The following is a 114,073-nucleotide window of genomic DNA, read 5'->3' on the forward strand; positions in this document are numbered from 1 at the left end:
TACACCGCATCGGGCCAGCTACCCGAGCGCTCCGAGGGGGTTATTTTTGCATGCCGATAGGGGGTCAAGTTTGCGTGCCGATTGACACCCAAACCAGCCCCATGCCGGTCTGGCACACCACGACGCCGCCATTTGAGGTGAGCGCCAGTCCGTCCGGCCCGGCGCGCCCGCCCGAGAACTGGATGAACAGCCCCGCCTTGTTCACCCGCCCCGAGGGCGACATCGGCAGCCGCCAGACCGCATTGGCCCGCGTCACGGCGAGGAACAGGACATGTTCGGCCAGATCCAGCACCAGCCCGTTAGGGCTGGGCACCTTGTCGATCAGGCAGGTCAGCGCACCGGTCTCGGGCACCCATTTCCAGACGCGCCCCGAAGGGTCCTGCAACCCGGTCTGTCCCTGATCGGTGAAATAGAGCGCCCCGTCACTCGCGAAATGCAGGTCGTTGCAGCCCTTGAAACTTTCTGTATCCGCATCGCCAAGTGCCTTGCGCACCGTCCCCGTCTCCGGGTCCAGCAGCATGATGCCGTTCTGGTAATCCGCCAGAAAGATCCGCCCGTCGCGATGAATCTTCAGCCCGTTCGGCTGGCCGTCATATTCCGCGATCTGGGTGATTTCGCCTGCCGGGTCGGCGCGAAAGACACGGCCAAAGGGGATATCGACGAAGTACAGGTTGCCCGCGCGGTCGAACGACGGCCCCTCAAGGAAACTGTCCGCAGGCGCGCCACGCCGGTTCTTCTCCGCCCAATAGGACGGCTGGCCGGTGCGCCGTAACGTCGCGGGCAATTCGGTGAAAACCTCGGCATCAATGACGATCGGTTCTGGGAAGGGATAGGTATGTGTCATCCGAACGTGAACTCCGGCAGGAACAGGGCGATGTCTGGCACGCCGATAAGAAGCAGCATGAAGGCGACGATGATGAAGAAGAAGGGCAGGGTGCCCATGATCACGTCCTCGACCTTTACCTCTTTTGAAGACGACGCCACGACAAACAGAATCACGCCAAGCGGCGGGGTCAGTTGGCCCAGTTCCACAAGGATCACCACAAAGACGCCGAACCAGATCGGATCGACGTCCATTGCCAACAGCGCCGGAAAGATCACCGGCACGATGATCGCGATCATGCCAAGGCCCTCCATGAAGCAGCCGAGGATGGCAAAGACCGCCATGATGATCAGCAGGAAGGTCAGGCGCGAGACATTGGCCTCTTCCAGCATGCCGACGAGGTCCTCACCGATGCCGGACAGCGCGGTCGCATAGGCGAAGATCATCGAGGTGAAGACGATGAACAGGATGTTGCCGCTCATCAAGGCGGTGCGGGACAGTGCGTTCCTGAGCAGTCTCAGGCTGAGCTTGCGATATAGGGCTGCTATCAGGATGGCGCCGACGGTGCCCACCGCCCCGGCTTCGGTCGGCGTGGCATAGCCGCCATAGATGCTGCCCAGAACGATGACGATCAGCATCAGGAAGGGCACGATGTCCAGAAGCGCGCGGCCGAGATCGCCGGCACTGGCCTTTGTCTCGGACTTCGGCGCCAGTTTGGGGTTGATCAACACCCGCGCCATGATGAAACCCATGTAGCACAGCGCCAGGACGATCCCCGGAACCAGACCGGCGGCAAACAGCCGCGCGATCGAGGTTTCGGTAAAGGTGGCGTAGATGATCATGGTGATCGAGGGCGGAATGAGGATGCCCAGCGTGCCGCCGGCGGCCAGCGACCCGGCAACGAGGCGCTTGTTATAGCCGCGCGACGAGAGTTCCGGCAGGGCAACGGTGGACATGGCGGCAGCGGTGGGGGCTGACCCGCCCGAGATCGCCGCAAAGATGCCACTGCCCGCGATATTGGTGTGCAACAGACCGCCTGGCAGCCGGCGCATGAAGGGCGCGACCCCGTTGTAAAGACGTGTCGACAGGCCCGAGCCGAGCAGGATCTCGGCCATGAGGACAAAAAGCGGAATTGCGGCGAGGGTAAAGCTGTTCGCGGCGCCCCAACTGACAAGGCCAAGCGCCTTCCAGCCGCCAAAGCCCTTGAGCAGCCAGATGTAGGTCAGACCGGCGCCCGCTACGGCGAATTGCACCCACATGCCACCCAGGATCAGGCCGATCAAAAGGCCGAAGGCAAGGATCGCTTCCATTTATTCTGTCCCGGATTTGCGAAAGGTCAGCAGCATTTGCTCGACCAGGAAAAACGCCAGCAGGGAAAATCCGAGTGGCAGCATGATTTGCGGTATCCACAAAGGTGTGCGCAGGACCGTCGGAGCGAATTTGCCACGCGAAAACGAGGACAGCGTCAGATCCTTGGTCTTCCACGCCAGGATCACGCAGATCACCAGCGCGATCAGCACGAAGGCACGGACCAGCCAACGGCGCGCGCCACCGGGCCAGCGTTGCAACAGGAAATGCACCTGAAACATCGCATGACCACGCAAAGCCAGCGCCGCACCGAAAAAGGTTATGAAGACCACGCCATAGCCGGTCAGTTCCTCGGCAAAACCAAGCGAATAGTTGAAGCCCCCGCGCAGCAGCGCCTCCAGGCAGACCAGAGAGACCAGCGCCACCAGAACCGTGGCGGTCAAAAGGCCGGTAAGGCGCGCCACCCCGTCAAAGAGGGGACCGGCCGAAACCGGCCCCGTTTTGCTGTCGAGCTGCATCTTATTTGCCGATTGCTTCGCGCACGGTGGCGAGGGCTTCGACGTACTCGGGTCCGTTTTCCGCGGCCCAGGTTTCCCAGAAGGGTGCCAGCTTTTCGCCCGCCATGGCCGCATCGCCCTCGGCCGCATCAACCAGCGTCATGCCGGCTTTTGACTGCGCCGCCTTCTGGACCTCTTCATCTTCGAGGAAGGCGGCCGTGGTCTTGGGGCCTTCCTCGGCCACGATTTCGCGCAGCTTGGCCTGCGTGTCCTCGGACAGCGCGTCAAAGGCGTCGGCATTGGCGATGATCATCGAGTTGCCGTAGTTCACCGCAAAGCGGTAGTTGTAGGGCAGGAATTCGTGCCAGTTCTTGGCCCCGCCCGCCGAAGCGGTCAGCACGCCCTCGATCACGCCGCGCTCCAGCGAGGTCGGCACTTCGGAGCCCGACAGGGTGATCGGTGCGCCGCCGAATTCCTCGATGAACTTGCCCTGTTCTGGCGAGGTCACGCGGATCTTGTGGCCTTGGAGGTCGGCAAGGCTGCCTATCTCGAACGTGGTAAAGATGGTTTGCTCGGGATAGCGATAGCTGCCCAGCAGCACGACGCCCTGCTCTGCAAAGGCCTCGACCAGTTTTGGTTCGATCGCGGCATAGGCCTTGGCCCATTCCTCGTCGTTCTCGATCAGCATCGGCAGGTTCAGCACCCGCGCCAGCGGAACCGAGCCCGAGAAAAAGAAGTCCGCCGCCATGTCGATGATGCCATCGCCCACGGCCTGGGTGATGTCAGCCGAGGCGATTTGCAGGGTTTTGCCCAGATGCAGGGTGATGGTCAGGTCGGTATCGGCAGCGACACGGTCCACGATGCGGTTCATCCCCTTGACCGCAGAGGTCGTCGAGACGGAAGAATAGGTGTAGGCCGTCCACTCGTCGGCATGGGCCAGTGTCGTGGACGCGGCGATCAGCGCCGCGGCGCCAAGGGTTTTGATGGTCATGATTTTCCTCCAGTGTTGATTGATATTGCCGGGTTTGTCCGCCCGGTTGTTGTTTACTTCCAAGGGGTTTCGGCCCAGATCTGTGCGGCGACGCCGTCCTGCTTTGCTGCCGTTTCGGCGAAATCGTCGCCCACCATGAAGGCGATCGGATTGCCTTGTTCGGCCATCATCGCCTGAAAGGCGGGGTTCGCGTTCACGGCCGTCAGAGCATCGCGCAACTGCTTGGTCGTGGCGTCGTCCATGCCCGCCGGGGCGACGATGCCGCGCAGCGATGACATCTGAACGTCAAAGCCCAGTTCCTTGGCCGTCGGCACGTCCGGGCGGAACGGCGAACGCTCGTTGGCCAGCACCGCAAGCACGCGCAACTCGTCGGGGAAGTTCGATGTCTGGCCAAGTGCCATGGTTCCGGCGGCCACATGTCCCCCCATGATCGCGGTGCGGGCGTTGGACGCGCCCTTGAACGGCACCAGCGTGAATTCCGCGCCCGAGGCGGCCGCCATCATGTTTGCGCCGAAATGGTCGTTGCCACCCAGGCTGGACAGCCCCAGGGTGATCGCACCCGGATCGGCCTTGGCGGCGTCCAGCAATTCGCCCAGCGTCTGGAACGGCGACGAGGCCGCGACCGTGATCGTATTCGGGTCCTCTACGAAATTCGCAAGATAGGTGAAACTGTCCGCATCGTAGTCGGCGGTGCGGTCCTTGGTCAGTGCCAGCGCGGCGGGCAGGTTGAAGGTGCCCAGCGTGTAACCATCCGGCGCAGCCCCCGCGACTTCGGTAAAGCCGATCTGGCCACCGGCGCCGGGCATGTTCTTGACAACCACTGACGCTCCTTCACCCAGTTCCTGCTCCAGAAACTGTGCCACGGTACGGGCCATCACGTCGGTGCCACCGCCGGCGGAATAGCCGACGATCACCTCGATGGGTTTTTCCGGGTATTCGGCTAGCGCGACAGTGGCCGACAGGGCCAACACAAGTGCGGTTAGGGTTTTCTTCATGACGGTATCCTCCCAAGGTCATGTGAAAAAATCTGTTCGTCGATGTCGTAGGACCGCGCGGCGCTGCGCCAGAAAAGGGCATGCTGTTCTTCGGCGGTCAGCGGTGCGGCAATGCGTTTGAAGGTGTTCCACAGCGCGCCATATCCGACCTGTCCCTTGTCCACGGGAAAGTTGCTTTCGAACATCGCGCGGGCGGGGCCGAAGAGGTCGATGCAGGTTTCGACCCAGGGCCGCCAATCCGCGGCCAGCGTGTCAGACTGCGGCGGCGCGGGCGCGTCAGCATAGCGCCAGCCAAAGACGCAAAGACCAAAGCCGCCGATCTTGACCCGCGTATTGGGCAGGGCAGCAACCGGGGCCAGCGCGTCGCGCCAGGCATTGAAATTGTCGGGGTCAAAGCGGTCATGCGGCCCGACACCCAGCGGCCCGCCACAATGATCGACGATGACGGTCAGCTCCGGCACGGCCTCGGCCAGCGCGCGAACCTCGTCCAGCTGCGTCTGGTAGGCCCAGACATCAAGGCTCAGGCCCTCTGCGGCCACCGCTTGCGCCCCGGCGCGGAACGCATCGCTCCGCAAAAGGCCGTCAGGCGGCGGGTTGGGATTGGACCTGACCGCCGCATCGGCGTGCCAGGCGGTGGTGTTGCGGATGCCCTTGACCCGGCCCTGCCCCGCCTCGGCCAGCGCCTCCAGCACCGGGCGCACGCCGTCGCCCAGTTGCAGGTCGGCCATGGCGATGATGCCGACCGGGAAACGGTCGTGGCCACGGGTCCAGTCCAGCACGATCTCGACCTCGCCCACCGGGCGCAGCGCCTCGGGACCATCCGTGCGATAGCCTGTCCGGCATTGCACATAAAGGCTGGCCCGCACATCATGGCCCGCCCCAACGTCTGCCATCAGCTCCTCTGCCCGATACCGTCCCTCTGCACGGTCCCATAGGTGATGATGGCAATCGAAAATGGGTTGCCCCGGCGCAAGAACATCTTCCTGCGTCAGGGCGAGCCAATCCTCGCGGATGCTATGGTGCGGGCTGGCGGTCACGATTTACTGCTGTCGATAAAACGCTTTTTCAGCGTCGGACCAATGATCACCGCGACGGTGAGCACGACGAGGATCAGGCTCGTGGTGTTCTGAAACAGGATCATCGGGTCGCCGCGGCCGATCCGCAGGGCAAGGCGCAGGTTTTCCTCGGCAAAACCACCCAGGATCAGGCCCAGCACCACCGGCGGCAGCGGGAACTTGAGCCGGTCCATCACCCAGCCGATCGCGCCGAAGCCCAGCATCAGGTAGACGTCGAACATCCGGCCATGGATCGAATAGACCCCGATCAGCATCAGCACGATGATCACCGACCCCAGCAGCGGGCGCGGCAGGTTCAGCAGGCGCGCAAAGGAGTTGGTCGCCAGCGAGCCGCCGAGCAGCACCAGCAGGATCGCGCCAAAGAGGAACTGCCACATGAAGCCGAAGACGATGTCGGGGTTGTCGCGGAACAGCATCGGCCCCGGTTGCAGACCATGCACCAAGAGGCCCCCCAGCATCACCGCCGCAACGGCGGTGCCGGGGATGCCCAACGTCAGCGCCGGGATCAGCGCCGAGGCGGTGTCGGCATTGTTGGCCACCTCGGCGGCAGCGACGCCCTCGGGTTCGCCCTCGCCCCAGGTTTCCGGGTGCTTGGAGGTGCGGCGCGCTTCGTTGTAAGACATGAAGGCCGCCATCGAGCCGCCCGCGCCGGGCAGGATGCCGATCCAGATGCCGATGAAGGAGCCGCGGATCCAGGTCTTCCAGTAGTTCATGCGCGGCAGCGCCTTCCAGATCGACTCGGTGCCGAGCTTGGAACTGTTGATGCCATCGGTCTTGAGCGGCGTTTCCAGCAGGTCGATCACCGGTGGCAGCGCGTAAAGGCCAACCAGCAGGATCACGATGTTGATGCCGTCCAGCATTTCCAACTGGCCAAAGGTAAACCGATCGTTGCCATAGATCGGGTCAGAGCCGATGACCGAAACGAAAACCCCGAAACAGGCCGAGATCAGACCCTTGATCGGGTTGCCGCCCAGCAGGAAGATGATCGAGGCAAGGCCGAAGACCGCGACCCAGAACACCTCGGACGGGCCGAAGAGCAGCGTCACCTTGGACAACGGCGGCGCCAGAAGCATCAGCGCAAAGGCCGAGGCGATGCCGCCGATGGCGGAGGAGACGACGGCGACCTGCAAGGCAAAGCCGCCCTCGCCCTTCTGCGCCATCGGGTAGCCGTCAAAGGTGGTGGCGACGGCGGCAGGCGTGCCGGGGATGCGCAGCAGCACAGCGGGGATCGCGCCACCGTACATTGCGCCGTTGTAGATGCCCGCCATCAGGCCAAGCGCGACCAGCGGCTCCAGTCCGAAGGTAAAGGGCACGAGGACGGAGATCGCCATGGTGGCCGAGAGGCCCGGCATGGCACCTACGACGATGCCTGCGATGACGCCGATTACGACAGCGGCAAAGTTCGTCCAGGCAAAGACATCCGGAAGGGCGTGAAGAAGATCAGCATACATGGTTCAGCGCCCCCAAAAACGGCCGGTGGGGAAGTCCTGAGACATCCCGAAATCGAAGATTGCCCAGATCGTGCCAACAACGATCACTGTCGCGATCAGCAGGCCGACGGGGCTGCGGTAGCCGAAAACCCACGCAACCAGCGGGATGGTCGCGGCGGTGCTGACGTAGAAGCCGATGTAGTCGGTGGCGAGAGCATAGGCGACGATCAGCATGAAAGCCCCGATGACCCGTTTGGGCGATTTGGTCATTTGCTGAGCCTCGTCGCCCATACTGGCCTTGCGCTGGTCGGCGAGCAACAGGACCACCGACAACACGATCAGCCCCACCAGCATGGCGGCTGGCAGCAGCGCGGAAATTGCGCGCAGGTCATAAGTCGGAATCAGGAAGCCGACGGCAACCACGATGATGCCAAGCGCGGTCAAGGTCTCGGGCCGGGTCAGGCGGGAATTGCGACTCTCGGGCATGGTTTTGCTCTCGATGTAAGGGATGATGGGCGTGAGGGGGGTGTCCCCTCACGCATGTGACCTCAGTTCCAGGGGGTGGTTTCCCATACGCTGTTGGCGAGGTCATAGAGATCCGAGGTCAGCTGCTTGAAATCTTCGCCGGTCACGACTTCGACCGGGTTGGCGGTTGCGGCCATCGCGTCCATGAACTCCTGATCGCTGGACATCTGGGTAAAGGCATCAATCAGTTTGGCCTGCACATCCTCGGGCAGTCCTGCCGGCGCGATAAAGCCGCGCATGGCACCGTTTACCAGATCGAGGCCCTGTTCCTGGAAGGTCGGCAGGTCCGGTGCAAAGGGCGAACGCTCCCTGGTCGCAACGCCCAGCACGTTCAGTTGGTCCTGGAACTCGGCCACTTCGGAAATGTTCAGGATGCCCATGGCCACGTGCCCGCCCAGCAATGCTGTCCGTGCAGGGGCGGACCCCTTGAACGGCACGATCGTGAACTCGGTTTCCGTGGTATTTTGCAGCTTGATCAGCGCGAAATGGTCGTCACCGCCCAGGCTCGACATGCCGACCGTGATCGCGCCGGGATTGGCCCTGGCCTCTTCCAGCAGCTTGTCGAGCGTATCGAGGCCGCTGCCCTTTGACGTCACGATGACGTTGGGGTCGTTCACCACATTGGCGAGGTAGGTGAAGCTGTCGCGGTCGTACTCCGCCTCGCGGTCGATGGTGCGGGCCATCATGCCCGGCAGGTTAAAGGTGCCCAGCGTGTAGCCGTCAGGCGCGGCATGGGCCGCTTCGGTCACGCCGATCTGGCCCGAGGCGCCGGGCATGTTCTTGACCACGAGGCTCGCACCTTCGCCCAGATATTTTTCGATAAAGGGGGCCGCCGTGCGCGCCATGACGTCGGTGCCGCCGCCTGCAGAATAGCCCACGATCACCTCGATGGGCTTTTCCGGGTATTCGGCCAGTGCAGCGCCTGCCGCGAGGCACATCGCGCTCGCTATGGCGGTTTTCTTGAAGATGTCGAGCATGTTACTCCTCCGTTTCATGCATGTGTTTCAGTCTGTTGGCAGTGCGCAGCCGCGTTCCTTGAGGGCGCGGTCGACCCAGCTGCGGTCATTCGTGCCGGCCTCGATTGCGGCCATCTGCTTGATTTCGGCGTCGGATTTCGCCTGTGTCGCCTTCAGGATCGTCTCGGCCTGGTCGATGGGTACGCAGAGAACACCGTCGCTGTCGCCGATGATGATGTCGCCGGGGTGGATCACCATGCCGTCGATGGCGATGGGCACATTGAGTTCGCCGGGTCCGTCCTTGTAAGGGCCGCGATGGGTGACACCCGCCGCCCATGTGGGCAGATTGGTTTCGCGGAAGTTGTCCAGATCGCGGATCGCGCCGTCGATGACAAACCCGACGACCCCCTTCTTGATCGCATAGGCCAACATCAGCTCGCCCATCAACGCGTTGTCCAGCGCGCCGCCTGCGTCCACGACAATGACGTCGCCGGGTACGGCGCGGTCGATGGCCGCATGCAGCATCAGGTTGTCACCTGGGCGGGCCTTTACCGTCAACGCCACGCCTGCCATGCCACCCGAGCTGTGCATCGGGCGCAGCCGCGATCCGGCGGCGGTCATGCGTGACATGCTGTCGGACACATTGGCCACCGGCAGCTTGGCAAATTCGGCGACGAGGTCCGCCGGTGCGGTGCGGTCGCGATTGAGAATACGGAATCCCGTGGTCATTGCTGCTTCTCCATATTGGCCGGCTCGGCCTGCGTGGCGGCCAGCAATTTTCGGTTGATGATACGTTCTGGGGCGACGGGTTGGCCGTCGAGGACCTGGAAAATGCCGCGCACCGCATCGACGCCTACGCGCGCACCTGCTTCGCGGGTGACGCCGCCGATGTGCGGAGTCAGCACGATTTCGGGCAGTGCAAAGAAGGGATGGTCCGCCGCGGGGGGTTCGACCGCGAATGTATCAAGGCCGGCCCCGGCCAGATGTCCGGACCGGATCGCTGCCACCAGCGCGGGTTCGTCGATCAGCCCGCCGCGTGCCGTGTTGATGACGTAGCCGTTGGCGGGCATACGCGCGAACGCGTCAGAGTTCAGGATACCGCGTGTCTGGTCCGTCAGCGGGCAATGCAGGGAAAGGATATTGGTCTGTGCCAACATGTCCTCGAAGCTGGCATAGCGGGTCACGCCCAGTTCGTCGAAAATGCTGTCCGGTGCATAGGGGTCAAAACCCGCAAGCGTCAGCCCCAGCCCCTTGGCGATGCGGCCTGTCGCCTGTGCAATCGCTCCCATGCCCATCAGACCAAGTGTCGACCCTGCAATCTCGCGCCCCGAGAACCCCGGCTTTTCCCAACGACCGGCCCGCAGCCCCGCATCCAGAGGCAGGACCCGCTTGACCGTCGCCAGCAGCAAGGCAATGGCGTGCTCGGCCACCGAGACTGCGTTTGCACCGGTGGCGACCAGAACCGGGATGCCACGTTCGGCCGCAGCCTGGATGTCGATGTTGTCGACACCGACTCCATGTTTCGAGATCACCTTGATCTGCGGCGCCGCATCCATCACGGCGGCGTCCAGGCGGCCCATGCGAGACACGATGCCCTCGGCGCCGGTCTGCTGTAGATAGTTTGAAATCACCGCACTGTCGGCATAGGCCGGTGTGTGCACCGTCCTATACCCGCGATCGGTCACCAGTCTGGCAGCGGCCGGATCGAGTTCGGGCCCCGTTACGAGGATTGTTTTGCTCATCGCGCGCGTCTCCATTGCGCTCCGAAGCGTCGGAGCACGTCTTTTCGTCTCGTTTCTGTCGATTGGCCCACAGCGGTCTCCCAACCGGACGGGGGCATCCTCCTTGGGTGGTGACACTATTACGAAGAATGTCTTCACAAAAGCGCGTAATTCTGGTTATTAGATTTAGCAAAACTGGATTTGATTATGGACACCCGTCAGCTTAAGACCCTTTTGGCCATTCATTCGCATGGCACTTTTGCGCAGGCTGCGGACGTTGTCGGCCTGACGCCTTCGGCGGTCAGCCAACAGGTTCATGCCCTGGAGGATGAACTTCAGGTGACCATCTTTGACCGCAGCACCCGTCCGCCACGCATCACGCCCGAGGGTCTTCAGGTTGTTGAAATGGCACGAGATATCTTGCGCCGTGAAGATGATACAAAGGCCAGCCTGCGCGGCGATCAGATCGCTGGAACGTTGATGCTGGGGTCAGTCCGGTCAAGTGCGCTGAACCTGCTTCCGCGGGCGCTGGTGCAAATGCGTCTGCGGTATCCGGATCTCAAACCGAACCTGCGGGTATCGCTCTCGTCCACACTAATTGCGGATGTGGCGGCGGGGAGGCTCGACGCGGCCATCGTCGCCGAACATGTCGGATTTCCGAACGCCCTGCGCTGGAGCCCCTTCCTGCGCGAACCGCTCTGGCTGATCGCACCTCCGGGGACGAAGTCCCACGATCCAATCCAGTTGCTGAACACCCGCCCCTATATCCGCTTTCGAAGCGCTGTCCCGCTGGCCAATCTGATCGACACTGAACTGTCCCGCCTGGGCGTCGTGACGCACGATGTCGCCGAGATCGACACTATTGGGTCCATCGTCACCGGGGTGCGGCAAGGCCTGGGGATCTCGGTGGTGCCGCATGTGGCGCTTCAGGAACCCGAGGATCTGGGCCTGACCCGCCTGCCCTTCGGCAACCCGCAGGTGGTCCGCCAGATCGGCATTGTCGAGCGCACCGCAACGCCGCGCGCAGAAATCATCGCGCTGCTGCATGCCGTCCTGGCGGACCTCTGCGGAGACTACGGTGTGGACCGTCGGCCCCGATCCTGACCACGCGTTCACGACGGTCTCGCAATGACAACAGGCAAAACGGTTTTTCTCAGGTCATGGCGGGCAGATTCGCGACCACACAATATCCGCCAGATGCAACACTGGCCGGATGAGGCAGTAATCAAACACGAATCGCATGGTCGATACGTGACTAGAATAAATCAAACGCCCAATAACTCCTCGATGAAATCCTCCTGCCGGTCGAGCGCAGCTACCCATTTCTTCGGCACGGCGGCTTCCCGTTCGAGCGTCTCCGGCTCTGGTTGCCCGTGCAGGGTGATATAGCGCTTGAGCCCTGCCCCGTTCTCTGCACTTTTGCGGCCCTCCGGTCCGTAAATTCCGATCTAGCGAAGCCAGCGACTGCGCGATCATCGCAACGCGGCCGCCATGCGTCGCCAGGCGAGGCAGATTTTACCGGGCGGTCCGGGTCAATTCCGGGCCGCAATAGATGCACCACATCGCGCAACTCCGCTTCCCGCTCCGGCCTTCCGGTCCAGAGAACCCGACACGAGCCACCGCAGCGCGCCGCGCGCGCCTATTCCGCAACACGGCGTGGGGGAGGTCAACTCGGCTTAACACAAGATGCAAGTGGTTCAGCACCGCGCTCGACAAAAACACAACATCTTCAGGGGTTGCAGCACGCACGGAGGTGACCCGGGCTGGCATTCGAGATAGAGTGTCGAGGTCGTTGGTGTGATCCGATCGGGCAGATGTCTCGCCTAACGCCACACTCACGCGGCGCTTTCTACCAGACTACGGCCATATAACCGCCCTGCCCTGTTGTTCTCCGCTGAGTCCAATAAGTTTGCCTTAATGGTCTTTTATATCGGGGCTGTCGTAGAACTATTAAATCATGGAGGTCATCGCCAGATGTCGACAGATCCCAAGAAACCTGCGTCTTCCGATAGCGCCGCGACCCCCTCGCCTGAGAGAATCGGGAATGGACGCCGGTGTCGCTGTAGCTGATATCCATTATCTACAGCGGCCCCGCCTGTGCCTAATGAAATTGGCCAGCAACCGCCGTCTCGCCAAGTGACAACACCAATCAAGACGATCTTCTTCAGGCCTTCAGCTGTTTGCAGACGCCCGGACAAACGCGCGCCGGTCGTTATGGATGATCGGCCAAATCCCACAAAACGTTTCGCGGTGCATCGATCGCGGCGCGGCCTGGTATCAGCTCGGCCACAACGCGCACGGAAGGCAGGAGACCTCGTTTGGGGGACGGTCAACGTTGTTGCAATCTCGTCGGCAGACCACGACGGCGCGACCCGAGCCAGACCACCGGAACGCAAGTGGTCCCGAGAGTGGCTATTGCGACGGAGTGGCGATAGCGTTCGGCCCCTAGGCTCGCTTGATCAGCTTCTGTTTGGGCGGGTCGGGCCTACGACGGGCGGCTGCGAGATTGCCGAACAAAGGTGGCGTCAGAGCTGTGATAAACGGTCGCAAGTCGTCTGATATCAATTGCGCCAGCAAGGTTCTGGCAAGCGCGATCACACGGCGCTGTCGGTCGCCGGCGCGGGGGTAAAGCTAGATATGAACCTGCACAACGCACCCGAGGTGGCGCGCCCCTCCTTCGCTTCAGATCTCACAGTGGACCTTCTTCCTCGGGGCATCCGGGTCAACGCTGTGAGCCCCTGCCCTTTCGCAAAGCTACGACCGCGCTGTCCCGCGAAATTGCCAATTGGCAATAATCCGTTTTCTTCAATAGATGCAGGTGGTTACCAATCTAGATCGGATTGGCTTCGGCAAACTTGCGAAAGAACGCCAGGAACGCTCTGTCGGGGTCCGCCGCCGGCTCCTTATCCTGCGCCCAGCTGCGCCACTCTCCTTCGACGTGATAGATGTCATAGCCCGGATGCCGCAGCTTGGCGGTTTCATAGGTCTGCGTCTTGAGCGCTGCGCCCTGCCGGTCAAGCCATGCGGGCCGGGGTTTTGGCGCGGCGGCCGGGGCCGGTTCGACCTCTTCGGTCCGCCCCTCGGCACGGGCGCGGCGGCCCGGCGAGGCGAATTGCAACGCTCGCTCGACCTTGCCCGTGGCCTCGCCATCCTTGCGCCACCAGCGCAGCTCCACATGGGTGACACTGCGCCCCGTCTTGATCGGCGCAACCTCGACCATATAGTCGGACAGCGCCGAGACCTCCTCCACCGCCGGATCAATCGCGCGCATCCGCAGGTTCGACCAGGAGGTCAACTTGCCCTTCGGCACCCCCAACACCCCGCGCAACGCGTCCAGGGTGAATTTCTCGGAGGAGCGCCAGCGCAGGTTCCCGCGTTTTTGCACCATCTCATAAAGTGTCAGCGCGTATTTGGAGCTGAGCGCAAACATGACCTCGCGCTGAAGCCGGGCAAAAATCGTCGAGTTAGAGATGATCTTGCGCAGGCGTGGCGGAATCTCATATTCCAGCAACCCGTCCGAGCGCGCCATCTCAAGGTTGCCGCCCAACAGCTGCACCCGCTCGATGGCGGGCTTGCCCTCCCAGACCGCCTCCACCTTCACGATGGCGGCCATCAGGCGTTCGATGCTTTCGCCGACCCGGTCGTTGGAATTATGCGACCCGCGCAGCTCCGACTTTGCGATCACATGCAACACCGGCTTGTCGATCGCCTCCCAGGCGTTCTCAAGAAGCTGGTTATAGATGCGCCGATCCGTCAGGGTCAGCGGCGTCACCTCGATCAGGTCGACAAGCTCGCCTGGTTTGACCAGCGATTCCCGGCTTGGCCGGGCGTCGACGGTGCGGTAAGGTTTGGTTGGCTTGGCCATGCTGCGCGATTCCGTACCTCTTTTTCTTACATTTGTATCGGCAGGAATGTAATTTGACAAGAAGCGGGTTCCAGGGACACCACCCGAAATGTAAGCCAATCGGCAGGTCGGCAAGACACAGCCGAATCACATGTGCCTGCAAATCAAGGGTTTTAGAGCCCCCCGATTCGCCGCCGAAGGCGACACCCGAAACGTAAGATTTAGCCCACCAATATGTAACGTGAACCCACCCGATCCGTAAGGCCAGCAATCCCGAAATGTAATCCAAACCATCCCGATATGTAGTCTGATACGGGGCAATCCGCATGATTTTCAGGGTGATCATGGCCCGGAACATAAGAATCCTAGAATCAAGAATAGGGTTGGTTTCTTCAATTTGGTGATTCTCGTTTGGCGCATTTGGCGGCGTCAGCCTTCCAAATCTTACCTTTGGGGCGCGCTGAAGGGGTTCAGCGACCTGATCTCCGAACTTGCGGGTTTGCCTCATGCACTTCCGGTGCTGGCGGTACATTGGGCCAAGGTTCGGTTTATTCGGCACAGAAGCGAAATATTCGCACTTGAGCAGAAGCGCCTGAAGGTGCATGTTCCTCGCAAAGAATAACAAAGAGCATCGCATATACCATGCAGGATTTTCCGGTCTCCCTCGAAGAAATAGACAACCTTGCCCGCCGCGCCGACACGGTGATCCGGCGCTTGCGTGAACGGGTCTTTGCCCCTGGCGCGCAAAAGGCCCTTTCGGTGCGGTTCAATGTCCGCACCGCGGCGGAGATGGCCGGGCGCACGGAAAAGGCGGTGCGTGACGCAGAAGGTGATGGCAGGCTGCCGACGCCGGAAAAAGACCCTAACACGGGCCGCAGAACCGGTTACAGCCTGGAGGAAGTGAACCGGATGCGGGAGGTGTTCGGCACCCTGCCCCGCCGCGCGGCGGAAGATCCGGCAACCGTCCTTGCGGTGCAGAACTTCAAGGGTGGCGTGGGCAAGTCAACCGTTGTGGTGCATCTGGCGCAATACCTCGCGCTGCGCGGTTACCGCGTCTGCGTGATTGATTGTGACAGTCAGGGGTCCACCACCTCGATCTTCGGGCTGAACCCGGATGTGGATGTTGATGAGGATGAAGACACGCTTTATCCCTTCTTCCGCCACGGCGGGCCAACCAGCCTGCATTACGCACTGCGCGCCACCTATTGGCCGGGCATCGCGATGATCCCCGCGAACCTTGGCCTTTATGATGCGGAATATGAATTTGCGGCCCGCATGGTGCGCGAGCAAAGCTTTGTCCTGGACCGGCTTCGCCACGGGATAGAGACGATTTCGGATCAGTTCGATGTGATCTTGCTGGACCCGCCGCCAGCGCTTGGGATGATCTCGCTTTCCGTGCTGCGGGCGGCCAATGCGCTGCTGATTCCGGCGCCACCCAACAACATTGATTTCGGCTCTACCGCGCATTTCCTCAAGATGATGGGCGCCACCCTGAACGAGCTGGCTGAACACGGCGGTGCGCGTGGCTATCATTTTGTTAAGATTCTTGCGACCAAGATGAACGATCAGAAAAGCGCGCATCAGGCGATCAAGCGGGTGATGGAGGCGGTGTTCCCCCATGACCTGATGCAATCGGTGCTGAAAGACAGCGCCGAGATCGACAATGCCACCGCCAATCTGATGACCGTCTACGAGATGACCGGTGCTGCGACCCGGACCGACACGCACAAGCGGTGCAGGGTCTATCTGGACGCGGTGGGCCGGGAGGTTGAAACCCTGATCCGCAAGACATGGCCCAGCCATCACGCGGCATTGAGGAAGGAAGGCATATTGTGAGCAAGCGGCATGATGCAGTTTTTGACGACGTATTGAAGGACCTGGGCGATGACACGCCGGCCCGCGACCGATCCGGTGCGCGGTTTCTCAAACGGTCGAACACGATGGCAGAGCAGGCCGGCGGCCAGCGCCAGGAAAAGGTGCTGCGCCTGGTGGACCCGGCCAGATGCGTGATGTGGGAAGGTCATAACCGGGCCTATGACCTGCTGACCGAGGACAATTGCCGCGATCTGATCGACGGTATTCTCAGCCAGGGACAGCAGGAATTCCCGGCAATTGTGCGCCGCCGTGCGGAAGGGCAGGGGGCAGAATACGAAGTGATCTGCGGCGCGCGTCGGCACTTCGCGGTGTGCTGGCTGCGGGCCAACAATTATCCCAAGTTCGAGTATCTGATCGAGGAACGGGATCTGACGGATGAGGAGGCCTTTCGTCTTGCCGATATCGAGAACCGGGACCGGGAGGATATTTCGGATCTGGAGCGCGCGCGCGATTATGCAAAGGCGGTAGAGGCCTATTATGGCGGCCGGCAGAATGTGATGGCGGAACGGTTGCAGGTGTCTGCGGGCTGGTTGTCGCGTTACCTGCAACTGGCCAAGCTGGACGACCGGATTGTCAGGGCCTTCCCCAGCATCCGCGAGGTCAAGGAACTGCATGCCCGCCAGCTGAAACCGCTGATGGCCACGGCAGAGCAAAGCGACGCGGTGCTGAAGGAAGCCGATGCGATTGCGGCTGAAGAGGCCAATGTGCCAACAGCAAAGGTGATGGCGCGTTTGCGGGCGGCCGCGCTTCCCAGGAAGGAACGCCAGGCCGCCGACGAGGTCTATCGGAAGCATCCGGAAGGGCAGGGGGTGCAGGTGCGCCGCAAGGGTCGGCGTATCCAGCTTGAGTTCGACAAGGATCTGAAGGGAGACAACCTGCGCGTGGCTCTGATGGCCTTCATGAAGGCGCATGAAGCCGGAAAATCCTGATTGCCAATTGGCAATATCCGCGTAAACGGTTTGTTTTCAGTAGCTTAATCTCACTCCAGCCCCACAGCATGTCAGGCGGTTCGGGCAATTGCCGAAGATGATCCTGCGGCGGCTTATCGGACATGACTGGGGGCTGAAAGGCGGGGCGGTTACCAGCTATATTCTGGTGAAAAGCGCCGCCGTCAAATGGACTTGTCGCATGAAACGCAGACCCGCAGATTTGCGAGGCGACCTGGATATTCTACCGCAACTGCCCGCCCGGGTCACTTGGGGCGGTTCGGAAAGCCCTGAAACTGTGGCGTATTTATCCGGGGCTGCGTTGGGCCATCTGGATATTGAGCCGTGAAGCGAGGAGACGCCCCCTGGGGTTGTCGGGCGCGGGGCAGGGGGCGGCGCCTACGACACGCGTCGCTGCCACAAGGCCATCATCGAGCACGACGCGGTTCCAATCATCCCGATCCGCAAGCACGGGCGACTATGGAAGGATGACTGCCCCGCGGCACGCGCCCGGAACGACACCTTGATGGCAATATTCTTTCCGGCTTCCATGTCATGGAACTCCTTCCTGATGTGCGGGCTACTTGTAAAATCCGTCCCGCAGCCTGATGCCATGCTCCAGCCAGGCTTTCATGGCGCAAAGCATCCCCGTCCATCCTTCGCAATTGCCGAAGCAGGAGGTCAGGCCGGCCTCGGTCTCGGGCCAGCCGAATTCGCTGATCCGCACCAGCGTGCGTCCATCTTCCAGCGGGCTGAACTCCATGGTGACAGTTGTCCAGGTGGCAGTTGCCTTGGCCGTCTCCCATTGCAGCACGATCTTTTTGTTGGTGACGACCTCCTGCACCAGGACGGGGAAGGCGCCGGGAAAGTCGTGGAAGTCCCAGGTCACCTCGGCGCCGGTTTCCAACCGGCCCCGCGCCCCGCCCGTGGTGAAGTAATTCGACAGGCGCTCAGGGGCGACCACCGCCTCGAACACGTCCTCGACCGGTTTGGCGATGCGCCCGGCCACGGTGAACTTCAACTCCATGGTGCGAATCCTCTTTGCTTTCCGTCATTAATGTTATAAAAATATAACATGTCAATGGAAGATAAATTTGACGCCTTGTTCAAGGCGCTTGGCCATCGGGTGCGACGTCAGATACTCGACCTGATCAAGGATGGTCCGAAGACCACCGGTGCCCTTTGCGAAACGCTGACAGATATCGACCGCTGCACGGTGATGCAGCACCTCTCCGTGTTGGAGAAAGCCGGGCTGGTGGTTGTCGAACGGCGCGGCCGGGAACGCTGGAACAACCTCGACGCCCTTCCGATCCACGACGTTCAGAAGCGCTGGATCGGCCCATACGCTGCGCATGCGGTCGGGATGCTTGAGGAGCTGGAGGCGCTGGCAAAAATCGACGCATCACCGCAGGAGACTGCCGAAAAGAGCAATGCCTGAAACAGGGTGGCGGCTCCGATCTGTCCGCAGAGCGGGCATGCGCCATTCCTCGTCCTCGTTTTTCCAGGGCCCTTGCCGACCCGACGCGCCGGGCAATCATTGCGCGTCTGGCGACAGGCGAGGCTTCGGTCGGGGAAATTGCCTGGCCCTTTGCCATGAGCCAGCCGACTGTTTCGCACCACATTAAAGTTCTTGAAGAATCCGGCCTCATCACGCGGCGCATAGACGGCACCCGTCGCCCATGCCGCCTTGCAGATGGCGCTCTTGAAGAAATCGAGGGATGGCTGTCGATGCTGCGTCGCGGACCGGAAGCCAACTTTGACCGCCTGGATGCGGTGCCGTAAAGCCCGGTCCGCGGCTTTCTACTGTCAATCCAGAGCTGACCCACATTGGTTCTGGGGCGGCATCACATATGAACTGAAAGCTGTTTGAGATCCGGTGTCCGTATTTCCACTGCCAAGATCGCCAATAACTTGACGATGCCATCATGTTTCACAGCAAACGTTCAACCAGGTCAAAATCGGCTGCGAAATGGTCTTTGATGATATCGACCGTCCTTTGGTCATCCAATGCCAATTTGCGCAACGCCGTGGAGGCGGGTGATTGGTTGAGTTTAGGCAAGTTCAACCCTTCGGGTTGGAAGTCGTATTCATCGCAAAGTGCTTTGAAGTCTTCATCAAGGTGCGTGAAGCGGATGACGTGATCGGGCATCTGAACCTTGCCATCAACTGAAATGTAGTCAGTCAGCGTAAAGCACTTTCTCATGAACGCTTCGAACTCGCCAATGTCCCATCGCGGAGGTGTTTTTTCCCAAATGCCGTCTTTTTCCACCATCCAGCGACGGGGAGAAAAGTAAAGTGAAATTGCTCTCTCTATCGGGTCGCGTATTGGCACAGCGACTTTGTAGTCATTGAATGTGGAGCCAAGCGCAGTCTTGTAGTCAGACAAAAGCGCATGCTTACGCTTTGTAAATTCACCTGAAAGGCCAAACCTGTCGACAGAATCCTGGTACTTGTGCGCCGTCATCCGGTCGTCAGAGAAAGGCAGCAACGCAGTGGTCACGGAATTTCCGCCGGTCTTCTGGACATGGATGTAGATCAGTTTCCTAGAGACAAATATCAATGCAAAACTCCTTTGAGTGTTCGTCGGGCCTGGGATCAGCGCCTGGTGGGGTCGCCTACAATTGCCTGATGTCCCGAACCTTTCGCGCCGCTGCCATTATTGTTTGTTTCTAGGCCCAAGCGTTATTTCCCCGTAGCTTCCAGCGATAGTTCGCAGTCCGTTTTATATGCTTCATATTTTTCTGACTGCCAAACCTGCGCCAAGGTCATGCCTGGGCTTAAGGTTGTTGGAATGTCGAGCAGAGGGTCATCCGTTTGGCGCGCCAACGCTGCCAATAACTTTTCGTTGGATGGTTGATAGTCACTCTTGGTTTTCGCCAGCTGCACGTCTGAAAGAAGCCGAAGCTTAACTGCCTCTTCTGGCGGCGTATTGCGTGCGATGATCCTGCGGGCGTGGTAGGCGTCCCCGGAATAACGCCTCCCCGCTTCAAGAATATAAGCGATCTGATGCCCGCTCAGCCTGACTTGTTGGGGGTCAATCTGGGGCAAGTCGGGTAAATCGGGCAGCTGTGCCGCGGTCAGGAAGCTGCCTAGCAAGTCGTCACGCGCTTCATCGAAAAAAACGATCTGGCAGGACCCGAAATGTTGCATCCAGACTTCATAGTCCCTGAACCAGTCTGGCGCGCGGTATCGGAGCGTCGTCGGGTCTTCTAACGTAGCCAGAAAGTCGGACATGCTGCCGCAAAAACTTCCGGTTTTGATCCATTGGCTATAAAGTGAAGTAATCCAGTGATCCTGCCTTCGAATGAACAAGACGACCGTCACTTCAACGTCTTGTGGCAGCATTTCCTTTAGGGTTTGCGCGTGAAAATGGCGAAAGTCTTCGGCGGACAGCACGACCGTTTCATTGTCGGGCTGCCAATTCGCCAACAACCGGTCCACTAGATTTTGCGGGTCAAGAACTGTCGGGTCAATCCTTGGAAAAGCACGTTTGAAATCATAGGTCCGTTCCTTGGACAGGCAGGCCGCAAGCAATTTGGCATTCCCCGCAATGCGTTTCACTTCGTCCAGAACAGGCACAAATATGCCTCGTGACCGGACGTAGTCTGCATCAAGTCGCAGGCGTTTTTGGATATATGTGGACCCTGTTTTGGCCGATCCAATATGAAGGACAATGCGCTTCATTCAGCCGTCAACTTTTTTGCCTACGGCATTGCGTACAAATTGCATTTTGTGCAGGTCCTCTTGAGCCATCGTCAGGTCCGCCATGGTGGGAAACGACACCCCGACCAAAATAGAATTGATCGAGGCGACTTTGTCAATCAACGCCCCGATCGCTTCAAGGTCATTAAGGTTTTGCATCACGGGTCGGATCGAAACGCCTGCGCGGGTGTGCACAACAAAGCAGGCTCCACTGAGGTAACCGCCAAAACACAGACGAAAATTGTAGTTGTTGGGGAGCGTAAAAATATCTGGCTGATGCTTCATCAACGCTTGCTGGAACGAAGGCTGATCCATCACTTTTCCGGGGTGGTCAGCGGATGTTAGGCGGTCTTTGTAGTCGGCAAGCCAACTGTCCATGACATCGCGCTGGCTGCCGTTCAGGAACACCACACCAGAATTGAGTTTCCAGCGCCTGCTCCATTCTTCCTTGACCGCGGCGTCCATACTGCCAACGCTCTGGCGGTATGGCGGCTGGCACGCGGCTATGTCAAAGGGCCCAAAATCAAATACTCTTGCCAGATCACCCAAGATGAAAGTGTCTGTGTCCAGAAATACTGTCTTCTCAAAAGGTGACGCAGCGATGGCCTCCAACTTTTGAAGTTTGGGATGGTCGCGCGGCACATCGGTCACAATCACTTCAGAGAATGGTGACCAGGAAGGCTCCGCCAATCTGTCCGCCAACACGCGTGAATTCGAGTGTAAGACAATTGGTTCTTCGCTGTGTTGCCTCAAACTGAATGCGGATATCATCGCCTCAGCGTGGTACAGCGGTGTCTCTATGTCTTCATCAAATGCACTGTAAATAAACACTCTTTTGCCTTGCTGACCGATATGATTTTGCACATGCTATGTTATAAGACCATGCGGGAAAGGACCACCAGAATCGGCACCTGAGCATTCACCATGAAGTGCCCAAATTTCCTGGACGGCATCGTCAAGTTGCAACGCATCTCACCTGGCGGTAGGTGTCCTTGTAACCAAGTCCAAGCAATCTGGCGCTGTTCAGGCGGGCCGAGCGTCACCTTATCCGCGCCGAGAGTGACCATGCCACTTTGAAAAGGCTGCACGGCTATCGGCAAGGCCTCTGATCCCTGCGATCTGCAAATGCGACATTACAAAGGTTGGAGGTGATCAGCACAGTCAACCAGGTGTCCTGGGCGAGATCGCCTTTGTTCACGGTTTTACCCGGCTGGCTGCGTGAGATTATGGACGCATTGTGATGCCTGTGGCCCACATGGGCTAATGAAACGTTCCCAATCACAGGTTTTCGAGAATGAGCACTTCGATACGTATGCGTTCCTGCGACGCGAGGGTGGCGCGGTTTTCGCATTTTGCCCGCAGGATCCTGATTGCGCTGCGCACCAGATGCCCGGGGTCCTGATGGATCACGGCGTCCAGTTCACCATTTTTCAGGGCCAGCTCCGTTGAGGGTGTGCGTTCGTGGGCTATCGTCACACGATCCCGGATGACACCGGCGCGGCGCCCTTTTTCCAGCGGGATGCGGGCCTCCACTCCCATGAAGTAGATGCCCAGGATGTCGCTGTGGGTTCGGATTGCATTGTGCAGGATGTTTTCCGTCCGGTCCGGATCCCCGTATGTTTCAAGGGTCGGAAGCACCTTCAGGTTCGGATATTCCGCATTGATGATCCCATCGAAGCCAAGCCTGCGTTCGAGGCTGTCGCGCGCCTGGGTGGTTTCGGTCAGGACAAGAACAGACCCTTCCTTGTTCCCGATGAAACGGGCCATCAAGCGGCCTGCGGTTGCCCCTGCTGCCCTGTTGTCAATGCCGACAAAGCCATGTTCGCCATCGTCCTGCTGGTCGGCGACGAGCGGTATCGTCTGGATGCCACGTTCTCTCATCCTCAGCAGGGCGTCGCGGATCTGCGGGGTTTCGGGCGCCATGATGGCGACGCCGTCGACATCTTCTGCGGACAGGTTCGAGAGATTGCGCGCAGCCTCATGCGGATCCTGATCATCAATTCGAATGACATCCGCCTCGATCATCTCAGCACGGCTGGCGCTGTCGAATTCCGCAATTCGGTCTATGATCTCCATCAGGAATTCATCGCCTGATCGGGGTAGGGCGAATACGAACCTGTATCCTCTCTGCCGCGCCAGCGTCGCGGCGACCTGGTTCCGTTGAAACCCGATTCTTTCAATGGCGTCATTGACAGTTTTGACGGTCTTTTCCCGTACGCCGGACCGGCCATTGAGCACCCTGTCCACGGTCGCCAGACTCACGCCTGCAGCGTTGGCCAGGTCCTTTATCGTTGGTCTCATTCTGTCAAAGCTCTGATTTCATAGGATAACCACCCCATCTTTGACAATTTTGGAGGAAATCACAAGCTAAATGAGGTGCGCACCTCAAATAGTTCTTGCCTTGAGGTGCGCACCTCATTTACGCTCGGGCGAGTTAAGTCGCGGCAGGAGGGCCGTGGCGATGAAACTGGGAGGATTTCGAAATGAAGACGAAACACCTGACGACAGCTGTCCTGTCGTCACTTATCGCAAGCTCTGCCGCGACTTCGGCCCTGGCCGAGGATCTGACGCTGTGTTGGGCTGCCTGGGACCCGGCCAATGCCCTGGTCGAACTGTCCAGGAATTTCGAGGCGGAATCAGGTCACACCATGAATTTTGAATTCGTGCCCTGGACCTCATTTGCGGACCGGATGCTCAACGAGCTGAATTCAGGGGGGCAATTGTGCGACCTGATGATCGGCGACAGCCAGTGGATCGGCGGCGGTGCCGAGAACGGTCATTACGTGAAGTTGAATGATTTCTTCGAGGCCAATGGCATCGACATGGCCGATTTCATTCCGGCAACTGTCACCGGCTATGCGGAATGGCCAAAGAACACGCCGAACTATTATGCCTTGCCGGCCTTTGGGGACGTCGTTGGCTGGACCTATCGCAAGGATTGGTTCGAACGCCCGGAACTGCAGGAGGCGTTCAAGGCCAAATATGGCCGCGCGCTTGGCGTGCCGACGTCACTGGAAGAGCTGAAGGAGATTGCGCAGTTCTTTCAGGGCCGGGACATTGACGGCACCACGGTTTACGGCGCCGCGATCTATACCGAGCGTGGCTCGGAAGGGATTACCATGGGGGTGACCAATGCGCTTTATAACTACGGGTTCATGTACGAGAATCCGGACAAGCCCTATGACCTGGAGGGCTATGTGAATTCCGATGGCGCCGTTGCAGCGCTGGAATTCTACAAGGATCTTTATGACACCGCGACGCCGCCGGGCTCGTCCAACTGGTACATGGGCGAGAATATCGATGCCTATAAATCAGGCCAGGTGGCGCTTCAGATGAATTTTGCCTTCATCTGGCCAGGTGTCGAAGCCGATCCGAACGTGGGCGGCGGAAAGTCGGGCTATTTCCCCAATCCGGCAGGGCCTGCGGGCCAGTTTGCGCAACTGGGCGGGCAGGGGATTTCTGTCGTGGCCTATTCGGACAAACAGGATGCGGCGCTGGAATATATCCAGTGGTTCGCGCAGCCCGAGATTCAGGCAAAGTGGTGGGAACTGGGCGGTTACTCGGCGCTGCGCGCTGTGGTCGAAGATCCGGGGTTCGCCGAGAGCCAGCCCTACGCGCAGACCTTTCTCGACAGCATGGCAATCGTGAAAGATTTCTGGGCGGAACCGGCCTATGCGGATCTGCTGCTGGCGATGCAGGAACGTGTCCACAATTACGTGGTGGCTGGTGACGGCACCGCGAAGGAAGCGCTTGACGGTCTGGTGCGTGACTGGACCGAAGTGTTCGAGGACGAAGGCAAAATATAGGGCTCCTCCCCGTCGGTTCCCTTTGGGGGGCTGACCGCCCCTGGCGGCCCGGCGGGCCGTCAGGATGCCTATGCCGAGGATATCTGGACGCCCGACTTATCCGCGCGTCAAAGGACAGGATCAATGACAGACACTTCCATCGACAAGCTCGCCCGAGCCACGCCCAAGACCGTGGCCCGCCGCATAAAGGGTCTGTCCGATCGCAGCATCGCATGGCTTTTCGTGGCTCCGACAATCTTTCTGCTGCTGGCCGTAAATATCTTTCCGCTGATCTGGACGATCAGGCTCAGCTTTACCGATTTCCGCGTGAACCGCCCGAACCGCGATGTCGAATGGGTCGGTCTGCGCAATTATGAACGGATCCTGACCGATCCGGACATCTGGGCCACGATGCAGGCAACGGCGCATTTTCTGTTCTGGACCATCGTGTTCCAGGTCCTGATCGGCTTTTTCCTGGCCTTCCTGATCAACAAGAAATTCAAGGGCAACGACCTCTGGACCACGATCATCGTCTTTCCGATGATGCTGTCGCCCGCGGTGGTCGGGAACTTCTGGACCTTCCTTTACCAACCGCAAATCGGATTGTTCAACTACGTAGTCGCGTTCTTCACCGGGGTCGACCCGGCGAGCTTTTCGATGATCGGCAGCGTGAATCTTGCGCCCTGGGCCATCGTTATCGCGGATACCTGGATGTGGTCCCCCTTTGTGATGCTGATCTGTCTGGCCGGGCTGCGGTCCATTCCTGACAGCATCTATGAGGCGGCCGAATGCGACCGGGCCAGCAAATGGCGGCAGTTCTGGACAATCACGGTGCCGATGGTGCTGCCCTTCCTGATGCTGGCCGTGCTGTTCCGCGGGATCGAGAATTTCAAGATGTTCGACCTGGTGGTGCAGCTGACCGGGGGCGGCCCGGGGAATACCACGACGCTCACGTCGATCGACCTGAAGCGGGAAGCCTTCGAAAGATGGCGCACGGGCTATTCCTCGGCCTATGCGGTGATCCTGTTCGTTACCGTCTTCGGCCTCGCCTCCATCTACGTCAAGGCATTGAACAAGGTGAAAGAACGATGAGCTATTCGATCACGGAACCTGGCAAGGGCATCAAGTGGATCGCCGGTATATTGGTCGTCTGCTATGCGCTGATTACCATCGCGCCGCTGCTGTGGATCATCGCGACGGGCTTCAAATCGGGACCGGATTCCATCGCATATCCGCCCAAGGTGGTATTCGAGCCGACGCTCGAAGGCTATGTGAACCTGTTCACGGACCGCACCCGCGCGACCAGCGACATGCTGGAGGCCGCAGGCCCGCCTGAAACCTGGTACGAGCAGATCGCGCGGGATCAGGGCACGGTCATCACCGGTGCGTCGCGCTACGGCGAGCGGTTCCTGAACTCCATCATCATCGGCTTCGGATCGACGGCGCTTTGCATGATCCTTGGCACTGCCGCCGCCTATGCGTTCAGCCGCTTCCGGGTGCCGCTCAAGGATGACCTTCTGTTCTTCATCTTGTCCACGCGGATGATGCCGCCAATTGCCGTGGCGATCCCGATCTTTCTGATGTTTCGGAACCTCGGCCTGAACGATACGCACCTCGGAATGATCCTGCTCTATACAGCCGTGAACCTGTCTCTGTCGGTCTGGCTTCTCAAGGGTTTCATCGACGAGATCCCCGTGGAATACGAGGAAGCGGCGCTGATCGACGGCTACACGCGGTTCCAGGCATTCTACAAGGTGGTGCTGCCGCAGGCGGCAACGGGGATCGCATCGACCGCAATATTCTGCCTGATCTTTGCGTGGAATGAATATGCCTTTGCGGTGCTGCTGACATCGGGCACGGCACAGACGGCACCACCGTTCATCCCGACCATCATCGGCACCTCCGGCAAGGACTGGCCCGCTGTTGCAGCGGGGGCGACGATATTCCTCGTCCCGGTCATGATTTTCACGATCCTGCTGCGCAAGCACCTGCTGCGCGGGATCACATTCGGAGCCGTTCGCAAATGAGCAATTCACCCTTCGACCCCGACGAGAGCCTGACCGAAGCCCAGATGGAGCGTGAGCACAAAGGCACCCCGAAGCCGGAAGTGACCGATACGCGCGGGCAACCGGACGAAGGGTATCGCGCGCATCCCGCCGCGCGGATATTCCTCCGCGGCCCCTGGGAAATGCTGGCGACGATCCTGATCGCGGCAGGGGTGGTGATGCTGATGCAGCCATTCTTCCTGGGGCTCTACACCTATTCGTTCATCGTCACGCTGACAGGCACGGTGATGTTCATCATCGTCAGCCATTTTCCGGAGTAGTCGCATGGCACAGATACGGATTGAGAACCTGCGCAAGGATTTCGGCAGCTTCAATGCGGTGAAGTCCTCGACCTTCACGATCGAGGACGGCGAGTTCTTCATGCTTCTCGGGCCTTCGGGTTGCGGCAAGACCACGACCCTTCGCATGATGGCAGGGTTGGAATTGCCCACTTCGGGGCGCATTTTCATCGACGGCGAAGAGGTGGGACAGAAACCGGCGAGCCAGCGGGACATCGCCTTTGTTTTCCAGATGTTCGCGCTCTACCCGCATATGAACGTGCGGGGCAACATCAGCTATCCGCTGAAAAGCCAGGGGATGCCGAGGGCAAGGATCAAGGCCAAGGTCGAGGAGGTTGCCGAAATCCTTGGCGTTACCGATATTCTGGACCGGCCCGTGGGCGGCCTGTCGGGCGGAGATCGTCAGCGGGTGGCCCTGGGACGGGCCATCGTGCGCGACCCCAAGGCGTTTCTCATGGATGAGCCGCTTGGCGCGCTGGATGCCGAATTTCGCGAACGCATGTCGGAGGAATTGCGCGCCTTGCACGACAGGATGAAGGCGACAACTGTCTATGTGACCCATGATCAGCTTGAGGCGATGCAAATGGGCGACAAGATCGTGGTCATGAACCATGGTGTGATTGAGCAGTTCGGGGTGCCGCAGGACATCTACGACTGGCCCGCGACCAGGTTCATGGCACAGTTCATCGGCTCGCCGCCGATGAATTTTCTCGATTTCGAAGGCGTGATCGGTGCCGGTGGCGATGAGGTCCGGTTGAACGATGTCGAGGTGAAGGTTCCCCCGAGCTTTGAGGGGGCCAAGGGGAAACTGACGCTGGGCGTTCGGCCCGAGCATGTGACCCTGGATGGTGACGCGCCGTACCGGGGCCGGGTGATGGCGACGGAATATCTCGGGACCACCCAGATCGTGACGCTGGACACGGCCAACGGGCCCCTCAAGGCCCGCGTCGCCAGCGCGGCGCGGGTGGACGTGGGGACAACCACAGGCCTGCGGTTCGACGCGCGGACCATCACGCTGTTCGACCAGCAGGAAGGTCGCGCACTGCGGTCGCAAGCCAATGCAGGAGTGCTGGACCATGGCTGAGGTCACCTTGACGGGAATTACCAAACGATTTGGCAATGATGTCGCGCTGAGTGATGTCACGATGACAGTGCCCGATGGCTCATTCGTGGTGCTGCTTGGCCCCACGGGCGCGGGAAAGACGACGACACTGCGGATGGTTTCCGGGCTTGATACGCCTGATCTCGGGACGGTCATGATCGGCGGGCGCGACATGGCCGGGCTGATGCCGGCCCAGCGTGACGTGGCGATGGTGTTTCAGCAATACTCGCTCTACCCGCATCTGACGGTCCGGCAGAATCTGGAATTCCCCCTGAAATCCCCGATCTTGAAGACATCGCAGAAAGAGATCGACCGCAAGGTCGGTGAGGTGGGCGAGATGCTGCAAATCTCCCACAAGCTGGACAACAAGGCGACCGCGCTTTCGGGCGGGGAAATGCAGCGGGTTTCCATCGGGCGTGCATTGGTACGCGATCCTGCGGTGTTCCTCATGGATGAACCGCTCAGCTCGCTGGATGCCAAGCTGCGTGCCGATCTGAGGGTTGAATTGAAGTCCATTCAGGCCGATTCCGGCGCAACGCTGCTTTATGTGACCCATGACCAGATCGAGGCGATGACGATGGCCACACATGTGGGTGTGCTGGACAAGGGGCGCCTGGTGCAGTTCGGCCCACCGCGCGAAATCTACGAACAGCCGGTCAGCATCTACGCGGCAAGCAGGTTGGGCCAGCCGCGGATCAACGTGCTGCCCGCAGAGGTATTCGGCGGGGCGCCGAAGGGGGCAAAGATGATCGGGCTGAGACCGGAACAGATCCGCCAGGGCGATGGCGAGGAAAGCCGCGTCGAGCGGGTCGAGCGACTGGGCGACCAGACACGACTGCACCTGCGTTTCAAATCGCACGATATCGTCACCGTGACCGATGCGCACACAGAGCTGAAACCGGGAGATCGGGTCAAGATTCGGCCCGAGAAACCTTTTTACTTTGACGCGTCCGGCGCTCGTCTGGCCTGAGGGAGGATACCATGGCTCAATTCATCAACGAAAAGGAAGCAACCGTCACCGAGGCGATCGACGGGCTTCTGCAGGCTTCTGGTGGCGAACTGGCCCGTCTCGACGGTTATCCGCACATCCGCGTGGTGGTGCGGGCGGATTGGGACAAATCAAAAGTGGCGCTGGTGTCCGGGGGCGGGTCGGGCCATGAGCCTGCCCATGCCGGGTTCGTTGGCAAGGGGATGCTGACGGCTGCGGTATGCGGGGATGTTTTTGCATCCCCCTCCGTGGATGCCGTGCTGGCGGGTATACTGGCGGTGACCGGCCCGGCCGGATGCCTGCTGATCGTCAAGAACTACACCGGCGACCGGCTGAACTTTGGCCTCGCGGCAGAACGGGCGCGGGCTTTCGGGCTCAAGGTCAACATGGTGATAGTCGATGACGACATTGCGCTGCCCGATCTTCCGCAGCCGCGGGGCGTTGCCGGTACGCTTTTCGTACACAAGATTGCGGGCGCCCTGGCCGAAAGCGGTGAACCGCTGGACAAGATCACCTCGGCAGCCGAGCGGGTCATTGCCGGAACCAGCACCATCGGCATGTCCCTGGACACATGTACCGTGCCCGGTTCACCCAAGGAAAACCGCATCGGCGCGGGAAAGGCAGAGTTGGGACTGGGTATTCACGGGGAGGCCGGGGTTCAGCAGATCGCGTATCAGAACGCGCGGCAGGCGGTTGCTGCCGTCACCGAAAAGCTGGCAAAGGTCATGAAATCCAAGCCCCATGTCGTCTTGTTGAACAACCTTGGCGGTGCCTCGGTGCTTGAAATGTCGATCCTGGCCAATGATCTGACGCAATCGGATATTGGCAAGAACCTCAAGCTGATCGTGGGGCCTGCATCGCTGATGACCTCGCTCGACATGCGGGGGTTTTCAGTCTCTGTTTATGCATATTCGGCAGAGGACCAGGCATTGCTTGCCGCGCCTTGCAGCCCGTCGGCGTGGCCCGGCTGCAAGGCGATCAAACCCGTTTCCGTGGTGGAATTGCCCGACGGTCTGCGCCCGATCCAGCCGATCCCGTCACAGCACAAGGACACGGCCGCCTTCCTGACCAAATGCTGTCAGGTTCTGATCGCGGCGGAGGCAGACCTGAACGCGCTCGACGCGAAGTCCGGGGACGGCGATACCGGTTCGACACTGGCAGGCGCGGCGCGGGCACTGATCGACGCGCTGGACCGGATGCCGCTGGCGGATCATACGCAGCTTTTCCGGGCCATCGGTCAGGAACTGAGCCAGACGATGGGCGGGTCCTCCGGCGTATTGCTGGCAATCTTCTTTACCGCTGCGGGGGACGCAGCTTCGAGCGGGCTTGGCATGATCGCGTCACTCAAGGAGGGCCTGGCCCGCATGCAGAAGATCGGGGGCGCACAGATCGGCGATCGCACCATGGTCGATGCGCTGAAGCCCGCGCTGGACGAGTTGGAAGCCAAGGGCCTTGCCGATGCTGCCGTCGCCGCGCGGAGCGGTGCGGCTCATACCGCGACAATCACGAAGGCAAAGGCGGGGCGGGCCTCCTACATCAGTGCCGAACAATTGGACGGTCACGTGGATCCGGGGGCAGAGGCGGTTGCGCGGCTTTTTGAACAGCTCGCGACCTGACATCGTGCTTTCCTTGCCTGGTTCCGGTCAGGACGTGACGGAGATTGAAGCCGAAGACGATCTGGGCGATTGACGCGGCTCTGTAATGGGCCAAGTCTGGGCGAAACCGATTGCAGGAGCTTTCAATGACCACGGACAGCACACCCCTTCCACTGCCGGATGGCGCTTTGGAGCGGATCACCAAAGCCGTCGATGCGGGGTTCGAGGCCCAGGTCGGGTTTCTGGCGGATTTCGTCGCAATCCCGAGCCTGAGGTTCGAGGAAGGTGCCGCCCAGGATTTCATGGCGCAGGCGCTGCGGCAACGGGGCTACAAGGTGGATGACTGGACGATCCGGCTGGAAGACCTTGAGCACCTGCCGGGGTTCGGGCCGATCCACGGTGATTTTTCACGCGCGCGCAGCGTTGTTGGCAGCCATCACAGTGCCCGGACAAAAGGGCGTTCGCTGATCCTGCAGGGGCATCTGGACGTGGTGCCGACCGGGCCGGTCGAGATGTGGAAGTATCACCCCTTCGACCCGGTGATCGAGAACGGCTGGATGAACGGCCGCGGGGCAGGAGACATGAAGGCCGGCACGGTCGCCGCCCTTTATGCGCTGGATGCGCTCAAGGCCGCCGGGTTCGAGCCTGCGGCGACCGTGCATTTCCAGTCGGTAATCGAGGAGGAAAGCACGGGACTTGGCGCGCTTTCGACCCTGCAGCGGGGCTACCGCGCCGATGTCGCGGTTCTGCCGGAGCCATCGAGCCTGACGATCAACCGCGCGCAGGTGGGGGCACTTTGGTTTCGGCTGCGGGTGCGGGGCAAGCCGGTGCATGTGTCGGTCGCGGGCGAAGGGTCGAACGCGATCATGGCGGGCTATGATATTCTTGCCGCTTTGCAAGAAATGGAGGCGGAGTGGAACGCGCGCGCGGCGCAGGACCCGGTCTATCATGACGTACCGCATCCGCTGAACTTCAATGCGGGCAAGATCGAGGGCGGGGACTGGGCATCGAGCGTGCCGGCCTGGTGCGACATCGACTGCCGGATGGGTGTGCTGCCGGGGCAGGATCTGGAGGCTGCCAAGGCCGAGATCGAGGCCCGTGTGTCGGGGGCGGCGCGCGACCATCCTTTCCTGTCCAACAACCCGCCCGAGGTGATCTGGAACGGTTTCCAGGCCGAAGGATACGTGCTGGGCCCTGACGCCGACCCGGCGCTGGCGGTGATGCGCGCGGCCCACGCGCAGGTCATGGGTGCGGGCGCGCAGATCGCCGAGCACAAGATGACGGCGCTGACGGATACGCGGTTTTATGGTCTCTACTATGACATTCCGGCCTTCTGCATCGGGCCTACAGCACAGAATATTCACGGCTTCGATGAACGGGTCGAACTGGAATCGATCCGCAAGCTGACGGTGGTACTGGCGCTGTTCATCGCGCAATGGTGCGGTTTGAACCCCTTAAGGGACTAGGTTGATCCGGGATCTGGTCGCGGAATCCACGGCTTCCGCCGAATAGAGCATCGGCACGTAATCCCCCGCAGCCCAGAGTGGCGCCAGATCGGCGTAGTGGGGGCTGTCCGGCAGGGCGGACTGGCCGGGCGTGTTGATCCAGACGCTGTTGTCCCATGCGCCCACGTCCACAACCATGCGGACCGAGGCGCCGATGGTCACCCGGTAGTCCGCCGCTTCGTAGTGGCCCAGCATCACGGTGCCACCCGCCCCGCCGGTCGGCAGGGGGCCGATATCCTGCTTGCCGCCGATCGGGGTCAGCGCGTGATTGAAATAGCCCTGGTGCAGGTCGCCCCATTGCCATTTGGTGGTGTCCTTGCCGTAGGTTTCGCAGGCTTCATCCCAGGCGGTTTGCAGCGTGTCGGCCAGAAGCGCATCGCGGTCCGGTGCTGCCCGGGCGGCAAGGCCGGGAAGATCGCCGCGCAGCAGGCGCAGGACGGTAGGCACGCTGCCCGGAACAAGAAGGGCGCGCAGGGCGGGATCCTCCGCCACCCGATCCAGCAGGGCGGGGCGCAGGTGCCGGGACAACCAGATCTCATAAAGAAGTGCCGCGGCGGAAGAAGCCCGCGCATAGCCGTCCCAGGCCTGCAGCAATCCTCGGGCCGGGGAGAGGGCGCTGGCGGGCAGCATCGCGCAAAGCTCTTCGGCCAGGGCCGAATAGGTATCGGTTTGCAATGCGCAATTGTCGGTCACGTTTCGGGCACCACCCCTGGCGATCACATCGGCGATGCGGTCGGCGCGGCCGTCCTCGAACCATTCAAAGCCGACGGGCCGGGCATCGTGATCCCAGGTGTCCGGCAGGTTCATCTCGTTCGCGGAATGGACAAAGCCGCGCTCGGGGTTGGTAATGGCGGGCAGGTCCTCGGCGGTCATGTATCCTTGCCATTCAAAGCGGCCATCGCCCGGCACCGGGGTCAGGCCGCGCCAGCCGGAGCGGCGCGGGACATAGGCCGCCGCCTGCCAGCAGATATCGCCGGTGGTATCGGCATAGACCATGTTGACCGAGGGCGCGCCCCATGTGGCAAGTGCCTTGCGGAAGTTTGGCACGCTGGTGCTGCGCATGGATTTGAGAGACCCCATGTAGGGCGACGTGCCCGGATCGGTAAAGACAGTGCGGACAGCGACGCCGACATTGTCCCGCGCATGGACCAATGGGCCGTGACGGGTAAAGCCCAGGGTTAGAGACTGTTCCGGCGCATCTTTCACCGCAAATTTCTCTTCCACCCAGGTGATCGCCTCGGTCCCGGTGCCAAAGCGGTAGGCGTTGCCGTCCTCGGTCAGGTCGTAAACCATGACGTCCTCCTGATCAGCGCAGAAGATCGTGAGGCTGAAGGCCGCGGTGCCGTTGTGGCCGGCCATGATGCCGGGAGAAGAGGGCTCTCCCGCACCGATTATGTCGAGGCCCGGCGCGGTGAGATGGACCATGTAGCGCAGGGAGGGTGCGGCATGGGCGCGGTGCGGGTCGCTTGCCATGATGGCGCGACCGGTGTCCGTCTGGCCCGGCGCAATGGCCCAGTTGTTAGAGCCTTCGGGTGGTGTTGCGCGCTGCACGGTCTTTCGCGCGTCCACACTGGACCATAGCGGTGCCTCCTCCAGCGTCGCGTCAAGCCGGGCGCGCTGGAAGGTCACGGGTGCCGTGGCAAGCTCGTAGACCGCCAGCGCATCTGAAGGCAGGCGCTTGTCGGTTGTGACGTCCCATTCGCTGTCCGGCACGGGAGGGGACAGGGGCACACGCAAGAGATCGGTTTCCGGGTCGGCAAGGGTATGGACCTGCAGACGCGCCAGTTCCGACGCCGCGTTGCGGGCGAGACAATGGGTGCGGATGCGCACCACATCCTCGGGCAGCCAATGGGCCGGTTCAGTCCCTAACTCGGCGAATTCGGGCGGCAGGGGCAGGTCACCCGCAAGCACCAGATCGACAGCGGCATTGATGCCTGCGGCGAAAGCCGTGCAGATTTCCCGGGAATCTTCGCCATAGGCGGCCCATTCCCGATCCATCTCTCCGCGATAGAGAAACAACCGCGCGGCGCGGTCCTGCATCAGATAGCCGGGCCCGAAGTCGGCGGCCAGCAGGCCCAACCCGCGCTTGCGCCAGAGGTCAATCTGCCAGAGCCGGTCGCGCGCGGCGTTGAACCCCTGGAGGAAAAATGCGTCTTGCTGGGTCTCCGCGCGGATATGCGCCATGCCCCATGTGTCGATTGAGATGCTGGCAGGGGCCGAGAGGCCGGGCAGTTTGATCGTTGTCATGGGATGTCTCCTGGGGAAGATCAGTACTTGCTGAGGGCGCGGGCGGCCTGCTGGCCAAGCGGTGCGGTGCGGGCGCGGAACTCTTCGGGAGTCCATTCGGCAAGCGAGCCTGCGATGTGAATGGCGGCGACCGGTGCGCCCTTGCTGTCGAGGATCGCAAAACCCATGGCGATTTCGCCTGACAGGATCTGGTTCAGTGCCAGCGCATAGCCCTGTGCGCGGGTCTGTTCGACAGCCTGCATGATTTCGTCAATTTCGGTCATCGTGTTCGGGGTGAAGGGCCGCCTGTCCGAGCGGGCAACAAGATCGCGGGCGGTGTCTTCGGGCAGGCGGGCCAGGATGGCCAACCCGCCGGAGGTGCAGAATGTCGGGACGCTGTGGCCGACGATAGAGGCGTTGAAGGTCTGACGCTTGGTCTGGAGACGCACGGCATAGACCATGCGGAGGTCATCGAAGAGCGACAGGTCGATCCGTTCGCGCACCGTGGTGCGCAGTTCCTGCAGGACCGGTGTGGCCTGCCGTACCAGCGGATTCAGACGCAGAAAATCGAGCGTGTGATCCAGGATGCTGACGCCGGGGACATAGCCGTGCCCGTTTGCGTCGCGGCTGATGTAGCCAAGGGCGCGCATGGTATGGACCATCCGCTGGGCCGCGCTGCGGTCGAGCCCGGCACGTGATGCGACTTCCGAGAGGGTCAGGGGCCCTTCGGTCTGGTGAAAGGCCGACAGCACCGCCATCGCCTTTTCCACGGATCGGACGAAAAGCGGACTGGCGCGTTCCTCTTCCAGATTGGCGGAGCGGCCGGTTTCGGCGCGTATCGTATTCCTGAACATTATCGCTTTCCTGACACAGCGGCATTGACGCCGGGTAAGGCGGCGGCATACGATTTCTATACGATGTAGTTGTATTGTCTTGCAATACTTCTGTGGGCGACGGACAAGCGGGCCGAGGTCGGACCGCCGTCAGCACAAGTCGGGGGAAACAAGATGTCAAAGCGCGTGGCGCTGGCCGGATTTCTACATGAAACAAACACTTTCGCGCCTACGAAAGCGCGCATGGCGGACTTTGTGCAGGGGGGTGGTTACATGCCCCTGGCCCGTGGGAAGGCCGTTCTGAGCCAGGGGCGCGACATCAACCTTGGAATTGGCGGCGCGGTCCAGTTTGGCGAATCGGCGGGCTGGGAGATGGTGCCAATCCTCTGGGCGGGTGCCATACCGTCGGCCCATGTTTCAAAAGATGCCTATGAAAGCATCAGTGACGAGATAGTTTCGGGCATTGCGGGGGCCGGCGCGCTGGACGGTGTCTTTATCGATCTGCATGGCGCAATGGTGGCGGAACACGAGGATGATGGCGAGGGCCGGCTGCTCAAGCGCCTGCGCGAGGTGGTGGGGCCGCATGTCCCGATTGCCGCAGCGCTCGACCTGCATGGAAACATCACCCGGGATATGGTGGATGCGGCCGACGTGCTGGTGGGGTTTCGTACCTATCCCCATGTGGACATGGCCGAGACGGGGCACCGGGCCGCGGCGCAACTGGATGCGCTGATGGCGCGGGGGGCGCCCTTTGCCGCGGCGTTCCGGCGGCTGCCCTTCCTGGTGCCGATCGCCTGGCAGAGCACAAGGGCGCAACCGGGGCAGCGGATTTACGAACTGGTCGCGGAACAGGAGGGTGGCGGCGTGGCCAGCACGTCGTTCTTCTTCGGCTTTCCGGCGGCGGATTTTCCCGGCTGTGGTCCGACCGTGATATGCTATGGTGAAACGCAAGCCGATGCCGATCGCGCGGCGGATGCCATAGAGCAGGCCGTTCTGGCGGCGGAGCCGGAGCTGGCGGGAGAGACCTTTGAGCCTGAGGCGGGTGTAAACGAGGCGATGCGCATTGCCCGTGACGCAAGCCGTCCGGTGGTGATCGCGGATACGCAGGACAATCCCGGCGCGGGGGGCGACAGCAACACCACGGGGATGTTGCGCGCGCTGGTCGCACGGGGGGCGCAACGGGCGGCCCTGGGCAATATGGTCGATCCGCGCGCGGCAGCGGCAGCACACGAAGCGGGGCAGGGGGCCGAAATAGAAATCGCACTTGGCGGTTTCTCGGGCATTGCGGGCGACACGCCGTTCGAGGGGCGCTTTACGGTCGAGGCCCTGTCTGACGGCAAACTGGTGGCGAAGGGACCGTTCTATGGCGGCGCGCCCCTGGACATGGGTCCCTCAGCCTGCCTGCGTATCGGCGACGTGCGCGTGGTGGTCACCACGAACAAGGCGCAGATGGCCGATCGCGAGATGTATCGCTTTGTCGGGATCGAACCGGAGCAACAGGCGATACTTGTCAACAAGAGCTCGGTGCATTTTCGGGCCGATTTCGACGGCATCGCAGAAACGATCCTGACCTGTACGGCGCCAGGCCCGATGCCGGTCAGCCCGGCAAGCCTGCCGTTCAGGAACCTCGCCCCCGGCATGAGGCTGGAGCCTCTGGGGCGGGTTTTCGAGGCACCGACTGCCGCCTGACCTGCGGCGGCACAGACAGATGAAAGGAGCGACGATATAGCCAAGGAAGATCAAGAAACGAAAACAGGGGCAAAAGCCTCGCGATGACACCAACCAACGGGAGTTACCAATGAAACTGCTGAATTTCACAAAATCGGGAACCGGATTCCGCATGTCCCTGTTCTCTGCGGCGCTGGCGGGTCTTGCCATGATGTCCGGGGCCGTGGACGCGCAGACGCTGCGCGCGGTCAAGCACTCTGACCTTCGGGTGCTGGACCCGATCCTGACCACCGCTTACATGAGCCGGAACCACGGCTACATGATCTTTGACACGCTCTATGCGCTGGATTCCGATCTGGTGCCGCAGCCGCAGATGGTCGACAGCCACGAAGTGTCCGAAGACGGGCTGACATATACTTTTACCCTGCGCGACGGATTGAAGTTTCATGACGGCGCAGATGTCACCGGAGAGGACGTTGCGGCGTCGATCAAGCGCTGGGGCGAACGCGACGGAATGGGACAGGTGCTGATGTCCTTTGTCGAAAGCATGTCGCAGGGCGACAGCCCCAATCAGTTCGTCATCAACCTGAAGGAACCCTACGGCCTGGTCATCGACAGCCTGGCGAAACCTTCGTCGAACGTGCCGTTCATCATGCCTAAACGGCTGGCGGAAACGCCCTCTACAGAGCCTATTCCGGAGCAGATCGGCTCTGGCCCGTTCAAATGGGTGGCGGATGAATATCAGCCCGGCGTCATCGCGGTCTATGAAAAGTTCGAGGACTACGTGCCGCGCGACGAACCGGCAAGCTGGGCATCGGGCGGCAAGGTCGTCAAGGTGGATCGCGTCGAATGGGTCGTGATGGCTGATGATCAGACCGCGTTGAACGCGCTTCAGGCGGGCGAGATCGACTATTGGGAAAGCCCGCCTTCTGACCTTTTGCCGATCCTCGATGCCAACCCCGATGTGACGGTCAAGAACCTCAACGCGCTTGGCTTTCAGACGATCATGCGGCCCAATACTTTGAATGCGCCGATGGACGATCCGAAAATCCGCAAGGCCGCCATTGCCGCAGTGAACCAGAAAGACGTTCTGGATGCGCTCGTGGGCAACCCGGACCTCTACAAGATATGTGGCGCGATGTTTGTTTGCGATACGCCGCTGGCCAGCGATGTCGGCTCCGAGACGCTGACGCAGGGCAACGGTATGGACCAGGCCAAGGCGCTGCTGGAAGAGGCGGGTTATGACGGCACGCCTATCGTCGTCATGCACCCGACAGATGTGAGCACTCTGCGTTCGCAGCCTGTCGTGGTGGCGCAGGCGATGCGGGACGCGGGCTTTACCGTCGATCTGCAGGCGATGGACTGGCAGACCCTGGTCGGCAAGCGCGCGTCGCAGGCCTCCATCGCGGATGGCGGCTGGCACATGTTCATGACCAACTGGGTGGGCGCGGATGTGTTCAACCCCCTGGTGAACAACATGGTCAACGGCAAGGGACCCGATGGCGGCTGGTTCGGCTGGCCGGATGTGCCGAAGCTGGAAGAGCTGCGTACGGCCTATGCCACAGCCGCGACGCTGGAAGAACAGAAGGGTCTGGCCGAGGAAATTCAGGCCCTGGCCTATGAGGAGGGCATCTATGCCCCGATCGGCCAGTACTTCGTTCCGACGGCATGGTCCAACAACCTTGAGGGCGTGCTGGACGCGCCCGCGCCGCTGTTCTGGAACATCAGCAAGAACTGATGCGATACCGGCCTCGCGCCAAACGCGCGGGGCCGGACACCTCATTCGAATGCATTCCGAAAGGACTTCCGATGGTTGTCTACATCGTGCAGCGCATCCTGGCCGCGATCCCGGTGATGGCCTTTGTCGCGCTCTTCGTCTTTCTGCTGTTGCGACTGACCCCGGGCGACCCGGCGGCGATCATCGCGGGGGATACCGCGACGCCTGCACAGCTTGAGGCGATCCGCGACTCGCTGGGGCTGAACGATCCGCTTCTGGTGCAGTTCTTCAGCTGGATCGGTGACCTGCTGCGCGGCGATTTCGGCACCTCGATCCTGTCCGGAAAGCCGGTGCTGAACCTGATCGCGGACCGGATGGAGCCGACCATCAGCCTGGCGCTGACCACCATCATCCTGTCGGTGCTCATCGCCGTGCCGCTGGGTGTCATTGCCGCGTGGAAACAGGGCACATTGATCGACCGTTTCGTGATGCTGTTGTCGGTGCTGGGCTTTTCCGTTCCGGTCTTTGTCATCGGCTACCTGATGATCTCGCTTTTCTCCATGCAACTCGGCTGGTTTCCCGTGCAGGGGTTCAAACCCATCGGCGATGGTGTCGGACCATTCCTGCACCGGATTGCCCTGCCGACGGTGACGCTGACCTTGCTCTATATCGCATTGATCGCACGGATCACGCGCACCTCGATGCTGGAGATCCTGGGTGACGATTACGTGCGCACCGCGCGGGCCAAGGGGCTGCCCGAACGCAAGGTGCTCATGCGTCACGCGCTGCGCAATTGTTCCGTGCCGATCATCACGGTGATCGGCATCGGCTTTGCGCTGATCATCTCGGGGGTGGTGGTGACGGAATCGGTGTTCAACCTGCCGGGACTGGGGCGGCTGACGGTCGATGCCGTGCTGAGCCGCGATTACCCGGTGATCCAGGCGGTGATCCTGCTCGCCTCTCTCATCTATGTCGTGATCAACCTGCTGATCGACATTGCCTACGTCCTGCTTGACCCGAGGATCCGCTACACATGACCGATCAATCCGCGTCCTCTGTCGTTCCCGCCCGCGTCACCGCACTGGCCCGCGCGCGGGAGATTGTCTTTTCCGGCCCGCTGGTCACCATCGCCGCCGGTATTCTGCTGATCATCGTTCTGTCGGCACTGCTGGCGCAATGGATCGTGCCGCACGACCCTGTGCGCCTGACGCCGGGGGTGCGCCTGAAACCGCCAAGCGAGGAATTCTGGCTTGGCACGGACGCCTATGGCCGCGACCTGTTCTCGCGCATCATCTATGGCGGGCGGATTTCGCTTGTCGTGGGGGTGGCGGCGGCGATCTTTGCCGTGGTGCTGGGCCTGCTGCTGGGTCTGCTGGCGGGTTACATCCGCTGGATCGACGCGGTGCTGATGCGGATGGTGGACGGGCTCATGGCTATCCCGTCGATCCTGCTCGCCATCGCCATCGTGTCGCTTTGGGGCGCGAGCCTGTGGACCGTGCTGGTTGCGATCACCATTCCGGAGGTGCCGCGCGTGGTGCGGCTGGTCCGGTCGCTGGTGTTGTCGGCGCGCGAGGAACCCTATGTCGAGGCGGCGATTGCCGCCGGGACCCCGACCTGGATCATCATGCGCCGCCACCTGGTGCCGAACACCATCGCGCCGCTGATCATCCAGGGCACTTATATCTGTGCCAGCGCCATCCTGACCGAGGCGATCCTGAGCTTCCTTGGCGCGGGGATAAACCCCGAGACGCCGAGCTGGGGAAATATCATGGCCGAGGGGCGGATCTATTTCCAGATCAACCCGGGCATCGTGCTTTGGCCCGGCCTGGTGGTGTCGATCACCATCCTGTCCATCAACCTTCTGGGTGACGCGGTGCGCGACGCACTTGATCCGCGCATGGCGAAACGGGGTATCGAAAGATGAGCCTTCTTGAAATTTCCGACCTGCGGATCGCACTGAACGGCGACAGGGACAGCCAGGTGGTCAAGGGGCTGGACCTGAGCATCGAGGCGGGCCAGACCACCTGCCTTGTCGGGGAAAGCGGCTCGGGCAAGTCGTTGACCGCACTTGCGACCATGGGTCTGCTGCCGCCGGTGCTGAAACCCGTTGCGGGGTCGATCAAGCTGAAGGGGGAGGAGTTGCTGGGGGCGAAGCAGTCGCGGTTGCGCGCGCTCAGGGCCACCTCCATGTCGATGATCTTTCAGGAACCGATGACGGCGCTGAACCCGGTCGCCCGTGTCGGCCAGCAGATTGAGGAAGTGCTGGAGTTCCATTCGGACCTGTCGCAATCCGCCCGAAAGACCCGGGTGAAGGAAATGATGGAGCAGGTGCATCTGCCGGACGTGGACAAGATGTACCGCAGCTTTCCGCATCAATTGTCGGGTGGGCAGCGCCAGCGGATCATGATCGCGATGGCGCTGGTCATGCGGCCACAGCTTCTGATCGCCGATGAACCCACGACCGCACTGGACGTGACGACACAGGCGCAGATCCTCAGTCTGATCCGCGAGTTGCGAGAAGAACAGGGCGCGGCGGTGTTGTTCATCACGCATGACATGGGTGTCGTGTCCGAGATCGCGGATGATGTTACCGTGCTCAAGCTGGGCGAGGTGATGGAGACGCAGAAGCTGGACGACCTCCTGCGCCGTCCCAAGACAGAATACACCCGCGACCTCTTGCGCTCTGTTCCCAGCCAGGTGCCCCGCATGGCGCGGCCCAGGACGTCGGACAACGTGGTGCTGGAGGCGACGGACCTGTGCAAGACCTATGGCGGTGGCGGGCTGTTCCGCAAGGGCCGCGAGGTCAAGGCGGCTCAGGATGTTTCCTTCAGCCTGCCCAAGGGCCGGACGCTTGGCATCGTGGGTGAAAGCGGATCGGGCAAGACCACGGTGGCACGCTGCATCATGCGGCTGATCGACCCGACATCGGGGGCGATCCGGGTGGGCGGCACGGATATCGCGCAGCTGACGCAAAAGGAACTGAAGCCCGAGCGCAAGAACATCCAGATCGTGTTTCAGGACCCGATGCGCTCGCTGAACCCGCGCATCGAGATCGGCCAGTCGATCATCGAAGGGCCGCTGAATTTCGGCGTGCCGAAGGACAAGGCGCTGGCGCGCGCGCGCGAATTGCTGGAACTGGTGGGCCTGCCCGCCAGCGCGGTGAACCGCTTTCCACACCAGTTTTCCGGCGGCCAGCGGCAGCGCATCGCGATTGCCCGTGCGCTGGCGATGGACCCCGACGTTCTGGTCGCGGACGAGGCGGTGTCAGCGCTGGATGTTTCGGTTCAGGCGCAGGTGCTGGACCTGCTGGCGGAACTTCAGGAAAGGCTGGGGCTGGGCATATTGTTCATCACCCATGACCTCGGCGTGGCAGCGCAGATCTGCGACGATGTTCTGGTGATGCAATACGGCAAGGTTGTCGAATACGGCCCCGCCGCCCAGGTGCTGGGATCGCCTCAGCAGGATTACACCAAGGCGCTGATCAAGGCCGCTCCCGGGCGGCATTGGGATTTCGCGAACTTCCGCCCCTTTGCAGAGGCGGCTGAATAACACAATGGAGACCACCACATGAATGTCATGCCCATCATTGCCGACAGCACGGACGAGCTGGAGGCGATCTTCAAGGATCTGCACGCCCATCCCGAAATCGGCTTTACCGAGCATCGCACCGCCGGTGTTGTCGCCGAAAAGCTCAAGGCCTATGGCGTTGACGAGATTCACACAGGCATCGCGGGGACCGGTGTTGTCGGTATCATCAAGGGCAACCGCGAAGGCGTCCGCCGGATCGGGCTGCGCGCAGACATGGATGCGCTGCCGATCAACGAGGAAACCAACCTTGCCTATGCCTCGACCAATCCGGGAGTGATGCACGCCTGCGGGCATGACGCGCATACCACCATGCTGTTGGGCGCAGCGCGGCATCTGGCCGCCACCCGCGATTTCGCCGGCACCGCCGTGCTGATCTTTCAACCTGCCGAAGAGGGATTGGGCGGTGCGCGGGGGATGCTGGCGGACGGGCTGTTCGAGCGCTTTCCCTGTGACGAGATTTACGGGATGCACAACATGCCGAATGGCGAGGCCGGCAAAGTCGGTATCTGCAAGGGGGCCGCGATGGCGGGGGCATCGTTTTTCGACATCACCATACAGGGCAAGGGCAGCCACGCGGCAATGCCGCACCAGTCGCGCGATCCGCTGGTGATTGCCTCCGACCTGGTGGGCAGTCTGCAGACAATCCTGTCACGCAATATTGCGCCACTGGACACCTGTGTGTTGTCGGTGACGCAGATCCATTCCGGATCGGCATATAACGTGGTGCCCGACTCCGCATCGCTGGCGGGGACCATCCGCTATTTCAAGGACGAAGTCTGTCAACTGGCCGAGACCCGCATGCGCGAGCTTTGCGCCGGATTTGCCACCGCCTACGGCGTGACGATCAACATCGATCTGCGCAACATCTTTGACGTCCTGATGAACGATGCCGACCTGTCGGATGCCTATATGGAAGCGGCAGCGGACATCGTGGGGCGCGAGAACATCAGCGGCACCGATGAACCCGCCACCGGGTCGGAGGATTTCGCCGATATGCTCAAGGTCGTGCCCGGTGCCTATTGCCGGATCGGTCACTCCGGCACGACCGGACTGCACAACCCCAGTTTCTTCCTCGATCCTGAAGTTCTGCCCGTCGGCGCTTCAGTGATGGCGCGTATCGTCGAACGCCGTCTGGCCAACTGAAAGGACATGTGATGAACCCTCTCGAACTCCCCTTTGACACGGATGAGATGCTGACCGGGCTGAAACCCTGGATCGAATGTGAAAGCCCCACTTTTGACGCGGCGGCCGTCAACCGCATGATGGACATTGCGGCCTACGAGATGGCCGCGCTTGGCGCGACGGTCGAGCGTATTCCCGGGCGGATGGGTTTTGGCGGCTCGGTCCGGGCACGGTTTCCGCATCCCGACATGGGCAAACCCGGGATCCTGATTTCGGGGCATATGGATACGGTGCATCCCATCGGCACGCTGGATGTCCTGCCGTTCAAACGCGATGGAGATATCTGCTACGGCCCCGGCTTGATGGACATGAAGGGCGGTAACTATATCGCGCTCGACGCGATCCGAAAGCTGATCGCCGCGGGTCTTCAGACGCCCTTGCCCGTCACGGTCCTGTTCACCCCGGATGAAGAGGTCGGCACCCCGTCCACCCGTGATTTGATCGAGGCCGAGGCCGGGCGCAATGCATATGTCCTGGTGCCCGAACCGGGCCATGACGATGGCGGCGTGACGATCGGCCGCTATGCCATCGCGCGTTTCAACCTCATGACCAAGGGCCAGCCCAGCCACGCGGGTGCGCGTCTCTCCGATGGCAAGTCCGCCATCGCCGCAATGGCCCGCAAGATCGGCGAGATCGAGGATATGACCGGACCGGACTGCACCTTCAGCGTCGGGGTGATCCATGCGGGTCAATGGGTGAACTGTGTCTCCTCCTCCTGCGCGGCAGAGGCGCTGAGCATGGCCAAGAAACAGGAAGACCTTGATGCCGGGGTCGAACGCATGTTGGCGCTTCAGGGGGATATGAACGGTGTCGAATTCATCGTCGAACGCGGCGTGACGCGCCCGGTCTGGCGGCCCGACACGCCCGGCACGGCGAAGATTTTCGACATCGCCAAGGACATTGCCAAAGAGCTTGGCTTTGAGATGCAGGGCCGCAGTCAGGGCGGCGGCTCCGATGGCAATTTCACCGGCGCCATGGGTATTCCAACGCTGGATTCGCTGGGGGTTCTGGGCGCGGGGCTGCATACGCTGAACGAACATATTCAGGTGGATAGCCTGACCACGCGGGCAAAGCTGATGGCGGGGCTGTTGATGCGGCTGGCTTGAAATGGATCAAAAGGCGATGCCACGTTAAACCGGTGCGATTGTCGGCAACTTGAACTGTGAATGGGCAGAACGGATGCCGGGCCCGCCGGTCAAATGCAAATGCCACCGGTTCCCACCGCGAGTCATTTTGCACGCCGTTTGACGACGCGCGGCGCTTTCGGTTCTGGCCGTCGGCGCCGCGACGAGTTGGAGCCACAGGCAGAGGTCATCGGGCATTGGACCCCGGATCCGGCTGGCAAATTCACCGCACCTGCATCAAAAGTCAGATTGAACCGCAAAAAATCCTCAACCAGTAGAGACCAACATGAAACCAACCCCTCCGCTTACCCGCTTTATCGGCGAGGCCGAACGCACGCTTCAAGCGCTTCTGAAACACCAGTTGGATCGCGCCGGACTGCGCTTTGAAGAATGGGTGACCCTGACAATAGTGTCCGGGGCCACCGCGCCGGATAAGGCCACCCTGCTCCGGCAGATCGCCGCGGCCAAGGTGGTTGCGCCTGGCGATGAAGCGGACCTGTTGCATGCAATGATCCAGCGCGGTCACATCGAAGGCGACAGCGCTCTTGCCCTTTCTGCTGAAGGCCGCGCGGTGTTTGAACCCCTGCGCGACGCAATTCGCGGCATTACCAGCGGCCTTTTCGCCGAGCTTCCGGCAGATGATCTCGACACAACCCGGCGGGTGCTGGAAACGGTGACGCAGCGGGCCAATCAGTTTTTGGCGGAAACCTGATATCTGAAACCAGCAAGATGCCAATCCCTTTGCAGTGGCGCGGACGCCACCGCATTGCGCTTGAAACGATGGGTGAGGTACGGGTGCCGAGCGCTATCTTTCGGCATTAGTTCTTCAAGGTTCAAGCTGTGCCCGGATGGAATCGGAATTGGCCAGATAATCCAAAACCGCACGCACGCGCGCCGTGTGCCGCAGGTCGGCGTGGGTGAGGAGCCACAGATCAACGGCGATCTCATCTATATCATCCCCAAGGCGCGTCAGCCTGGCGTCGCGCCCGGCCAGGTAAGCAGGCAGAACCGCGACGCCAATGCCGGCCTGTACCGCGGCATAGATGCCCAGCACGGTGTTCATCCGACAGACGACCATCTTGTCGTTGGCGTGATTTTTCATCCATGCATGCAACTGAGGATAGGGCATCGCCGGGCTTGGTCCGATCCATGCCAAAGGCTGATCAGGGTCCGTCACCGCACCCTTTGCCTGCAGATCATGCCGCCCATATACAGCTTGCCGTATGACGCCCAGTTTGCGCCCGACCAGATGCTCTGCCGGGGCCGCTGCGGGTCTGATGGCGATATCGGCCTCGCGCAGGCTCAGGTCGGATATTTCGTTCGATACACTGATCTCAAGCACGATTTCGGGTGCCAGCCTCCGGAACTCTGACTGCACCGGGGTCAGCAATGCGTGTAAAAGAGTGTCTGTGGTGGCAATCCGCACCACGCCGGAGGGGCGCAGATCACCACCCGACAGACGTCGTTCGGTCTCATTTGTCAGATCGGCAATCTGGCGCGCTATGGCAACGATCTCTTCTCCGGCGGCTGTAGGCCGGTAGCCTGACCTGAAACGCTCGAACAGACGGACGCCCAGTTTGGCTTCGATGACATTGATCCGGCGAAATACAGTTGGATGGCTGAGACCTGCCAGCCGCGCGGCCTTGTTCATTGATCCGGCGTCGGCGATTTGCAGCACGATCCGGTAGTCACCCCAGTCAAGCTCGTTGTTCATCCGTGCAATATTACCTTGCAGATTCGTCAGCTGTGAAAACAGGATTGAACAATAGATGTTCCTGAGACATTGGCAAACAGCAGGTGACCAAAGATGCATGTGCACATCATCCATGCCCATCCGGAACCATCATCCTACAATGGGGCCCTGACCAAAGCGGCACAGCAGGCGCTGCAACAACGCGGCGATACCGTCACGATATCCGATCTTTACCAATCGGGTTTCGACCCGGTCGAGAAGCCCGCCAATTATCCCGATCGCGCGGACATGGCGCATTTTGCCGCGCTGAACGAGCAACGGCACGCGTGGCAAAACGGCACATTGCCGGGCGTGATAGAGACTGAAATTGCCAATCTCGAACAGGCCGATCTGGTTGTCTTGCAATTTCCCCTGTGGTGGCACGGTCCGCCTGCAATCCTCAAGGGATGGTTTGACCGGGTGTTCGTCAGCGGGGGCCTCTACTCCAGCAGCAAGCGCTATGACAGCGGTCATTTCCGGAGCAAGCGCGCGGTGCTTTCTGTCACCACCGGCGCGCCGCGCCAGGCTTTCGGGCCCGGCAGCCGGGGCGGGGATTTTGATACCATGCTCTGGCCGCTGCAATATTCACTGCACTACATGGGTTTTTCGGTTTTGCCGCCGTTCATTTCCTTTGGCGTCCAGGGGCACGGCTATTGCTATGAAGGTGCGGACAGCTTGAAGAAGCGTCTGGCACAGAACCTCGATGAATGGCGGTGTCATCTTGGCAAAATCGAAAGGGCCGAACCACTGGTGTTTCCCGGCTGGCATGACTGGGATGAGGACGGGCGCGCCCTGAACCTCAAGGGTTGAAAGGATCAGTCACAATCAGGAAGCATTGGATCGACATTGACGACAAACGTTCGTCCCTTTGGGGCTGGCTGGGTGAAAACGGGCCAGAGCGTTCATCCGCTTGATAAACCACGGGCGAAGTCGCGGACATGAGACCTCGCCCGATCAGCACATCTGTCCACGCCGCGACAGGGTCAGAAACTTTCGGTCAGCTGCGACTTTTCAACATATGGTCCGCAATGCCCAACAGGTCAGTCGCCTGGCAATCCCAGTCACCCGACGACACGGCTCTGCTCGACCGTCGCATGCGCCCCGCTATCCTGACAGAAGCGGGGCAGATCCTCTTGCTGGCGGTGACGGATGGTCTGGATCAGTTCGGTCGCGCCATTGATCAGATCATTGCGATGCAGGCAGCACAGAAAAATGTTGTCATGGTGGGCTGCGCGATCTGTACCGGAACCTATTGGCTGGACAATGTATCGTTGCGCGCCGTGCAGGGATTGCCAGTAGAGGGGATACACACGCCGATTCTTGTGGGGCGTCCCGATGTGATCGCGCAGCGGCAGGACCAGATGGATTTGCAGATCTTTGCGGGCCGCGATTTTGAGATTGTGAATCCGGAACAGGATCCGCGTTACGACGACTATTGGCGCAGCTATCACGACCTGACTTTGAATACGAAGGCGAGATGCACACGGAACTGGGGCTGAACACCGAGTTGCGCGCGCGCCTGTTGCCGAACAACCGGCTGACGGGGCGGGCGAATGTGCTGATCTATGGCAGCGCGGGCTGATCAATATCGCCACGCTCGCCAGCACAGATGTCACAAGCTACGGATAACGCCATGAATCTTGACCTTGCAAATCGACTGATCTCGACCGCGCTGGAGTGTCGTCGCAAACGAGGAGCCAAGCCAATGACTGTTGCTGTCATTGACGCGGGCGGCCACCTTGTTGCGCTCCAGCGCGAAGACGGCACCAGCAATTTGAGGGCTGAAATTGCTCAGGGCAAAGCGAAGGGCGCAATTGCAATGGGGTTGGGGTCACGCGCGCTTTATGAACTTGCGCAGGAACAGCCTTATTTCAATCAGGCCGAGACGACACTGCAAAATGGTGACCTGATAGCGGTGCCCGGTGGCGTCTTGATCCGTGAGCAGGGAAAAATAATCGCTGCGATCAATGCTGTCGGGTTAGAAGCCGATGCGGGTTGAGTTTGGCGGCGGTGCCATCACACATGTTGCCCGCCGTTCACTTCGATCTCGACCCCGGTGACGTAGGAGCTTTGATCGGAGCACAGGAAATAGATCGCATCGGCGACTTCCATGGGCTGGCCGAGGCGGCGCATCGGCAGGGTCGCGATGATCTTGTCGGTTCCTTCGCTGAGGATGCTGGTGTCGACCTCTCCCGGGGCGATGGCGTTGACGCGCACGCCCAGGGGGCCGAAATCATGCGCCATCTCGCGGGTGAGGGCGGCAAGGGCCGCCTTGGACGTGGCATAGGCGGCCCCGGCGAAGGGATGCACCCGCGCACCGGCGATCGAGGTCACGTTGACCACCGATCCCTTGCCGCGCGACAGCTCGTCCTGCAGCCCGCGGGCCAGTACGACGGAGGCGAAGAAGTTGACGTGAAACACCTCGCCCCAGACCCGCAGGTCGGTGTCCAGCGTGCTGAGACGCTCGCCCTCCGGCCCCTTGGGCGAGATGCCCGCGTTGTTGACCAGCGCGTGCAGCGCGTTGCCGTCGAGCAGGCTGCGGATATGTTCCACCGCTTCCATGATCTGGCTGGGGTGGCTCAGGTCCACCTGTACGTGATCGCGCGCGCCCCCCGGCCAGGGGCATTGCGGCGAGAAAGGCTGCCGGGAACAGCTGATCACGCGCCAGCCTTCGCTGGCGAATTTCTTGACGGTGGCGTGGCCGATGCCGCGGCTGGCGCCGGTCAGCAGAAGGGTCTTCTTCTCCGGGGCGTTGTCGGCCATGGATTGTCCAATCAAAGGGGCAGGGGGATTATTCCACTGCGGTCAAGGCACGTTCGTAGTCCTGCCCCGGGATCGCGTCCAGCAGGCTTTGCGTATAGGCGGTGTCGGGATCGTGCAGCACCTTGGCGGTCGGGCCGACCTCGACGATCTTGCCTTTCTGCATGACGATGATCCGGTCGCAGATCCGCGCGGCCACCCGCAGGTCGTGGGTGATGAACAGCATCGACAGGTTCAGCCGCGTCTTGAGATCCGCCAGCAGGTCCAGCACCTGCGCCTGGATGGACACATCGAGCGCTGACACGGCCTCGTCCGCGATGATGATCGACGGGTCCAGCGCCAGCGCGCGGGCGATGCCGATGCGCTGGCGCTGTCCGCCGGAAAACTCATGCGGGAAGCGGTCCATCGCCGAGGCGTCGAGGCCGACAAGTTCCAGAAGGTTGCGGGCCTTGTCCATCGCCTCGGCCCTTGGCGTGTCATAGGCGATCAGCCCCTCGGTCAGGATGCGCGACACGCGGGCGCGGGGGTTGAGGGACGAAAACGGATCCTGAAAGATCATCTGCATCTTGCGGCGTTTGTCACGCAGCTCGGTGCCCGACATCGGCGCGATATCCGCCCCGTCGATCAGAACGCGGCCCTTGTCCGGTTCGACCAGCCGCACGATGCAGCGCCCGACGGTGGATTTGCCCGAACCGCTTTCCCCGACGATGCCGATGGTCTCGCCCGCGAATAGGTCGAAGGTCACATCCTGTACTGCCCGGACCACGCGGGGTTTCTTGAAAAAGGAGCCGGAGCCGGTGGTATAGGTCTTGCTCAGGCCCTCGACCCGCATGACCGGGGTGCCAGGGGTCTTGTCGCCCTCGGTGTGGCGGGTCAGGCGCGGGATCGCGTCGATCAGGGCGCGGGTGTAGGGGTGCCTTGGATGCAGCAGAACCTCGTCCGCCGTTCCGGTTTCGACGATTTCGCCGGTCTGCATGACAATGACGCGGTCGGCAATGTCGGCAACGACGCCAAAGTCGTGGGTGATGAAGATGACGGCCATGCCGCGCGACTGGCGCAGGTCTTCGATCAGCTTGAGGATCTGCGCCTGCGTGGTCACGTCAAGCGCGGTTGTGGGCTCGTCCGCGATCAGGATATCAGGCTCTAACGCGAGGGCCATGGCGATCATCACGCGCTGGCGCTGGCCGCCGGACAGCTGGAAGGGATAGGCGCGGATCGCCGCCTCCGGGTCGGGGATGCCGACCTCCTCCAGCAGTTCCAGCGCGCGGGACCGGCGTTGGGAGGAGGTCAGTTCGCCATGCGCCTCGAAGACTTCCGAAATCTGGGCACCGACGCGCATCAACGGGTTCAGCGCGCTCAGCGGTTCCTGGAAGATCATCGCGAAGCGTTTGCCGCGCAGGGCCATCATTTTCGATTCCGGCAGGCCGAGGATCTCCTGCCCGTCGAAGGTGATCGTGCCGCCGGTGGCCCTCACGCCCTGCGGAAGCAGGCCCATCACGGCATTGGCGGACATGGATTTGCCCGAGCCGCTTTCGCCGACGATGCACAGGATTTCTCCCGCTGCGAGATCGAAGTCGATGGCCGTGGCGGCGAACGGACGGTCGGCGCCTTCAGGCAGGGCGATGTCCAGATTGCGGATGCTGAGCAGGCTCATTCGGATTTCCTCGTCAGGCGCGGATTGAGCGCGTCGTTCAGGCCCTCACCGATCAGGTTCAGCGCAAGCACGGTCAGCAGGATCGCCATGCCCGGCAGGAAGGACAGCCACCAGGCGGTGCGGATCACGGTGCGCGCGGCCCCGATCATGTAACCCCAGGACATGATGTTCGGATCGCCGAGGCCGAGGAAGGACAGCGAGCTTTCCAGCAGGATCGCCTGTGCCACCATGAGCGAGGCCAGCACGATGATCGAGGGCAGGGCGTTGGGCAGGACGTGACGCAGGATGATCTGCGTGTTGCCGAGGCCTTGCAGGGTGGCCGCCTCAACAAATTCGCGGGTGCGCAGGCTCAGCACTTCGCCGCGCACGAGGCGGGCGACCGGTGGCCATGAAACGATGGCGATGGCGATGATCACGTAGGTCAGGCTGGGTTGGAAGATCGCCAGCAGCACGATGGCGAGCGCAAAGCTGGGGATGGTCTGGAAGAATTCGGTAAAGCGCATGAGGATGTCATCGGTGCGGCCCACGAAATAGCCCGCCAGGGCGCCCACAGGCACGCCGATGGCAAGTGCCACGATGGTGGAGACGAGGCCGACCAGCAGGCTCACGTAGGCACCATGCGCCAGCCCCGACAGCACGTCGCGCCCCAGCGCATCGGTGCCGAGCCACAGCGCATCGTCGCTGAAGGGCGGCAGGAACGGGCGCTGCACCATCTTCCACGGGCTTTGCGGGAACAGGAAGGGGGCGGCGATGGCCGTGACAATGACAAGGGCGAGGATCACCAGCCCGATCACCGCGCCGCGGTTGTAGCGGAAGCGTTTCCAGAAATCCTTCATTTGGTCAGCCTTATGCGCGGGTCAACGATGACATAGACGACATCGGTGATGAGGTTGAACAGCAGCACCATGGCCCCCGAGATGTAGAAGACGCCAAGGATCACGGCATAGTCGCGCTGGCTGATCGCTTCGAACATCAGGCGGCCGATGCCGGGCCAGGCAAAGACCGTCTCGGTCAGGATCGCGCCGCCAAAGATCTGACCCGCCTGCAGACCCGCCAGGGTGATGACGGGCAGCAGCGCATTGCGCAGGATGTGCCGCCGCTGGATCACGCTGCGCCTGAGGCCCTTGGCACGCGCCGTCTTGACGAAATCGAGACGGCTGACCTCCAGCATCGAAGAGCGGGTCATGCGCATGTAGATCGCGGTAAAGAACAGTCCCAGCGTGGTCGCGGGCAGGATCAGGTGCTTGGCAACGTCGAGGACATGGGCCAGACCGGTATAGCCCGCGCCGATGGTCGAGTAGCCGAAACCGGGCAGCCAGCCGAGCCAGACGGAGAACACGAGGGACGCCATCAGCGCGACCCAGAACAGCGGCGTGGCATAGAACAGCAGAGCCAGCGTGGAGATGATCGTGTCGCCCCAGGAACCCTGACGGGCGGAGGCGGCGACACCGGCGATCACGCCCAGCACCAGCGACAGCACAAAGGCGACGCCGGTCAGCAGCAGGGTGGCGGGCAGGCGGCTGGCAATCAGATCGGCAACCGGCATCTGCTGGCGATAGGAAAATCCGAGGTCCAGCATCACGGCGCCTTTCAGATAGGTCCAGAGCTGGATGTAGAGAGGCTGATCAAGGCCGAAGCGAATGCGCAGATCGGCGAGAAACTTCTCGTCCGCCGCACCGGCCTCGCCTGCCATGACGGCGGCGGGGTCGCCGGGGGCGGCATGGATCAGCAGGAAGTTGAAGACCAGGATGGCCAGCAGGATGAAAACCGCCTTGACCAGCCTGCCCAGAATGAAACGTATCACGCAGTTCGCCCCGTCAGATAATGGGTGGGGTCCGGGCCGATGAAGCGGCCCGGACCGTCAGGCAAATGCCCTCAGTTCTTGTCGATCCACACGTCGCGGAAGCCGTCGTTCACACCAAGCGCGGAATTGACCGGGTTCTTGATGTTGCAGCGGTAGATCGTGGGGAAGCCCAGCTCCAGCAGCCACAGGTTCGGCACGTCGGAGACGATCTGATCCTGGATCTTCTTGTAGGCCGCCATGCGGTCGTCCGGGTTGGCCATCAGCGCCGCCTCGTCGAACATCTTGTCCGTCTCGGGGTTCTGATAGTTCGACACGTTGTTCCAGGGCGAACCAGGCTCGGCGTTGGTGGACATGTATGTCCGCGACACGCCAAGGGCCGGATCGCCGTACTGGTAGAGGTAGGTGAACGCCAGATCGAAGTCGCGGTCTGCGACCTTCTGGTTCCAGCCCGCCACGTCCGACGGCACCAGTTCGACGGTCATGCCGATCTCGGTCAGGTTCTGTTTGACCGCTTCGGCCCAACGCTGCCAGGTCTCGCCGTAGGGCAGGCCCAGCAGGCGGATGGTTTCACCGTTGTAGCTGGAGTCTTCCAGAAGCGCCTTGGCCTTCTCGGGGTCATAGCCGATGTCAGGTGTATCCCCGGCGTAAAAGCGGGTGGAGGAGGAGAGCGGGCCGGTTGCGACCTTGCCCAGCCCGTTCCACAGCGCGTCCTTCGCAAAGTTGCGATCCAGCGCGTGCATCATCGCCTGACGCACCTTCACGTCATCCAGCGGCTTGTTGTTCATGTTGATCCAGATCCACGACAGCGGGCCGAAGTATTCCCAGCCCTGGTCGGTGATGCAGGTGTTTTCCAGCTCGCGGATGCGCGGCACGTCGAAGTTTTCGACCGAACCGCCGGGCAGCACGTCGACCTTGCCGGTCTCGTAGGCCACCGCGCGCGAGGCGGCATCGGGGATCACGTGGTAATAGACCTCATCGACATAGGGTTTGCCCTCCATGTAGTAATCGCCGTTCTTGACGAGGTGGATGTAGCTGCCCTTGACCCATTCATCGAACTTGAACGGGCCGGTGCCGATTGGCGTGTTGTTGGCCGGGTTGTTCACGAAATCCGTGCCTTCGTAGATGTGCTTGGGGATCATCGGCGCGGTGCCCTGTTCGAAGATCCCGATGAAGGGGCCGAAGGGTTCCTTGAGGTTGAACACGACCGTCAGATCGTCGGGCGTGTCGATGCTTTCGACCCGGTCCATGTAGGTACGGGTGCGCGGGTTCGTTTCGCGCAGGAACACGTCCATGGTGAATTTCACATCCTCGGAGGTGAAGGGCTCCCCGTCGTGGAAGGTCACGCCGTCGCGCAGCTTGAAGGTATAGGTCTTGCCGTCCTCCGAGATTTCCCAGGATTCGGCCAGCTGCCCTTCAGGCTTGAGGTCGAAGTCATAGCGCAGCAGGCTTTCGTAGATGTCGCCCGCGACCATCTGGGTCGGGCCGTTCTGCACGATGCCCAGCATCAGCCCCGGCGGTTCCGGCTGGATGACGACGTTCAGCGTGCCGCCCGCCTGCGGTTCCCCGTCCTGCGCGGCCAGCGGCCCCGCAAGCGCCAGGGCCGCGATTGCGGCGATGATCTTGAATGGTCTTAGCATAGTTTCTTTCCCCGTCTGTTGATGTCCATTGGGACTGTTTATGCAGTTCAAGCGTGAACCGTTCTTCGTTGATGTGCCACGCCAGCTTCTGGGAAATGGCACATCCAGGCGCGTCATTTTTGTTCAAGCGTCTGGATATACTGGGTAATTCCATCTCTTGGTTTTTCGATATCCGCCTGCATCGCAGCGCGGGCCGCAGCGGAATCATGGGTTTCGCAGGCGGCGATGATCTGATGGTGCTGTTCGACCATGTCATTGTGGGTCTTGGCGTAATAGCCCGAGATCAGTGGCCCGGTACGCAGCCACAGGCGGCTCAGAACGCCCAGAAGGATCGGCATGCCCGCGATTTCCGCAAGGGCGAAGTGGAACTTCTGATTCATTTCAATCGCCAGCGGCCATTTGCCGGCGGCAGATGCCTCTTCGTTACGCAACACGATGCGTTTGAGCATGGCAACGTCCTTGTCCTGCGCGACTGCGGCGGCACCGGCGGCGGCAAGGCCTTCAAGCTCTGTCCGGATGGCGGTGATCTCAAGATAGGCGGCGGTCGTCAGCACAGGAACGCGCAGGTCTCGCATGCTGCGCTGTTCCAGCGCGTTGTCCTGCAACAGCCGCTGCACCGCGTCACGCACCGGCGTCGAGCTGGTCCCGAGCGAGTCGGCCAGACCCCGTATCGTCAGCTTCTGATTCGGCTGCAGCTTGCCCCGGATCAGGTCCTGCGAGACCCGTCCGTATATGGCATGACCCAGCGAATCCTTGTTCAGTTCTTTCATCTCACCCCTGTTGGCGGTGGTGCTATTTTGATGCATCATGCATCAAAATTGTTGATGCGGCAAATCTTAACTGCAATAGTCTGCCCAACCGCCCGGCGGCGGAGCGGGCGATGCCCGAAATTTGCACAACAGGCGGAAGGTCCCCCGGATGAAAGTCTATTTCGACGCGCGACAGCTGGGCCATGCGCCGCAGGTCTACTTCAGGCGGGGCGCTGCCATGCCGCATCAGGAGCAGCCCCAGCGGGCCGAGATCCTGCGCGACATGCTGCTGTCGGAAGGGTTCGAGATTTCAGCGCCGGGCGATCATGGGGTCGGCCCGATCAAGGCGGTGCACAATCCCGGCTACGTCGATTTCCTGCCCGATGCCTATGACCGCTTTGTCGAAAGCGCAGGGGCGGAAGCGCTGGCGATCCCCACGATGCATCCCGGTGTCCGCCGCGGGAAGGAGCCGCGCGACATCCACGGCCAGCTGGGATGGTGGATGACCGACACATCCACGCCGCTGACGCCGGGCAGCTGGGATGCGGCCTATTGGTCGGCGCAATCCGCGGTGGCAGCAGCAGATGCGGTGTTGTCGGGCGAAAGGGCGGCCTATGCGCTGTGCCGTCCGCCGGGGCACCACGCAATGCGCGATTGTTCCAATGGCTTTTGTTTCTTCAACAACGCCTGCATCGCGGCGCATCACATGACGTCAAAGTACCGCAAGGTCGCACTGATCGACGTGGATGTGCACACCGGCAACGGATCGCTCGATATTCTGTACGAACGGGGCGACATCTTCTTTTGCTCGCTGCATCCCGATCCCGCCACCTATCCGACCTTCTTCCTTGGTCACGCCGATGAAACCGGTGAGGGCGCGGGGGCGGGCACAAAGCTGAACCTGCTGCTGGAGCAAGGGGCGAGCCAGGATGACGTGCTGGCCACGCTCGACAAGGGCATCGCGGCGGCGCGTGCCTTCGGGGCGGAGGCGCTGGTGGTCTCGCTCGGCTTCGACATGGCGGCGGATGATCCCCTGGCGGCGGTCGCGGTCTATCCCGACGGTTTCGCCATCATGGCGCGCAAGCTGGCAGACATGGGCCTTCCGACAGTGCTGGTACAGGAGGGCGGATACCTTGGCCCGTCGCTGGCCGACAACGGGCGCGCGTTTCTGACAACCTTCCGCAAGGCGATCCAATGAAAGACCATCCGGTGATGATGAACGGCGCCGAAAGCGTCGTGCGCAGCCTGCATGACGCGGGTGTCGATGTGTGTTTCGCCAATCCCGGCACCTCCGAGATGCAGTTCGTCGATGCGCTGGACCGGACCAAGCTGATGCGCTGCGTGCTGGGGCTGTTCGAAGGGGTCGTGACCGGGGCCGCCGATGGCTATGCGCGGATGGCGGGCAAGCCTGCGGTGACATTGCTGCACCTCGCCCCCGGATTTGCCAACGCGGCGGCCAATCTGCACAACGCGCGCAAGGCGCGGGTGCCGATGGTGAACCTCGTGGGCGATCACGCGCTGCGCCACCAGCACTATGACGCGCCGCTGTCTGCGGATGTGGAAGGCGCCTGCGCGCCGTTCTCGGACTGGGTCCGATCGGGCAAGGATGCGGGCAGTTTCGCCGCCGACGCGATGGAGGCGCTGCGCATCGCCAGGGGCAAGCCGGGCCGCATCGCAACCCTGATCGCACCTGCCGATATCGGCTGGGACGCGGGCGGCGTGATGGCGGCTGAGCTGCCGTCTGACGGTTCGGTCGCGCTGGATGCCCAGGCGCTCGACAGGGCCGTTGCGGCGCTGGAACGGGGCGCAGGCACGGTGATGATCGTGGGCGACGGGGTGCTGGAGGATGTTGGCGCGCTTGCCCTGTTGCAGGGGATCGCGGACAAGACCGGGGCGAAGATCCTCGCGCCGACCTCGAACCGGCGGATGGAGCGTGGGCAGGGGCGATTCCCGGTCGCCAAGATCCCCTATCCGATCAACGACGCCATCGCGAGCCTCGCGCCGTTCAGTCACGCAATCCTGATCGACGCCAAGCCGCCGGTGGCGTTCTTTGCCTATCCCGGCAAACCGAGCATGTTGCTGCCCGAAGACTGCGAAATGGTGACGCTTGCCGGGCTGGATGGCGACGGGCCCCTGGCGATTGCGGCGCTGGCCGACCGGGTCGGGGCATCGGCGGCGCAAGCGCCCAATGTCGCCATGCCGGACCGGCCCGCGGCGGGCGCGATCACGATGCAGAACATCGCGGCGGCCATTGCCCGGGCGCTGCCCGAGGATGCAATCGTTGTGGATGAAGCGGTCAGCTGGGGCGGTGCGCTCTACGCGGCGGGCGACGCGGCGCGGCCGAATTCCTGGCTGTCTCTGACAGGCGGCTCCATCGGCATTGGCATCCCTCTGTCGGCAGGGGCAGCCATCGCGCAGCCTGACCGGCCCGTGATCACTTTGCAGGCCGACGGATCGGCGATGTACACGCTGCAAGGGCTGTGGACGCAGGCGCGGGAGGGGTCGAACGTGACGACGATCATCCTCGCCAACCAGGCCTATGAGATCCTGAAAGGTGAATTGCACAATGTCGGCGCACAACCGGGCGAGGACGCGCTGAGCATGCTGAATCTTGACCGTCCGGCGCTGGATTTCGTGTCGATTGCCAAGGGAATGGGTGTACCGGGTCGCCGGATCGAGGATGTGCGCGACCTGATCCAGGCCATCGAGGACGCGGCCAAGGAGCCGGGACCGTTTCTGATAGAGGCGCTGCTATGACGATTTCCCCCGAATTGCGCGAGCGCATCCTGCAATCCGTTTCCGAGGGCTTCGACGATCAGGTGGCCTTCACTCAACAATTGGTACAGATACCGTCGCTGCGTGGCCGGGAACATGCAATTCAGGACCTGCTGTTCCGCGCGTTGCGCGAGCGTGGCATGACCGTTGACCGCTTCGCCATGGACCGCGCGGCAATCGAGGCGCATCCGGGCGGGTCGAAATTCTCGGACGATCATTCCGATGCGCCCATCGTCGTCGGCATTCATCGCCCGACCACGGAAACGGGCCGGTCGCTGATCCTGCAGTCGCATCTTGATGTGGTGCCCGAAGGGTTGGCGGAGATGTGGCGCGATCCGCCGTTCTCGGGCAAGGTTGAAGGCGACTGGATGTACGGGCGCGGCGCGGCCGACATGAAAGCGGGCGCGGCGGCGAACCTCTTTGCGCTCGACGCGCTGCGGCGGATCGGGCTGCAACCGGCGGCGACTGTCTATGTGCAGTCGGTGGTCGAGGAGGAATCGACCGGCAACGGCGCCCTGCAGACCTGGCTGGAAGGCTACACCGCCGATGCCGTGCTGATCCCGGAGCCGGAGGACGAAAAGCTGGTGCGCGCCAACACCGGCGTGATCTGGTTCCAGGTCAAGCTGCGCGGTGTCCCGGTGCATGTGCGCGAGATGGGTGAGGGGGCCAATGCCATCGACGCCGCCTACCGCGTGATCGCGGCGCTGCGCGAGATCGAGGCGGACTGGAACGCCGCCAAGGGCGCACATGCGCATTTCGAGGACGAGGTGCATCCGATCAACCTCAACATCGGCAAGATCGAAGGCGGCGACTGGGCCTCCTCGGTGCCGAGCTGGTGCACGATAGACTGCCGTGTCTCGATCTATCCGGGGCAGGGCGCGGAAGAGATGGCGCGCGAGATCACTGACCGGATCGCGGCCTTTGCCAAGGCCGACAGTTTCCTGTCGAACAATCCGCCCGAGGTCGCGTTCAACGGCTTTTACGCCGAGGGTTACGTGCTGGAGCCGGGAACCGAAGCCGAGGGCGTTCTGGCCAGGGCGCATGAGGCGGCAATCGGCGTGCCGCTGCAAAGTTTCATGACGGCAGGGTATCTCGATACGCGGGTCTATGCGATCTACAACAAGATCCCGGCGCTTTGTTACGGGCCGATTTCGCGCAACATTCACGGGATCGACGAATGCGTGAGCCTGCCGTCGGTCAAGCGGATCACGCAGGCGATGGCGTTGTTCATCGCCGAATGGTGCGGTGTCGAGCAGGTAGAGGGCTGATGCACAAAGCCGCCGCCTTGCCGCAGTCCGGTCTGTCGGACGCCGCAGGTCGCGCCGACCTGTTGTCTCATGATGCGCCGGCGGTCAGCGCCGATCTGGCAGCGGAACTGGCGCGGAACCTCTACGGGGTCGACGGGCAGGTGCACCGGCTGACAGCCGAGAAGGACGCGAATTTTCGGGTGACGATGGCGTCGGGCGAACAGGCGCTGCTCAAGATCACCAACGCCGCCGAAGACCGGGCCGTGACCGATATGCAGACCGCCGCGCTGATGCATATCGCGGCGGTTGATCCCTCCTTGCCGGTGCCGCAGGTGCGCTGGTCGCTGAACGGGGAGGCCTCGGAGCTTGTCAGCCTGCCGGCCGGCCAGACCCATGTGGTGCGGTTGCTGAGCTATCTGGACGGCACGGTGCTGAGCGCTGCGACCGGCGGCGGTGCCCTGCACCGCGAAATCGGCACGCTGTTGGGACGGCTTGCGCTGGCCCTGCGCGGGTTTTCGCACCCGGCGGCGGGACATGTGCTGCAATGGGACATCCAGCAGGCCCACCGCCTGCGCCCGATGCTGGAGGCGGTGGCCGACCCTGCTCTGCGCGCCCGCCTGACAGCGCTGATCGACCTGTTCGAGGCGGAGATCCAGCCGCGTCTTACGTCGTTGCGGGCGCAGGTCGGGCATAACGATTTCAACCCGCACAACCTGCTGGTGGACAGCGCAGAGGCGACGCGGCTGACGGGGATCATCGACTTTGGCGATATGGTGCTGACGCCGATGGTCTGCGATCTTGCCGTGGCCTGTTCCTACCAGATCGCCGATACCGCCCGCCCGCTGGACGATGTGGCGCGGCTGATCGCGGGGTTTACCGAGGTCCTGCCGCTGGAGGATGTGGAATTCGCGCTGCTGCCCGATCTCATACGCCTGCGCCACGCGACCAGCCTGACCATCGGCGCCTGGCGCGCGCGGCGGTATCCCGACAACGCCGCCTACATCCTGCGCAACACGGGCGTATCGCTGCGCGGGCTGAACGCACTGGACAGGATCGGCACCGAAGGAGCACTGGCGGCCCTGTCGCGTAGGGAGAACATGAGATGACCATGGTCAACGCCTTTGACAGCAGCCGCTCAGGCGGGCTCGGCTCCGAGGATGCCGCGCTGATCGCGCGCCGCGAAAAGGTCATGGGCCCGGCGTACCGACTGTTCTACCAGGAGCCGCTGCATCTGGTGCGGGGCGAGGGCGTGTGGCTGTGGGACAAGTCGGGCAAGCGCTATCTCGACTGCTACAACAACGTCGCCTCCGTCGGGCATTGTCATCCGAAGGTGGTGCAGGCCGTTACGGCGCAGATGAGCGTGCTGAACACCCACACCCGCTATCTGCACGACGGGGTGGTGGCCTATGCCGAACGGCTGCTGGCGACGATGCCTGACGCGTTGGGGCATGTGATGTTCACCTGCACCGGGTCCGAGGCGAACGATCTGGCGCTGCGCATCACCCGGTCGCATCTGCGGCGGCAGGGGGTGATCGTGACCCGTCTGGCCTATCACGGCCTGACCGAGGCGGTGTCGGAGCTGTCGCCTTCGCTGGGTGATTTTGTCCCACGGGGTGACCGGGTGCGGATGATCCCGGCGCCGAACGCCCTGAGCGTGCCGCCTGCAGAACAGGGGGCGCGGCTGGCCGCCGATCTGGGCGAGGCCATCGCGGCGATGCGACGCGACGGGATCGAACCGGCGGCCTTCATCGTCGATACCGTGTTTTCCAGCGACGGGCTTTATCCCGATCCTGCGGGTTTCCTGAAACCCGCGGTGGACCTGATCCGCGCAGAAGGCGGCATATTCATCGCAGACGAGGTGCAGCCGGGGTTTGGGCGCACGGGTGAAGCGTTCTGGGGCTTCCAGCGACACGGGCTGGTGCCGGACATGGTCACGATGGGCAAGCCGATGGGCAACGGTTTCCCGCTGTCGGGTGTCGCCATGCGGCCCGGTCTGGTGGCCGAATTCGGCAGCAAGGCGCGCTATTTCAACACCTTCGGCGGCAACCCGGTTGCCGCCGCCGCCGGGATGGCGGTGCTGGATGTGATCGAAGGCGAAGGGCTGCAGGACAACGCGCTTGAGGTCGGTGCCTTCCTGAAGGACGGTCTGCGCAACATTGCTGGACAGGTGCCGGGAATCGTCGATGTCCGGGGCGCAGGTCTGTTCCTGGCCGTCGAGATCGAGAAGGACGGCGCGCCGGATGCGGACCGCGCGGCCTTTGTCGTCAACCACCTGCGGCAGAACGGCGTGCTGATCAGCGCGACGGGGCCGGGGGCCAATGTTCTCAAGATCCGCCCGCCACTGGTGCTGCAACGGGCGGAGGCGCAGATGTTCCTTGACGCCGTCGCCGCAGCCTTTGCGGCGGGCGCCTGACACGAAAACCATGAAGGAGAATTCAATGTCGAAACCACAGGCAAAGGCGGTTCCGCTGGTCGAGGACGACCGGGTGCGCGTTACCCGGTTCGAATTCGAACCGGGGGCGGAGACGGGGTGGCATACGCATGAATACGATTATGTCATCACCGCCGTGACGGATTGCACGTTGGAGCTGGAAGACCCAGGTGGAGAGGTCCGTCAGGTGACGGTGAAATCCGGCGAGGCCTATCGGCGCGACAAGGGCGTGAAGCACAATGTGGTGAACGGCGGAGCATCCCCGATGGCGTTTATCGAGGTGGAACTGAAATAGGCCTTGCTCGCGGGTATGTGTCCCTAACTTGCTGCTTAGGGTCACTTTACCCCGGACATGCCGTCGCAGAGACTGCCCGGCTCAACGTAAGGAGGCAAAGCGCCTATAAATCCAGGGGCACACCTCTCGGGTCGATGATTTCAGAACGAAGCTGGTCTTCTGTTCCATCCTCTCGCGGCAGGATCTCCTTGTGGGGCACCACCGCTGGAACAGGTCCTTCGATACGGGAGACAGAAACCAGCGCGGTCTGACCCGAGCAACCCTGGCTGAAAGGGGAGGCGCCCCTGTCCGAGGTCACAGCATTGGGATTGCCGTTCAGGCACACCAGCCCATGACCCTCCAGATGCCTTGGTGCATACCACGCGCCGGTCGACAGCTGGATCACACCAGAGGCGACCCCCGGATCTGGAGAGGCAACCGCGAGCGTCGCGCCCCTGTCGTTCCAGATCTTGACGACGTCGCCTTGTGCAATTCCTAAACGGTTAGCGTCCCTGTCATTGAGGCGCGCGACTTCGCGACCGTCCACCTTGTGCGACATGCTGGTTGGCCCGAAATCGAGCTGGCTGTGCAACTTGCCGATCGGTTGATTGGCAATGAGTTGAAACGGACGGGCCTCAGCGCCCGTACCGCCAAGCCATTCCCTGGGTTCGATCCATGCAGGATGGCCCGGAAGGCCGGATGCGGCGACTTTTTCGGAATAAAGTTCAATCAGGCCGCTGTCGGTGGTCAAAGCATTGGTTTCGGGATTGCGATGGAATGCTTCCATCATGCCGGGGGTTTTCGAGACGGGCAGCTTGAGCGGGCCGCCGGTCATGAAATCCGCGAAATTCGGAGCGCTCTCGCCCCGGTTTTTCATCGCGCGTTCGGTTTTTGCATAGATATGTTCAAGCCAGCCACGGCTGCTGCGTCCTTCGGTGAACAGGTCCAGGCAACCAAGGCGTTGTGCAAGGGCACAAAAAATATCGTAGTCGTCCCTCGCTTCGCCGAAGGGGGCAGTCAGCCTTTCCATCGGAACCAGATAGGGATCGCCTGCGCTGGCGCCGATGTCTTCACGCTCGGCGGTGATGGTCGCCGGAAAGATGATGTCGGCATGTGCGGTGGTCGCCGTTCCCACGCTTTCGTGCAGGATGATCGTATCGGGCCGCGTGAAGGCTTCGGACAGTTTTGCCAGGTCCTGGTGATGGTGAAACGGGTTTCCACCGGCCCAGTAGACCAGATTAATCTCTGCGTAACGTCGCTCTTCTCCGCGATAAGTATAGGTCGTCCCCGGGTTCAAGAGCAGGTCGGAAATACGGGATACGGGAATGAAGTCGCCTGACCGGTTGCGCCCTTGCGGGAGCGTCGGAACCGGAACCGCAAGCGGGGGTTTGCCATGATTGCCCATGGAGCCAAGGGCATATGTGAACCCCGCCCCTTGCTGATCGGCGCGGCCAAGCATCGCCGAGAGGGCAAGCGCCATCCAGACCGGTTGTTCGCCGTTCTCTGCGCGTTGCAATCCGTATGCGACGGTTATCAGCGTACGCTTGCCTGCCGCCTCGTCTGCCAGGTGACGGATTTCACCGGCCGTTACACCGCAGATGCCTTCGGCCCATTCGGGTGATTTGACGATGTCGTCTGTCCTGCCTTCCAGATAATCGCGCAGGACGTCCCAGCCAGAGGTATAGCGTGCAAGATATGCTTCATCGGTCTGCCCGGTGACGTGCAGGTGATGGGCCATGCCCAGCATCAAGGCTGTATCTGTTCCGGGCCTCGGGCGGATGCGGGTTGCGTTCCCGGCAGCAGAAAAATCGTCGTCCAGCGGGCTGACGGATACGAAATGGCAGCCGCGCGCCAATCCCTGTTGGATCGAGTCGCGTGCAATGTGCTGGCTTGAACCGCCAGGACTGACCGACAGGTTGCGCAGCGGCAACCCGCCAAAGGCAATGACCAGTTCGGTGCGATCGCGGATGTGCTCCCACCAGTTGCCTTCACGTGTGATCCGGGTGGCGTTTCCGACAACCGTGTCCAGTATGACCGACCCGGCGGCAGTGGAATATGTGTCGACGGATGCAACATATCCGCCGAACGCCATGTTGAGAAACCTGTGGACCTGGCTTTGGGCATGGTGAAATCGCCCGGCCGAAGACCAGCCATAGGAGCCACCAAACACATGCTTGCCTGGCACCTCGCCCCGGGGTTTTTGGCCTGCGGTGCCGCCACCCAGCCTGGACAGTTCTGCCGCTGCAAGATCGAGTGCGGCGTCCCATTCCATCTCTACATAGGTGTCGCGGCCGCGGCGGTCATCGGGGCCGGGGCCGTCGTTCAGCCAGCCTTTTCGGACCAGCGGTTTCGAGAGGCGCGATGGATGCGCCAGCGCGGATGGGATGTTTTTCAGGATCGGGGAAGGGTCGGGATCGTCCTTGAATGGCTGAACGACAAGTGCGTCACCGTCGAAATTGGCGGTGAATGCGCCCCAATGGCTGCTGTGACTCTTGGGTGTTGCTTTGTTCACGGTGACCTTCCCTTGATTTTCGCCTGCCCTGGGGCCGCTTGTCACAGGTTGACAAAAATCGGATTGACAGTCGAATGTCAATATTTATACAAGTTGTAGCACTTGAGTTGTAAATATTAGTTGTAAGATGTTCACCAAGGCCCGGAGGTGGAGCGGGCCCGGTGCGCAGTTGTGCAGCTTGGGAAAGTGTTCGGGCGCAAGCGCCCGCCAGGGAGGAAGCTGTAAAGATGGCGGGGGAAGCCCAACCAAAAATCGGGATCATCGGCGACGGGTTCATGAACCCTGGATTTTTTCGCAAGGCGTTGGAGGCGCAGCCGGGTCTGCGTAAGGCAAGCTTCAAGGAGCTTGAGCTCGGCTGGCCGATTTCGGTGACCTCGACAAAAAAGGATCCGGACCTGCCGATTGGCGAATTTGTCGGGCGGCCCGAAGATTATTTTGACTTCATTTCCGACCTGGATGTTCTGGTGACCCATCTTGCGCCTGTCACGGCGGACAGCCTTGATCATGCACCTGATCTGAAAGTGATCGGGGTGTCGCGGGGCGGACCGGTCAACATCGACAGCGCTGCCGCTGCCAGGCGTGGTGTTGTTGTCGTCAATGCGCCGGGGCGCAATGCATCGGCCGTCGCCGAATTCACGATTGCCTCTCTTCTTGCAGAGACACGCAACCTTGTTCGCGGGCACATGAATGTGCTGGGCGGGGCGTTCAAACGCGAGTTCTACCACATTGATCACGTCGGTCCGGAGCTGTGCGAACTGACGCTCGGCATCATCGGTTATGGCGATATCGGGATGCGTGTCGCGCGTCTTGCGGCGGCGTTCGGGTGCCGGATCATCGTGTCCGATCCGTTCAAGGAACTGACCGAGGAAGATCGCGCCCTCGGGATCGAGAAGGTCGCGCTTGATGCGCTTATATCGACAGCCGATGTGGTGACCCTGCACCCAAGGGTGACCCCCGAAACGCGGGGCATGATCGACCGCTCCCGCATCGAAAGCATGAAAAAGGGGGCCTATATCGTCAACACCACCCGTGGTGAGGTGCTGGATTACGATGCCCTCTATGACGCCTTGAAGTCCGGGCATCTGTCCGGTGCGGCGCTGGATACGTTCAACCCCGAACCGCCCCCTGCCGACTGGCCGCTACTGAAGCTGCCGAATGTTACGCTGTCGCCCCATATCGCCGGCGCCTCGCGCTATAGCGTGGTGAAAGCCGCCAACATGATCGCCGAAGACGTCGCACGCTTCTTCGACGGCGAACCCCCCCTCTATCAAGTGAGATAAGACATTGGATAAACAAGAGCTTGCTCTGCGAACCGAGCTGATCGAAGCCTGCCGGGCCATGAACGGGCTGGGCATCAACAAGGGCACCGCCGGAAACATCTCGGTGCGTTTTGGTGACGGTTTCCTGATTTCGCCGACGGGCATTCCATACGACAAACTGTTGCCCGAACATGTGGTCTACATGAACTGGGACGCGGGATTCGACGGTGATGTGCGCCCGTCCAGCGAGTGGCGGTTTCATCGGGATATCTTGCAGGCGCGCGAAGATCTGAATGCGGTTGTGCATACGCATTCCACCAATGCAACGTCCGTGTCGATCCTGAACAGGGATATTCCGGCGGTTCACTATGCAATCGCAGCGGCGGGCGGGCCTTCGATCCGTTGTGCCCCTTACGAGATCTTCGGCTCGCAGGAGCTGGCGGATAGAATCATCATCGCGCTGGAGGGCCACCGGGCCTGTCTTCTTGCGCATCACGGCGTGATTGCCGCGCATGTTTCCATTGGCCGCGCCCTGTCTCTGGCGGTCACGGTCGAGGAATTGGCGACGCACTACCTGAATTGTCTTCCCATGGGCGAGCCTCCGGTCCTGACGGATGAACAGATCGCAGATGTTGTCGAGAAGTTCAAAACTTATGGCCAACAATCCGCGGCAACGGAAAAGTCGCTGAAGGCGGCAGAGTGACCTGAATTATGGAATCCGATCTGGTCCTCTGCCTCGATTCCGGCACCACAAGCGTCAAGGCGGCGATCTATGATCGTCACGGCAAGATGCTTGCGCGTTCCGAGGTCGAAAATTCCGCTCTTGAGCGGTCGGGCGACCGGGTAGAGCAGGACATGGCCCGCTCTGTCGCGGATGCGGAGAGAGCCATTCGGGCCTGCACCGGGCAGGTAGCAGCGAAACCGTCGGTTCTGGCGTTGACAGCACAGGGGGATGGGCTCTGGCCGATCGGTGCTGACATGTTGCCAGCCGGGAAAGCCCTGACCTGGCTGGACGGGCGGGTTCGACCGATGCTTGCTGCGATGGAGGCAGAACTGGATGCGATCGAGGCGATCACCTCCGCCCGACCCACAGCGGCATCCCAAACCGTGCAGCTTCTGTGGCTTCAGCAGAACGAGCCGGAGCGGTTTGCCACCATCAGATATGCCTTGCGGTTGAAGGAGTGGCTTTTCCTTGCGATGACCGGCGTCCTGCGGGCAGAACCGAGCGGCCTGTTGCCTGCGTGGGGTGATTGGCGCATTGGCCAACCGTCGGGCGAAATTACCGAGATTCTCGGGCTTGAAAAAGGCATCGAGGTCCTGCCCGAAATCGGGGCGGGCGCAGACTGCGTTGCCGGTCTGTCAAGTGATGCCGCCGCGCGGTTGGGGTTGCCGGAAGGCATGCCCGTCGTTCTTGGGCCGGGAGATGTGCAATCAAGCCTGATCGGGCTTGGCGTAGGGCCGGGCCTGTCGCGGTCCCGGGGTTCGATCTTTGGAACAAGTGCGATCCACGGCGGGTACTTTGAATCCATCGATGACGTGAGCGAAAAACTGTCCGGCGCGATGGTGCAGCTTTCTGCCACCGGGCAGGGGTTTGTCTGTTTTCACCCCAGTTTCAATGGCGGGACGACCTTCCGTCATGTGGGCGACCTGTTGAAGGGCGAACTGCCCGAAAACTATGGCCCTGCATATTCCTCGCTTGTCCTGCATCCGTTCTTTGAGCCGGGTGGCGAACGGGCACCGATAACCCATCCCCATGCCTCGGCTGCATTGTTCGGGATGAGCTCGGCGACCCGCTCTGACGAGCTTGGCTGGGCAGCGCGGGAGGCCTTGGCGTTTCTGACCAGGATGAGCCACGCCGATCTGGGACTGGACGAAGGGCAGGTTGTGGCGGTGGGAGGTGGCGTCGCGCGTGACGACGTCTTCATGCAATTGCTCGCCTCGGTGCTGGAACGGCCGGTGCGCCCGCAAAAAGGGGGCGATACAGCTTTGCGGGGGCTTGCTGCGGTCGCGATGGGCATCCTTGAGGCGGGCGGAGCAAAGGTCAGGGTGGTCGACGTTTACCTTTCGCCGGCCGACGGCGAGGTTGCGCCAGAGGAAGGCGCGGTCCGCGAGTACCTGGGGCTGAAATTCGAATTGTTTGAGCGCTTGTTGAAGGACAACGCGCGCCATTGGGGCGCGCTGGACGAGGTGGGGGAGGCCGCACGAAAGCTGAGGGGGAGCTAGCAGTACGGTGCTGCAACAGGGCGCCGCAAACAGAAGGCTGCCAAGGGAGGAATAAATGAAGGTCACAAAGGCCGGAGTTTCCAGCGTTTCCGTCGATCTTTCGGCGGATTGCCTGCGCACGACCACCGGGGCGGCACCAAAACGCATTGGTATACCGGAAGATCTGATACGCGACACAGACCGCGCCACTGAGGCGAAGGCCGCGCCATGGGCCGGGGGTGCCGCATGATCGCCATCAGCGATCATAAAACCGGCACGCGCGCCCCTGGTGTGCAGCAGGATGACCTGTTGCAGAAACTCGTGGCGATCTGTGGCCAGAGCAACCTGTTGACGGGCCGTCAAACCAGCAGCTACGCGCGTGACTGGCGTGGTCAGTACCCTTCGCACCCTCTGGCTGTCGTGCGGCCCGGCACGACGCAGGAGGTGTCTTCGATCCTGAGCCTGGCGAATGAGCACGGATGCCCGGTTGTCCCACTCGGTGGTAACACCGGATTGGTGGGAGGCACGCAGACCGACGGCGGTTTGATGGTGTCGCTGGAGCGGATGAAACGGATCCGGGCCATCGATCCCGCGGGGCGCACTGCCTCGGTCGATGCAGGCGTCATCGTCGAAGAAGTGAATTGCGCGGTTGAGCGGTTTGGCCTGCGCTTTCCCCTGGCGTTCGGTGCCGATGGTTCGGCGATGATCGGCGGGGCGCTTTCGACAAATGCAGGCGGGGCGAATGTGCTGGCCTTTGGCATGGCACGTGCGCTGTGCCTGGGGCTGGAAGTGGTTCTGCCCGACGGTCGCATTCTGGACGACATGGTCGCGCTGCGAAAAAACAACACCGGATACGACCTCAAGCACCTTTTCATCGGAGCGGAGGGCACGCTTGGCCTGATCACGGGCGCTGTGCTGACCTTGACCGACCTACCGACGACACATGCAACGGCGTTGATCGGCGTGAACACCCTTGATGACGGTTTGAAGGCGCTTGGCCGGTTGCGCCGGGCCTGCGGCAGTCAGCTCGAAGCATTCGAAGTCATGCCCGAAAGCTATCTTAAGCGATTGCTGGGCAGCCAAGAGGCGCCGAACTTCCCGTTCCCGGAGGTGCCTGGCGCGGCAATTCTTGTGGAACTTGCATCCTCATCGCCAATTGATTGCACGCCAAATGACAAGGGCGAAACACCATTGATTGAACGTCTGGCCACGGAGCTGGGCGATTGCATCGGGACGGGCGTCGTGACCGACGCGGTCATTGCACATAACGCCCAACAGCGTGCGGCGCTCTGGCGACTTCGCGATACCGCGCCGGAACTGACAAAAGGCCTTACCCCGGTCGTCGCGGCGGATGTTTCCGTTCCGCTGGATCTGATTGGCGAATTCGAGCCAAGCCTCCAACAAAGCGTCAGGTCCATGGACCCAGATGCGTTGTTCTGGACTGTCGGACATCTGGGTGACGGCAATCTGCACATTGTTGTTTGTACCGGCGACAAATCCCCCGAACACATGGCCCGCGTTCGCAATGTGATCGACGAAACGACCATGCGTTTTCAAGGCGCCTTTTCCGCCGAACACGGTGTCGGAATTCAAAAGCTGGAGAGCATGTCCGCCTTCAAATCACCTGTGGCTCTGGATCTGATGCGGGGCATCAAGGCGGTTTTCGACCCGAAGGGGATCATGAACCCAGGCAAGGTACTGCCGGATCGCTTGCCCGGCACAATGCACGAAAAGTAAGAAAACACAGACAGTTAAGAGGAGAAACACTGTGAAGATCAGACATGAAAATCTGCTGAGAGGGCTGGCTGTAAGCACTTGCGCCGCCATGACTGCATCCATGGCTTTTGCAGCCGATTACACGATGAAATTCTCGATCAGCGATACTGAAATCGCGGAAGAGCATTTCACCCACACGCCGCTTCGCGCCTTTGAAAAGGAGATCGAGGAAAAGAGCGGAGGCCGCATTGAAGTACAAGTGTACTGGAGCGGTCAGCTGGGCAAGACCGACAGCGTGGTCAACATGGTGGCAAACGGACTTGTCGAGGCCATCATGGGGGCCGATGGTTTTGCATCGCCCTATGACCAGAATATCCAGGTGCTTGGTATCCCTTATCTCTTCAATGACAGGGCCGCGGCATATGAAGTTCTGGATGGTGAATGCGGACAGATGTTGTCCGACAGTCTGGCTGCCAAAAGCGGATTGCGCGCGGCGGTCTGGCACGAAAACGGCGGGTATCGGAACTATTCGGCGAACACGCCGCTGACCTCGGTCGAGGATCTCAAGGGATTGAAGATCCGCACCATGAACAACCCGGTTCACATGGAAATCGTGAACGCGCTTGGCGCCTCGCCTACCCCGATTCCGTGGCAGGATCTTTATACTGCACTGCAAACGGGTGTCGTGGACGGTCAGGAAAACTCGCTTGCAATCTTTCGCATTCCAAAGCTGGAAGAGGTGCAAAAGCACATCATCATGGATGGCCACGTGTATTCTCCCGGTGCCTTGTACTTCAGCCAGTCCTGGTGGGACTCGCTGCCCGAGGACCTGCAGGAGATCGTGCAAACCGCCTCGGAAAATTTCCGTGACATGAACCGGGAGATCTCGACCAAGGCCGAAGAGTCTGACCGCGCTTATCTGGAGGCGCAGGGTGTCTCTATCTATGATCCCACGCCCGAGCAAAAGCAGCAGTTCCGCGACCTGACCCAGGCTCCGGCAATGGAGTACATCAAGGACAACGTCGACGCCGAAATACTGTCGTGCTTCCTGGAGGCTGCAGAGGTCGCCAACGCCAAGTCGGGTTCATAGGCACCACCGACGGGCTGCCCTGACAACAGGGTGGCCCGCCACTTTTCATTTGGGAGGAGATTTGATGGCCAAGGCGTTGCTGGTGTTTTGCCGCGCGATTTCATGGGTTCAGCTATTGCTGTTGCTGACCATGCTGGGCGTCATGGCGAGCCTTGTGTTCACACGTTACGTGTTCGCTTATTCGCCACCATGGTCAGAAGAGCTTACCCGGTTTGCGATGATCTGGCTGGTCATGTTGGGCGGTGCTGTCCTGGCCTTGTTCGACGATCACATCACCCTGTTCGTCTTTGTCGAATTGATGGGCCCGCGTGTCAGGGCCATCCGAAACATCCTTGTGCGCCTGATCATGATCGCGACCAGCGGCGTCGTTGCCTACAAGGGCATCAAGTTCGCCGATGGCATGAGTGGCGTCATCGCCTGGGGTCTGAACATTAACATGACCATGCCCACCTATTCGGTGACGGTCGGGTTCGGGCTCATCTTGATATTCAACCTGATCTTGCTGATCGACGATGTCGCCGCGCTGTTTGGAAAAAGAGCACAGCTGGTTCCGCGTCAGGATCAAGTCATGGACGGTTCGTTCCGCCCGCAAGATGATCTCTGATTTGAAGGAATTCCAGAAGTGACCATCGGCATCGTCCTTATCGTTCTTTTCGGAATGATCCTCATCGGAGTACCGATTTCCTTTGCCATGCTGGCGACAACCGGACTCTATTTTCTGACCAGCCCGACACCGTTTTTCATCGAGCTTTTACCGGCCAAGATCTTCGAGGGTCTGGACAACATCATTCTGATCGCGATCCCGTTCTTCCTGCTGGCTGGCGAGTTGATGAGCAGATCCGGCATGGCAGACCGGTTGATGCATTTCTCCAACCTCGTGATTGGCCGCGTGCGGGGCGGATTTGCCTATGTGAACGTGATGGCGAGCCTGTTGTTTTCAGGTCTGACGGGTGTCGCCGTGGGCGACATTGCAGCACTTGGCAAGATCGAGGTGCTGGCCATGGAGAAAGCGGGCTATCCGCGTCATTTCGCTGCTGCTGTCACCGTCGCCTCGTCTCTGGTTGGTCCGATTATTCCGCCGAGCGGCGTGATTATCCTGTACTGCGCGATCATGAATGTTTCGGTCGGGGGGATGTTTCTTGCCGCTCTGGTTCCGGGCGTCATCCTGGCTCTGGCCGACATGCTGGTGATCGCGTTCCAGGCCAAGAAGCGGAACTTCCCGCTTTCGGATGTCGACCGGTCGCTGCCTGCTTTCGTCAAGGGGACACGCGACGCGGCACTGGCGCTCCTGATGCCCGCCTTCCTGATCGGCGGCATCGTGGGTGGGGTGACAACCCCGACAGAGGCGGCCGCGGCATCCGTCGTCTACGCCCTGATTGTATCGGTTCTGATCTATCGGGCGCTTTCAGTGAAGGAAGTCGGAAAGATCTTCATGAACACCACCTTCGAGGCCGCGCGGCTTTTGTTCATGATCGCGGGCGCCTTGTCGATGACGTGGATTTTCGCGCTTGAGGATCTGGCGGGGCAGGTGGCCTTCATCTTTGATTTTGCCAAGGGATCCCCCTTGTTGCTGATCCTTTTGATCAACTGCCTGTTCATTCTCCTTGGCATGTTCATGGATGCTGCGCTTGCGTTGATCCTGTTCGGGCCAATCGTAGCGCCTCTGGCCTACAGCGTCGGAGTGGACCCCCTGCAACTGGGGATCATGCTGATCATCAACGTCACTGTTGGACTTGCCACGCCGCCGATCGGTTACGTGCTGTTCGCGATGTGCAGCGTTGTCAGGCTGAATTTCAGCAAACTGGTGGCAGAGCTCATTCCATTCCTGATGATCAAGGCCGTTCTTTTGATCATCATCGGCCTTGTGCCTGCGCTCACGACCTGGGTGCCGGGATTGTTCGGGTTCTGAGAATGACGAAGGGACCATCCGGCACGCGCACCGTGCCGCTTTGAGCCCGGCTTGCACCGCCGGGCAGAAGCCTATGACGAGATCGCCGCATCCGGTTCCGGGGCCTCTTGCAGGCGCGGATAGCCAAGCGAGGCCAGGGCGGCGGTCACCTCGTCCAGGATCGCAGGATCGTCGATTGTTGCGGGCACCTTGAACGGTTGGCCATCGGCAATCTTTACCATTGTGGCGCGCAGGATCTTTCCCGAACGGGTCTTTGGCAGCCGGTCCACCGGTGTGGCCTGCCGGAACGCGGCCACCGGACCGATCCTGTCACGCACCATCTGAACCAGTTCTGAAACGACTTCTGACGGGTCGCGGGACACGCCTTCGTTGACACAGTAGAGCGCAACGGGGATCTGGCCCTTCAAAGCATCGGCAGCGCCGATCACCGCGCATTCTGCCACATCAGGGTGATCGGCGATGACTTCTTCAATCGCGCCGGTGGACAGGCGGTGCCCCGCGACATTGATGACGTCATCGGTGCGGGCCATGATGTAAAGGTATCCATCGTCGTCGATCATGCCGGCATCGCCGGTTTCGTAATAGCCGGGGAAACTCTCCAGATAAGACTTTTCGAACCGCTCATGTGCGTTCCATACGGTCGTGAAGCAGCTCGGGGGCAGGGGCAGCTTGATGGCGATGGCACCAAGAGATCCCGGCGGCAGGATTTGTCCGGCCTCGTCCAGAATTTCGATTTCATATCCCGGCATGGGGACCGTCGGCGAGCCGGGCTTGATCGGCAAGAGTTCGATCCCGGCCGGGTTGGCGGCAATGCTCCAGCTGGTTTCAGTCTGCCACCAATGGTCGATTACCGGCTTGCCGGTCTTTTCCTCGGCCCATTCGACAGTCGCCGGGTCCGCGCGTTCACCGGCGAGAAATACCAGTTCAAGCGCGCTCAGATCGTAATCCTTCAGCAGTTCACCCCTCGGGTCGGCGCGTTTGACCGCCCGAAATGCGGTTGGTGCCGTGAAAAAGCTCTTTACCTTATGTTCGGAGATCACCCGCCAGAATGCACCGGCGTCAGGTGTGCCGATGGGCTTGCCTTCATAGAGCACTGTGGTGTTGCCATTGATCAGCGGCCCGTAGCAGATGTAGCTGTGCCCGACCACCCAACCGACATCCGACGCAGCCCAGAACACATCACCGGGTTGCACGTTGTAGATGTTTCGCATCGACCAGGACAATGCGACCAGCTGGCCGCCGGTCGGACGTACCACACCTTTGGGGTTCCCTGTCGTTCCCGAGGTGTAAAGAATGTAAGCCGGATGTGTGCCTTCAACCGGAACGCAGGCAACGGGTTCGGCATCTTTCTGAGCATCGAACCAATCGAAATCACGTCCTTCGACCAATGTTGCGCGTTCCTGCTCCCGCTGAAGAATGAGACAGAATTCAGGTTTGCAACTGGCAAGTTCGATGGCCTGATCGAGCAGCGGTTTGTAGTGGACGACATGGGTCGGCTCGATTCCGCAAGACGCCGCGAGAACTGCCTTTGGCGTGCAGTCGTCCAGTCGCGTGGCAAGTTCGTTTGCAGCAAAGCCGCCGAACACGACAGAATGAATCGCGCCAATCCTTGCACAGGCCAGCATGGCGACCAGTGCTTCGGGGACCATGGGCATGTAGATGACGACGCGGTCTCCCTTGGTGATCCCCCTTTCCGCCAGGGCACCCGCAAGCCGCGCGGTCCGGGATTGCAGATCGGCAAAACTGATGTGTTCGATGGTGTTGGTGACCGGGCTGTCATAGATGATTGCGGTCCGGTTGCCGTTGCCCGCTTCAACATGCCGGTCGACGGCGTTCCAGCAGGTGTTGACCGTGGCGTCGGCGAACCATTCGTGGACGCCATCGCTGTTCTTTGACAATCCGGTCTTTGGCGGTTGGATCCAGTCGATGGCTTCGGCCTGGCGCAGCCAGAATGCATTCGGCGCGTTCCGCCAGTCTTCGTAGACTTCTTTGTAGCCGGTCATCTGATTTTCTCCGCAGTACATCCTGCGTTGCCCGTGAGGGTTCCGTATCCGGATGGGTTCCGTTTGCTGTGTTGGTCAGTTGTTCAAATCTTTGGTCGCGGCTGTCAGTCTGCGCCGTGACCGCGACAGATGAATGCGCATCGCGGCAGTCGCCATCACCGGATCACCCGTGACGATGGCTTCGTAGATTGCGTTGTGTTCTTCCAGAACGCGGCCGATCCTGCCCTTGTTCCGGTCCCGCGCCATGTTAAGCGATACGGTCAAGAGCCGCACAGTTTGCTCCTGGATCATGCGCATCGTGTCTATGTAAAAGATGTTACCGGTTGCCGCGGCAATTGATTGGTGAAAGGCCAGATCGCTTTCCGGTGTGATGAAGTCGGAAACCGCCTCGGTCGAAAGGCGGTCAAATGCCGATTTGATCGCGATGAGCTGTTTGTCCGACCTGCGCTGCGCTGCGAGGCCTGCAGCGAGCCCTTCGATCTCGATCCGGTATTCCAGGCATTGCAGGAGCACGTCAATGTCGCCGGGCTGGACAAAGTCAGCCAGCCGCTGAGAGGGGCGGCGTTTGATGTAAGTCCCGCTGCCGCGTTTGCGTTCGACAATGCCGTCGGCACCAAGCCGGGACAGGGCGACACGAACAATGGGCCGGGACACACCAAGCATGCGACAATAGTCGTTCTCGGAGGGCATCTTTGCGCCGACTTCCAGGGGGCCGCTGACAATTTGCGACAGTATTTCGTCATAGACATGATCGGCGAGCGGGCTGTTCGAGCCTGCTGCTCCCGCCTGGTCCTTGTCTTCGTCGCTGTCACGCATGCCTTCTCCTCCGCATCCCTCGCCATCATGGCAATTGAAGCTTGAAGAAGAAATATTACAGATTTTACCAAACGTAAACTTAGTACTTGTTTTATTTGGTAAGTTCGGCGTGCAAGACGTTCCCTAGATGGCCGGGTTCATCGAAAGCCTCTTGCGGCTCTAGTAGCCAGCGACACAGCCATCCTTTCTGGGATCGGAGGCACCGATAAGGGTGCCGCGCGCATGGTCGATCCGGATCGCCTGCGCACCGCCAAGCGGGTCTTCGGCCAGACGCAGGCTGTGGCCCTTGGCTGCAAGGCCGCGCAGCACTTCGGCCGACACACTGCGCTCGACCTCGACGACATCGCCCAGGGGAAACACGCGCGGCGCATCCAGCACGCCTTGCAGGTCGCATTCGTGATCGAAGAGGTTCGAAATGACGCGGGCCTGGCCCAGTGGTTGATAATCTCCGCCCATGACGCCGAAGGACAGCACCGGCTTGCCCTGTTCTGTCACCATGCCGGGCATGATCGTGTGCATCGGGCGCTTGCCGGGGGCCAGCACGTTGGGATGATCTGGATCGAGAGAGAAGGAATGGCCACGGTTCTGGAACAGAACGCCGGTCTCTGGGCAGAGAATACCGCTGCCAAAACTGTCGAAGATCGAGTTGATGAAGCTGACCGCATTCATGTCGCGATCCACCACGGTCATATAGACGGTGTCCGATGTCCTGAGGCCAAGCGGGCCGATGTCGGTCATGGCGCGGTCGGGTGTGATCCGTGCGCGCAATTCATCCGCCCAGGATTTGGACAGGATCTGCTCGACCGTTACCTTCATGTCACCCAATTCGGTGATGTGCCGGTCGCGCATGGCATAGGCCAGACGCGCGGTCTCGATCTCCAGATGCAGCGCCTCGGCGCTGGCGGGGGTAAGGGCGGACAGGTCGAACCCTTCCATCAGGTTCAGCATCATCAGCGCGGTCAGGCCTTGGTTGTTGGGCGGCACCTGATGCACATTCCGCCCCCGGTAGTCGGTCGATATCGGCGTGACAAAGTCGCCCGCGACCCCGGCGAAATCCGTGGCAGTATGAATGCCGCCCTGCGCTTGCAGCGTGCGCACCATCGCCTCGGCCACAGGCCCTTCGTAAAAACCGCGCGGGCCCTTGGCCGCGATGATTTCCAGCGTCTCAGCCAGACGTTCCTGGCGGTGGATCGTGCCCTCGGCGGGGCTGTCACCATCCGGCAAGAAAAGCGCGCGCGCGGCGTCCCGCTTGGCCAGATGCGTGCGGGCTTTGCGCCAGTCACGGGCGACACGGGCGTGGACGGGATAGCCGTTTCGGGCATAACCGATGGCAGGCTGCAGCAAACGGGCCATGTCCAGACGCCCGAACCGGCCATGCAGCCGGAACCAGCCGTCAATCGCGCCGGGCAGCGTGACCGCGTGGATGGAATCCACCGGGATGTCGGTGAAGCCCTGTTCACGCAAACGGTCCACCGAAGCAGCCGCAGGGGCGCGACCGGACCCGTTAAAGGCGATCACGCCGCCACCGCCATTCGGCGCGACCAGCGCAAAGCAATCGCCACCGATCCCGGTCATCTGCGGCTCGACCACCGCCATGACGGCCGACCCCGCAATGGCGGCATCCATCGCTGAGCCGCCCTCGCGCAGGACCTGCATGGCGGCTTCGGTCGCCAGAGGATGCGAGGTTGCCACCATGGCCTCCATCGCATGGACAGCCGACCGGCCGGGGAAATGAAAGTCACGCATTGGGGGCTCCGTCTTCTACTTGTCTTTGCGCATCGGGATGCGGCTGCCGCGAGACCGGCGCAGGTCCGCGACCTCGCGGATCATCTGCATGTTGTCGCGCGACGAGCGCACATGCGCCCGCGCCGCGGCCATCGCCCGGGGGGCGTCGCGGTCCAGCATGGCTTCGACGATGGCGCGGTGTTCGGCCACGGCCATGGTCCATTGATCAATCCAGCGCACCTCGACCCAGAGCGCAAGGCGCAACTGGTCGTAGACGCGGCGGGTGATCTCGATCAGCGGGGCGTTGTGCGTGGCGGCCAGGATCACCTCGTGCACCTCAAGCCCCAGTTCCAGCTCGCGCGCATAGACTTCCGGTGTGCGTTCATGGGCCTGATCCAGCGCATAGATGTCATCCATGACCCGGGCCAAAGCCTGCAATTCTTCGTCGCTTGCCGTTTCTGTCGCAATCTCGGCGGCCATGGCGTCAAGCCCTTCACGCACCACCAGCAAGTCGCAGACCGCGTCCACATCCAGATTGGCCACCGAGTAGCCGCTGTTGGGCTGGCTGACGACAAGCCCCTCGCGTTCCAGACGGTTCAGCGCCTCGCGCAGCGGGGTGCGGCCAATGCCAAATTCCTGGATAAGGCGCGCCTCGGACAGGCGTTCCCCGCGTTGCAGGTTGCCGCTCAGAATGGCGTCCTTGAGGGTCAGAAAGGCCTTTTCCCGCAGAACACCCCGTTTCTTGGGGGCCGTTGCAGGAGCGGAGTGCGGTATTGTTTCACTCATCTGATGTTCCCTGCGAGCTTGGGTTTGTTGACGGCGGCGGGCCGGATCAGATGCGCGCCAAGCCTTTTTTCGATCCGTCCGGCCAGGAAGATGAACCCGTAGACCAGAATAAGGTAAAGCAGTGCCGCAAGGCCAAAGGCTTCGAAAAAGGTAAAGTCGCGCGCGCCCACGGTACGCGCCACACCGGTGATATCCATGATCGTGATGATCGAGACAAGAGACGTGGCCTGGATCTGGTAGACCACCTCGTTCGTGTAAGCAGGCCAGCCGATGCGGATGGCGCGGGGCAGGATCACCAGCCGCAACAGCAGATACCGGTTCAGGCCAAGCGCCTTGGCCGCCTCGATTTCTCCTTTCGGGATCGCCTGGATCGCGCCGCGCAGGATTTCGGAGCTGTAAGCGGCGGTGTTCAGTGTCAGCGACAACAGGGCGCAGAACCATGGATCGCGGAAGAAGGTCCAAAGGCCCAAAGCGCTCAGTTCATGGCGGAACTGCCCGCTGCCGTAGTAGATCAGGAATATCTGGGCCAGCAGCGGCGTGCCCCGGAAGAAAAAGACATAGCCCGTGGCGGCGCTGCTCAGCAGGCGTTTGCGCGACAGCCGCGCAAGTGCGATCGGCAGCGCCATGAGCAGACCACAAGAGCAGCTGAACAGCGCCAGCTGGATGGTCATCCACGCCCCTTCAAGAAATCGGGGCAGGTTCGCAAGGATGAAATCCATCAGCTTCTGGCCTCGGTCGTGCCGCGCGCAGCCCAGCGTTCAAGCCGCGCTTGACCCAGCATCGAAATGGCGGTGATCGCAAGATACAGAAGGCAGGCCGCGAAAAAGAAGGTGAAGGGCTGCCGCGTGGACCGTGCCGCGATGTCGGCATTGCGCATGAGTTCGGGCAGCTGGATGATGGAAATCAGGGCTGTGGCCTTGACCAGCACCATCCAGACATTGCCGAGGCCGGGCAGCGCATAGCGCATCATCTGCGGCAGTTCGACCTTGCGGAAGGTGATCACCGGGTTCAGCCCCAGCGCATAGGCGGCCTCGCGCTGCCCCGGTGGCAGGGCCAGATAGGCCGCGCGAAAAACTTCGCAGGCAAAGGCCGCGTAGATCACCGTCAGCGTGCCAATGCCGGCGACAAAGGGGTTGATCGACAGCGACAGATCGTACCCAGCCTTGGCCGCCGTGTTCTGCACCAGTGTCGGCAGGCCGTAGTAGATCAGCAGCAGCAACACCAGTTCCGGCACACCGCGCACGAAGGTCGTATAGACCTCGATCAGAACTTTTCCTGCACGCGGGGCGAAAAGTTTTCCAAGTGCCGCCAGCAGGCCAAGGGCCAAAGCGCCCAGCATCGACGCAATCGCCACGCCAAGTGTCAGCACCAGGCCATCCAGCAGCAGCCAGCCATATCCCTGAAAATCGGGCATGTGATCCTTTCGGGGGTAAGTTGGGGGTCATGGGGCCGGGCGCCATGCCCGGCCCCCATGGTTCAGCTGCCGTAAACGTCGAGGCCAAACCACTTCTGCGAGATTTCCTGATAGGTGCCATTTTCGCGCAGTGCCTTGATCGCCTCGGAAAAGGCGTCAGCAATGGCCTGATCATCCTGCCGCACCGCAACGCCCGCGCCATAGCCGAAATACTCAGGATTGGTGAATTCCGGCCCGCGCAGCTCGAAACCCGCACCCTCCGGCGTGCCAAGGAAGCCGTCCTGCAGCGCGACCACATCGCCCAGAACCGCATCGACGCGGCCCGAGGCAAGATCGAGATAGGCTTCGTCCATCGTGCCGTAAAGCCGCACTTCGACATCGGGCATTTCAGCGGTCAGGTAGCGTTCAAAGCTGGTTGCGCGCTGGGTGCCGACAATGGCCCCGGACAGGCCGTCAGCCGAGATGTCCAGGTTGCTGTCTGTCGCGACCACGAAACGCGAGGGCACGCTATAATACTTGTCCGAAAAGGAGATGACCTTGCGGCGTTCGTCGGTGATGTAGAGCGAGGCGATGATCGCATCGTATTTCTTGGCCTGCAGGCCGGGGATGATGCCATCCCAGTCTTGCGTGACCCAGGTGCATTCAACCTTGATATGGGCGCACATGGCATTGCCGAGATCAATCTCGAACCCGGCCACATTGCCATCGGATTCGGTAAAGTTGAATGGGGGATAGGCCCCTTCTGTGCCGATCACCAGCGCGTCGGGCAGGTCCTGTGCGACGGCGGAAAATGCGAATGTCAAAGCGGTGATGGCACCCGACAGCGCCGCAGCAAATGAAGTCTTCATGGTGTTACTCCCTGTTTTTGATTGCGCGTGTTGGGCGCGCTTGGGGAAACTTGGATACAAAATAGTATACAATCAAGAATATTATTTAGAATCCCCGAAGTTTCCGCGAGTCCGGTAAGCGTTTTACCTGCCTGTGCCGCATTTTTGATCATGAATTTTCTAGGGCTTCGGCCCCACGACGGCTTTGGGTTCTTGCGCGGCGGGATCAGCACATGGGCGTCTCGGGCGCGTCACCGACAACTTTGCCGCACAGGAGTGCCGCTACGTCACTTGGCCCCAGGCTGCAGCAGCGATTGCCTGAAGTTCGCTACGTATGGCACCAATTTGAGGGTAAGGATGGCCTCACCATAATGACGAGGCCAACGCATATCTTTCGGTAGAGGGAGAAATATCGAAAGAGCCGGTGGGCAGAACGGCTACCGCCTGTGCGTTTCGCAGTTTCTAAATGGGAGGAATGAACATGAAGATTTTGAGAACAGGTGTGGTCGCTGTCACACTTGCCCTAACGGGTGTCACGGCGGGCTGGGCCGAGAACCTGCCGCGCGGCGACGCTGCGGCGCTGGGTCTGGACCCTGCGCGCGTGGCCCGGATGGACGCCACATTCGGTGCGATGGTGGACAAGGGGATGACACCCGGCGCCGTCATCATGTTGATCCGCGACGGCCAGATCGCCCATCTGTCGACCATGGGCAAGATCACCCCAGATGGCGCGCCGATGACAGAGGATGCGATCTTTCGCATCTACTCGATGACCAAACCGATCACCACCGTCGCCGCGATGATGCTGGTGGAGGAAGGCCGCCTGATGCTTGAGGCGCCGGTGGCCACCTATCTGCCTGCCTTCAAGGACATGACCGTGGTGACCGGCGAGACCGATGCCGAAGGCAAGCCTGTTACCCGTCCGGCCAAGGGTGTGATGACCATCCGCGACCTGATGCGGCACACATCCGGGCTGACCTACGGGTTCTTCGGCGCGGGTCCGGCGCGCGATGCCTATAACGCCGCCGATGTCTGGTCGTCCGAGAACACCGGCATCGAACAGGCCAACCTGTTGGCCAGCCTGCCGCTGGAGCATGACCCGGGCACCACATGGGAATATTCGCGCTCGACTGACGTGCTGGGGGCCGTGATCGAAGTCGTCTCGGGCCAGAGCCTGGAAGAGTTCATGACCGCGCGGATCTTTGATCCGCTGGGCATGACCGACACCGCGTTCTATGTGGACGACGAGGCGGATTACCCGCGCATCGCCGAAGCCTTCCCGGATCAGGCGCAACTGGGTGCCGGGGACATCTTTGATCCGCGCGTGCGCAAGCCCAATCAGTCGGGCGGCGGCGGGCTCATGTCTACCGTGCATGACTATGCCAAGTTCGCGCAGATGATGCTGAACGGGGGCGAGTTGAACGGCACGCGCCTGCTGTCGCCGAAAACCGTGCAACTGATGACCTCGAACCAGCTTGAGGGCATCGTGCCCGGCAAGTACTACCTGCCCGGCCCCGGCTACGGCTTTGGTCTGGGATATGGTGTGCGTCTGGACGACGGCAACGCACCCTCCCTTGGCAGCAAAGGCGATTACAACTGGGGCGGCGCCGCCGGCACCGGCTATTACGCCGACCCGGCCGAAGACATGATTGCCCTGCTGATGATCCAGTCGCCCGCCAACCGCGGCCCGCTGCGCATCATGTTCAAGACACTGGCATTTTCCACGATCGCCGACAGCCACCTGGACGACTGACGCAGGCAAGCGTCGCGCATTCGCTTGCGAAGCTGGCGCTGAATATCTGGAGACAAAGACTACCGGGAAGATTCTCGGTAGTCTTTTTATGGGGATGCGCGTCTAATCTGTTGATATTATTTATTAATCGACTTCACGCCGGGGGTTCAGCGGAGCGCCGAAAAGGATGTCGGTTTCAGTATCTTGTTTTCCTGCGCGCTGAATGTGCCCCGGTTGGCAACAACAAATGTTTGCCAGTCCGGATCCGCCAGCATTGCGGCGCGGCGCGTTTCGCGGTCGGCGATGTCTTCATAAGCCCAGATATGGACAACCTGGTTCTGCGGGCCGATATCCGACGTGAAAGAGCCGATGTAGTTGCCGAGGTGGCGCAGTTGCACAGGCAATCCGTCCCTCTCGAAACGCATGAGGTAGTCTTCCATCAGGCCGTGTTTGACGGTGTATGTGCGGTGGTCAAGGATCATGGCGAATTTCCGGTTGTTCGGGTCTCAATTTTACGGTGGTTCTGATGCTGGTGGGTTTCGGCGTGGACGGCGCCCTTGTCGAAATCCGCCTCCTGCAATTCGATGGGCTGTCCGTGTTTTGTGCGCGCTGCCGCATTATGCCAGGCCCTCCTGTAGCGAAGCTGGTTCTCTCGGGAGGCGAGCGCCTGCATTTCGGCCATCGTCTCCAACGCATCCAGCCAATCCTCGTAATAGGTCTGGCTGGTGTCCGGTTTGGACGCCTCCCGGCTCTGGCGCCGCTGCGCAGAGAAGACTTCGCCCCATTCCTTCCAGGAGAAAGCGCCGGCTTCGTTCAGCGCCACCGTCATGCTGAAAATCTGTGCCTGCCAGGGTTCGGCAAATGCGACATTTCCCTCGGCTGCCCATGTCCTGGGTTCGGCCCGGTCTGCCGGCGATCCGGCTACCCGCGAAAGATGATCATCAGACATGCCGCACCCCTCCTTCAGCTGCGCGCGCAACCGATGCATCGGTTGGCGTCAGCGCCTGCCGGACGCCGACCATGGAATCCCGGATGACCAGCTTTTCCAGATCCTGCGCGCTCCAGCCATCAGTACCCGCCGGACGCATCGGGACAACGATGTACCTCATTTCCGAGGTCGAGTCCCAGACCCGGATCGTCATGTCATCAGGAAGCGTGAGTCCGAATTCCGCCAGGACCTTGCGGGGCTCGATGACGACACGCGCGCGATAGGCAGAGGATTTGTACCAGGAGGGCGGCAGCCCAAGCACCGGCCAAGGATAGCAGGAGCACAGGGTGCACACTACGACGTTATGCACCTGAGATGTGTTGGCCAGGGCAACGATGTGTTCGCCTTGCCGCCCCGTGTATCCCATTGATGCAATAGCCGCTGTGGCGTCGCGCAGCAGCCACTCCATAAAGGAAGGATCCGACCAGGCGCGGGCCACGACTTTCGCGCCGTTGCGTGGTCCGACCTGCTCTTCGTAGGTCTGAAGAATTGTCTCAAGCGTCTTCGGGTCGATGTAACCCTTCTCCGTCAAGAGGCTTTCCAGCGCCCGGACACGTGATTCCGTTTCAGTCAGATGCGAATGATCATGATCGTGATCCTGTCCGGTGTGATCATCTTCAGTCATGTTGTTCCTGTTGGTTTGATGAATTTCGGTCGCATTGGGTTGCACAGGCCTGATGGCGGGGCTCAGGCAGGTTCGAGGTAGGGTTCGAAAGCGTCGATGACGACCTCAAGCCCCGCTTCTGCGTTCTTGCCCCAGATTTCCGTGCCGGCGAACCGGACCGCATAAAGCCACTGCGGATTTTCGTCACCGTGACAACTGTCGTCCGGATAGACGTGGCTGCCCTGCACGCGCGTGATCACGCCCTCGCATCCGCGCACATATCGCGGCAGGCGCGTATGGGTTTCGGGATTGATGCGGCGCGCGCGGACACGGTCGCCGACCTTGAAGCGCGGTTCGTTTTCCGTCGGGCGCATGGAGGAGCTGCCCTTTGCCGCCATGACCGCGATTTGTTCCGGTTTCATTGCGCTCAATCCGGACCGGGGCGGCTGGCTGACAACACCGGAAGAAATCTCCTCGGGAGAGGCCAGTTCGTATTTCAGTGCCTGCCGTTCCATTCTGAGCAGGAAGCGGTAAAAGTATCCGCCCGGCGCAAGATAGTCCTCCGGCGCCGTCGCCTCCATCTCCGCCCGGGTCATGTCGATGTTCCACAGACCTAGGCCGCCAAGTGCGACGTTCATGGCAAAGACGTGCCGTTCCCAATCGTGATGAAAGGGCTCGGGTCCGTCTATGTCAGGAATGGCCCCGAAACCGTGCATCCCACCCATGTCGTGAATTCCGTTCATGCGGGCACCCCCTGACTGGGCTGGCGTTGGACGTTCGGCAGTCCGATCTTTTGCCAGCCAGTCAACCGTTCGACCGTGTGGGCCACCTGAAGAAGGGTTGCTTCGTCAAACAAGCGACCCACGAGTTGCACCGCCAGCGGCAGGCCGCTTGAATCCAATCCGACCGGGACGCTGATCGCCGGATTGCCCATGACATTCTGCGGGTTCGTCATTGACGGAGTGGCCGGATCAAACGGCGTCGCCTCCTGCGTCAAGGCAGGTGCAGAGCCCGGGGTTGTGGCGCAAAGGATGACATCACAGGTCCGCAAGACGCCGGAGACGGCCTCGGCGAGGAGACGCCGGGCCGTCAATGCGGCGAGGTAATCCGGCGCAGAATAGGCGGGCGCGAGGGCCAGTCGGCGCGCCGACAGCGGCCCGAAATCCTCGATACGGTCCCGCATCCTTTGTTCGTGGACATGATACCCTTCGATGATCAGCAATGCCCGAACGACGGAGCCGAATGAAAGAAGATCCGGCGTCGCGACTTCGAAAACCTCGGCCCCTTCGGATCGCAGAAGGTCCGCCGTTCGCTCAACCGCGGCAAGCGTTTCCGCCGAAGCCGTTTCCAGCAGTGGCACGGCAATGCCAACACGCGTGCCGGCGATCGACCGTTCCAGCCCTTCAAGGTAATTCGGGACAGGTCCGTCATGACAATCAGGATCGCCTGCGTCATGCCCCGCGAGCACCTGCAGGGCAATTGCCGCGTCGGACACGCTGCGCGTCAAGGGGCCGCAGTGGTCAAGCGATGCGGACAGGGGGAAACAGCCACGGCGGGTGACACGGCCAAAAGTCGGTTTCAAGCCAACCGTCCCGCACCATGAGGAGGGCGTGCGGATCGAACCGCCGGTGTCGGTGCCCAGCCCCATTCTGACCAGCCCGGCGGCGATGGCGACAGCCGAGCCGCTGGAGGAACCGCCGGTGTAATGCTCCAGATTCCATGGATTGCGTGCGAGGGGAAACGCGAGGTCCGGATCCGGTCCGTAGAGCGCATATTCAAACGTGGATGTCTTGCCGATCAGGACCGCGCCGCCCGTGGTGAGCCGCTCGATTACGCCCGCATCGGCATCTGCAACCGCCTCCAGCCCGAACTTGGACTGGCAGGTCGTAGCGACGCCCTTTGCGTCGAACAGATCTTTTGCCGCATATGGGATGCCCTGCATCGGACCAAGATCAATACCGGATGCAAAGGCGCGGTCCGCAGCCGCCGCCTCAGCCATCGCCCGTTCCGGCAAAAGGGATATGAAGGCATGCAACGTCCCGTTGGTCGCTTCCGCCTGCTCAAGGGTCCATCGGGTCAACTCTGTAGCGGAAAGCTCGCGGCATCGGAGCAGTCGGCCGAGATCGGCAATCGAATGATCCGCGAAACTCATGTCTCAATCCTGCCGGAAGTGATCGGCTGGTGCAGGTTCAGCGTGGCCGGGCATCTGTTGGCAATGTCGTGAAGGACAGCCACATTCATGCGCAGCTGGGCGTATTCGACCAGCATCTGTGCCCGCCACTCCGGCTTGATCTCAAGGCCTGCGCGGCGCATCAAAGCGTCGAAATCCGCCTCGAAATCGGGGCTGGGTGCGACCGGCTCCTTCATGGTCAGACCTTCTCGACGTCTGTTCTGGGGGCAATGAATTCGCGTTCGCGCAAGATCAGCGTGCGCGAACGTCCGACGAATTTTGCACCATCCGCCAGCAGCGCCTTGCCTTCCGGAGATTCCCTGGCTTCCCGCATGCTTTCGATACTGTCGTACCAGACCTCCGCAACGCCATCGACAGGCAGACTGATCTCCTCGACGTCCTGGCGAATGACCTGATCGAGATATTCGGACTGGACGTAGCGCCGGATCTGCTTCACGTCGCGCGCGATCGGACCATGCACCTCCTGCCAGTACTTTACAAACGCGTCGTGTGTCCAATCTTCGCGTCGAACGAGTAAGGTCAGTGTCTTGATCATTTGTCCTGTTCCTGCTGGAGCCCGGGGCCAAGAGGGATCAAACCCCTCAACGCCACAAGGCCCGTTTGCTGTGATTGCAACGCGGAAAAACGCTCGCACGCCAATCCGCTGACAGATGTAGTTTTGAAGTTCGGGCCCGGCGCGTCAAATTTGCGTACAGCATATCCGTCATCACCCGACGTGATATCACACATTACGGCTGTGAAATTGCCAGCCCCTGCCAAAACTGTAGATTTGCCCGGGAAAGCGTCGTTTGTTCGATCAGCTTGTTTCATGCTCAGACCAACATTCGGGGACGCAATTGCCTAGCACCAAGATCGACTGCATCGTTAGTGACGGCAACCGGCTGGGAGAGAGCCCTGTCTGGAGCGTGCGCGAGCAAAAGCTTTATTGGGTCGACAGCCGTGGCCCCATGATTTTCCGTCACGACCCCACGACCGGCATCACCGAAAAACGTGAAATGCCGAGCATCATCGGCAGTATCGGTCTGCGCAGTGCCGGGGCCGGCAAACTTGTTGTTGCCATGCAGACAGGGCTGCACAAGCTGGATTTTGACACCGGAACGCTCGACTTTCTCAATGATCCGGAACCGGACGAACACGAAAACCGGTTCAACGACGGGCGCTGCGACCGCAGGGGGCGGTTCTGGAGCGGCACCATGAACGATACCCGGCGCGATCCCACCGGCTCGCTTTACCGTTTTGGGTCGCAGGGGGAGGCGACGAAGATGCTTGGCGACATCATCGTTCCGAACAGCATCTGCTGGAGCCCCGACGACCGGACCATGTATTTCGCCGACACATATCGGATGCAGATCAGGTCGTTCAAGTTTGATGCCGACAGCGGGACGCTTTCAAAAGAGACGCTCTTTGCTGAAACGCGGGACCGGCCGGGGCGACCAGACGGCTCTACCGTCGATGCCGAGGGGTTCTTGTGGAACGCGGAATACAATGGTGGCCGCGTGGTGCGCTATACGCCGGACGGGCGGATTGACCGGGTCATCGACCTGCCCGTTGCCCTGCCCACAAGTTGCGCCTTCGGAGGCGCTGACCTGGAGACACTCTATGTGACCTCCGCAACCCAGCGTCTTGGCCCGGATGACCTTGCCGCCCAGCCTGATGCGGGCGGTGTCTTTGCAATCCGGGCCGGGGTTTCCGGCCTGCCGGAACCTGAATTCTTTGGGTAACCCATGGGGCGGAACGCGCTACAGGCACGAACTCGGGACCTGGGGCCTTTACTCCGACAACCGTCAAAGGAATTGGAATGATACCTGATCAGCAGCCGGAAGAGCGCGAAATCCATACACTTGGACGGCTTCCACATGAAGCATTCGGAACTTTCACTTTACCGAAAATCGCCAGCGAAGTTCTGGAGGGTTTTCGCGCGTTGCCGGATTTGACGGGCATGACCTCCGATGCGATGGACGAACTCGGCATTTCCGGCGCGGTCACCGGTGGCAAGCTCTATCCTTCAACGCCCGGCGCCCGGCTGGTTGGTCGGGCGTTGACCGTACTCAACGTCCCGCGCGAGGACGCACCAGAAGTGGCAGTGCAGGGCGGTGTGTCCATGCTTGCGGATGTTGAGGCCCATAACCTCGCCGAGCCAGGCGATGTGTTGGTGTTGCAGGGCGTGGACACGATTTCCAATATGGGCGGTCTCCTCGCCAGTATCGCAAAACGGCAGGGTGAGCTGGGGGCCATCGTCGATGGTGCTGTGCGCGACATCGCACATTCCCGCAAGATCGAGTATCCGATCTGGTCACGCAGTGTCAGCCCGGTAACCGGGAAATGGCGCGTCCGTACAATTGGTGTGAACGTACCGGTCAAGATCTGTGGCGTATCGGTTATGCCCGGCGATATTGTCCTGGCTGATGAGGTTGGTGTCTGCTTTGTGCCGTTGGAGCGTGCCGAATCCGTGCTCGCGAATGCGCGCGAAATCGCCAGGAGCGAAGCGAAACGTCAGGAGGCCATCGTTGCCGGTGCCCCCATCCATGAAGTTATGTTGCGCAAGAAATGAGCATCTGGACAGATTTGCGGGCACTGGACATGTTTCAAAGCCGCGCATAGCTTTCTGCCCTGTCCGGCGCTTGAACCAGTTGCGTAGGATCCTGAATCGCCAGATTTGCGGCGAAACGGCGATATTGACAGTGAGGTCTTGGGAAACTCAGTGAACGAACCCCGCGCGGAAACGAGGATAGACCTCAATCTGATGAACGTCCTGTACGCCGTCCTGGCAGAGGGCAGCGTCACGCGTGCTGCGCATCGACTTTCCATGACCCAACCCGCCGTTTCCAACGCATTGCGTCGGCTGCGCTACATCATGAAGGACGAGTTGTTTATCAAGGTTCCGGGCGGCGTGGCACCGACAGAGCGCGCTTTGGAAGTCTGGCCCGATTTGCAACGCGCGATGGAGCAGATCCGCGCCATCGCGCTGCCTCAGGATTTCCAGTCGGCCCAAACGAACCTCACCTTCAATGTCGCGATTACCGATACGCTGGTGTCGCGCGTCGCCCCGGAACTTGCGCTGCGCTTTACGGAAGCGGCACCTTTGGCGCGGCTTTACTTTCATCTGCATTCCAATCCCACTTCGATCGATTCCCTTCAACGGGGCGGGCTGGACTGTGCCGTCGGAATGTTCCCGGATGTGGAAGAGGATCTGCAACTCGAAAGCATCCTCTCTGACAACTACGTCTGCGTGTTCAGGCGTGGCCATACCACACTGCGCCCGCCTGTTTCACTGGAGGGTTTCATAGAAGCGGAGCACATCCTGGTAAAACAAGCCCCGCGGCAAGCCGGTATCATCGACAATTGGCTTGGCCTTGCGGGCCACAAGCGGAAAATTCGACTGGTTGTGAATCGGGCGGAAGAAGCAGTGAATATCGCCAGGCAGACCGATCTGGTGGCGGCTGTCCCGTGGAGTTTTGCGCAGAGCATGCCCGGGGCGGAGCAACTGGAAATCGCGCCGCTTCCCTTCGATCACGAGAAAATTCTTTACAAGATGGCCTGGCACAAGCGCAGCTACCGGGATCCGGCGCGCGCCTGGCTGCGCTCTCTCGTCCGAGGGACCGTGGCCGATCAATGCATGTCGTTGCAGACCTAACTCATCGTCTTGATGTCGTTTCGGCGCATCAGTTCCCGAGCCAGATTTCCATCGACTGAGGCAATTCGCCGGGTTTGACAGATGCCCCGAACCGTGGACCGATGTGCCACGACCTGTCGGCACGCCCTCAACCTGCAGTTGCCATGCGGCACGGTGATGGGCGCCATTCTGTCTGGAAATTTGACCGGGCGGGACCGGCCAATAGAGTTCTTGGAAAGACTTCAATGAAAATAATGAAAATCTGATCCAAGAGGGAATACAAATGGCCTATTCAGGAATTACGCGTCAACTCGGTTTTGCAGCGGCGCTTGCTTTTTCGACGTCGAACGCTGCGGGTGCAGAGGAAGTCACCGAGATCCGGCTGCTGGAAATGGGCGGCATTGCCGGTGACGCGGTGCAGGCTGCCTATGTCGATCCTTTTGTCCGGAAGACAAATATCAAACTCGTTCGTGAGAATCCGGCGTCGCTTGGCAAGATCAAGGCCATGGTGGAATCCGGTAATCCGACCGCGGACATGGTGCTGGTGACCGATGGCTGGCTGGCGCAGGCCAAGGAAGAGGGCCTTCTCGAACCGCTCGACTGGGAGGCCATCGACCCCGCGCCGATCATGCCGGGCGCCCGTGACGACTATGCGATTGGCTGGTCCTACGCTTCCGCGGTGATGGCCTGGAACACGGATGCCAGGACGCCCGAGACCTGGGCGGATTTCTGGAACACGGCAGATTTCCCCGGCAAGCGAAGCCTCCCGGACAACCCTTCGATCGTTCTTCCGATCGCATTGATTGCGGATGGTGTCGCGATGGATGAACTCTACCCGCTTGATCTTGATAGGGCCTTCAAGAAGCTTGAAGAGATCCGCCCGGCCGTGTCGGTCTGGTGGACCTCCGCTGGGCAGTCGGCCCAGTTGCTTATCGACAAGGAAGTGTCCTACGGCATCACCTACAACGGCCGGGTCTATGGCAAGCCGAATGTCGATTTCACCTTCAATCAGGCCTATCTGGAACTGTCCTGGTGGGGTGTTCCCAAGGGGGTCTCGCCCGAGCGCAAACTGGCCGCGATGAAGTTTTTTCACGAGACGACACTGCCGGAAAACGAGGCCGTGTTCATGGAGATGGTGCCCTATTCCGGCGCCAGCACCGAGCTTGACGCATTGCTGCCCGAAGAAAAGCGGGCGGATTTCCCGACCACCGCAGGCAACGCTGAACTGCAGTGGACCGCGGACCGTGCTGAATGGCAGAAAGTCGCATCCGAAGCCGAAAAACGCTGGCAGCAGTTCAAGCTTGGCCTGTAAGGCAGTCTCCGACGGTAGCGGATGATCTGAACAAGAGGCGGCGATATGTATTTCGCCGTCTCTTCGGTTTCAGGCCGGGGTTCGAATGGCTGGGCATGGTGTGCCGCGTGGCCCAGCCAGACCAGCAATTCATGTATGCACGCGCTCTTTTCGGCCGGAAGTTCACCGCCCGCGTCATAACATTGAATGATGAAATACATAATTTTTAGGAATTTGACCGCTTCAGCCGTGGATTTACAGTGGTGCGCATGAAGCTGCGGAACCTGAGAATTTCGCAGGGAAAAGCCCGGAAAGTCTGGTGTCTTCGAAAATTTCAGGCCCCTGTTTTTCCGCATTGACGCTCAAGGCCCGTCAGCACGGTCATCATGCAGTGAAATGTCTGGATGCCTGTCTGACGATGAGGAGTATGGAATGAAAACTGGTGATGGGTTGATTGTCGTCTGGATGAATGTGGATCCGCGGCATGACGAAGAACTGCATGATTGGTACGAGGGCGAACATGTTGCGGAAGTCGCCGCAATCGATGGTGTTCTCAGCGTCCGTCGCTTTTTCGATCCGTCACATGCGCTGCGCTACATGGCGATGTTCGAATGTGTCGATGAAACCATCGAGCCCGGTGCCGGTTTCCAAAAGATGGTCGAGAACGCAACGCCCTGGACGATGCGCATACGCAAGCTTTTCGGGGAAGAGCGCCGCCGCGGCAATTACCGGCTGTTGCATGCAGTAGGAAACACCGGTGAGGGTGCCGCGCTTCTGGTGGTTCAGTCCGACATTACACCTGAGGATGGCGCATTTGACTCTGCGCGCCCACATGGCTGCCTCAGCTATCGCGCCTACGTTCAGATGCCGCCGGAGAATGCCTTCCGGCCTGAGCATCAACACCTGGAAATCTACGAATTTGACGACAAGGACGCCTCCGACAGCTGGCGCCTGTCGCTTGGAGCGGGCGGTAATGCCGACCTGTCAGTAAGGACGAGAACCGGCACGCCAATAATCACATAGTCCCGAGGTCCTTGCACACTGCGGTGCGCCGCTGGGGACGGGACCCTGACGTCAGATCTGCTGTGAACCCACGATGAGAAACATTCGCAAATGAACGGAAACCAAAATTGGACCAGAGGAGATAGGAACATGTTTGATGCCATCAGACTGCAGGCGCTCGGCGTTGCGTCAGCGTTGATTTCTGCCAGTGCCACCATGGCGGGTGCCCAGGACGTAACGGAGATCAGGCTCATGGAGATGGGCGGGATCTCGGGCGAGGCGGTTCAAGCTGCCTATATTGATCCGTTCGAGCGCAAAACCGGGATCAAGATTGTCCGCGAGAACCCTGCGTCGCTTGGAAAGATCAAGGCCATGGTCGAATCCGGCAATCCGACCGTGGACATGATGTTGCTGACCGACGGCTGGCTGGCGCAGGCCAAGGTTGAAGGCCTGCTTGAACCTCTCGACTGGGAGGCAATCGACCCCGCGCCGATCCTGCCGGGCGCGCGCGACGACTATGCGATCGGCTGGTCCTATGCATCGGCAGTGATGGCCTGGGACAGCGAGGCAAAAGCGCCCGAGACCTGGGCCGATTTCTGGAACCTGGCCGATTTTCCCGGCAAGCGCAGCCTGCCCGACGACCCGTCAATCGTTCTGCCGATTGCACTCCTTGCCGATGGGGTGCCCAAGGACGCGCTTTATCCGCTCGATCTTGACCGGGCCTTCAACAAGCTCAAGGAAATCAGACCGGCAATTTCCGTCTGGTGGACCTCCGCAGGTCAATCCGCCCAGCTTCTCATCGACAAGGAAGTGACCTACGGGATGACCTATAATGGCCGGGTCTACGGCAAACCGAACGTCGATTACACTTTCAACGAAGGCTACCTCGTTCTGTCGTGGTGGGGCGTACCAAAGGGAACCCCGCCGGAGCGCCAGGCGGCTGCCATGAAGTTCTTCCACGAGACAACACTCCCGGAGAACGAGGCCGTGGCAATGCAGATGATCCCGTACTCAGGGGCGAGCGCCCAGCTGGATGGCGTCATTCCGCAGGACAAGCTGGCCGATTTCCCGACGACAGCAGGCAATGCGGAGATCCAGTGGACAGCCAATCGCGAGGCCTGGCAGCAAGTAGCAGCCGAAGCTGAAAAGCGCTGGCAGCAGTTCAAGCTGGGTCTTTGAATTGGCTTCCGTCATGAAACAAGCGGGGCGGTGGGGGTATCTCTTGCCGCTCCTGTGCTTTGTCGTCTTCGCGTTCGACCTTCCGGTTCTGCGCATGCTTCTGGTGAGCGTCGACAATCCGGCGGACCGGTTAAGCGCCTTTCGCGAATTGTTCGCGACGCCGGTCTATCTTCGCGTTGTTGTCATCACGTTGAAGATCGCCTTCGCGACCGCGGTTCTGTGCGGCCTGTTCGGGTATATCCTCGCCTATTGGATCTACACGATGCAATCGGCCCGGTGGCGGATGTTCTTTCTGGGCACCGTCGGCATGACGTTCTGGATCAGCATCCTCGCGCGCACCTACGCGTGGATCGTCATCCTGGGAAACAACGGGCTGATCAATCGCACGCTGCTTGAGCTGAACATCGTCAATGCGCCGGTCTCGCTGATCTATAACGAAGTCGGGATCCTCATCGGGACGGTCAACGTATTGCTTCCCATCGTGGTGTTGCCGCTTTACGCCGCCATGTCCGGGCTGGACGGTCGCCTGCTGGCCGCTGCGCGTTCGCTGGGTGCCAGCGAATTGCGGGTTTTCTGGCAAATCTTCTTTCCGTTGACCCTGCCTGCTCTTGCGGCCGGTTCGATGCTTGTCTTCATCCTGACGCTGGGTTTCTTCGTGACCCCCGCGATCCTTGGCGGGAACCGGGTGCCGATGGTGGCCACCGTACTGGACAGCTTCATCAATGTGATTTCTGAGTGGCAACTCGCTGCCGCCCTGTCGAGCACGCTGCTGCTGATCACCGTCCTTCTCTACTTTTTCTACAAGAAGCTGCTTGGGATGTCGTCGTCCCAGCAAAAGGAGGCCAACACATGAGCGGTTCCGGTGGCAAGACACGCATTTTCGTGCCGCTCTGCGGTGCGCTGGTCTTCATTTTCCTCTGCACGCCCATCCTGATCACCATACCGATGTCCTTTTCCGCGTCGAGTACGCTGGAGTTTCCGCCCCAGGGGCTGTCGCTGCGATGGTATCGACATTTCATCAGCAGTCCGATCTGGGTCGAGGCCATGCTGACGTCACTTCAGCTTGCCCTGGCTTCGAGCATCATCGCGGTCGCATTGGGCTCACTGGCGGCCTATGGCCTGGTAAGAGGACGCCTCCCGGGGACGTTGTTTCTGGATGCGCACTTCATGGCGCCGATGATCATCCCGCATATCATTACTGCGATCGCGCTCTATTTCGCACTCGCCAAGATCGGCATGCTGGGAAGCTTTGCCGGATTGGTGATTGGTCATGCACTTGTGGCGATTCCCTTTGTGATCACGGTGGTCAGTGGCGCGGTCCGCGCCTTCGACGTCCGCATTGAGCAGAGCGCCCGGTCACTTGGGGCGAAATGGCCCAGGATCATCTGTTCGATTGTCATTCCGAACATCTATCCGGCCCTGTTCGTTGCCTGGGTATTCTCGTTTGTCATCAGTTTCGATGAGGTCATTCTGACCTACTTCGTGTCGGGAACATACGTCACGATACCGAAAAAGATGTTTACCGAGCTTCAACAACAAATCGACCCGACAATCACGGCGGTGGCTTCCCTGCTGATCGCGGGCAGCATGCTTTTGCTGCTCGTCACGGCACGATTCACTGCAAGACTTTCCGCAGACAACCGGGCCTAGCCCGGATGCGGACCAAGGAGCAATAAGAGATGGCACGCGTTGAAATCAACTCGATCACAAAGCGCTATGGCGACGTTGTCGCATTGGACGAAATCAATCTTGCGGTGTCGGAGGGCGAATTTCTGACACTGCTGGGCCCGAGCGGTTCCGGCAAGACCACATTGCTGAACATGATCTCCGGCCTCGGCACGCCAGACGAAGGGCGTATCCTGATCGGTGGTTCGGATATCACACATGTATCAAGTGCGGACCGGAATATCGGCATCGTCTTTCAGAGCTACGCACTCTTCCCGCATATGACCGTGTTCGACAATGTCGCGTTTCCGCTTCGGGTGCGAAGAGAGCCGGCGAGCGTCATTCGCGAACAGGTGAAAACCGCGCTCGATCGGGTGAAGCTGTCGGGTTATGCCGCCCGAAAACCGGCAGCGCTTTCAGGCGGGCAGCAACAGCGCGTCGCCCTTGCGCGCGCCATCGTGTTCCAGCCGTCGATCCTTCTGCTCGACGAACCGCTCGGCGCGCTCGACAAGAATCTGCGCGAAGAGCTCCAGTTCGAATTGCGCGAACTTCAAAAGACCATCGGCATCACCACGATCATGGTCACCCATGATCAGGAAGAGGCGATGTCGCTCTCCGACAGGATCGCGGTGTTCAAATCGGGGAGGATCGAACAGGTTGGCGATCCACGCGCAATTTATACCAAACCGGTAAACGAGTTCATCGCGAATTTCTTCGGCGCGAACAATATTTTCCGGGGCACCGTAAAAAAGCGCAATGGGGGAATGGTTCTCTCTGCCGAGGACGGTATTGATCTCGACATCGTTGAACCGACCGCTTCGGACGGCAACTTCCTTGAGGTCATGATCCGGCCCGAATGCATCAGCGTCGGCAAACCAGAGCAGGCTGCCGGGGTGAGGGGTGAGGTTGTCGGCAGCGTCTATCTGGGATCAACGGTGCGGTATCGGGTCCGGCTGCAAGGCGGCAGAGTGCTCGACGTCAAGGCAACCGACACTCAAGTGGTGTTTTCCGAGCGCGATCAAGTGAGTGTCAGCTGGAGCCCGACCGAGTTGAAGGTCCTGTCGAGCTGATATGTTTTGCTGATGCAGTTCCGCCATTTGGTGGATCGGCTTCAGGATGAAGCGGTCCGATCATCAGTTTCTGTATATGCCTTCAAACCCTTGCCGGGGCGCAGGCACCCTACCAGACGGGCGGCGTTGTCACCCAGAGCACGCGGCCCTGCTCATTGCCGAGATTGCGGAAGCGATGCGGACGGTGGCTTTCGAAGTGGAAAGCATCGCCCTCACCCAGCACGAACCGGTCATCCTCGACCCATAGCTCAAGCTTTCCGGACAGCACGACGCCACATTCCTCGCCTTCATGGGCATAGGATTCTTCCCCGGAGCTGCCGCCCGGGTCGAGGACAATCTCCATCACCTGCAAGGCCCCGTCGTCATGCGCGGTCAAAAAGGACTTCACCATGCCCTTGTCGCCAAAGTCGACGGTACGCCGGCGCCCTTCGCGAACGATGATCCCCGTCTCGCGGTCCGCACTGTCAGCGTCGGCAAAAAGCGACAGAAAGGGAATGCCGATCACCTCGCAGATTGCCCTGAGGTTGCGGATCGAGGGCGAAGAAATGCCGCGCTCGATCTGGCTCAGCAAGCCGGTCGATATGCCGACCCCTTCGGCCACGATCTGCAACGACAGCCCGCGCCCCTTGCGCGCCTGCCGCACCGCCTCTCCCAGAGAGGTGTCGTCCATCCCGCTCATCGGGTCGGAAAGCAGTTTTGCTTCATTTTCGGCTGAGGTCATCGGCGATTCTTCATCTTGGTGAACGGAAGCGGGCGATTTTGCCCTTCGGTATCCTTCTGCTTACCCGCTTCCTGAAGAAAAAACGATTAAAAACCGAACTCAAACACAGATTTTTCACTCAAGTGAAGGTTTTCAGCAATATTGGTTGCATATGTATATTTCTTCATTATCGTGAAGAACGGATTTAAACCGCGTCACCCCGCTTCGGCGTCAAGCGTGACGCAAGACACAGGGAAGATTGCCAATGAAACTCCGTTCGCTTGCCATTGCCGGGGCGCTCGCGCTCTGCGCAGTTCAGTCCCAGGCTGAAGACCTGACCATAGGTGTCACCACAACCGGCGTGCCCTTCACCTTCGTTGACACCGCCACCCAGCAACCGACCGGCGCCATGGTCGACCTGGCCGCCGCCATCGCCGAAGACCTGCAGATGACGCCGGATTTCGCGGTCACGCAGTTCTCTGCGCTGATCCCCGCGCTTCAGACCGGCAAGATCGACGTCATTTCCGCGGGCATGTTCGCCACCGACAAACGCAAGGAAGTCGTGGATTTTTCGACTCCGGTTTACAGCTACGGCGACGTCGCCTTTGTCAAAGCGGACGACGCGGGGAGCTACCAGCTTGACGATTTCGCGGGTGAAGTAGTTGGCGCGCAGATCGGCACCACCTTTGCAGACCAGCTTCAGGCCAAGGGGATCTTCAGCGAGGTGAAACTTTACGACAGCCTCGTCGATATCATGCGCGACGTGCAGCTTGGCCGGATCAAGGCAGGGTTCGGCGACAAGCCGATCATCGCCTACCAGATCGCGCAGAACCCGAACCTCGGGGTAAAACTGGTCGAGGGCTATACCCCCATGGGCACGGGCGAAGTCGCTCTGGCCGTGTCGAAGGAAAATCCAGAGCTGCTGGAAAAGGTGAACGCGTCGATCGCCGAGATGGACAAGAGCGGTGAGCTGGCCGAGATCTTCGCTAAATACGGCCTCTGAGCCCTTTGCGATATCTTTCGGGCCCGGTCATCGCGCCGGGCCCATGACTTTCTGACAGGAGACGTCCATGTCCCCCCTTTTTGAGCGGATCCAGGAATATCTGCCGTTGCTCACCACCGGACTGTGGCAGACCGTTGCCGTGACCCTGCTGTCGCTTGTTCTTGCCTCGGCGCTTGGGCTGGTCTGGGCGCTGATGCGCAGCTCGGGCACCCGCTGGCTGAGCCTGCCTGCGCGCTACATCGTCGAATTCCTGCGCGGCATCCCGATCCTCGTGGTGCTCTTCTACATCTATTTTGTCATGCCCGAACTCGGGCTCGACCTGACCGCCTTTCAGGCCGGGGTGGTTGGCCTGGCGCTGACCTATTCGTGCTATATCGGTGAAACCTTTCGCGGCGGGATCGAGGCAGTGGATCGCGGGCAGGTCGAAGCTGCGAAATCCATCGGCATGAAACACGGCAAGATGATGCGGCGCATCGTGCTGCCGCAGGCCTTTCGCATCGCCCTGCCGCCCTATGGCAACAACATGGTGATGCTGCTCAAGGACAGCAGCCAGGTCTCCGTGATCTCGGTTGCCGAACTGACCATGCAGGGCAAGATGCTGGCCTCGTCGACCTTCGACAACATGACCGTCTTTACCATGGTTGCGGCACTGTACCTCTGCCTGACGATCCCGCTGAACATCCTGATGCGCCGTGTCGAACTCAAGCTGGGAGCCGCGACATGATCCGTTTCGAGAATGTCCATAAATCCTTTGGCAAGCACGAAGTGCTCAAGGGCATCGACGCCGAGGTCGACAAGGGACAGGTCATGTGCCTGATCGGGGCCTCGGGCTCGGGCAAGTCGACGATGTTGCGCTGTGTCAACGGGCTAGAGGATTACCAGTCCGGGCGCATCAGCATCGACGGCGAGACGGTCAACGCCCATGCCTCGTCGATCCATGCGATCCGGACGCGCGTTGCCATGGTTTTCCAGCGCTTCAACCTGTTCCCGCACATGACCGCGCTGCAGAACGTGATGGAAGGGCCAATCCATGTGCTGGGCGAGAACCGCGACGAGGTGCGTGCCCGCGCCGAAGAGCATCTGCGCCGCGTCGGATTGGCCGAAAAGATGGATTTCTATCCCTCCGCCCTGTCCGGCGGGCAGCAGCAGCGCGTCGCAATCGCGCGTGCGCTAGCCATGCGCCCCGACGCCATCCTGCTTGACGAGCCGACCTCGGCGCTGGATCCTGAAATGGTCGGCGAGGTGCTGTCGGTTCTGCGCGACCTGGCGCAGGAGCGCATGACCATGCTGATCGTCACCCATGAGATCCAGTTCGCCCGCGAGGTTGCCGACGGCGTGATCTTTCTTGATCAGGGGCGCATCGCCGAACATGGCAGCGCCGAGGCGGTGCTGTCGAAGCCGACGCATCCGCGGACGCAGGATTTTCTGCGCCGCGTCACCCACCCCGTCTGAACGGAGCCTGACATGGCATTCCAATCCATCTGGGCCGATACCGCCCCCGCGGCACCAACCTTTGCGTCACTGGATGACAGCCTGCGCTGCGATGTCCTGGTGATCGGCGGCGGCTTTCAGGGGTTGTCGGCGGCGCTGCATCTGGCCGAGGCCGGAACGGATGTCGTGCTGGTTGAGGCACAGGAGCCGGGTTTCGGCGCTTCGGGGCGCAACGGCGGGCAGGTGATCCCGGGGCTGAAGGATGATCCCGACACGCTTGACCGGCTCTGGGGGCCCGAGGCCACAGCCTTTGCCGGTGGCACCGCAGATACGCTCTTTGCGCTGGTGGCACGGCTTGGGATCGATTGCGACGCGGTGCAGGGGGGCTGGATTCAGGCCGGAAACCGCCATGTGCATCTGCCTGTCTTGCAGGCGCGCATGCGGCAATGGCAGGCGCGTGGGGTGGCCGCCGACTGGCTGGACGCTGCGGCGATGGCACAGGTGACCGGCGCGCGCGGGTTCCTTGGCGGCTGGCGTGATCCCCGCGCCGGGCGTGTCCATCCGTTGAAGCTGGCACGCGGGCTGGCGCAGGCTGCAGAAACGGCGGGCGCGCAGGTCTTTGCCCGGACAGCGGTAACCGGCCTGATGCGGAGCGGCGCGGGCTGGCAGGCCCGGCTTCCCGGCGGCGCGCAGATCACGGCAGATCAGGTGATCCTTGCCAGCAATGTCTATACGCCCGCCGCGCTTGAGCCACGGCTCGCGCGGGCCACGGTGCCTGCAAACAGCTTCCAGGTCGCCACCGCGCCGCTGAGTGCCGCGCAACTGGCGCGCATTCTGCCCGGCGGCGAGGTGGTCTCCGAGACGCGCCGTGTCGGCACCTATTTCCACATCGGTCCGCAGAATCGCCTGATGCTGGGCGGGCGCGGCGGCTTTGCCGATCCGCAGCGCGCGGATGCATTCGCGCGGATCGAGGCAGAGATTGCGGCGCTTTTTGGCACAGACCTTGAGATCACGCACCGCTGGTTCGGGCGGGTCGGCATGACCCCGGATCACCGCATCCGGCTTTGTGCGCCGGCGCCGGGGCTTCTGGCGGCGACCGGTTTCAATGGTCGCGGCGTCGCGCTGTCGGTTTCGCTTGGCAAAGCCATGGCGGCGCATCTGGCGCAGGGCACGCCACTTCCCATTCCGCCAAGCCCGGCCATTCGCACGCTGCCGCTGCATGCGCTGCACCGGATTTACGGCAGCCTCGGCATTCACTACTACCGTCTGCGCGACGCGCTGGACCGGTAACTCGCCTGTCATCACGGCTGTTGCAGGAAAGCGCGTCAGAAACGGACCCGGCAAAGGGCCTCTGGACAGATGCGCTTGCGTCTTTCACATCTTGCTGAAAATTTAGGCAAACCAGATAAGGCGGCTTTCATGACATCCCTGTTCCGTGCTCTTGGTCCGGCGGTGGCCGGGACTTCGATGGTCGAGGCGATCCGTGCCGGGGTGGGGGCCCTGGTCGGACTTGGCGTGACGGGTCTGTTTCTGCTGTCGCCAGCAGTTGACCTGACGCTTGGCCTCTACCTGATTGCCCCGTTCGGCGCGAGCTCGGTGCTGCTTTTTGCAGTGCCAAACAGCCCGCTGGCGCAGCCGTGGTCGGCGGTGGTGGGCAACACCTTTGCGGCGCTGGTCGGCGTGGCGGTCTGTCTCCTGATCACGGATCCGGTGCTCCGGATCGCTCTGTCGGTCGGGCTGGCGATCGCGGTTACCATCCTGTGTCGGGCGGTGCATCCGCCAGCAGGCGCCGTCGCCATGACCGCCGCAATGAGCCCGGAAGCAGTCGAGCGTCTGGGTTTCTGGTTTGCACTTGCCCCCGTCGCGGCAGGCACCGTCTTGCTGGTTGTCCTGGCCGCGCTTTATGCCCGTCTCACCGGCCGTCGCTATCCGTTCCGCCAATTCGAAGAGCCAGGCCGTCATGGCACCGAAGATCCCGATCCGGTGAATCGCATCGGGCTTTCCGAAGACGAACTGACGGACCTGCTGGGGCGCTATCGCCAGTCCTTCAACCTTGGCGTCGAGGATCTCGCGCGGCTGATCGGCGCAGCCGAGATGCAGGCAGCCACGCATCGGACAGGTCCGCTTCTCGCGACCGACATCATGTCACGCAACCTCGTGACCATCGATCCGGACACGCCGCTGTCTGAGGTTGCGGACCTGTTCCGGCGTCATCGTTTCACGGCGCTTCCCGTGACAGGGTCAGAGGAGCGATATCTTGGCGTGATCTTCCAGATGCACTTGATTGCCCGCGCGCGGGAGGATGCGCTTCGACTTAATCACGGCTACCTCGCCGCGTTGCGACGCCTGCTTGACCGGGACCGCGCGCAGCCGGTTCGTGCCCTGGACATCATGAGCGTCGCCGGGCCACGGGCGATACCGACGACCCCGGTCGCGGTGCTCCTGCCGATGATGGCGGATGGCGACGTCGATGCGGTTCCGGTCCTCGACAGGGGCAGGATTGTCGGGATTGTCACGCGGACGGACCTGATTGCCGCCCTCGCACGATCAAGCCTGCAGGGCGGCGCCGCGTGAAGGCCGCCTCGCTCAGGCCGGCTCGAACGGTTGATCTTCCGAACTCTCGACTTTCTGGCGGCCTGCAACGGCAACATTGTCGATCAGACGGACACCATCCAGCCAGGCAGCCAGGAAAAGACGTGCGGGACGGTCGGCTTTTGTCATCAGCTGAAAGTCAGGGTCGCTGCGCAGTTCGAGATAGTCGATGCTGTCGAAGCCGGCAGAGAGCAGGGCTTCCCTTGCCGTATCAAGGGCCTGCGCGGGGTTTTCGCCCCGGGCGATGGCCTTCGCTGCGGTTGTCAGAACACGGCCGATGACCGGGGCCGTTTCACGCGGTCCGGCGCCGAGCCGCAGATTGCGCGACGACATGGCAAGGCCATCGTCCTCCCGGATGGTGGGGCAGCCGACGATCTCCGTCTTCAGGTCGAGGTCGGTCGCAAGACGCTTCACCACCTGCAGTTGCTGGTAATCCTTCTCTCCGAAGAACGCACGGTCCGCGTCGGTCTGGAGCAGGAGCTTGGTCACCACCGTGGCGACCCCGTCGAAATGGCCGGGCCGGGTGGCGCCGCAAAGACCGTCGCTGACGCCGGAAACGGAGACCGTGGTGGCGAAGCCCTCGGGGTAGATTTCATCAGGCTCGGGAATGTAAAGCAGGTCGATGCCGAAGGGGGCGAGTTTCTCGGCGTCGCTCTCCTCGGTGCGGGGATATTTCGCAAGATCCTCGGGGTTGTTGAACTGGCGGGGGTTCACGAAAAGCGTGACGATGACGTGATCGGTTCTCGCCCGCGCCGCCGCGACGAGGCTCAGGTGCCCGGCATGCAGCGCGCCCATGGTGGGGACAACGCCGATGGTCTCGCCGGCGCGGCGCCAGGTCTCGGTCAGGGCGCGGAGCGCGGCCTTTTGGCGGATGATCTGCATTCATTCGGCTCCTTCATCAGTGAAGATATGACAGGCGGCGGGGAATTCGCGGGCGCGGACCTCGGCGGCATAGTCGCGGACTGCGGCACGGGCATCAGTGGCAAGCTGGGCGTAGCGTTTCACGAACTTCGGCTTGAAGTCATCGAAGAGCCCAAGCATGTCGTCGATCACGAGGATCTGCCCGTCGCATCCGGCCGAGGCACCGATGCCGATGGTCGGAATCGGCAGGTCGGCGGTGATCCGGTCGGCGAGGGCGGCGGGGACCTTCTCCAGCACGATGGAGAAAGCACCGGCCTCTGTCACTGCGGCTGCGTCTTGCAGGATGCGCGCCGCGTCCTCGCCCTTGCCCTGCACCCGGTAACCACCGAGGGCGTTCACCGCCTGCGGGGTCAGGCCGATATGGGCCATCACCGGAATGCCCCGGTCCGTCAGGAAACGGATGGTCTCGGCCATGTGACGACCGCCTTCGAGCTTTACCGCCCCGGCGCCGGTCTCGGCCATGATCCGGGCGGCGCTGCGCAGGGCCTGGGCGGGCCCTTCCTCGTAGCTCCCGAACGGCATGTCGACCACCATGAGCGCGCGTTCGAGGCCGCGGGCCACCGCCTGGCCGTGCAGGATCATCATTTCGAGCGTGACCGGCAGGGTGGAGGGCAGGCCATGCAGCACCATGCCGACGCTGTCTCCGACAAGGACCACATCGCATTCCGCATCGGCGATCCGGGCGACAGGCGTGGTGTAGGCGGTCAGACAGACCAGCGGCGTACCGCCCTTTCGGGCGCGGATGTCACTGGCGGTCAGGGCCTTCTGGGGGGCGGATTGGCTCATCTGAATCCTTTCTCTGGACGCTCGGGCAGGGACATACGGCGTCACGGTCTATTGTGCAACCGCAGCGTAATATTGTTGCGCAAAGAATGGTTTTTTCTTTTCAATTCAGAAATCCAACCCCAGGTCCAGGGTCTGCGCCGAATGCGTCAGCGCCCCGGAGGAAATGTAGTCGACGCCCGTCGCCGCGACTTCGGCGATCCGGTCCAGCCGCATGTTGCCCGAGGCCTCCAGCACCAGACGCCCGGCTGTCATCGCCACCGCCTCGCGCAGGGTCAGGGTGTCCATGTTGTCCAGCAGAACGACATCGGCACCACCCTCGTCCAGCACCTCTGCCAGCTGGTCCAGCCGGTCGACCTCGATCTCGCAGCGCACCATATGTGAGGCCTGCGCCTTTACCGCCTGCAGCACCGGGCGAATGCCGCCCGCCGCCGCGATATGGTTGTCCTTGATCAGGATCGCGTCCGACAGCGAGAAACGGTGGTTGAACCCGCCGCCATGCAGCACTGCCTGTTTCTCGACCAGCCGCAGGCCGGGGGTGGTCTTGCGGGTGCAGGTCACGCGGGTCGCGGTGCCTTTCGTTTCCGCCACAAAGGATGCCGTCATCGTCGCGATCCCCGACAGCCGCCCGGCAAAGTTCAGCGCGACCCGTTCAGCCGACAGGATCGAGGCCGCGGCGCCCGCGATCTCTATCAGCAGATCGCCCGGCCGGATCGCGTCGCCGTCGGTCTTGTGTGCCGTAACCACAAGCGACGGATCCACCAGCCGGAAGGCCAGCGCCGCCACCTGCAGGCCCGAGACGACACCCGCCTCGCGCGCATTCAGCCTTGCCGTGTAGCGTGTCGTTGCCGGGATCACCGTGCGGGTGGTGATGTCGCCATAGGTTCCCAGATCCTCCAGCAACGCGGCGCGGACCAGCGGTTCCAGGATCAGGTCGGGCAGGGGGGTGGTATTCATGCGGGCTCCTTTCGGGCCTGGGCGCGGATCTGTTGCGCCTGTGCAAGCGTAAAGAAGGATCTCTCGCCGGTTTCGCCCCGGACCTCGGGATGGTCCGAGCGGAAATGCGCCCCCCGGCTTTCTTTGCGGGCAAGGGCGGCGGCGGCGATCATCGTGGCGGTTGCGGTCATGTTCAGCAGGGCGTCGCAGCCGGGCTGCGCGGTCTCGATCGCGACAATCGTGTCAAGTGTGCGGCGCAGGCCGGCACCGGTGCGGATCACGCCGGCGCCCTCGGTCATCGCCTGCCGCAAACGGGCGACAAGCGCCGGATCGGGTTCCCCGGCGGGGGCGAGGTCGGGCAGCAGGACCGGTGCGGCATCACCCGCGTCCAGCCCCTTTGCTATCGCATCCGCGCAACGCCGCCCGTAGACCAGTGCCTCAAGCAACCCGTTCGACGCCAGCCGGTTCGCGCCATGCAACCCGGTCGAGGCGACCTCGCCACAGGCCCAAAGACCGGGCAGGGTGCTCGCCCCCTCGGCATCCGTCGCGATCCCGCCCATGTGGTAATGCGCGGCAGCGGCCACCGGGATCGGCTGCGTCACCGGGTCGAGGCCCGACGCGCGGCAGGCGGCGGCAACCGCCGGGAAGTCGGTCAGAATGCGTGCGCCAAGGGCCGCCCGCGTGTCCAGCGCCGGGGCCAGCCCGGCCTGCGTCTGGGCAAAGACGGCGCGTGCCACGATGTCGCGCGGTGCCAGTTCGGCGTCCGGATGTGCCGCCCGCATGAAGCGTTCGCCATGCCTGTTGATCAGCGTCGCGCCTTCGCCGCGCAGCGCCTCGGTCGCCAGCGGCGCAGGGTCGGGACCTCTGGCAATGGCCGTGGGGTGAAACTGCACGAACTCCGCATCGGCGATAACTGCCCCCGCCCGCGCCGCCATGCCCAGCACCTGCCCGCGGATGCGCGGCGGGTTGGTTGTCAGCGCATAGAGCCCGCCCGATCCGCCCCCGGCCAGCAGCACCGCCGCGCCGCGCAGCACAACCGAGCGCGACAGCCCGCCCGAGCAACGCGCGACCTTGACGCCGCGCACGCGGCCATCCTCAACCACCAGCCCGGCGGCAATCACGCCTTCCAGCACCTGCACATGGGGTGCTGCGCGGACCTGCGCGGTCAGGGCCTGCATGATCTCGGCCCCGGCCTGATCGCCCCGGACCCGCACGACACGGGCAAAGCTGTGCGCCGCTTCGCGCGACAGGATGTAAGCGCCTTCCGCGGCCCGGTCGAAGGGCGTGCCCAGCCCGGTCAGGTCGAGGACATGCGCCCGCGCCTCGGCTGTGACCGCCTGCGCCACCTTGGCATCCACGGTCCCCGCCCCGGCCCGTACCGTGTCACGCGCATGCGCCTCGGCGCTGTCTGCAGGGTCCATCGCCGCCGCCACGCCGCCCTGCGCCCAGGCCGACGATGCCCCGGAGCCCAGCGGCTCGGGCGAGATCATCAGGACGGGATGCGGGGCAAAGCGCAGCGCCGCATATAGCGCCGCCAGGCCGGCCCCGACGATCAGGACGCGGGGAGTGTCGATTGGGGTCATCGGATCAGCCGGACAGCTTCCGCGACAGGTCGATCATGCGCTGCACGGCGACACGGGCCTTGTCGGCGACAGCAGCCTCGACCTCGACCGCGCCCTGCATGCTGTGCAGCGACCAGAGCACCTTTTCCAGCGTGATCTTCTTCATGTAGGGGCACATGTTGCAGGGGCCGACAAAATCCACATCCGGCAGCGCGTCCGAGATGTTGGAGGCCATCGAGCATTCCGTGACCAGCATCGCCTTCTCGGGCCGCTGGGCGGTGACATAATCGATGATGCCGCTGGTCGAGCCCGAGAAATCCGCCTCGGCCACCACATCGGGCGGGCATTCGGGATGCGCGATGATGCGGGTGCCGGGGTGCCATTCGCGAAAATCGCGCAGGTCCTGGGCGGTAAATCGTTCATGCACGATGCAGGACCCGTCCCACCAGACGATGCGCTTTTCCGGCACCTGCTGCGCGATGTTCTGCGCCAGGTACTTGTCCGGGGTCATGATGACCGTATCGCTTTCCTGCGCGCGCACAATCTGCGCCGCGTTCGACGAGGTGCAGCAGATGTCCGACGCCGCCTTCACCTCGGCGGTGGTGTTCACATAGGTGACGACAGGCGCGCCGGGGTATTTCGCGCGCATCTCGGCGATCCCCTCGGCGGTGATGCTTTCGGCCAGCGAACAGCCCGCTTCCATGTCGGGGATCAGCACCGTCTTGGAGGGGTTCAGGATCTTTGAGGTTTCGGCCATGAAATGCACGCCGCATTGCACGATCACGTCAGCCTCGACCTTCGTGGCCTCGATCGCCAGCTGCAGGCTGTCGCCCACCACGTCGGCGATCCCGTGATAGATCTCGGGCGTCATGTAGTTATGCGCCAGGATCACTGCGTTCCGCTCGGCTTTCAGTTTGTTGATGGCTGCGACATAGGGCGCAAAGACAGCCCAGTCGGGCGGTGCCACGACGCGATCCATGCGGGCATAGATCCCTGACATCTCGGCGGCGAGGTCGGGGGAGGGGGTGAGATCGTAGTGATCGGCGAGTTCGGCGCGCAGCGCGAATTGATCGAGCAAGAGCGGGGGTCCTCAGGTTATTGCGTGTCGCCATTCCGGGCGTGGGCTAAGGGCTGTCTACGGGCAGGTTGACGTAAGGGCAAGCTGGCGATGGCGCAATATTTCAATGACATACGCTAACATGTGCGGGGGTTCGCCGATCCGCCGCCTGTTTCTGCACGATCTACTTAGCGTCGTGAAAAATTACCCCAAGCGTATGCCTTGTTCCGCTTCTGAGCCGGCTCACCCCATGCCGCATGTTTACCCGGTAGTCGCGTTTCGAACCCGCGACAGGGCGATTGCGCACTGCAAAGACAACTGCATCCCCCTGCGCCAGTGAAACGACTTCTGCGCGGCTCTGCATGCGCGGTCTTTGCTCTGTCAAAACGAACTCTCCGCCGGTGAAGTCCTGTTCGGGGCGGGACAGAAGGATCGCCATTTGCAACGGAAACAGCAGATCTCCGTATACGTCCTGATGAAGACAGTTGAAGTCGTTTTCCACATATTGAAGAAGGAGCGGCGTCGGGCGTGTTTGACCGGCGCCGTGGCATTGCGCAATGTAATCTGCATGCTCCGAGGGAAACCGGGGGTCCAATCCCATCCGTTCGTTCCATTCATTGGCGACAGGCACAAGCTTTTGGTAGATTTTTTCGCGCAGCGTTACGATCAGTCCGGGCAGCGGATAGGAAAAATACTTGTACTCTCCCCTGCCAAAGCCATGGCGTGCCATGTGAATATGACTGCGGAACGGTTCATCCTTGGGATACAGCCCGGCCAGCTCTTCGCATTGCTCAGGTAACAGCAGCCCTTTGAGCGTAGCGCAGCCGAAGGTGTTCAGCTCAGCCGCAAGGCGCGTGTCCGATATCCCGGCAATGCGGTTCAGGAGCGGTTGATTCACGGTCATGCTCAGGTCACTCCGCTTTCCGCTCTGCCTGCAGGATTGCGCTTTTTCTTTCCACGCCCCAGCGATACCCGGACAGGCCGCCGTCAGAGCGGACGACGCGATGGCAGGGAATGGCGACAGCGATATTGTTGGCACCACATGCCTGTGCCACGGCCCGGGATGATTTTGGTGCCCCTATTCTTTCGGCAATTTCGCTGTAACTTGCCGTGGTTCCGACCGGGATGTCGCGTATTGCTTCCCAGACGCGTTGCTGAAAGGCGGTTCCCTGAATATCGAGCGGCAGGTTGAACCCGTATTTCGGATCGTCCACAAACCGGACGACATCGGCGATCAAAGCCCGGTAATCAGGGTCATCGCCAATCAGATCGGCTTTGGGAAACCGCTTCTGCAGATCGTCTGACACCTGCTCTGCTGTGTCGCCCAACAACATCGCGCAGACGCCTTTGGCGCTGCTGGCGACAAGAACGGAGCCAAGAGAACACTCTCCAATTGCAAACAGGATTTTCACGCCTTGCCCTCCCTTTCGTACAAGCTTTGGTGTCATGCCAAGTGCTTTGGTTGCATTTTCGTAGAAACGGCTGCTGGAGCTGTATCCGGCATCGTAGATCGCCGTGGTGATTGACCCGTCGCCCGAACCCACGATGTCACGGAATCGTTTCATGCGATGGGCGCGCGCGTAGGCTTTGGGTGTCACTCCCGTTGCCGCTTTGAATGTCCGCTGGAAATGAAACGGGCTCAGGCCGCTTTGCCGCGCTAGCTGGGCCAGACTGGGTTCTTCCCCGGCCTCTTCGATCATGCGGCACGCCTTCGAAACAAGGGAAGCCGTTTGTTCCTTCGGTGATTGCCGGGTCGGATGGCAGCGCAGGCATGCGCGAAAACCATCTGCCTCGGCCTGTTTGCTTGAGGCGTAAAAAGCGACATTCCGGCGCTTGGGACGCCGCGATGGACAAGCGGGGCGGCAATAAACACCCGTCGAATTCACAGCGTAGAAAAATTTCGGATCAGGTGCCTGTTCTCGTCCAAGAACAGCCTGCCACAGAGTATCGGTTGCCTTCAGTGCGTGTTCCATCCTACAGCCCTTTCCGCTGTTTTCTCTTTGCTTCTGTTTTGAGTTAAGTCGAAACGGGCCATCCGGCAGCCCGCTTCTTGCGCATAAATGCGTCAGATTTTGTTGACCGACACGCCGCCATCGACAACCATTGCGGTGCCGGTAACGAACCGGGAACTGTCAGAGGCGAGAAACACTGCGGCCTCGGCGATCTCTTCGGGATCGGCCACGCGCTTCAGCGCATGCAGCGCGCTATAGAACGCCATCTGATCCGGATCGGAATCCAGGTCGCCCAGCATTGGCGTATTTGCAGCGCCCGGCAAAATCGAGTTTGCCCGTATGCCGTCGGCGCCATGCTCAACGGCCAGCACCTTCGTCAAGCCGATCACCCCTGCCTTGCTCGCCGCATAGGCACCCATTCCCGGGAACGCCGTTGTGTAGCCAATGACGCTTGACGTGAAGATGATCGAACCTGATCCATTGCGCTTCATCGCCGGGATCTGGTGTTTTGCCGCAAAGAAGGCGCTGGTCAGGTTTGTCGAAAGCACCCCCTGCCAATCCTCGTTTTCCATCTCGGGGACAGTCGCGGATTTCCCCGTGCCAGCGTTGTTGAAACTTGCATCCAGACCGCCCCAGGTGTCCTCGGCCAACTCGACGAGCGCCCTGTTATAGTCCTCGTCACATACATCGCCCGGCAGGCAGACGGCGTTCCCGTTGCTTTGATTGATCTGCCCCGCGATGGTGTTGAGTTCTTTTTCGCGGCGCGCACCGAGTACAAGCCTGGCTCCTTCTTTCGCAAATTTGAAAGCAGCGGCGGCACCAATCCCGCTGCTCGCACCGGTGATGATTACGATTTTGTCTGTTAGTTGCATCATATGTCTCCTGAACTGATGTCCGGGGACTGAATGCAGCGGGATGGCCCGTCAAAATATCCGGTTCTTGTTGTCGAAGCAATTTTCCCGGATCGAAACGAAAGTTCTTATGCGTCTGGCTGGCGAATTTTCCGAAAGGTAAGGTTGATCCGGGCCGACGACACTTTCTTGCTCTTCGGCAGGCTGTGCAACCAGTGCGTTTGCGTCGTCCCACGCATGGTCAGAAGGCTGCCGTGTTCCAAAACCTGCGATACAGTCGCTTTTGTCTGTTTATGCTTAAATGCGAATTTGCGCGCTGCCCCGAAGCTTACCGAACCAATGGTCCCGTTTCGGACAAGGTCTTTCTCGGCATCGCTGTGCCATGCCATACCCTCGCTTCCATCTTGGTAAAGGTTCAGCAGGCAGGAATTGAATGTCTCGCCGCAGGTCATCTCTACTTGCTTTTTGAGCGCCAGTAACAGCGGCGTCCAGTGTAACGCGGTTTTGGTGACTTTCGAGTAGGTGTATGAATAGGCGGCGTCTGCGTACCATGCCACCTGGCGTTTGGTGGTGATCCGCTTGCCAAAGATGACGGCTTCGTCGTGATGCCATGCGATATCGTCCTGCAAGGATCCTAGATAAAAGTCTGCTTCGGCTTCGTCAAAAATCGGTCCGTAGTATTCAACGATTCCATCCCGGGGCAACAAGTTCCTGCGGGCGTTGTCGGTTCTGGCAAATAGATCCGTCATCAATCTGACTCTCTGGCTTTCGAAGGCATGAAGCCGGTAGCAGCGCTGCGGAAACAGGAAAATTCAATCCGTTTCTTGCGGTCAAAATCACTTTTCTGATCATAAGGAGCCGTCGCATCAGCCAACCCATTTGGCCAAAGCCGCGTTTACATGCGCGACAGCCGGTCCTCATCGTCCACGACCTTCAGATCGCAGCCTTCGCCTGTCCATTTCCACAGAACGATGTTCAGGGCGTTCGGTGGCGCGCCCTTTGCATAGCTTGGGACAAGGATACCGGCAAAACCCTCCGCGATTAGATTTCGCGCGAAGTCCTGTGTCGGCACCGCGTGCCCGTCGAGCATTTTCATCCGCCAGCCCGGATCGGCGAGTGCGTCGTTCGACATGCCCCAACGGGCAAGTTGCTGCGCATCGCGGGTGTCGAAAACCGGCCTCAGATCGGCGGTGTAGGACACAAGAACCGTAGGCTGCAGGCTGCCGGCCTGATTGGCTTCGCGCAGGGCCGTGGTTGGATCAAGCGCGGTATAAAGCGCCGACGTCCCTTTGGCGTTCAGACGCCCACCATGAAGCTCTGCGCCACGGCCAGACAGCGGCGCGCGGGCATAGACCGGATTCAGCGCGCGGTAGAGCGGCCCCTTGTAGCGCCCGTCGCTGAGGGGCATCAGGCAAAGACACCTGCGTCGACCGCGTCGATATATTCGAGAACCTGTTGCGCCTTGCCTTCCTGCACGAGCTGCATCGCGGTCCGGCCATCGAATCCGGGCAGGGGCTCTGACCGATACCAGGCATACGCCATCAGCTCCGACCCAAATCGGTGCTGGACCTTGTTGAGCACTTCGACCAGCTCGCGCAGACGGCGCTGTGTCTTGTCCGAATTGATGCGGGTGCGCCGCTGCAGCGCGTCTTTGCCAAGGCCGACGGTCATGGCGATTTCTTCCGCAGATGTGCGGAGCGCGGCGGCGATCTTGCGCGGTTCGAATTGCCCGCCAACGGCAACGGTTGTGATCTGCATGACAGCAGCCCTCATATCGGTTATATTGACAGCATATAGCGTCAAAATCACCGTTGTGCAAGGTCTGAGGCACCTTTTGGCCGGGCAGGGGTGGCGGGCCGGAATTGTACGTCAGCCCGCTTCGGCAGCGTCAAGTTCCTGACGCAGGCGTTTTTCGGATTCCGCCTTGGGCACAGAGAACCGGGCCAGCAGCAGATAGGCAACCGGCGTGAGGTAAAGCGTGGAGAGGGTGGCCAGCCCCAATCCGCCAACGATCACCCAGCCCAGTGCCTCGCGCGCCTCGGCGCCGGCCCCGGCAGACAGGATCAGGGGCACGCCCCCCAGCACGGTGGAGGTCATTGTCATCATCACCGGGCGCAGCCGGATGGTGGAGGCATCGAGGATCGCGGCATGCACATCCTGCCCCTTGTCGCGCAGCTGGTTGGCGAATTCGACAATGAGAATCCCGTTCTTGGCCATGATCCCGATCAGCATGACCAGGCCGATCTGGCTGTAGACATTCAGGCTTTGCCCCGTCAGCAGCAGGGCAAAGACCGCGCATGCCAGGCCCAGCGGCACGGTGGCCATCACCACCACCGCCGAGATGAAGCTTTCGAACTGCGCCGACAGCACCAGGAACACCACGAGGATGGCAAAGCCGAAGGTGATGAACAGGCCGCCATTGGTCTGGTCCAGTGTGGCGGCCTCGGCCAGCGGCACGATGCGGTTATGTTCGGCGAGGATTTCATCGCCGATGCGGTCGACCTCGGCCATGGCGTCGCCCAGCGACAGCTCGGGCGTGAGGCCTGCCGTCAGTTCGACAGAACGGTTCTGCCCCTCGCGGTCCAGTTCCGGGGCGACGGCGCGTTCCTCGAAGGTGACAAAGCTGGACAGCGGGATCATCTGGCCGTTGCCCGCCTGCATGAAGATGTTTTCCAGATCGCCCGAGTCGTTCACCGGGTCCGAGGTGGACAGCATCTGCACCCCGAAGTTGGTATCTCCGATAAACACCGAGGCGACCTCGCGCCCGTCCAGCACGGCTTGCAGCGCCTGGCCAAGACCGGTGATGTCGACCCCCAGGTCGGCGGCCAGTGTCCTGTCGATCTGCACAAAAAGCTGCGGCTGCGTGCGTTCGTATTCCAGCCGTACCTGGCCCATGGCCGGGTTCTGGCTGAGCTTGTCCACCATGGTCTGCGCGACTTCGGCCAACTGGTCATAGTCGTTTCCGGTGATGGCAAAGGCCAGCCCGCGCCCGGCACCGCGAATGCCCAGCGAATTGGGCTGGATGGCAAAGGCGCGGACGCCGATGATGTCCCGCAAACCGGCGTTGATGTCGTTCACGATGTCCTGCTGGCTGCGTGTTCGTGCGTCCCATTGGGACAATGTGAAGACCATGAATCCGCGGTTGGAGGCCCCAAAGCCGGTGATCGAAAAGACATTGGTCACTTCACCCGCATCCTGAAGAGGTGCCACTGCATCCTCGATTTCGCGCATCTTGCCCTGGGTATATTCCAGCGACACCCCCTGCGGAGCGGTGACGCTGAGCAAGGCCACGGCGCGGTCCTCGCGCGGGGTCAGCTCCTGCCGGATGCCGCCGGCCATCAGGGCCGCGGTGGCCGCGACAAAAACCGCGATCAGGACGATGACAAAGGGCATGGCCAGCGCGCCGCGCAGGGTTTTTTCATAAAGGGTGAACAGACGGTTGCCGAGCCAGATCATCGGGCCGCGCGGGTTTTCCGGCGGCGCTGCGGTCAGCAGGCGGCTGGCCAGCACCGGACAAAGGCTGAGCGCCACGACGGAGGACAGCAGGACCGCCATGGCCAGGGTAAAGCCGAATTCCCGGAACAGCCCGCCCGCCTGACCCGGCAGGAAGGACAGCGGGACAAAGACGGCGGCCAGCGTTGCGGTGGTGGTCACCACGGCAAAGAACACCTGCGCCGTGCCGTTTACCGCTGCGGCGCGCGGCCCCATGCCAAGGGTTCGTTGCCGCACGATGTTTTCCAGAACGACAATGGCGTCATCCACCACCATGCCGGTGGCCAGCACCAGCGCCAACAGGGTCAGGATATTGACAGAGAAGCCCACCAGGTAGATCGCCGCGAGCGTGCCGATCAGGGAAACGGGCAGGGTCAGTGCGGGGATCAGCGTGGCGCGGAAATCCCGCAGGAAAAGAAAGATCACCGCGACCACGATGGCCACCGCAAAGGCCAGTGTCTTGAGCACCTCCTCGATGGAGCCGGAGATGAAGATCGCATCGTCGGAAGTCACAAAGATGTTCACGTCGTCGGGCAGGGTCCGGTTCAGCTCATCCACCACGGCGCGCACGTTCTCGGAGATTTCGAGCGTGTTCGACGTGGCCTGCCGGATGACGCCGATGCCCATGCCCTGCTGTCCGTTCGCACGCAAGATCGTTTCGCCCGGCGCCGGGCCCAGCGAAACGCGGGCAATATCGCCCACCGTCACGTTTTCCCTGATTTCGAGCGCCTCGAAAGCCTGCGCGGTTGCCACGCTGGCCGTGGTGCGCACGTTGATGGACTGGCGGTCTCCCGACAGGTCACCGGCGGGGGTGTCATAGGCCACGTCGGCCAGCCCGCGCTGCACGTCCCCCAGGGTCAGGCCCCGGCTGGCCAGTTCCAGCAGGTCGATGTCGACCCGAAAGATCTGTTCCCGGTCGCCGTAGATTTGCAGGTCGGCCACGCCATCGACAGAGATCAGCCGGTCCTCGATCCGGTCCTGAACGATCTGGGTCAGTTCCTGCGGTGACCGCCCGGTGGAGGTGACGGCGATCCGCATGACCGGCTGGGCGTTTGCGTCCGCCTTGACAATCTGCGGCTGCTCCGCCCCCTCGGGAAGCTGGTTTGCGATCCGGGCCACCGCATCGCGTACATCGGTCGCTGCCACGTCGATATCAACCGAGTCGTTGAATTCGAGCGTCACGCGGCTGCGGCCAAAGCGGGAGTTGGACGAGATCGACCGCACACCCGAGACGCGGCCCACGGCACCTTCGATGCGGCCCGTCAGTTCCTGGTCTACCGCCTCGGGCGAGGCACCGGAGAACTGGGTGGTGACGGTGACCACCGGGCGGTCCACGTTCGGCAGCTCCCTGATCTCGGCACCGAAAAGACCCGCAACACCGGCCAGCACGATCAGCGCGTTCAGAACGAAGGCCAGGATCGGCCGGCGCACAAACAGCGCGGTGCCCGGTGCGCGTGGTTCCGGCGTACTCACAAGGTTTCCTTGCCGGTCTGGCCGTCTGCTGTGGCCGGGTCGTTGACCGGGCTGACCTCTGCCCCGTTGCGCAGGGTTTGCACGCCTTCGGTCACGACATTCTCGCCCGCCGCCAGCGCGTCGGCGCGGATCAGAACGGAATCACTGTTGCGCTGTGCGATGGTCACCGGGACCTGTACGCTCTTGCCGCCGCGCACGGCCCAGACAAATGGCCCGTCGCTGGACCATTGCAGCGCCAGCGGGGGAATCGACAGGTAGCTGTCGCCGGGGAAGGTCATGGCCACCGAAAACGCCATGCCCGCGCGCAGCGTGTCATTGCTGTTGGCGACACGGCCCT

General features: G+C 61.4%; 110 protein-coding genes and 2 pseudogenes (1 of these 112 cut by a window edge). 56 read left to right on the top strand and 56 right to left on the bottom strand.

Annotation, left to right across the window (positions count from 1 at the left end):
* Positions 1 to 64 precede the first annotated feature (64 nt).
* From PVW51_RS14080 to PVW51_RS14130, 11 genes are all read right to left on the bottom strand, one after another.
* On the bottom strand, positions 65 to 844 hold the full coding sequence (locus tag PVW51_RS14080) for an SMP-30/gluconolactonase/LRE family protein (RefSeq protein ID WP_274575686.1): 780 nt from the start codon (positions 842 to 844) through the stop codon (positions 65 to 67).
* Positions 841 to 2,133: a TRAP transporter large permease gene (locus PVW51_RS14085; RefSeq protein ID WP_274575687.1), complete on the bottom strand. Its 1,293-nt coding sequence runs from the start codon at positions 2,131 to 2,133 to the stop codon at positions 841 to 843. Before PVW51_RS14085 ends, PVW51_RS14080 begins: the two co-directional genes overlap by 4 nt.
* A complete protein-coding gene (locus PVW51_RS14090; RefSeq protein WP_274575688.1) occupies positions 2,134 to 2,649 on the bottom strand; it encodes a TRAP transporter small permease in 516 nt (171 codons plus the stop codon).
* 1 nt (position 2,650) lies between these two features.
* Positions 2,651 to 3,619, bottom strand: coding sequence for a TRAP transporter substrate-binding protein DctP (gene dctP, locus PVW51_RS14095; RefSeq protein ID WP_274575689.1), 969 nt, complete (start codon positions 3,617 to 3,619; stop codon positions 2,651 to 2,653).
* A gap of 53 nt (positions 3,620 to 3,672) precedes the next feature.
* A complete protein-coding gene (locus PVW51_RS14100) occupies positions 3,673 to 4,614 on the bottom strand; it encodes a tripartite tricarboxylate transporter substrate binding protein (RefSeq protein WP_274575690.1) in 942 nt (313 codons plus the stop codon).
* Complete coding sequence (locus tag PVW51_RS14105; RefSeq protein WP_274575692.1) at positions 4,611 to 5,651, bottom strand: amidohydrolase family protein; 1,041 nt, start codon at positions 5,649 to 5,651, stop codon at positions 4,611 to 4,613. The genes PVW51_RS14100 and PVW51_RS14105 overlap by 4 nt, the downstream gene beginning before the upstream one ends.
* Positions 5,648 to 7,141 (bottom strand): tripartite tricarboxylate transporter permease, encoded by a 1,494-nt coding sequence (locus PVW51_RS14110; protein WP_274575693.1) that lies wholly within the window; start codon positions 7,139 to 7,141, stop codon positions 5,648 to 5,650. The genes PVW51_RS14105 and PVW51_RS14110 overlap by 4 nt, the downstream gene beginning before the upstream one ends.
* Positions 7,142 to 7,144: 3 nt before the next feature.
* On the bottom strand, positions 7,145 to 7,606 hold the full coding sequence (locus PVW51_RS14115; RefSeq protein ID WP_274575694.1) for a tripartite tricarboxylate transporter TctB family protein: 462 nt from the start codon (positions 7,604 to 7,606) through the stop codon (positions 7,145 to 7,147).
* Positions 7,607 to 7,668: 62 nt separating this feature from the next.
* Positions 7,669 to 8,622, bottom strand: coding sequence for a Bug family tripartite tricarboxylate transporter substrate binding protein (locus PVW51_RS14120; protein ID WP_269367510.1), 954 nt, complete (start codon positions 8,620 to 8,622; stop codon positions 7,669 to 7,671).
* A gap of 27 nt (positions 8,623 to 8,649) precedes the next feature.
* Entirely contained in the window at positions 8,650 to 9,330 is a 681-nt protein-coding gene (locus tag PVW51_RS14125) for an RraA family protein (protein WP_274575695.1), read from the bottom strand.
* Positions 9,327 to 10,343, bottom strand: a complete 1,017-nt coding sequence (locus PVW51_RS14130) for a hydroxyacid dehydrogenase (RefSeq protein WP_274575696.1) — start codon at positions 10,341 to 10,343, stop codon at positions 9,327 to 9,329. The genes PVW51_RS14125 and PVW51_RS14130 overlap by 4 nt, the downstream gene beginning before the upstream one ends.
* Positions 10,344 to 10,529: 186 nt before the next feature.
* Here PVW51_RS14130 and PVW51_RS14135 point away from each other — a divergent pair, with 186 nt between their 5' ends.
* A complete protein-coding gene (locus PVW51_RS14135) occupies positions 10,530 to 11,426 on the top strand; it encodes a LysR family transcriptional regulator (protein ID WP_269367507.1) in 897 nt (298 codons plus the stop codon).
* Positions 11,427 to 11,837: 411 nt separating this feature from the next.
* Here PVW51_RS14135 and PVW51_RS24310 read toward each other — a convergent pair whose 3' ends face one another.
* Together PVW51_RS24310 and PVW51_RS14145 are read right to left on the bottom strand one after the other, a co-directional pair.
* Positions 11,838 to 12,092 carry a hypothetical protein gene (locus PVW51_RS24310; RefSeq protein WP_443288184.1) on the bottom strand — a complete coding sequence of 85 codons (255 nt, stop codon included), beginning with the start codon at positions 12,090 to 12,092 and terminating at the stop codon, positions 11,838 to 11,840.
* 1,060 nt (positions 12,093 to 13,152) lie between these two features.
* Positions 13,153 to 14,187: a replication initiation protein gene (locus PVW51_RS14145; RefSeq protein WP_274575697.1), complete on the bottom strand. Its 1,035-nt coding sequence runs from the start codon at positions 14,185 to 14,187 to the stop codon at positions 13,153 to 13,155.
* A 621-nt stretch (positions 14,188 to 14,808) separates the two neighbouring features.
* Here PVW51_RS14145 and PVW51_RS14150 point away from each other — a divergent pair.
* The 4 genes and pseudogenes from PVW51_RS14150 to PVW51_RS14165 all read left to right on the top strand — a co-directional run.
* Positions 14,809 to 16,002, top strand: a complete 1,194-nt coding sequence (locus PVW51_RS14150; protein WP_114276624.1) for an AAA family ATPase — start codon at positions 14,809 to 14,811, stop codon at positions 16,000 to 16,002.
* Positions 15,999 to 16,970, top strand: a complete 972-nt coding sequence (locus PVW51_RS14155) for a ParB/RepB/Spo0J family partition protein (RefSeq protein ID WP_274575700.1) — start codon at positions 15,999 to 16,001, stop codon at positions 16,968 to 16,970. The genes PVW51_RS14150 and PVW51_RS14155 overlap by 4 nt, the downstream gene beginning before the upstream one ends.
* Positions 16,971 to 17,058: 88 nt before the next feature.
* Positions 17,059 to 17,316 carry a hypothetical protein gene (locus PVW51_RS14160; protein WP_274575701.1) on the top strand — a complete coding sequence of 86 codons (258 nt, stop codon included), beginning with the start codon at positions 17,059 to 17,061 and terminating at the stop codon, positions 17,314 to 17,316.
* Between the two features lie 42 nt (positions 17,317 to 17,358).
* A pseudogene (locus PVW51_RS14165) lies at positions 17,359 to 17,499 on the top strand (IS5/IS1182 family transposase); the annotation flags it as partial.
* Between the two features lie 48 nt (positions 17,500 to 17,547).
* Here PVW51_RS14165 and PVW51_RS14170 read toward each other — a convergent pair.
* Positions 17,548 to 17,994 carry an SRPBCC domain-containing protein gene (locus PVW51_RS14170; protein ID WP_269367502.1) on the bottom strand — a complete coding sequence of 149 codons (447 nt, stop codon included), beginning with the start codon at positions 17,992 to 17,994 and terminating at the stop codon, positions 17,548 to 17,550.
* A 54-nt stretch (positions 17,995 to 18,048) separates the two neighbouring features.
* Between PVW51_RS14170 and PVW51_RS14175 the strand changes: the two genes are divergently transcribed.
* Together PVW51_RS14175 and PVW51_RS14180 are read left to right on the top strand one after the other, a co-directional pair.
* Positions 18,049 to 18,405 carry an ArsR/SmtB family transcription factor gene (locus PVW51_RS14175; RefSeq protein WP_274575703.1) on the top strand — a complete coding sequence of 119 codons (357 nt, stop codon included), beginning with the start codon at positions 18,049 to 18,051 and terminating at the stop codon, positions 18,403 to 18,405.
* A gap of 44 nt (positions 18,406 to 18,449) precedes the next feature.
* Complete coding sequence (locus PVW51_RS14180; protein ID WP_274575859.1) at positions 18,450 to 18,749, top strand: ArsR/SmtB family transcription factor; 300 nt, start codon at positions 18,450 to 18,452, stop codon at positions 18,747 to 18,749.
* Between the two features lie 148 nt (positions 18,750 to 18,897).
* Here PVW51_RS14180 and PVW51_RS14185 read toward each other — a convergent pair whose 3' ends face one another.
* The 4 genes from PVW51_RS14185 to PVW51_RS14200 form a co-directional block, all read right to left on the bottom strand.
* Positions 18,898 to 19,527, bottom strand: coding sequence for a sulfotransferase family 2 domain-containing protein (locus PVW51_RS14185; protein ID WP_274575704.1), 630 nt, complete (start codon positions 19,525 to 19,527; stop codon positions 18,898 to 18,900).
* A gap of 122 nt (positions 19,528 to 19,649) precedes the next feature.
* Positions 19,650 to 20,651, bottom strand: a complete 1,002-nt coding sequence (locus tag PVW51_RS14190; protein WP_274575705.1) for a hypothetical protein — start codon at positions 20,649 to 20,651, stop codon at positions 19,650 to 19,652.
* Positions 20,652 to 21,500 carry a hypothetical protein gene (locus PVW51_RS14195; protein WP_274575706.1) on the bottom strand — a complete coding sequence of 283 codons (849 nt, stop codon included), beginning with the start codon at positions 21,498 to 21,500 and terminating at the stop codon, positions 20,652 to 20,654.
* A 447-nt stretch (positions 21,501 to 21,947) separates the two neighbouring features.
* A complete protein-coding gene (locus tag PVW51_RS14200) occupies positions 21,948 to 22,970 on the bottom strand; it encodes a LacI family DNA-binding transcriptional regulator (protein ID WP_114276639.1) in 1,023 nt (340 codons plus the stop codon).
* 182 nt (positions 22,971 to 23,152) lie between these two features.
* On the opposite strand from PVW51_RS14200, the gene PVW51_RS14205 reads away from it, so the two are divergent.
* The 8 genes from PVW51_RS14205 to PVW51_RS14240 all read left to right on the top strand — a co-directional run bounded on the left by PVW51_RS14205 (position 23,153) and on the right by PVW51_RS14240 (position 31,949).
* On the top strand, positions 23,153 to 24,475 hold the full coding sequence (locus PVW51_RS14205; RefSeq protein ID WP_274575707.1) for an ABC transporter substrate-binding protein: 1,323 nt from the start codon (positions 23,153 to 23,155) through the stop codon (positions 24,473 to 24,475).
* Positions 24,476 to 24,598: 123 nt separating this feature from the next.
* A complete protein-coding gene (locus tag PVW51_RS14210; protein ID WP_269367495.1) occupies positions 24,599 to 25,546 on the top strand; it encodes a carbohydrate ABC transporter permease in 948 nt (315 codons plus the stop codon).
* Positions 25,543 to 26,481 carry a carbohydrate ABC transporter permease gene (locus PVW51_RS14215; protein ID WP_274575708.1) on the top strand — a complete coding sequence of 313 codons (939 nt, stop codon included), beginning with the start codon at positions 25,543 to 25,545 and terminating at the stop codon, positions 26,479 to 26,481. Before PVW51_RS14210 ends, PVW51_RS14215 begins: the two co-directional genes overlap by 4 nt.
* Positions 26,478 to 26,780 carry a hypothetical protein gene (locus PVW51_RS14220; RefSeq protein WP_274575709.1) on the top strand — a complete coding sequence of 101 codons (303 nt, stop codon included), beginning with the start codon at positions 26,478 to 26,480 and terminating at the stop codon, positions 26,778 to 26,780. Before PVW51_RS14215 ends, PVW51_RS14220 begins: the two co-directional genes overlap by 4 nt.
* 4 nt (positions 26,781 to 26,784) lie before the next feature.
* Entirely contained in the window at positions 26,785 to 27,882 is a 1,098-nt protein-coding gene (locus PVW51_RS14225) for an ABC transporter ATP-binding protein (protein WP_274575710.1), read from the top strand.
* The gene (locus tag PVW51_RS14230) at positions 27,875 to 28,870 is read left to right on the top strand and encodes an ABC transporter ATP-binding protein (protein WP_274575711.1); all 996 of its coding nucleotides are present in this window, start codon (positions 27,875 to 27,877) and stop codon (positions 28,868 to 28,870) included. The genes PVW51_RS14225 and PVW51_RS14230 overlap by 8 nt, the downstream gene beginning before the upstream one ends.
* An 11-nt stretch (positions 28,871 to 28,881) precedes the next feature.
* The gene (locus tag PVW51_RS14235) at positions 28,882 to 30,504 is read left to right on the top strand and encodes a dihydroxyacetone kinase subunit DhaK (protein WP_274575712.1); all 1,623 of its coding nucleotides are present in this window, start codon (positions 28,882 to 28,884) and stop codon (positions 30,502 to 30,504) included.
* A 125-nt stretch (positions 30,505 to 30,629) separates the two neighbouring features.
* Positions 30,630 to 31,949, top strand: coding sequence for an ArgE/DapE family deacylase (locus tag PVW51_RS14240; RefSeq protein ID WP_274575713.1), 1,320 nt, complete (start codon positions 30,630 to 30,632; stop codon positions 31,947 to 31,949).
* Here the strand turns inward: PVW51_RS14240 and PVW51_RS14245 are convergent.
* Both PVW51_RS14245 and PVW51_RS14250 read right to left on the bottom strand, forming a co-directional pair.
* A complete protein-coding gene (locus PVW51_RS14245; RefSeq protein WP_274575714.1) occupies positions 31,938 to 34,235 on the bottom strand; it encodes a penicillin acylase family protein in 2,298 nt (765 codons plus the stop codon). The two genes, PVW51_RS14240 and PVW51_RS14245, sit on opposite strands and share 12 nt — an antisense overlap.
* Positions 34,236 to 34,255: 20 nt before the next feature.
* On the bottom strand, positions 34,256 to 35,068 hold the full coding sequence (locus PVW51_RS14250) for an IclR family transcriptional regulator (RefSeq protein ID WP_269367487.1): 813 nt from the start codon (positions 35,066 to 35,068) through the stop codon (positions 34,256 to 34,258).
* A 153-nt stretch (positions 35,069 to 35,221) separates the two neighbouring features.
* On the opposite strand from PVW51_RS14250, the gene PVW51_RS14255 reads away from it, so the two are divergent.
* The 8 genes from PVW51_RS14255 to PVW51_RS14290 all read left to right on the top strand — a co-directional run bounded on the left by PVW51_RS14255 (position 35,222) and on the right by PVW51_RS14290 (position 45,038).
* Positions 35,222 to 36,736: a M81 family metallopeptidase gene (locus PVW51_RS14255; RefSeq protein ID WP_274575715.1), complete on the top strand. Its 1,515-nt coding sequence runs from the start codon at positions 35,222 to 35,224 to the stop codon at positions 36,734 to 36,736.
* A gap of 109 nt (positions 36,737 to 36,845) precedes the next feature.
* The gene (locus PVW51_RS14260; RefSeq protein ID WP_269367485.1) at positions 36,846 to 38,453 is read left to right on the top strand and encodes an ABC transporter substrate-binding protein; all 1,608 of its coding nucleotides are present in this window, start codon (positions 36,846 to 36,848) and stop codon (positions 38,451 to 38,453) included.
* Positions 38,454 to 38,524: 71 nt separating this feature from the next.
* Positions 38,525 to 39,469 carry an ABC transporter permease gene (locus PVW51_RS14265; protein WP_269367484.1) on the top strand — a complete coding sequence of 315 codons (945 nt, stop codon included), beginning with the start codon at positions 38,525 to 38,527 and terminating at the stop codon, positions 39,467 to 39,469.
* A complete protein-coding gene (locus tag PVW51_RS14270; RefSeq protein ID WP_274575716.1) occupies positions 39,466 to 40,356 on the top strand; it encodes an ABC transporter permease in 891 nt (296 codons plus the stop codon). The genes PVW51_RS14265 and PVW51_RS14270 overlap by 4 nt, the downstream gene beginning before the upstream one ends.
* A complete protein-coding gene (locus PVW51_RS14275) occupies positions 40,353 to 41,981 on the top strand; it encodes an ABC transporter ATP-binding protein (RefSeq protein WP_274575717.1) in 1,629 nt (542 codons plus the stop codon). The genes PVW51_RS14270 and PVW51_RS14275 overlap by 4 nt, the downstream gene beginning before the upstream one ends.
* An 18-nt stretch (positions 41,982 to 41,999) precedes the next feature.
* Positions 42,000 to 43,163 carry a M20 aminoacylase family protein gene (locus PVW51_RS14280; RefSeq protein ID WP_274575718.1) on the top strand — a complete coding sequence of 388 codons (1,164 nt, stop codon included), beginning with the start codon at positions 42,000 to 42,002 and terminating at the stop codon, positions 43,161 to 43,163.
* An 11-nt stretch (positions 43,164 to 43,174) separates the two neighbouring features.
* Entirely contained in the window at positions 43,175 to 44,308 is a 1,134-nt protein-coding gene (locus PVW51_RS14285) for a M20/M25/M40 family metallo-hydrolase (protein ID WP_274575719.1), read from the top strand.
* 379 nt (positions 44,309 to 44,687) lie between these two features.
* Entirely contained in the window at positions 44,688 to 45,038 is a 351-nt protein-coding gene (locus tag PVW51_RS14290; protein WP_274575720.1) for a hypothetical protein, read from the top strand.
* Between the two features lie 114 nt (positions 45,039 to 45,152).
* On the opposite strand, the gene PVW51_RS14295 is transcribed toward PVW51_RS14290, so the two are convergent.
* Positions 45,153 to 46,040, bottom strand: a complete 888-nt coding sequence (locus tag PVW51_RS14295) for a LysR family transcriptional regulator (RefSeq protein WP_274575722.1) — start codon at positions 46,038 to 46,040, stop codon at positions 45,153 to 45,155.
* A 93-nt stretch (positions 46,041 to 46,133) separates the two neighbouring features.
* Between PVW51_RS14295 and PVW51_RS14300 the strand changes: the two genes are divergently transcribed.
* The 4 genes from PVW51_RS14300 (at position 46,134) to PVW51_RS14315 (ending at position 48,057) form a co-directional block, all read left to right on the top strand.
* Positions 46,134 to 46,868: an NAD(P)H-dependent oxidoreductase gene (locus tag PVW51_RS14300; protein WP_274575724.1), complete on the top strand. Its 735-nt coding sequence runs from the start codon at positions 46,134 to 46,136 to the stop codon at positions 46,866 to 46,868.
* Positions 46,869 to 47,086: 218 nt separating this feature from the next.
* Positions 47,087 to 47,557 (top strand): phosphate acyltransferase, encoded by a 471-nt coding sequence (locus tag PVW51_RS24315; protein WP_443288137.1) that lies wholly within the window; start codon positions 47,087 to 47,089, stop codon positions 47,555 to 47,557.
* Complete coding sequence (locus PVW51_RS14310) at positions 47,536 to 47,640, top strand: hypothetical protein (protein WP_274575725.1); 105 nt, start codon at positions 47,536 to 47,538, stop codon at positions 47,638 to 47,640. The genes PVW51_RS24315 and PVW51_RS14310 overlap by 22 nt, the downstream gene beginning before the upstream one ends.
* Positions 47,641 to 47,691: 51 nt before the next feature.
* Positions 47,692 to 48,057 (top strand): GlcG/HbpS family heme-binding protein, encoded by a 366-nt coding sequence (locus PVW51_RS14315; RefSeq protein WP_274575726.1) that lies wholly within the window; start codon positions 47,692 to 47,694, stop codon positions 48,055 to 48,057.
* A gap of 17 nt (positions 48,058 to 48,074) precedes the next feature.
* Here PVW51_RS14315 and PVW51_RS14320 read toward each other — a convergent pair whose 3' ends face one another.
* The 6 genes from PVW51_RS14320 to PVW51_RS14345 form a co-directional block, all read right to left on the bottom strand.
* Positions 48,075 to 48,821 (bottom strand): SDR family NAD(P)-dependent oxidoreductase, encoded by a 747-nt coding sequence (locus PVW51_RS14320; RefSeq protein ID WP_269361049.1) that lies wholly within the window; start codon positions 48,819 to 48,821, stop codon positions 48,075 to 48,077.
* A gap of 28 nt (positions 48,822 to 48,849) precedes the next feature.
* The gene (locus PVW51_RS14325) at positions 48,850 to 50,472 is read right to left on the bottom strand and encodes an ABC transporter ATP-binding protein (protein WP_274575728.1); all 1,623 of its coding nucleotides are present in this window, start codon (positions 50,470 to 50,472) and stop codon (positions 48,850 to 48,852) included.
* Positions 50,469 to 51,308, bottom strand: coding sequence for an ABC transporter permease (locus PVW51_RS14330; RefSeq protein ID WP_269361045.1), 840 nt, complete (start codon positions 51,306 to 51,308; stop codon positions 50,469 to 50,471). Before PVW51_RS14330 ends, PVW51_RS14325 begins: the two co-directional genes overlap by 4 nt.
* The gene (locus PVW51_RS14335) at positions 51,305 to 52,276 is read right to left on the bottom strand and encodes an ABC transporter permease (RefSeq protein ID WP_274575729.1); all 972 of its coding nucleotides are present in this window, start codon (positions 52,274 to 52,276) and stop codon (positions 51,305 to 51,307) included. Before PVW51_RS14335 ends, PVW51_RS14330 begins: the two co-directional genes overlap by 4 nt.
* 71 nt (positions 52,277 to 52,347) lie before the next feature.
* Positions 52,348 to 53,913 (bottom strand): ABC transporter substrate-binding protein, encoded by a 1,566-nt coding sequence (locus PVW51_RS14340; RefSeq protein ID WP_269361043.1) that lies wholly within the window; start codon positions 53,911 to 53,913, stop codon positions 52,348 to 52,350.
* 113 nt (positions 53,914 to 54,026) lie between these two features.
* Positions 54,027 to 54,683: a GntR family transcriptional regulator gene (locus PVW51_RS14345; RefSeq protein ID WP_274575730.1), complete on the bottom strand. Its 657-nt coding sequence runs from the start codon at positions 54,681 to 54,683 to the stop codon at positions 54,027 to 54,029.
* Positions 54,684 to 54,831: 148 nt separating this feature from the next.
* Between PVW51_RS14345 and PVW51_RS14350 the strand changes: the two genes are divergently transcribed.
* From PVW51_RS14350 to PVW51_RS14375, 6 genes are read left to right on the top strand one after another with little or no spacing between them, the layout of a single operon-like run.
* A complete protein-coding gene (locus tag PVW51_RS14350) occupies positions 54,832 to 55,860 on the top strand; it encodes a histone deacetylase family protein (protein ID WP_274575733.1) in 1,029 nt (342 codons plus the stop codon).
* Complete coding sequence (locus PVW51_RS14355) at positions 55,857 to 57,419, top strand: acetolactate synthase large subunit (RefSeq protein WP_274575735.1); 1,563 nt, start codon at positions 55,857 to 55,859, stop codon at positions 57,417 to 57,419. Before PVW51_RS14350 ends, PVW51_RS14355 begins: the two co-directional genes overlap by 4 nt.
* Positions 57,416 to 58,705 carry an ArgE/DapE family deacylase gene (locus PVW51_RS14360; protein ID WP_274575736.1) on the top strand — a complete coding sequence of 430 codons (1,290 nt, stop codon included), beginning with the start codon at positions 57,416 to 57,418 and terminating at the stop codon, positions 58,703 to 58,705. The genes PVW51_RS14355 and PVW51_RS14360 overlap by 4 nt, the downstream gene beginning before the upstream one ends.
* Complete coding sequence (locus PVW51_RS14365) at positions 58,705 to 59,790, top strand: phosphotransferase (RefSeq protein WP_274575737.1); 1,086 nt, start codon at positions 58,705 to 58,707, stop codon at positions 59,788 to 59,790. The genes PVW51_RS14360 and PVW51_RS14365 overlap by 1 nt, the downstream gene beginning before the upstream one ends.
* Positions 59,787 to 61,097: an aspartate aminotransferase family protein gene (locus tag PVW51_RS14370; protein ID WP_274575739.1), complete on the top strand. Its 1,311-nt coding sequence runs from the start codon at positions 59,787 to 59,789 to the stop codon at positions 61,095 to 61,097. The genes PVW51_RS14365 and PVW51_RS14370 overlap by 4 nt, the downstream gene beginning before the upstream one ends.
* Positions 61,098 to 61,122: 25 nt before the next feature.
* Positions 61,123 to 61,410: a cupin domain-containing protein gene (locus tag PVW51_RS14375; protein ID WP_269361031.1), complete on the top strand. Its 288-nt coding sequence runs from the start codon at positions 61,123 to 61,125 to the stop codon at positions 61,408 to 61,410.
* 103 nt (positions 61,411 to 61,513) lie between these two features.
* Here the strand turns inward: PVW51_RS14375 and PVW51_RS14380 are convergent, their stop codons facing one another.
* On the bottom strand, positions 61,514 to 63,946 hold the full coding sequence (locus PVW51_RS14380) for a molybdopterin-dependent oxidoreductase (protein ID WP_338019759.1): 2,433 nt from the start codon (positions 63,944 to 63,946) through the stop codon (positions 61,514 to 61,516).
* A gap of 230 nt (positions 63,947 to 64,176) precedes the next feature.
* Between PVW51_RS14380 and PVW51_RS14385 the strand changes: the two genes are divergently transcribed.
* The 8 genes from PVW51_RS14385 (at position 64,177) to PVW51_RS14420 (ending at position 72,077) form a co-directional block, all read left to right on the top strand.
* Complete coding sequence (locus PVW51_RS14385; RefSeq protein WP_274575743.1) at positions 64,177 to 65,181, top strand: 2-hydroxyacid dehydrogenase; 1,005 nt, start codon at positions 64,177 to 64,179, stop codon at positions 65,179 to 65,181.
* Between the two features lie 4 nt (positions 65,182 to 65,185).
* Positions 65,186 to 65,863 carry a class II aldolase/adducin family protein gene (locus tag PVW51_RS14390; RefSeq protein WP_274575744.1) on the top strand — a complete coding sequence of 226 codons (678 nt, stop codon included), beginning with the start codon at positions 65,186 to 65,188 and terminating at the stop codon, positions 65,861 to 65,863.
* An 8-nt stretch (positions 65,864 to 65,871) separates the two neighbouring features.
* Entirely contained in the window at positions 65,872 to 67,383 is a 1,512-nt protein-coding gene (locus PVW51_RS14395; protein WP_274575745.1) for an FGGY family carbohydrate kinase, read from the top strand.
* Between the two features lie 55 nt (positions 67,384 to 67,438).
* On the top strand, positions 67,439 to 67,612 hold the full coding sequence (locus PVW51_RS14400; protein WP_274575746.1) for a hypothetical protein: 174 nt from the start codon (positions 67,439 to 67,441) through the stop codon (positions 67,610 to 67,612).
* Positions 67,609 to 69,099, top strand: a complete 1,491-nt coding sequence (locus PVW51_RS14405) for an FAD-binding oxidoreductase (RefSeq protein WP_274575747.1) — start codon at positions 67,609 to 67,611, stop codon at positions 69,097 to 69,099. Before PVW51_RS14400 ends, PVW51_RS14405 begins: the two co-directional genes overlap by 4 nt.
* Positions 69,100 to 69,130: 31 nt before the next feature.
* Positions 69,131 to 70,168 carry a TRAP transporter substrate-binding protein gene (locus PVW51_RS14410; protein ID WP_274575748.1) on the top strand — a complete coding sequence of 346 codons (1,038 nt, stop codon included), beginning with the start codon at positions 69,131 to 69,133 and terminating at the stop codon, positions 70,166 to 70,168.
* Positions 70,169 to 70,232: 64 nt separating this feature from the next.
* Complete coding sequence (locus PVW51_RS14415) at positions 70,233 to 70,772, top strand: TRAP transporter small permease (RefSeq protein WP_274575749.1); 540 nt, start codon at positions 70,233 to 70,235, stop codon at positions 70,770 to 70,772.
* 18 nt (positions 70,773 to 70,790) lie between these two features.
* A complete protein-coding gene (locus PVW51_RS14420) occupies positions 70,791 to 72,077 on the top strand; it encodes a TRAP transporter large permease (protein WP_269361008.1) in 1,287 nt (428 codons plus the stop codon).
* Between the two features lie 71 nt (positions 72,078 to 72,148).
* Here the strand turns inward: PVW51_RS14420 and PVW51_RS14425 are convergent, their stop codons facing one another.
* The 7 genes from PVW51_RS14425 to PVW51_RS14455 all read right to left on the bottom strand — a co-directional run bounded on the left by PVW51_RS14425 (position 72,149) and on the right by PVW51_RS14455 (position 79,669).
* Complete coding sequence (locus PVW51_RS14425) at positions 72,149 to 74,080, bottom strand: propionyl-CoA synthetase (protein ID WP_274575750.1); 1,932 nt, start codon at positions 74,078 to 74,080, stop codon at positions 72,149 to 72,151.
* A 75-nt stretch (positions 74,081 to 74,155) separates the two neighbouring features.
* Complete coding sequence (locus PVW51_RS14430) at positions 74,156 to 74,896, bottom strand: FadR/GntR family transcriptional regulator (RefSeq protein WP_269361005.1); 741 nt, start codon at positions 74,894 to 74,896, stop codon at positions 74,156 to 74,158.
* Positions 74,897 to 75,055: 159 nt separating this feature from the next.
* On the bottom strand, positions 75,056 to 76,642 hold the full coding sequence (gene ggt / locus PVW51_RS14435; RefSeq protein ID WP_274575751.1) for a gamma-glutamyltransferase: 1,587 nt from the start codon (positions 76,640 to 76,642) through the stop codon (positions 75,056 to 75,058).
* 15 nt (positions 76,643 to 76,657) lie between these two features.
* The gene (locus PVW51_RS14440; protein ID WP_274575752.1) at positions 76,658 to 77,407 is read right to left on the bottom strand and encodes a GntR family transcriptional regulator; all 750 of its coding nucleotides are present in this window, start codon (positions 77,405 to 77,407) and stop codon (positions 76,658 to 76,660) included.
* Positions 77,404 to 78,126, bottom strand: a complete 723-nt coding sequence (locus PVW51_RS14445) for an ABC transporter permease (protein WP_274575753.1) — start codon at positions 78,124 to 78,126, stop codon at positions 77,404 to 77,406. The genes PVW51_RS14440 and PVW51_RS14445 overlap by 4 nt, the downstream gene beginning before the upstream one ends.
* Positions 78,126 to 78,821: an ABC transporter permease gene (locus tag PVW51_RS14450; protein WP_269360998.1), complete on the bottom strand. Its 696-nt coding sequence runs from the start codon at positions 78,819 to 78,821 to the stop codon at positions 78,126 to 78,128. The genes PVW51_RS14445 and PVW51_RS14450 overlap by 1 nt, the downstream gene beginning before the upstream one ends.
* A gap of 62 nt (positions 78,822 to 78,883) precedes the next feature.
* Positions 78,884 to 79,669: a lysine/arginine/ornithine ABC transporter substrate-binding protein gene (locus PVW51_RS14455; protein ID WP_274575755.1), complete on the bottom strand. Its 786-nt coding sequence runs from the start codon at positions 79,667 to 79,669 to the stop codon at positions 78,884 to 78,886.
* A gap of 460 nt (positions 79,670 to 80,129) precedes the next feature.
* Here PVW51_RS14455 and PVW51_RS14460 point away from each other — a divergent pair, with 460 nt between their 5' ends.
* The gene (locus tag PVW51_RS14460) at positions 80,130 to 81,401 is read left to right on the top strand and encodes a serine hydrolase domain-containing protein (RefSeq protein WP_274575756.1); all 1,272 of its coding nucleotides are present in this window, start codon (positions 80,130 to 80,132) and stop codon (positions 81,399 to 81,401) included.
* Positions 81,402 to 81,547: 146 nt separating this feature from the next.
* Here the strand turns inward: PVW51_RS14460 and PVW51_RS14465 are convergent, their stop codons facing one another.
* The 7 genes and pseudogenes from PVW51_RS14465 to PVW51_RS14495 form a co-directional block, all read right to left on the bottom strand.
* Positions 81,548 to 81,862: an NIPSNAP family protein gene (locus tag PVW51_RS14465; protein WP_269360993.1), complete on the bottom strand. Its 315-nt coding sequence runs from the start codon at positions 81,860 to 81,862 to the stop codon at positions 81,548 to 81,550.
* Positions 81,859 to 82,329, bottom strand: a complete 471-nt coding sequence (locus tag PVW51_RS14470) for a nitrile hydratase accessory protein (protein WP_274575757.1) — start codon at positions 82,327 to 82,329, stop codon at positions 81,859 to 81,861. The genes PVW51_RS14465 and PVW51_RS14470 overlap by 4 nt, the downstream gene beginning before the upstream one ends.
* Entirely contained in the window at positions 82,322 to 82,993 is a 672-nt protein-coding gene (gene nthA, locus PVW51_RS14475) for a nitrile hydratase subunit alpha (RefSeq protein ID WP_274575758.1), read from the bottom strand. Before nthA ends, PVW51_RS14470 begins: the two co-directional genes overlap by 8 nt.
* Before the next feature lie 62 nt (positions 82,994 to 83,055).
* The gene (gene nthB / locus PVW51_RS14480; protein WP_274575759.1) at positions 83,056 to 83,715 is read right to left on the bottom strand and encodes a nitrile hydratase subunit beta; all 660 of its coding nucleotides are present in this window, start codon (positions 83,713 to 83,715) and stop codon (positions 83,056 to 83,058) included.
* Positions 83,712 to 85,043 (bottom strand): annotated as a pseudogene (locus PVW51_RS14485) (amidase); the annotation flags it as partial. The gene nthB and the pseudogene PVW51_RS14485, both read right to left, overlap by 4 nt.
* Before the next feature lie 77 nt (positions 85,044 to 85,120).
* On the bottom strand, positions 85,121 to 85,339 hold the full coding sequence (locus PVW51_RS14490) for a hypothetical protein (RefSeq protein ID WP_274575761.1): 219 nt from the start codon (positions 85,337 to 85,339) through the stop codon (positions 85,121 to 85,123).
* 2 nt (positions 85,340 to 85,341) lie between these two features.
* Positions 85,342 to 85,698, bottom strand: a complete 357-nt coding sequence (locus PVW51_RS14495; protein WP_269360982.1) for an EthD domain-containing protein — start codon at positions 85,696 to 85,698, stop codon at positions 85,342 to 85,344.
* Positions 85,699 to 85,999: 301 nt separating this feature from the next.
* On the opposite strand from PVW51_RS14495, the gene PVW51_RS14500 reads away from it, so the two are divergent.
* The 9 genes from PVW51_RS14500 to PVW51_RS14540 all read left to right on the top strand — a co-directional run bounded on the left by PVW51_RS14500 (position 86,000) and on the right by PVW51_RS14540 (position 94,983).
* Positions 86,000 to 86,884: an SMP-30/gluconolactonase/LRE family protein gene (locus tag PVW51_RS14500; RefSeq protein ID WP_274575762.1), complete on the top strand. Its 885-nt coding sequence runs from the start codon at positions 86,000 to 86,002 to the stop codon at positions 86,882 to 86,884.
* Positions 86,885 to 86,961: 77 nt separating this feature from the next.
* Complete coding sequence (locus PVW51_RS14505) at positions 86,962 to 87,714, top strand: RraA family protein (RefSeq protein ID WP_274575763.1); 753 nt, start codon at positions 86,962 to 86,964, stop codon at positions 87,712 to 87,714.
* Positions 87,715 to 87,864: 150 nt separating this feature from the next.
* Entirely contained in the window at positions 87,865 to 88,797 is a 933-nt protein-coding gene (locus PVW51_RS14510) for a LysR family transcriptional regulator (protein WP_269360975.1), read from the top strand.
* Positions 88,798 to 89,059: 262 nt separating this feature from the next.
* On the top strand, positions 89,060 to 90,088 hold the full coding sequence (locus tag PVW51_RS14515; RefSeq protein ID WP_274575764.1) for an ABC transporter substrate-binding protein: 1,029 nt from the start codon (positions 89,060 to 89,062) through the stop codon (positions 90,086 to 90,088).
* A gap of 411 nt (positions 90,089 to 90,499) precedes the next feature.
* Entirely contained in the window at positions 90,500 to 91,090 is a 591-nt protein-coding gene (locus PVW51_RS14520) for a DUF4286 family protein (protein WP_274575765.1), read from the top strand.
* Positions 91,091 to 91,219: 129 nt separating this feature from the next.
* On the top strand, positions 91,220 to 92,248 hold the full coding sequence (locus PVW51_RS14525; RefSeq protein ID WP_274575766.1) for an ABC transporter substrate-binding protein: 1,029 nt from the start codon (positions 91,220 to 91,222) through the stop codon (positions 92,246 to 92,248).
* A gap of 13 nt (positions 92,249 to 92,261) precedes the next feature.
* The gene (locus PVW51_RS14530) at positions 92,262 to 93,101 is read left to right on the top strand and encodes an ABC transporter permease (RefSeq protein WP_274575767.1); all 840 of its coding nucleotides are present in this window, start codon (positions 92,262 to 92,264) and stop codon (positions 93,099 to 93,101) included.
* Positions 93,098 to 93,898, top strand: coding sequence for an ABC transporter permease (locus tag PVW51_RS14535; protein ID WP_269360965.1), 801 nt, complete (start codon positions 93,098 to 93,100; stop codon positions 93,896 to 93,898). Before PVW51_RS14530 ends, PVW51_RS14535 begins: the two co-directional genes overlap by 4 nt.
* Before the next feature lie 29 nt (positions 93,899 to 93,927).
* The gene (locus tag PVW51_RS14540) at positions 93,928 to 94,983 is read left to right on the top strand and encodes an ABC transporter ATP-binding protein (RefSeq protein ID WP_274575768.1); all 1,056 of its coding nucleotides are present in this window, start codon (positions 93,928 to 93,930) and stop codon (positions 94,981 to 94,983) included.
* A 109-nt stretch (positions 94,984 to 95,092) separates the two neighbouring features.
* On the opposite strand, the gene PVW51_RS14545 is transcribed toward PVW51_RS14540, so the two are convergent.
* Entirely contained in the window at positions 95,093 to 95,704 is a 612-nt protein-coding gene (locus tag PVW51_RS14545) for a cupin domain-containing protein (protein WP_274575769.1), read from the bottom strand.
* 244 nt (positions 95,705 to 95,948) lie between these two features.
* Between PVW51_RS14545 and PVW51_RS14550 the strand changes: the two genes are divergently transcribed.
* The 5 genes from PVW51_RS14550 (at position 95,949) to PVW51_RS14570 (ending at position 100,691) form a co-directional block, all read left to right on the top strand.
* The gene (locus tag PVW51_RS14550; protein WP_274575770.1) at positions 95,949 to 96,686 is read left to right on the top strand and encodes an ABC transporter substrate-binding protein; all 738 of its coding nucleotides are present in this window, start codon (positions 95,949 to 95,951) and stop codon (positions 96,684 to 96,686) included.
* 67 nt (positions 96,687 to 96,753) lie between these two features.
* Entirely contained in the window at positions 96,754 to 97,410 is a 657-nt protein-coding gene (locus PVW51_RS14555) for an amino acid ABC transporter permease (RefSeq protein WP_269360958.1), read from the top strand.
* A complete protein-coding gene (locus PVW51_RS14560; protein ID WP_269360956.1) occupies positions 97,407 to 98,138 on the top strand; it encodes an amino acid ABC transporter ATP-binding protein in 732 nt (243 codons plus the stop codon). Before PVW51_RS14555 ends, PVW51_RS14560 begins: the two co-directional genes overlap by 4 nt.
* Positions 98,139 to 98,150: 12 nt before the next feature.
* Positions 98,151 to 99,407 carry an NAD(P)/FAD-dependent oxidoreductase gene (locus PVW51_RS14565; protein WP_274575771.1) on the top strand — a complete coding sequence of 419 codons (1,257 nt, stop codon included), beginning with the start codon at positions 98,151 to 98,153 and terminating at the stop codon, positions 99,405 to 99,407.
* Positions 99,408 to 99,536: 129 nt separating this feature from the next.
* Positions 99,537 to 100,691 carry an HPP family protein gene (locus tag PVW51_RS14570; protein ID WP_274575772.1) on the top strand — a complete coding sequence of 385 codons (1,155 nt, stop codon included), beginning with the start codon at positions 99,537 to 99,539 and terminating at the stop codon, positions 100,689 to 100,691.
* Positions 100,692 to 100,703: 12 nt separating this feature from the next.
* On the opposite strand, the gene panC is transcribed toward PVW51_RS14570, so the two are convergent.
* The 13 genes from panC to PVW51_RS14635 form a co-directional block, all read right to left on the bottom strand.
* On the bottom strand, positions 100,704 to 101,591 hold the full coding sequence (panC, locus tag PVW51_RS14575) for a pantoate--beta-alanine ligase (RefSeq protein ID WP_274575773.1): 888 nt from the start codon (positions 101,589 to 101,591) through the stop codon (positions 100,704 to 100,706).
* A complete protein-coding gene (gene panB / locus PVW51_RS14580) occupies positions 101,592 to 102,416 on the bottom strand; it encodes a 3-methyl-2-oxobutanoate hydroxymethyltransferase (RefSeq protein ID WP_274575774.1) in 825 nt (274 codons plus the stop codon).
* A gap of 105 nt (positions 102,417 to 102,521) precedes the next feature.
* A complete protein-coding gene (gene nadC, locus PVW51_RS14585) occupies positions 102,522 to 103,370 on the bottom strand; it encodes a carboxylating nicotinate-nucleotide diphosphorylase (RefSeq protein WP_274575775.1) in 849 nt (282 codons plus the stop codon).
* Positions 103,367 to 104,932, bottom strand: coding sequence for an L-aspartate oxidase (locus tag PVW51_RS14590; RefSeq protein ID WP_274575776.1), 1,566 nt, complete (start codon positions 104,930 to 104,932; stop codon positions 103,367 to 103,369). Before PVW51_RS14590 ends, nadC begins: the two co-directional genes overlap by 4 nt.
* A 4-nt stretch (positions 104,933 to 104,936) precedes the next feature.
* Complete coding sequence (nadA, locus tag PVW51_RS14595) at positions 104,937 to 105,989, bottom strand: quinolinate synthase NadA (RefSeq protein WP_269360944.1); 1,053 nt, start codon at positions 105,987 to 105,989, stop codon at positions 104,937 to 104,939.
* 163 nt (positions 105,990 to 106,152) lie between these two features.
* Positions 106,153 to 106,872 (bottom strand): 2OG-Fe(II) oxygenase, encoded by a 720-nt coding sequence (locus tag PVW51_RS14600; protein WP_274575777.1) that lies wholly within the window; start codon positions 106,870 to 106,872, stop codon positions 106,153 to 106,155.
* Between the two features lie 7 nt (positions 106,873 to 106,879).
* Positions 106,880 to 107,941, bottom strand: coding sequence for a bifunctional DNA-binding transcriptional regulator/O6-methylguanine-DNA methyltransferase Ada (gene ada, locus PVW51_RS14605; protein ID WP_274575779.1), 1,062 nt, complete (start codon positions 107,939 to 107,941; stop codon positions 106,880 to 106,882).
* A gap of 92 nt (positions 107,942 to 108,033) precedes the next feature.
* On the bottom strand, positions 108,034 to 108,792 hold the full coding sequence (locus tag PVW51_RS14610; RefSeq protein WP_274575780.1) for an SDR family oxidoreductase: 759 nt from the start codon (positions 108,790 to 108,792) through the stop codon (positions 108,034 to 108,036).
* A gap of 107 nt (positions 108,793 to 108,899) precedes the next feature.
* Positions 108,900 to 109,520, bottom strand: a complete 621-nt coding sequence (locus tag PVW51_RS14615) for an alpha-ketoglutarate-dependent dioxygenase AlkB family protein (RefSeq protein ID WP_274575781.1) — start codon at positions 109,518 to 109,520, stop codon at positions 108,900 to 108,902.
* Positions 109,521 to 109,666: 146 nt separating this feature from the next.
* Positions 109,667 to 110,179 (bottom strand): RES family NAD+ phosphorylase, encoded by a 513-nt coding sequence (locus PVW51_RS14620; RefSeq protein WP_274575782.1) that lies wholly within the window; start codon positions 110,177 to 110,179, stop codon positions 109,667 to 109,669.
* Positions 110,179 to 110,529, bottom strand: coding sequence for an MbcA/ParS/Xre antitoxin family protein (locus PVW51_RS14625; protein ID WP_114277505.1), 351 nt, complete (start codon positions 110,527 to 110,529; stop codon positions 110,179 to 110,181). The genes PVW51_RS14620 and PVW51_RS14625 overlap by 1 nt, the downstream gene beginning before the upstream one ends.
* Positions 110,530 to 110,640: 111 nt before the next feature.
* Positions 110,641 to 113,736, bottom strand: a complete 3,096-nt coding sequence (locus PVW51_RS14630) for an efflux RND transporter permease subunit (RefSeq protein ID WP_274575784.1) — start codon at positions 113,734 to 113,736, stop codon at positions 110,641 to 110,643.
* Positions 113,733 to 114,073: the end of an efflux RND transporter periplasmic adaptor subunit gene (locus PVW51_RS14635; RefSeq protein ID WP_274575785.1), read on the bottom strand. The gene runs 823 nt beyond the window's last position; 341 of the gene's 1,164 nt are visible here — the last part of the coding sequence; its start codon lies beyond the right edge, outside the window; the stop codon is at positions 113,733 to 113,735. The genes PVW51_RS14630 and PVW51_RS14635 overlap by 4 nt, the downstream gene beginning before the upstream one ends.

This window comes from Sulfitobacter sp. PR48 (assembly GCF_028807335.1).
Lineage (GTDB): Bacteria > Pseudomonadota > Alphaproteobacteria > Rhodobacterales > Rhodobacteraceae > Sulfitobacter.

Coding starts and splice junctions, on each gene's coding strand:
- PVW51_RS14080 (WP_274575686.1), bottom strand. CDS start 844: ATGACACATACCTATCCCTTCCCAGAACCGATCGTCATTGATGCCGAG.
- PVW51_RS14085 (WP_274575687.1), bottom strand. CDS start 2,133: ATGGAAGCGATCCTTGCCTTCGGCCTTTTGATCGGCCTGATCCTGGGT.
- PVW51_RS14090 (WP_274575688.1), bottom strand. CDS start 2,649: ATGCAGCTCGACAGCAAAACGGGGCCGGTTTCGGCCGGTCCCCTCTTT.
- dctP (WP_274575689.1), bottom strand. CDS start 3,619: ATGACCATCAAAACCCTTGGCGCCGCGGCGCTGATCGCCGCGTCCACG.
- PVW51_RS14100 (WP_274575690.1), bottom strand. CDS start 4,614: ATGAAGAAAACCCTAACCGCACTTGTGTTGGCCCTGTCGGCCACTGTC.
- PVW51_RS14110 (WP_274575693.1), bottom strand. CDS start 7,141: ATGTATGCTGATCTTCTTCACGCCCTTCCGGATGTCTTTGCCTGGACG.
- PVW51_RS14115 (WP_274575694.1), bottom strand. CDS start 7,606: ATGCCCGAGAGTCGCAATTCCCGCCTGACCCGGCCCGAGACCTTGACC.
- PVW51_RS14120 (WP_269367510.1), bottom strand. CDS start 8,622: ATGCTCGACATCTTCAAGAAAACCGCCATAGCGAGCGCGATGTGCCTC.
- PVW51_RS14125 (WP_274575695.1), bottom strand. CDS start 9,330: ATGACCACGGGATTCCGTATTCTCAATCGCGACCGCACCGCACCGGCG.
- PVW51_RS14130 (WP_274575696.1), bottom strand. CDS start 10,343: ATGAGCAAAACAATCCTCGTAACGGGGCCCGAACTCGATCCGGCCGCT.
- PVW51_RS14135 (WP_269367507.1), top strand. CDS start 10,530: ATGGACACCCGTCAGCTTAAGACCCTTTTGGCCATTCATTCGCATGGC.
- PVW51_RS24310 (WP_443288184.1), bottom strand. CDS start 12,092: ATGCCAGCCCGGGTCACCTCCGTGCGTGCTGCAACCCCTGAAGATGTT.
- PVW51_RS14145 (WP_274575697.1), bottom strand. CDS start 14,187: ATGGCCAAGCCAACCAAACCTTACCGCACCGTCGACGCCCGGCCAAGC.
- PVW51_RS14150 (WP_114276624.1), top strand. CDS start 14,809: ATGCAGGATTTTCCGGTCTCCCTCGAAGAAATAGACAACCTTGCCCGC.
- PVW51_RS14170 (WP_269367502.1), bottom strand. CDS start 17,994: ATGGAGTTGAAGTTCACCGTGGCCGGGCGCATCGCCAAACCGGTCGAG.
- PVW51_RS14175 (WP_274575703.1), top strand. CDS start 18,049: ATGGAAGATAAATTTGACGCCTTGTTCAAGGCGCTTGGCCATCGGGTG.
- PVW51_RS14190 (WP_274575705.1), bottom strand. CDS start 20,651: ATGAAGCGCATTGTCCTTCATATTGGATCGGCCAAAACAGGGTCCACA.
- PVW51_RS14200 (WP_114276639.1), bottom strand. CDS start 22,970: ATGAGACCAACGATAAAGGACCTGGCCAACGCTGCAGGCGTGAGTCTG.
- PVW51_RS14205 (WP_274575707.1), top strand. CDS start 23,153: ATGAAGACGAAACACCTGACGACAGCTGTCCTGTCGTCACTTATCGCA.
- PVW51_RS14210 (WP_269367495.1), top strand. CDS start 24,599: ATGACAGACACTTCCATCGACAAGCTCGCCCGAGCCACGCCCAAGACC.
- PVW51_RS14215 (WP_274575708.1), top strand. CDS start 25,543: ATGAGCTATTCGATCACGGAACCTGGCAAGGGCATCAAGTGGATCGCC.
- PVW51_RS14220 (WP_274575709.1), top strand. CDS start 26,478: ATGAGCAATTCACCCTTCGACCCCGACGAGAGCCTGACCGAAGCCCAG.
- PVW51_RS14225 (WP_274575710.1), top strand. CDS start 26,785: ATGGCACAGATACGGATTGAGAACCTGCGCAAGGATTTCGGCAGCTTC.
- PVW51_RS14230 (WP_274575711.1), top strand. CDS start 27,875: ATGGCTGAGGTCACCTTGACGGGAATTACCAAACGATTTGGCAATGAT.
- PVW51_RS14235 (WP_274575712.1), top strand. CDS start 28,882: ATGGCTCAATTCATCAACGAAAAGGAAGCAACCGTCACCGAGGCGATC.
- PVW51_RS14240 (WP_274575713.1), top strand. CDS start 30,630: ATGACCACGGACAGCACACCCCTTCCACTGCCGGATGGCGCTTTGGAG.
- PVW51_RS14245 (WP_274575714.1), bottom strand. CDS start 34,235: ATGACAACGATCAAACTGCCCGGCCTCTCGGCCCCTGCCAGCATCTCA.
- PVW51_RS14250 (WP_269367487.1), bottom strand. CDS start 35,068: ATGTTCAGGAATACGATACGCGCCGAAACCGGCCGCTCCGCCAATCTG.
- PVW51_RS14255 (WP_274575715.1), top strand. CDS start 35,222: ATGTCAAAGCGCGTGGCGCTGGCCGGATTTCTACATGAAACAAACACT.
- PVW51_RS14260 (WP_269367485.1), top strand. CDS start 36,846: ATGAAACTGCTGAATTTCACAAAATCGGGAACCGGATTCCGCATGTCC.
- PVW51_RS14265 (WP_269367484.1), top strand. CDS start 38,525: ATGGTTGTCTACATCGTGCAGCGCATCCTGGCCGCGATCCCGGTGATG.
- PVW51_RS14270 (WP_274575716.1), top strand. CDS start 39,466: ATGACCGATCAATCCGCGTCCTCTGTCGTTCCCGCCCGCGTCACCGCA.
- PVW51_RS14275 (WP_274575717.1), top strand. CDS start 40,353: ATGAGCCTTCTTGAAATTTCCGACCTGCGGATCGCACTGAACGGCGAC.
- PVW51_RS14280 (WP_274575718.1), top strand. CDS start 42,000: ATGAATGTCATGCCCATCATTGCCGACAGCACGGACGAGCTGGAGGCG.
- PVW51_RS14285 (WP_274575719.1), top strand. CDS start 43,175: ATGAACCCTCTCGAACTCCCCTTTGACACGGATGAGATGCTGACCGGG.
- PVW51_RS14295 (WP_274575722.1), bottom strand. CDS start 46,040: ATGAACAACGAGCTTGACTGGGGTGACTACCGGATCGTGCTGCAAATC.
- PVW51_RS14300 (WP_274575724.1), top strand. CDS start 46,134: ATGCATGTGCACATCATCCATGCCCATCCGGAACCATCATCCTACAAT.
- PVW51_RS24315 (WP_443288137.1), top strand. CDS start 47,087: ATGCCCAACAGGTCAGTCGCCTGGCAATCCCAGTCACCCGACGACACG.
- PVW51_RS14310 (WP_274575725.1), top strand. CDS start 47,536: ATGCACACGGAACTGGGGCTGAACACCGAGTTGCGCGCGCGCCTGTTG.
- PVW51_RS14315 (WP_274575726.1), top strand. CDS start 47,692: ATGAATCTTGACCTTGCAAATCGACTGATCTCGACCGCGCTGGAGTGT.
- PVW51_RS14320 (WP_269361049.1), bottom strand. CDS start 48,821: ATGGCCGACAACGCCCCGGAGAAGAAGACCCTTCTGCTGACCGGCGCC.
- PVW51_RS14325 (WP_274575728.1), bottom strand. CDS start 50,472: ATGAGCCTGCTCAGCATCCGCAATCTGGACATCGCCCTGCCTGAAGGC.
- PVW51_RS14330 (WP_269361045.1), bottom strand. CDS start 51,308: ATGAAGGATTTCTGGAAACGCTTCCGCTACAACCGCGGCGCGGTGATC.
- PVW51_RS14340 (WP_269361043.1), bottom strand. CDS start 53,913: ATGCTAAGACCATTCAAGATCATCGCCGCAATCGCGGCCCTGGCGCTT.
- PVW51_RS14345 (WP_274575730.1), bottom strand. CDS start 54,683: ATGAAAGAACTGAACAAGGATTCGCTGGGTCATGCCATATACGGACGG.
- PVW51_RS14350 (WP_274575733.1), top strand. CDS start 54,832: ATGAAAGTCTATTTCGACGCGCGACAGCTGGGCCATGCGCCGCAGGTC.
- PVW51_RS14355 (WP_274575735.1), top strand. CDS start 55,857: ATGAAAGACCATCCGGTGATGATGAACGGCGCCGAAAGCGTCGTGCGC.
- PVW51_RS14360 (WP_274575736.1), top strand. CDS start 57,416: ATGACGATTTCCCCCGAATTGCGCGAGCGCATCCTGCAATCCGTTTCC.
- PVW51_RS14365 (WP_274575737.1), top strand. CDS start 58,705: ATGCACAAAGCCGCCGCCTTGCCGCAGTCCGGTCTGTCGGACGCCGCA.
- PVW51_RS14370 (WP_274575739.1), top strand. CDS start 59,787: ATGACCATGGTCAACGCCTTTGACAGCAGCCGCTCAGGCGGGCTCGGC.
- PVW51_RS14375 (WP_269361031.1), top strand. CDS start 61,123: ATGTCGAAACCACAGGCAAAGGCGGTTCCGCTGGTCGAGGACGACCGG.
- PVW51_RS14385 (WP_274575743.1), top strand. CDS start 64,177: ATGAACCCTGGATTTTTTCGCAAGGCGTTGGAGGCGCAGCCGGGTCTG.
- PVW51_RS14395 (WP_274575745.1), top strand. CDS start 65,872: ATGGAATCCGATCTGGTCCTCTGCCTCGATTCCGGCACCACAAGCGTC.
- PVW51_RS14400 (WP_274575746.1), top strand. CDS start 67,439: ATGAAGGTCACAAAGGCCGGAGTTTCCAGCGTTTCCGTCGATCTTTCG.
- PVW51_RS14405 (WP_274575747.1), top strand. CDS start 67,609: ATGATCGCCATCAGCGATCATAAAACCGGCACGCGCGCCCCTGGTGTG.
- PVW51_RS14415 (WP_274575749.1), top strand. CDS start 70,233: ATGGCCAAGGCGTTGCTGGTGTTTTGCCGCGCGATTTCATGGGTTCAG.
- PVW51_RS14425 (WP_274575750.1), bottom strand. CDS start 74,080: ATGACCGGCTACAAAGAAGTCTACGAAGACTGGCGGAACGCGCCGAAT.
- PVW51_RS14430 (WP_269361005.1), bottom strand. CDS start 74,896: ATGCGTGACAGCGACGAAGACAAGGACCAGGCGGGAGCAGCAGGCTCG.
- ggt (WP_274575751.1), bottom strand. CDS start 76,642: ATGCGTGACTTTCATTTCCCCGGCCGGTCGGCTGTCCATGCGATGGAG.
- PVW51_RS14440 (WP_274575752.1), bottom strand. CDS start 77,407: ATGAGTGAAACAATACCGCACTCCGCTCCTGCAACGGCCCCCAAGAAA.
- PVW51_RS14445 (WP_274575753.1), bottom strand. CDS start 78,126: ATGGATTTCATCCTTGCGAACCTGCCCCGATTTCTTGAAGGGGCGTGG.
- PVW51_RS14450 (WP_269360998.1), bottom strand. CDS start 78,821: ATGCCCGATTTTCAGGGATATGGCTGGCTGCTGCTGGATGGCCTGGTG.
- PVW51_RS14455 (WP_274575755.1), bottom strand. CDS start 79,669: ATGAAGACTTCATTTGCTGCGGCGCTGTCGGGTGCCATCACCGCTTTG.
- PVW51_RS14460 (WP_274575756.1), top strand. CDS start 80,130: ATGAAGATTTTGAGAACAGGTGTGGTCGCTGTCACACTTGCCCTAACG.
- PVW51_RS14465 (WP_269360993.1), bottom strand. CDS start 81,862: ATGATCCTTGACCACCGCACATACACCGTCAAACACGGCCTGATGGAA.
- PVW51_RS14470 (WP_274575757.1), bottom strand. CDS start 82,329: ATGTCTGATGATCATCTTTCGCGGGTAGCCGGATCGCCGGCAGACCGG.
- nthA (WP_274575758.1), bottom strand. CDS start 82,993: ATGACTGAAGATGATCACACCGGACAGGATCACGATCATGATCATTCG.
- nthB (WP_274575759.1), bottom strand. CDS start 83,715: ATGAACGGAATTCACGACATGGGTGGGATGCACGGTTTCGGGGCCATT.
- PVW51_RS14490 (WP_274575761.1), bottom strand. CDS start 85,339: ATGAAGGAGCCGGTCGCACCCAGCCCCGATTTCGAGGCGGATTTCGAC.
- PVW51_RS14495 (WP_269360982.1), bottom strand. CDS start 85,698: ATGATCAAGACACTGACCTTACTCGTTCGACGCGAAGATTGGACACAC.
- PVW51_RS14505 (WP_274575763.1), top strand. CDS start 86,962: ATGATACCTGATCAGCAGCCGGAAGAGCGCGAAATCCATACACTTGGA.
- PVW51_RS14515 (WP_274575764.1), top strand. CDS start 89,060: ATGGCCTATTCAGGAATTACGCGTCAACTCGGTTTTGCAGCGGCGCTT.
- PVW51_RS14520 (WP_274575765.1), top strand. CDS start 90,500: ATGAAAACTGGTGATGGGTTGATTGTCGTCTGGATGAATGTGGATCCG.
- PVW51_RS14525 (WP_274575766.1), top strand. CDS start 91,220: ATGTTTGATGCCATCAGACTGCAGGCGCTCGGCGTTGCGTCAGCGTTG.
- PVW51_RS14530 (WP_274575767.1), top strand. CDS start 92,262: ATGAAACAAGCGGGGCGGTGGGGGTATCTCTTGCCGCTCCTGTGCTTT.
- PVW51_RS14535 (WP_269360965.1), top strand. CDS start 93,098: ATGAGCGGTTCCGGTGGCAAGACACGCATTTTCGTGCCGCTCTGCGGT.
- PVW51_RS14540 (WP_274575768.1), top strand. CDS start 93,928: ATGGCACGCGTTGAAATCAACTCGATCACAAAGCGCTATGGCGACGTT.
- PVW51_RS14545 (WP_274575769.1), bottom strand. CDS start 95,704: ATGACCTCAGCCGAAAATGAAGCAAAACTGCTTTCCGACCCGATGAGC.
- PVW51_RS14550 (WP_274575770.1), top strand. CDS start 95,949: ATGAAACTCCGTTCGCTTGCCATTGCCGGGGCGCTCGCGCTCTGCGCA.
- PVW51_RS14555 (WP_269360958.1), top strand. CDS start 96,754: ATGTCCCCCCTTTTTGAGCGGATCCAGGAATATCTGCCGTTGCTCACC.
- PVW51_RS14560 (WP_269360956.1), top strand. CDS start 97,407: ATGATCCGTTTCGAGAATGTCCATAAATCCTTTGGCAAGCACGAAGTG.
- PVW51_RS14565 (WP_274575771.1), top strand. CDS start 98,151: ATGGCATTCCAATCCATCTGGGCCGATACCGCCCCCGCGGCACCAACC.
- PVW51_RS14570 (WP_274575772.1), top strand. CDS start 99,537: ATGACATCCCTGTTCCGTGCTCTTGGTCCGGCGGTGGCCGGGACTTCG.
- panC (WP_274575773.1), bottom strand. CDS start 101,591: ATGCAGATCATCCGCCAAAAGGCCGCGCTCCGCGCCCTGACCGAGACC.
- panB (WP_274575774.1), bottom strand. CDS start 102,416: ATGAGCCAATCCGCCCCCCAGAAGGCCCTGACCGCCAGTGACATCCGC.
- nadC (WP_274575775.1), bottom strand. CDS start 103,370: ATGAATACCACCCCCCTGCCCGACCTGATCCTGGAACCGCTGGTCCGC.
- PVW51_RS14590 (WP_274575776.1), bottom strand. CDS start 104,932: ATGACCCCAATCGACACTCCCCGCGTCCTGATCGTCGGGGCCGGCCTG.
- PVW51_RS14600 (WP_274575777.1), bottom strand. CDS start 106,872: ATGACCGTGAATCAACCGCTCCTGAACCGCATTGCCGGGATATCGGAC.
- ada (WP_274575779.1), bottom strand. CDS start 107,941: ATGGAACACGCACTGAAGGCAACCGATACTCTGTGGCAGGCTGTTCTT.
- PVW51_RS14610 (WP_274575780.1), bottom strand. CDS start 108,792: ATGCAACTAACAGACAAAATCGTAATCATCACCGGTGCGAGCAGCGGG.
- PVW51_RS14615 (WP_274575781.1), bottom strand. CDS start 109,520: ATGACGGATCTATTTGCCAGAACCGACAACGCCCGCAGGAACTTGTTG.
- PVW51_RS14620 (WP_274575782.1), bottom strand. CDS start 110,179: ATGCCCCTCAGCGACGGGCGCTACAAGGGGCCGCTCTACCGCGCGCTG.
- PVW51_RS14625 (WP_114277505.1), bottom strand. CDS start 110,529: ATGCAGATCACAACCGTTGCCGTTGGCGGGCAATTCGAACCGCGCAAG.